This is a genomic window from Micromonospora sp. BS32, from assembly GCF_059089345.1.
In genome coordinates this window covers 338,181-453,523 of sequence record NZ_JBSSHR010000003.1, presented here as the reverse complement: position 1 = coordinate 453,523, position 115,343 = coordinate 338,181, and the positions used below count along the sequence as shown (strand labels likewise).

Annotated in this window: 89 protein-coding genes (1 of these 89 only partly in view); 41 read left to right on the top strand and 48 right to left on the bottom strand. The window is 70.5% G+C overall.

Annotation, left to right across the window (positions count from 1 at the left end; translation table 11 throughout):
- Window positions 1-138: the final stretch of a flavodoxin gene (locus tag AC5RWQ_RS07495; protein WP_494282001.1), read on the top strand. 381 nt of this gene lie to the left of the window's left edge; only the last 138 of its 519 coding nucleotides appear in the window; the start codon falls outside the window, past its left edge; its stop codon occupies window positions 136-138.
- Window positions 139-150: 12 nt separating this feature from the next.
- Here AC5RWQ_RS07495 and AC5RWQ_RS07490 read toward each other — a convergent pair whose 3' ends face one another.
- Entirely contained in the window at window positions 151-1,035 is an 885-nt protein-coding gene (locus AC5RWQ_RS07490; RefSeq protein ID WP_494282000.1) for a helix-turn-helix transcriptional regulator, read from the bottom strand.
- 100 nt (window positions 1,036-1,135) lie between these two features.
- Here AC5RWQ_RS07490 and AC5RWQ_RS07485 point away from each other — a divergent pair, with 100 nt between their 5' ends.
- The 4 genes from AC5RWQ_RS07485 to AC5RWQ_RS07470 all read left to right on the top strand — a co-directional run bounded on the left by AC5RWQ_RS07485 (window position 1,136) and on the right by AC5RWQ_RS07470 (window position 5,779).
- A complete protein-coding gene (locus AC5RWQ_RS07485) occupies window positions 1,136-2,521 on the top strand; it encodes an MFS transporter (protein WP_494281999.1) in 1,386 nt (461 codons plus the stop codon).
- A 26-nt stretch (window positions 2,522-2,547) separates the two neighbouring features.
- The gene (locus AC5RWQ_RS07480; RefSeq protein ID WP_494281998.1) at window positions 2,548-3,591 is read left to right on the top strand and encodes a zinc-dependent alcohol dehydrogenase family protein; all 1,044 of its coding nucleotides are present in this window, start codon (window positions 2,548-2,550) and stop codon (window positions 3,589-3,591) included.
- A 242-nt stretch (window positions 3,592-3,833) separates the two neighbouring features.
- Window positions 3,834-4,718: an aldo/keto reductase gene (locus tag AC5RWQ_RS07475; protein WP_494281997.1), complete on the top strand. Its 885-nt coding sequence runs from the start codon at window positions 3,834-3,836 to the stop codon at window positions 4,716-4,718.
- A gap of 77 nt (window positions 4,719-4,795) precedes the next feature.
- The gene (locus tag AC5RWQ_RS07470) at window positions 4,796-5,779 is read left to right on the top strand and encodes an aldo/keto reductase (RefSeq protein ID WP_494281996.1); all 984 of its coding nucleotides are present in this window, start codon (window positions 4,796-4,798) and stop codon (window positions 5,777-5,779) included.
- 479 nt (window positions 5,780-6,258) lie between these two features.
- On the opposite strand, the gene AC5RWQ_RS07465 is transcribed toward AC5RWQ_RS07470, so the two are convergent.
- Window positions 6,259-8,310, bottom strand: coding sequence for a hypothetical protein (locus AC5RWQ_RS07465; protein ID WP_494281995.1), 2,052 nt, complete (start codon window positions 8,308-8,310; stop codon window positions 6,259-6,261).
- A gap of 629 nt (window positions 8,311-8,939) precedes the next feature.
- Here AC5RWQ_RS07465 and AC5RWQ_RS07460 point away from each other — a divergent pair.
- The gene (locus AC5RWQ_RS07460; RefSeq protein WP_494281994.1) at window positions 8,940-9,077 is read left to right on the top strand and encodes a hypothetical protein; all 138 of its coding nucleotides are present in this window, start codon (window positions 8,940-8,942) and stop codon (window positions 9,075-9,077) included.
- Window positions 9,078-9,159: 82 nt separating this feature from the next.
- Here the strand turns inward: AC5RWQ_RS07460 and AC5RWQ_RS07455 are convergent, their stop codons facing one another.
- Complete coding sequence (locus AC5RWQ_RS07455) at window positions 9,160-10,377, bottom strand: ROK family protein (RefSeq protein WP_494281993.1); 1,218 nt, start codon at window positions 10,375-10,377, stop codon at window positions 9,160-9,162.
- 454 nt (window positions 10,378-10,831) lie between these two features.
- Here AC5RWQ_RS07455 and AC5RWQ_RS07450 point away from each other — a divergent pair, with 454 nt between their 5' ends.
- The 6 genes from AC5RWQ_RS07450 (at window position 10,832) to AC5RWQ_RS07425 (ending at window position 18,116) form a co-directional block, all read left to right on the top strand.
- Window positions 10,832-12,013 (top strand): ROK family protein, encoded by a 1,182-nt coding sequence (locus tag AC5RWQ_RS07450; protein ID WP_494281992.1) that lies wholly within the window; start codon window positions 10,832-10,834, stop codon window positions 12,011-12,013.
- Window positions 12,010-13,422, top strand: coding sequence for a GH1 family beta-glucosidase (locus AC5RWQ_RS07445; protein WP_494281991.1), 1,413 nt, complete (start codon window positions 12,010-12,012; stop codon window positions 13,420-13,422). The genes AC5RWQ_RS07450 and AC5RWQ_RS07445 overlap by 4 nt, the downstream gene beginning before the upstream one ends.
- Window positions 13,423-13,454: 32 nt before the next feature.
- Entirely contained in the window at window positions 13,455-14,693 is a 1,239-nt protein-coding gene (locus AC5RWQ_RS07440) for an extracellular solute-binding protein (protein WP_494281990.1), read from the top strand.
- 231 nt (window positions 14,694-14,924) lie between these two features.
- Window positions 14,925-15,707, top strand: a complete 783-nt coding sequence (locus tag AC5RWQ_RS07435; RefSeq protein WP_494281989.1) for a carbohydrate ABC transporter permease — start codon at window positions 14,925-14,927, stop codon at window positions 15,705-15,707.
- A 43-nt stretch (window positions 15,708-15,750) separates the two neighbouring features.
- Entirely contained in the window at window positions 15,751-16,530 is a 780-nt protein-coding gene (locus tag AC5RWQ_RS07430) for a carbohydrate ABC transporter permease (protein ID WP_494281988.1), read from the top strand.
- A gap of 11 nt (window positions 16,531-16,541) precedes the next feature.
- Window positions 16,542-18,116, top strand: a complete 1,575-nt coding sequence (locus tag AC5RWQ_RS07425) for a glycoside hydrolase family 5 protein (RefSeq protein WP_494281987.1) — start codon at window positions 16,542-16,544, stop codon at window positions 18,114-18,116.
- A 44-nt stretch (window positions 18,117-18,160) separates the two neighbouring features.
- Here the strand turns inward: AC5RWQ_RS07425 and AC5RWQ_RS07420 are convergent, their stop codons facing one another.
- From AC5RWQ_RS07420 to AC5RWQ_RS07405, 4 genes are all read right to left on the bottom strand, one after another.
- Window positions 18,161-20,254, bottom strand: coding sequence for an amylo-alpha-1,6-glucosidase (locus AC5RWQ_RS07420; RefSeq protein ID WP_494282038.1), 2,094 nt, complete (start codon window positions 20,252-20,254; stop codon window positions 18,161-18,163).
- 653 nt (window positions 20,255-20,907) lie between these two features.
- The gene (locus tag AC5RWQ_RS07415) at window positions 20,908-23,085 is read right to left on the bottom strand and encodes an MMPL family transporter (RefSeq protein ID WP_494281986.1); all 2,178 of its coding nucleotides are present in this window, start codon (window positions 23,083-23,085) and stop codon (window positions 20,908-20,910) included.
- A 157-nt stretch (window positions 23,086-23,242) separates the two neighbouring features.
- Entirely contained in the window at window positions 23,243-25,240 is a 1,998-nt protein-coding gene (locus tag AC5RWQ_RS07410) for a multicopper oxidase family protein (protein ID WP_494281985.1), read from the bottom strand.
- Complete coding sequence (locus AC5RWQ_RS07405) at window positions 25,237-25,659, bottom strand: DUF6220 domain-containing protein (protein ID WP_494281984.1); 423 nt, start codon at window positions 25,657-25,659, stop codon at window positions 25,237-25,239. The genes AC5RWQ_RS07410 and AC5RWQ_RS07405 overlap by 4 nt, the downstream gene beginning before the upstream one ends.
- Before the next feature lie 202 nt (window positions 25,660-25,861).
- On the opposite strand from AC5RWQ_RS07405, the gene AC5RWQ_RS07400 reads away from it, so the two are divergent.
- Complete coding sequence (locus tag AC5RWQ_RS07400) at window positions 25,862-27,106, top strand: sensor histidine kinase (RefSeq protein WP_494281983.1); 1,245 nt, start codon at window positions 25,862-25,864, stop codon at window positions 27,104-27,106.
- The gene (locus AC5RWQ_RS07395; protein ID WP_494281982.1) at window positions 27,103-27,804 is read left to right on the top strand and encodes a response regulator transcription factor; all 702 of its coding nucleotides are present in this window, start codon (window positions 27,103-27,105) and stop codon (window positions 27,802-27,804) included. Before AC5RWQ_RS07400 ends, AC5RWQ_RS07395 begins: the two co-directional genes overlap by 4 nt.
- A 205-nt stretch (window positions 27,805-28,009) precedes the next feature.
- On the opposite strand, the gene AC5RWQ_RS07390 is transcribed toward AC5RWQ_RS07395, so the two are convergent.
- Both AC5RWQ_RS07390 and AC5RWQ_RS07385 read right to left on the bottom strand, forming a co-directional pair.
- Window positions 28,010-28,693 (bottom strand): alpha/beta fold hydrolase, encoded by a 684-nt coding sequence (locus AC5RWQ_RS07390; RefSeq protein ID WP_494281981.1) that lies wholly within the window; start codon window positions 28,691-28,693, stop codon window positions 28,010-28,012.
- Between the two features lie 187 nt (window positions 28,694-28,880).
- Window positions 28,881-30,086 (bottom strand): D-alanyl-D-alanine carboxypeptidase family protein, encoded by a 1,206-nt coding sequence (locus tag AC5RWQ_RS07385; protein ID WP_494281980.1) that lies wholly within the window; start codon window positions 30,084-30,086, stop codon window positions 28,881-28,883.
- A gap of 574 nt (window positions 30,087-30,660) precedes the next feature.
- Here AC5RWQ_RS07385 and AC5RWQ_RS07380 point away from each other — a divergent pair.
- Window positions 30,661-31,695, top strand: coding sequence for an extracellular catalytic domain type 2 short-chain-length polyhydroxyalkanoate depolymerase (locus tag AC5RWQ_RS07380; RefSeq protein WP_494281979.1), 1,035 nt, complete (start codon window positions 30,661-30,663; stop codon window positions 31,693-31,695).
- A 158-nt stretch (window positions 31,696-31,853) separates the two neighbouring features.
- On the opposite strand, the gene AC5RWQ_RS07375 is transcribed toward AC5RWQ_RS07380, so the two are convergent.
- The 3 genes from AC5RWQ_RS07375 to AC5RWQ_RS07365 all read right to left on the bottom strand — a co-directional run bounded on the left by AC5RWQ_RS07375 (window position 31,854) and on the right by AC5RWQ_RS07365 (window position 35,318).
- Window positions 31,854-32,840: a hypothetical protein gene (locus AC5RWQ_RS07375; protein WP_494282037.1), complete on the bottom strand. Its 987-nt coding sequence runs from the start codon at window positions 32,838-32,840 to the stop codon at window positions 31,854-31,856.
- A 37-nt stretch (window positions 32,841-32,877) separates the two neighbouring features.
- The gene (locus AC5RWQ_RS07370; RefSeq protein ID WP_494281978.1) at window positions 32,878-34,050 is read right to left on the bottom strand and encodes a low temperature requirement protein A; all 1,173 of its coding nucleotides are present in this window, start codon (window positions 34,048-34,050) and stop codon (window positions 32,878-32,880) included.
- Window positions 34,051-34,262: 212 nt separating this feature from the next.
- Window positions 34,263-35,318: a CapA family protein gene (locus AC5RWQ_RS07365; protein WP_494281977.1), complete on the bottom strand. Its 1,056-nt coding sequence runs from the start codon at window positions 35,316-35,318 to the stop codon at window positions 34,263-34,265.
- 128 nt (window positions 35,319-35,446) lie between these two features.
- Here AC5RWQ_RS07365 and AC5RWQ_RS07360 point away from each other — a divergent pair, with 128 nt between their 5' ends.
- Both AC5RWQ_RS07360 and AC5RWQ_RS07355 read left to right on the top strand, forming a co-directional pair.
- Window positions 35,447-37,060, top strand: coding sequence for an FAD-binding oxidoreductase (locus AC5RWQ_RS07360; RefSeq protein WP_494281976.1), 1,614 nt, complete (start codon window positions 35,447-35,449; stop codon window positions 37,058-37,060).
- Window positions 37,061-37,404: 344 nt separating this feature from the next.
- Window positions 37,405-40,743 (top strand): S8 family serine peptidase, encoded by a 3,339-nt coding sequence (locus AC5RWQ_RS07355; protein WP_494281975.1) that lies wholly within the window; start codon window positions 37,405-37,407, stop codon window positions 40,741-40,743.
- Window positions 40,744-40,785: 42 nt separating this feature from the next.
- Here the strand turns inward: AC5RWQ_RS07355 and AC5RWQ_RS07350 are convergent, their stop codons facing one another.
- The 9 genes from AC5RWQ_RS07350 to shbA all read right to left on the bottom strand — a co-directional run bounded on the left by AC5RWQ_RS07350 (window position 40,786) and on the right by shbA (window position 53,470).
- The gene (locus AC5RWQ_RS07350; protein ID WP_494281974.1) at window positions 40,786-43,665 is read right to left on the bottom strand and encodes an AfsR/SARP family transcriptional regulator; all 2,880 of its coding nucleotides are present in this window, start codon (window positions 43,663-43,665) and stop codon (window positions 40,786-40,788) included.
- A 122-nt stretch (window positions 43,666-43,787) separates the two neighbouring features.
- On the bottom strand, window positions 43,788-44,267 hold the full coding sequence (locus tag AC5RWQ_RS07345) for a sigma-70 family RNA polymerase sigma factor (RefSeq protein ID WP_494281973.1): 480 nt from the start codon (window positions 44,265-44,267) through the stop codon (window positions 43,788-43,790).
- Window positions 44,268-44,429: 162 nt separating this feature from the next.
- Entirely contained in the window at window positions 44,430-47,243 is a 2,814-nt protein-coding gene (locus tag AC5RWQ_RS07340; protein ID WP_494281972.1) for an AfsR/SARP family transcriptional regulator, read from the bottom strand.
- Between the two features lie 316 nt (window positions 47,244-47,559).
- Window positions 47,560-48,372 (bottom strand): ABC transporter permease, encoded by an 813-nt coding sequence (locus tag AC5RWQ_RS07335; protein ID WP_494281971.1) that lies wholly within the window; start codon window positions 48,370-48,372, stop codon window positions 47,560-47,562.
- On the bottom strand, window positions 48,369-49,286 hold the full coding sequence (locus tag AC5RWQ_RS07330; protein WP_494281970.1) for an ABC transporter permease: 918 nt from the start codon (window positions 49,284-49,286) through the stop codon (window positions 48,369-48,371). Before AC5RWQ_RS07330 ends, AC5RWQ_RS07335 begins: the two co-directional genes overlap by 4 nt.
- A gap of 5 nt (window positions 49,287-49,291) precedes the next feature.
- On the bottom strand, window positions 49,292-50,491 hold the full coding sequence (locus AC5RWQ_RS07325; protein WP_494281969.1) for an ABC transporter substrate-binding protein: 1,200 nt from the start codon (window positions 50,489-50,491) through the stop codon (window positions 49,292-49,294).
- Between the two features lie 30 nt (window positions 50,492-50,521).
- Window positions 50,522-51,553, bottom strand: coding sequence for an ABC transporter ATP-binding protein (locus AC5RWQ_RS07320; protein WP_494281968.1), 1,032 nt, complete (start codon window positions 51,551-51,553; stop codon window positions 50,522-50,524).
- Window positions 51,554-52,031: 478 nt separating this feature from the next.
- Complete coding sequence (locus tag AC5RWQ_RS07315; RefSeq protein WP_494281967.1) at window positions 52,032-52,898, bottom strand: hypothetical protein; 867 nt, start codon at window positions 52,896-52,898, stop codon at window positions 52,032-52,034.
- Window positions 52,895-53,470, bottom strand: a complete 576-nt coding sequence (gene shbA / locus AC5RWQ_RS07310; protein WP_494281966.1) for an RNA polymerase sigma factor ShbA — start codon at window positions 53,468-53,470, stop codon at window positions 52,895-52,897. Before shbA ends, AC5RWQ_RS07315 begins: the two co-directional genes overlap by 4 nt.
- Window positions 53,471-53,635: 165 nt before the next feature.
- On the opposite strand from shbA, the gene AC5RWQ_RS07305 reads away from it, so the two are divergent.
- The 11 genes from AC5RWQ_RS07305 to AC5RWQ_RS07255 are packed head-to-tail and all read left to right on the top strand — an operon-like array spanning window position 53,636 to window position 64,739.
- Window positions 53,636-54,634: an ABC transporter ATP-binding protein gene (locus AC5RWQ_RS07305; protein WP_494281965.1), complete on the top strand. Its 999-nt coding sequence runs from the start codon at window positions 53,636-53,638 to the stop codon at window positions 54,632-54,634.
- A complete protein-coding gene (locus AC5RWQ_RS07300; protein WP_250796888.1) occupies window positions 54,631-55,401 on the top strand; it encodes an MlaE family ABC transporter permease in 771 nt (256 codons plus the stop codon). The genes AC5RWQ_RS07305 and AC5RWQ_RS07300 overlap by 4 nt, the downstream gene beginning before the upstream one ends.
- Before the next feature lies 1 nt (window position 55,402).
- On the top strand, window positions 55,403-56,206 hold the full coding sequence (locus tag AC5RWQ_RS07295) for an MlaE family ABC transporter permease (protein ID WP_334483684.1): 804 nt from the start codon (window positions 55,403-55,405) through the stop codon (window positions 56,204-56,206).
- A 2-nt stretch (window positions 56,207-56,208) separates the two neighbouring features.
- Complete coding sequence (locus AC5RWQ_RS07290; RefSeq protein ID WP_494281964.1) at window positions 56,209-57,495, top strand: MCE family protein; 1,287 nt, start codon at window positions 56,209-56,211, stop codon at window positions 57,493-57,495.
- On the top strand, window positions 57,492-58,526 hold the full coding sequence (locus AC5RWQ_RS07285) for an MCE family protein (RefSeq protein ID WP_494281963.1): 1,035 nt from the start codon (window positions 57,492-57,494) through the stop codon (window positions 58,524-58,526). Before AC5RWQ_RS07290 ends, AC5RWQ_RS07285 begins: the two co-directional genes overlap by 4 nt.
- Window positions 58,523-59,506 carry an MCE family protein gene (locus AC5RWQ_RS07280; RefSeq protein WP_494281962.1) on the top strand — a complete coding sequence of 328 codons (984 nt, stop codon included), beginning with the start codon at window positions 58,523-58,525 and terminating at the stop codon, window positions 59,504-59,506. Before AC5RWQ_RS07285 ends, AC5RWQ_RS07280 begins: the two co-directional genes overlap by 4 nt.
- Window positions 59,506-60,753 carry an MCE family protein gene (locus AC5RWQ_RS07275; protein ID WP_494281961.1) on the top strand — a complete coding sequence of 416 codons (1,248 nt, stop codon included), beginning with the start codon at window positions 59,506-59,508 and terminating at the stop codon, window positions 60,751-60,753. Before AC5RWQ_RS07280 ends, AC5RWQ_RS07275 begins: the two co-directional genes overlap by 1 nt.
- The gene (locus AC5RWQ_RS07270) at window positions 60,750-62,165 is read left to right on the top strand and encodes an MCE family protein (RefSeq protein WP_494281960.1); all 1,416 of its coding nucleotides are present in this window, start codon (window positions 60,750-60,752) and stop codon (window positions 62,163-62,165) included. Before AC5RWQ_RS07275 ends, AC5RWQ_RS07270 begins: the two co-directional genes overlap by 4 nt.
- The gene (locus tag AC5RWQ_RS07265) at window positions 62,162-63,418 is read left to right on the top strand and encodes an MCE family protein (RefSeq protein WP_494281959.1); all 1,257 of its coding nucleotides are present in this window, start codon (window positions 62,162-62,164) and stop codon (window positions 63,416-63,418) included. Before AC5RWQ_RS07270 ends, AC5RWQ_RS07265 begins: the two co-directional genes overlap by 4 nt.
- Window positions 63,415-64,197, top strand: a complete 783-nt coding sequence (locus AC5RWQ_RS07260; RefSeq protein ID WP_494281958.1) for an Rv1363c family protein — start codon at window positions 63,415-63,417, stop codon at window positions 64,195-64,197. Before AC5RWQ_RS07265 ends, AC5RWQ_RS07260 begins: the two co-directional genes overlap by 4 nt.
- Window positions 64,198-64,211: 14 nt before the next feature.
- On the top strand, window positions 64,212-64,739 hold the full coding sequence (locus tag AC5RWQ_RS07255; protein ID WP_494281957.1) for a hypothetical protein: 528 nt from the start codon (window positions 64,212-64,214) through the stop codon (window positions 64,737-64,739).
- Window positions 64,740-64,882: 143 nt separating this feature from the next.
- Here AC5RWQ_RS07255 and AC5RWQ_RS07250 read toward each other — a convergent pair whose 3' ends face one another.
- The 13 genes from AC5RWQ_RS07250 to AC5RWQ_RS07190 form a co-directional block, all read right to left on the bottom strand.
- Window positions 64,883-65,551 (bottom strand): hypothetical protein, encoded by a 669-nt coding sequence (locus AC5RWQ_RS07250; protein WP_494281956.1) that lies wholly within the window; start codon window positions 65,549-65,551, stop codon window positions 64,883-64,885.
- A 323-nt stretch (window positions 65,552-65,874) separates the two neighbouring features.
- Entirely contained in the window at window positions 65,875-66,861 is a 987-nt protein-coding gene (locus tag AC5RWQ_RS07245; protein ID WP_494281955.1) for a hypothetical protein, read from the bottom strand.
- A 274-nt stretch (window positions 66,862-67,135) separates the two neighbouring features.
- Complete coding sequence (locus AC5RWQ_RS07240) at window positions 67,136-68,377, bottom strand: styrene monooxygenase/indole monooxygenase family protein (protein ID WP_494281954.1); 1,242 nt, start codon at window positions 68,375-68,377, stop codon at window positions 67,136-67,138.
- Window positions 68,378-68,399: 22 nt separating this feature from the next.
- Complete coding sequence (locus AC5RWQ_RS07235) at window positions 68,400-69,005, bottom strand: GTP-binding protein (RefSeq protein ID WP_494281953.1); 606 nt, start codon at window positions 69,003-69,005, stop codon at window positions 68,400-68,402.
- On the bottom strand, window positions 68,983-69,327 hold the full coding sequence (locus AC5RWQ_RS07230) for a DUF742 domain-containing protein (RefSeq protein ID WP_494281952.1): 345 nt from the start codon (window positions 69,325-69,327) through the stop codon (window positions 68,983-68,985). Before AC5RWQ_RS07230 ends, AC5RWQ_RS07235 begins: the two co-directional genes overlap by 23 nt.
- Before the next feature lie 24 nt (window positions 69,328-69,351).
- Entirely contained in the window at window positions 69,352-69,816 is a 465-nt protein-coding gene (locus AC5RWQ_RS07225) for a roadblock/LC7 domain-containing protein (protein ID WP_494281951.1), read from the bottom strand.
- Complete coding sequence (locus AC5RWQ_RS07220; RefSeq protein WP_494281950.1) at window positions 69,813-71,015, bottom strand: sensor histidine kinase; 1,203 nt, start codon at window positions 71,013-71,015, stop codon at window positions 69,813-69,815. The genes AC5RWQ_RS07225 and AC5RWQ_RS07220 overlap by 4 nt, the downstream gene beginning before the upstream one ends.
- A gap of 371 nt (window positions 71,016-71,386) precedes the next feature.
- Entirely contained in the window at window positions 71,387-71,932 is a 546-nt protein-coding gene (locus tag AC5RWQ_RS07215) for a patatin-like phospholipase family protein (RefSeq protein ID WP_494281949.1), read from the bottom strand.
- A 131-nt stretch (window positions 71,933-72,063) separates the two neighbouring features.
- The gene (gene mhpA / locus AC5RWQ_RS07210) at window positions 72,064-73,632 is read right to left on the bottom strand and encodes a bifunctional 3-(3-hydroxy-phenyl)propionate/3-hydroxycinnamic acid hydroxylase MhpA (RefSeq protein ID WP_494281948.1); all 1,569 of its coding nucleotides are present in this window, start codon (window positions 73,630-73,632) and stop codon (window positions 72,064-72,066) included.
- Window positions 73,629-73,985, bottom strand: coding sequence for a DoxX family protein (locus tag AC5RWQ_RS07205; RefSeq protein ID WP_494281947.1), 357 nt, complete (start codon window positions 73,983-73,985; stop codon window positions 73,629-73,631). The genes mhpA (AC5RWQ_RS07210) and AC5RWQ_RS07205 overlap by 4 nt, the downstream gene beginning before the upstream one ends.
- The gene (locus AC5RWQ_RS07200; protein WP_494281946.1) at window positions 73,982-75,865 is read right to left on the bottom strand and encodes an acyl-CoA synthetase; all 1,884 of its coding nucleotides are present in this window, start codon (window positions 75,863-75,865) and stop codon (window positions 73,982-73,984) included. The genes AC5RWQ_RS07205 and AC5RWQ_RS07200 overlap by 4 nt, the downstream gene beginning before the upstream one ends.
- On the bottom strand, window positions 75,862-76,800 hold the full coding sequence (locus AC5RWQ_RS07195) for a fumarylacetoacetate hydrolase family protein (RefSeq protein WP_494281945.1): 939 nt from the start codon (window positions 76,798-76,800) through the stop codon (window positions 75,862-75,864). The genes AC5RWQ_RS07200 and AC5RWQ_RS07195 overlap by 4 nt, the downstream gene beginning before the upstream one ends.
- Entirely contained in the window at window positions 76,797-77,930 is a 1,134-nt protein-coding gene (locus tag AC5RWQ_RS07190; RefSeq protein ID WP_494281944.1) for a VOC family protein, read from the bottom strand. Before AC5RWQ_RS07190 ends, AC5RWQ_RS07195 begins: the two co-directional genes overlap by 4 nt.
- 143 nt (window positions 77,931-78,073) lie before the next feature.
- On the opposite strand from AC5RWQ_RS07190, the gene AC5RWQ_RS07185 reads away from it, so the two are divergent.
- A complete protein-coding gene (locus AC5RWQ_RS07185) occupies window positions 78,074-78,721 on the top strand; it encodes a TetR/AcrR family transcriptional regulator (protein ID WP_494281943.1) in 648 nt (215 codons plus the stop codon).
- A gap of 31 nt (window positions 78,722-78,752) precedes the next feature.
- Here AC5RWQ_RS07185 and AC5RWQ_RS07180 read toward each other — a convergent pair whose 3' ends face one another.
- The 3 genes from AC5RWQ_RS07180 to AC5RWQ_RS07170 form a co-directional block, all read right to left on the bottom strand.
- A complete protein-coding gene (locus tag AC5RWQ_RS07180; RefSeq protein ID WP_494281942.1) occupies window positions 78,753-79,916 on the bottom strand; it encodes an FUSC family protein in 1,164 nt (387 codons plus the stop codon).
- A gap of 174 nt (window positions 79,917-80,090) precedes the next feature.
- Window positions 80,091-81,260: a low temperature requirement protein A gene (locus tag AC5RWQ_RS07175; RefSeq protein WP_494281941.1), complete on the bottom strand. Its 1,170-nt coding sequence runs from the start codon at window positions 81,258-81,260 to the stop codon at window positions 80,091-80,093.
- A gap of 550 nt (window positions 81,261-81,810) precedes the next feature.
- Window positions 81,811-83,019 (bottom strand): low temperature requirement protein A, encoded by a 1,209-nt coding sequence (locus tag AC5RWQ_RS07170; RefSeq protein WP_494281940.1) that lies wholly within the window; start codon window positions 83,017-83,019, stop codon window positions 81,811-81,813.
- A gap of 61 nt (window positions 83,020-83,080) precedes the next feature.
- On the opposite strand from AC5RWQ_RS07170, the gene AC5RWQ_RS07165 reads away from it, so the two are divergent.
- Entirely contained in the window at window positions 83,081-83,257 is a 177-nt protein-coding gene (locus tag AC5RWQ_RS07165; RefSeq protein WP_494281939.1) for a hypothetical protein, read from the top strand.
- A gap of 36 nt (window positions 83,258-83,293) precedes the next feature.
- Here the strand turns inward: AC5RWQ_RS07165 and AC5RWQ_RS07160 are convergent, their stop codons facing one another.
- The 4 genes from AC5RWQ_RS07160 to AC5RWQ_RS07145 form a co-directional block, all read right to left on the bottom strand.
- The gene (locus AC5RWQ_RS07160; protein WP_494281938.1) at window positions 83,294-84,418 is read right to left on the bottom strand and encodes an FUSC family protein; all 1,125 of its coding nucleotides are present in this window, start codon (window positions 84,416-84,418) and stop codon (window positions 83,294-83,296) included.
- A gap of 82 nt (window positions 84,419-84,500) precedes the next feature.
- Window positions 84,501-84,803 (bottom strand): low temperature requirement protein A, encoded by a 303-nt coding sequence (locus AC5RWQ_RS07155; RefSeq protein ID WP_494281937.1) that lies wholly within the window; start codon window positions 84,801-84,803, stop codon window positions 84,501-84,503.
- Window positions 84,790-85,917: an AI-2E family transporter gene (locus tag AC5RWQ_RS07150; protein WP_494281936.1), complete on the bottom strand. Its 1,128-nt coding sequence runs from the start codon at window positions 85,915-85,917 to the stop codon at window positions 84,790-84,792. The genes AC5RWQ_RS07155 and AC5RWQ_RS07150 overlap by 14 nt, the downstream gene beginning before the upstream one ends.
- 92 nt (window positions 85,918-86,009) lie before the next feature.
- Window positions 86,010-87,059: a patatin-like phospholipase family protein gene (locus AC5RWQ_RS07145; RefSeq protein ID WP_494281935.1), complete on the bottom strand. Its 1,050-nt coding sequence runs from the start codon at window positions 87,057-87,059 to the stop codon at window positions 86,010-86,012.
- Between the two features lie 297 nt (window positions 87,060-87,356).
- Between AC5RWQ_RS07145 and AC5RWQ_RS07140 the strand changes: the two genes are divergently transcribed.
- Complete coding sequence (locus AC5RWQ_RS07140) at window positions 87,357-87,788, top strand: hypothetical protein (protein ID WP_494281934.1); 432 nt, start codon at window positions 87,357-87,359, stop codon at window positions 87,786-87,788.
- A gap of 87 nt (window positions 87,789-87,875) precedes the next feature.
- On the opposite strand, the gene AC5RWQ_RS07135 is transcribed toward AC5RWQ_RS07140, so the two are convergent.
- The 4 genes from AC5RWQ_RS07135 to AC5RWQ_RS07120 are packed head-to-tail and all read right to left on the bottom strand — an operon-like array spanning window position 87,876 to window position 92,899.
- Window positions 87,876-89,426: a long-chain-fatty-acid--CoA ligase gene (locus AC5RWQ_RS07135; RefSeq protein ID WP_494281933.1), complete on the bottom strand. Its 1,551-nt coding sequence runs from the start codon at window positions 89,424-89,426 to the stop codon at window positions 87,876-87,878.
- 31 nt (window positions 89,427-89,457) lie between these two features.
- Entirely contained in the window at window positions 89,458-91,059 is a 1,602-nt protein-coding gene (gene mhpA / locus AC5RWQ_RS07130) for a bifunctional 3-(3-hydroxy-phenyl)propionate/3-hydroxycinnamic acid hydroxylase MhpA (RefSeq protein ID WP_494281932.1), read from the bottom strand.
- Window positions 91,056-92,042 carry a VOC family protein gene (locus AC5RWQ_RS07125; protein ID WP_494281931.1) on the bottom strand — a complete coding sequence of 329 codons (987 nt, stop codon included), beginning with the start codon at window positions 92,040-92,042 and terminating at the stop codon, window positions 91,056-91,058. The genes mhpA (AC5RWQ_RS07130) and AC5RWQ_RS07125 overlap by 4 nt, the downstream gene beginning before the upstream one ends.
- Window positions 92,039-92,899, bottom strand: a complete 861-nt coding sequence (locus AC5RWQ_RS07120) for an alpha/beta fold hydrolase (protein ID WP_494281930.1) — start codon at window positions 92,897-92,899, stop codon at window positions 92,039-92,041. Before AC5RWQ_RS07120 ends, AC5RWQ_RS07125 begins: the two co-directional genes overlap by 4 nt.
- A 119-nt stretch (window positions 92,900-93,018) precedes the next feature.
- Between AC5RWQ_RS07120 and AC5RWQ_RS07115 the strand changes: the two genes are divergently transcribed.
- From AC5RWQ_RS07115 to dmpG, 4 genes are read left to right on the top strand one after another with little or no spacing between them, the layout of a single operon-like run.
- A complete protein-coding gene (locus tag AC5RWQ_RS07115; protein ID WP_494281929.1) occupies window positions 93,019-93,663 on the top strand; it encodes a TetR/AcrR family transcriptional regulator in 645 nt (214 codons plus the stop codon).
- The gene (locus AC5RWQ_RS07110; RefSeq protein ID WP_494281928.1) at window positions 93,660-94,475 is read left to right on the top strand and encodes a 2-keto-4-pentenoate hydratase; all 816 of its coding nucleotides are present in this window, start codon (window positions 93,660-93,662) and stop codon (window positions 94,473-94,475) included. The genes AC5RWQ_RS07115 and AC5RWQ_RS07110 overlap by 4 nt, the downstream gene beginning before the upstream one ends.
- Window positions 94,475-95,413: an acetaldehyde dehydrogenase (acetylating) gene (locus tag AC5RWQ_RS07105; RefSeq protein WP_494281927.1), complete on the top strand. Its 939-nt coding sequence runs from the start codon at window positions 94,475-94,477 to the stop codon at window positions 95,411-95,413. The genes AC5RWQ_RS07110 and AC5RWQ_RS07105 overlap by 1 nt, the downstream gene beginning before the upstream one ends.
- Window positions 95,410-96,432, top strand: coding sequence for a 4-hydroxy-2-oxovalerate aldolase (dmpG, locus tag AC5RWQ_RS07100; RefSeq protein ID WP_494281926.1), 1,023 nt, complete (start codon window positions 95,410-95,412; stop codon window positions 96,430-96,432). Before AC5RWQ_RS07105 ends, dmpG begins: the two co-directional genes overlap by 4 nt.
- 179 nt (window positions 96,433-96,611) lie before the next feature.
- On the opposite strand, the gene AC5RWQ_RS07095 is transcribed toward dmpG, so the two are convergent.
- A complete protein-coding gene (locus tag AC5RWQ_RS07095; RefSeq protein WP_494282036.1) occupies window positions 96,612-96,758 on the bottom strand; it encodes a zinc finger domain-containing protein in 147 nt (48 codons plus the stop codon).
- 546 nt (window positions 96,759-97,304) lie between these two features.
- On the opposite strand from AC5RWQ_RS07095, the gene AC5RWQ_RS07090 reads away from it, so the two are divergent.
- On the top strand, window positions 97,305-99,191 hold the full coding sequence (locus AC5RWQ_RS07090; protein WP_494281925.1) for a glycoside hydrolase family 15 protein: 1,887 nt from the start codon (window positions 97,305-97,307) through the stop codon (window positions 99,189-99,191).
- A 413-nt stretch (window positions 99,192-99,604) separates the two neighbouring features.
- Here the strand turns inward: AC5RWQ_RS07090 and AC5RWQ_RS07085 are convergent, their stop codons facing one another.
- Window positions 99,605-100,771: a low temperature requirement protein A gene (locus AC5RWQ_RS07085; protein ID WP_494281924.1), complete on the bottom strand. Its 1,167-nt coding sequence runs from the start codon at window positions 100,769-100,771 to the stop codon at window positions 99,605-99,607.
- A gap of 307 nt (window positions 100,772-101,078) precedes the next feature.
- Here AC5RWQ_RS07085 and AC5RWQ_RS07080 point away from each other — a divergent pair, with 307 nt between their 5' ends.
- From AC5RWQ_RS07080 to AC5RWQ_RS07070, 3 genes are all read left to right on the top strand, one after another.
- Window positions 101,079-103,604, top strand: a complete 2,526-nt coding sequence (locus AC5RWQ_RS07080) for a S8 family serine peptidase (protein WP_494281923.1) — start codon at window positions 101,079-101,081, stop codon at window positions 103,602-103,604.
- Complete coding sequence (locus tag AC5RWQ_RS07075; RefSeq protein ID WP_494281922.1) at window positions 103,604-106,459, top strand: hypothetical protein; 2,856 nt, start codon at window positions 103,604-103,606, stop codon at window positions 106,457-106,459. The genes AC5RWQ_RS07080 and AC5RWQ_RS07075 overlap by 1 nt, the downstream gene beginning before the upstream one ends.
- 62 nt (window positions 106,460-106,521) lie before the next feature.
- Complete coding sequence (locus AC5RWQ_RS07070) at window positions 106,522-109,827, top strand: ATP-binding protein (RefSeq protein WP_494281921.1); 3,306 nt, start codon at window positions 106,522-106,524, stop codon at window positions 109,825-109,827.
- Between the two features lie 86 nt (window positions 109,828-109,913).
- Here AC5RWQ_RS07070 and AC5RWQ_RS07065 read toward each other — a convergent pair whose 3' ends face one another.
- On the bottom strand, window positions 109,914-110,549 hold the full coding sequence (locus AC5RWQ_RS07065) for a TetR/AcrR family transcriptional regulator (RefSeq protein ID WP_494281920.1): 636 nt from the start codon (window positions 110,547-110,549) through the stop codon (window positions 109,914-109,916).
- Window positions 110,550-110,647: 98 nt separating this feature from the next.
- On the opposite strand from AC5RWQ_RS07065, the gene AC5RWQ_RS07060 reads away from it, so the two are divergent.
- Together AC5RWQ_RS07060 and AC5RWQ_RS07055 are read left to right on the top strand one after the other, a co-directional pair.
- Complete coding sequence (locus tag AC5RWQ_RS07060; protein ID WP_494281919.1) at window positions 110,648-113,854, top strand: bifunctional cytochrome P450/NADPH--P450 reductase; 3,207 nt, start codon at window positions 110,648-110,650, stop codon at window positions 113,852-113,854.
- Window positions 113,855-113,948: 94 nt separating this feature from the next.
- Window positions 113,949-114,998, top strand: a complete 1,050-nt coding sequence (locus AC5RWQ_RS07055; protein ID WP_494281918.1) for a zinc-binding dehydrogenase — start codon at window positions 113,949-113,951, stop codon at window positions 114,996-114,998.
- Window positions 114,999-115,343: the final 345 nt, after the last annotated feature.

Below are 115,343 nucleotides of genomic sequence, written 5' to 3'. Positions count from 1 at the left end.
ACCACCGAACGTGACTACGCCGCCTCGTGCCGCGGCGCGAGGCTCGGGGAGGGCCTTGCCGTGCGCGGTGAGGAAGTCGCCGACGCTGAGCCGGCCGTCGAGGCTTGGCTACGCCGCATCGGTCTGCTGGCCGGCTGATCCGCGGGAGCGTCACCGGTCGACGTGGGCGGGGCCGCTCTCCTGCGTCGCGGCCCAGGTGGCGAGCAGCTCAAGGCCGTCACCAGAGGGGGTGCCCGGCTCGGCGGAGTAGGTCACGATGGTCAGGGTCTCGTCGCCGGCCAGCTCGAGCCCCTCGTAGGCGAGTTCGAGGTCACCGACGGCGGGGTGGCGGAAGCGTTTCGTGCCGTGCCGGTGTACGAAGACGTCCCGGGTTGCCCACCACGCACGGAAGGCGTCGCTGCGCATGGACAGCTCACCAATGAGGTTCATCAGCTGCTTGTCGTGCGGGTGCTGGGCCGCGGCGATGTGCAACGAGCCAACGGCGGAGCGGGCCGTCTTGGCCCATTCCGGATAGAACAGCTGCGCGTGCGGGTCCAGGAACGTGAAGCGCATCGAGTTCACCGGCAGCGCCACGCCGGTGGAGAACAGCGGCGCGTAGAGAGCCTTGCCGAGCGGGTTCGCGGCGAGGATGTCGAAGCGGTAGTTGCGCAGGAACGCGGGCACGCCCGTCATCGAGTTCAGCAGGCGGTGGATCGCGGGCCGGATTTCAGGCGTGCTGTCGCGGCGGGCGCGGGTCCGGGCGGGCTGAGGGCCGGCGGCGCGGGCCAAGTGGTGCAGGTGCGCGGTCTCGGTGTCGTCGAGTTGCAGGGCGCGGGCGATGGCGTCCAGGACGCTGTCGGACACGCCGGTGAGGTTGCCGCGTTCCAGACGGGTGTAGTACTCGACGCTCACCCCGGCGAGCGCGGCGACCTCGCCGCGGCGCAGTCCGGCGACGCGCCGGCTGCCGTAGGCGGGGATGCCGGCCTGTTCGGGGCTGATCTTCGCCCGGCGTGAGGTGAGGAACGCGCGGACCTCGTTGCGGTTGTCCGTACCCATAACCCCAGGCTAGGCAGCCCGCACGGGGTAAGGGGGTCCCTGCCATTACCCCTTTACGCGGTGACTCCCTCCCGGTCGCGGTTGACGGTTCCCTGGAGGCATGTCCCTTTCCTCTCCCGCCGCGCTCACCGCCCCGGCGGCGGCCTCACCGGTCGTGCGGTCACGGGCGTCGCTGGTGGTGGCGATGCTCGGCTTCGCGGTCGTCACCCTCGACACGCAGGTCGTCAACGTCGCGCTGCCCGACATCAGCTGGGATCTCGGCGGCAGCCTGGCCGGGCTGCAGTGGGTGGTCACCGGTTACACGCTGATGTTCTCCGCGCTGCTGCTGTTCGCCGGTACCTGTTCCGACCGGATCGGGGCCCGCCGCGCGTACGGGGTCGGCATGCTGGTGTTCGTGACGGCCTCGGTGGTGTGCGGGCTGGCGCCGAGCCTGGGCTGGCTGATCGCGGCGCGGGTGGTGCAGGGCGTCGGCGCGGCGCTGGTCACGCCGACGTCGCTGGCGCTGATCCGGGCCGCCTACCACGACAGCGTCGCCCGGGCGCGGGCGATCGCCTACTGGGCGATGGGCGGGTCGATCGCGGCCGCGGCCGGGCCGGTGCTCGGCGGCGCGCTGACACAGCTGGACTGGCGGCTGATCTTCTTCCTCAACGTGCCGGTCGGCGTCGTCGCCGTGCTGGTGCTGCGCGGCGCCGCCGACTCGCCGCGGCACGACGCTCCGTTCGACTGGACCGGGCAGGTCGCCGCCGTGGTCGCGCTGGCCGGGCTGACCTATGCGGTCATCGAGGGCGGAAACCTGGGCTACGGCAACCGCCGGATCCTCGCAGCGTTCGCGGTCGCCGTCGTCGCCGCCGTGGTGTTCCTGGCGGCGCAGGCCCACGGCCGGCATCCCATGGTGCCCCTGGACCTGTTCCGTTCCCGCACGGTCAGCGTCGCCCTGATCGTGAGCTTCCTCGGCATGGTCGGCTTCTACGGCGTGGTCTTTCTCCAGTCGCTGTACTTCCAGCAGTTGCGCGGTGCGTCGCCGTTCGTCACCGGCCTGCTGTTCCTGCCGATGACCGCCCTGGTCGCGATCCTCAACCCGCTCGCTGCCCGCACCGCCGTCCGCCTCGGCCCCGCGGCGCCGATCATCGGCGGCCAGCTGGTGATGGCAGCCGGTCTGGCCGGGCTGGTACTGCTGCCCGCCGACGCCCCGGTCCTGTTGGTCGCGGCGGCCATGGTGCCGGTCGGCGTCGGCGGCTCGTTCACCGTCCCGCCCATCACGGCGCTGATCCTCGACAGCGTCCCGCACCACCGGGCCGGCACGGCCAGCGGCGTGTTCAACACCTTCCGTCAGCTGGGCGGCTCGTTCGGCGTCGCCGTCTACGGCGCCGTCGTCGCCTCGCAAGCCACGTTCCTGCACGGCCTGTACCTCAGCCTCACCGCCACCGCCATCCTGCTGCTGCTTACCGCCACCGCCAGCCTGGCGCTGCGCGGCCCTCGTCACTGATTCCGTCACTGGAAGGAACGACCGCTATGCGCGCCACGCTCTTCGGAGGCCCCGGCGACATCACCGTCGGCGAGCGCCCCGACCCACGCCTCGAAACGCCCACTGACGCGGTGGTGCGCGTCACGCTGGGCTGCGTCTGCGGCTCCGACCTGTGGTACTACCGCGGCGTCAACCCGCACGCGCCCGGCCCGATCGGCCACGAGTTCATCGGCGTCGTCGAGCAGGTCGGCGCCGACGTCACCTCCCTGCGGCCCGGGGATCTGGTCGTCGCGCCCTTCACCTTCTGCGACGGCACCTGCGCCAACTGCGCCGCCGGGTGGACCGGCAACTGCCTGCACGGCGGTTCCTTCGGCAACCACGGCATCGACGGCGGCCAAGGCGAGTTCGTCCGGGTCCCGTACGCCGACGCCACCCTGGTCAAGGTCCCCGGCGGCGGCCACACCGACACCACCCTCAAGTCCCTGCTCGCCCTGTCCGACGTCATGTGCACCGGCCACCACGCCGCGGTCAGCGCCGGTATCGAGCCCGGCGACACGGTCGCCGTCGTCGGCGACGGCGCCGTCGGCCTGTGCGCGGTCATCGCCGCCAAGCGGCTCGGCGCCGACCGGATCATCGCGCTGAGCCGCAACCCCACCCGGCGAGCCCTCGCACGCGAGTTCGGCGCGACAGACATCGTCACCGAACGCGGCGACGACGCCACGAAGCTGATCATGGACATGACCGGCGGCCTCGGCGTCGACGCCGCCCTGGAATGCGTCGGCACCGGCCAGTCCATGGCCACCGCGTTCAGCATCGCCCGCGTTGGCTCCATCGTCGGCGGGATCGGCGTGCCCCACGACTCCGTCGTGCCGATCGACACCGTCATCTTCCGCAACGTCGGCCTGCGCGGCGGTGTCGCTCCCGCCCGCCGCTACATCCCCGAACTGCTCGACGACGTGCTCACCGGCCGCATCAACCCCGGCCTCGTCTTCGACTACGAAACCGATCTCGACGGCATCGCCGACGCCTACACCGCCATGATCGAGCGCCGCGCCACCAAGTCCCTCGTTCGCATCAGTGCCGGTCAGTAGCGATTCGCCGGTGTCAAACCTGCGGTGGGGGGCCCTGCCATTAACCCTCCCGGCCGACATGATTCCGCGCTCAAGGGAGAACGAAAGACTGTGGCCCACGAATCCACGGCGTCCTCGACGAGGGACGAGCTGACGACGATCGGTCGAGCGCAGGAGCTCGCCATCGTCGGGTCCGTCGTCGGACCCAACGCGAGCGCGGTCACCATCCGCCTGCTACCCAGAAGCTGAAAGGAACCCGTCCCATGACTATCCCGGAACTGACGTTGAACAACGGCGTCGAGATGCCCGCGCTCGGGTTCGGTGTCTTCCAGACTCCACCCGAGGAGACCCGCGCCGCGGTTGAGGCGGCGCTGTCAACCGGCTACCGGCACATCGACACCGCGGCGGCCTACGGCAACGAACGGGGAGTCGGCGAGGCCGTCCGCAACTCCGGCCTCGATCGGGCCGACGTCTTCCTGGAGACCAAGATCTGGATCAGCGACTACGGCTACGACCAGACCCTGCACGGCTTCGACAAGAGCGCCCGCAAGCTCAGCGTCGATCAGATTGACCTGCTCATCCTGCACCAGGCCCTGCCGTCACAGTTCGACAAGACCCTGGGGGCATACCGCGCCCTGGAGACGTTGCTCGCTGACGGCAAGGTCCGCGCCATCGGGGTCAGCAACTTCATGGTCGACCACCTCACCACGCTGCTGGACAAGGCGACGGTCGTGCCCGCCGTGAACCAGATCGAGGTGCACCCGTACTTCACCCAGCGCGAAGTGCAGGCATTCGGCGCCGCGCACGGCATCCTCACCCAGGCCTGGTCGCCGATCGGCGGCATCACCTTCTACCGGGACGGCAACCACACCAGCACCCTGCAGGACCCGGTGATCGGCGAGATCGCCAAGGCGCACGGCAAGACGCCCGCGCAGGTGATGCTGCGCTGGCACCTGCAGCAGGGCCGCTCGGCCATCCCGAAGTCGACGAACCCGCAGCGCATCGCGGAGAACTTCGACGTCTTCGACTTCCAACTCACCGACGAGGAACTTGCCGCCATCGACGGCCTCGACACCGGCCGGCGCGGCGGCCCAGAGCCGGCCGACATCACCCTCGAGACCTTCGGCCGGCCGATCCCCGAAGCCTGATCAACACCGCACCCCCGCTCTCGCCCTCGCCGCAGAACAGCGGGGGCTCGCTCGACGAACGACACGAAGGGACCAACATGCGTACCGCCAAGCTCGGCGACCTCGAGGTCGCCCGGATCGGCCTGGGTGCGATGGGAATGTCGCACGGCTACACCGGCGCCGGCACCGACGACGCCGAATCGATCCGCACCATCCACCGGGCGCTCGACCTGGGTGTCACGCTCATCGACACCGCGGAGATCTACGGCCCGTTCGTCAACGAGGAACTGGTCGGCAGGGCGATCAAGGGGCGACGCGACCAGGTGGTCCTGGCGACCAAGTTCGGGCTGGTCGCGCACGACGGCCGGGGACCGTGGACGCGTGACAGCAGCCCGGACAACATCCGCATCGCGGTCGAGGGCTCGCTGCGCCGGCTGGGAACCGACCACATCGACCTGTACTACCAGCACCGGGTCGATCCGCAGACTCCGATCGAGGACACCATGGGCGCGCTGGCCAGGATGGTGGAGCAGGGCAAGGTCCGTTACGTCGGCCTCTCCGAGGCGTGGATCGACACGATCCGCCGCGCACACGCGGTCCACCCGGTCACCGCGCTGCAATCGGAGTACTCCCTGTGGACCCGGGACCAGGAGCAGGTGCTGCCGGCGCTGCGCGAACTGGGCATCGGACTGGTCGCCTACTCCCCATTGGGCCACGGCTTCCTCACCGGCACGCTGCGCACCCCAGAGGACGTCGAGCGCCTCGACGACGACGACTTCCGCAAGAACAACCCGCGATTCACCGGCGAGAACTTCCAGCGCAACCTGCGCATCGCCGACGAGGTGCAAACGGTCGCCAACCAGGTGGGCGCCACACCGGCGCAGGTGGCCCTGGCGTGGCTGCTCACCAAGGGCGACGACGTCGTGCCCATCCCCGGCACCAAGCGCGTCAGCCGGGTGGAGGAGAACACTGCCGCCGATGCCGTCGAACTGACCGCCGAGCAGATCGCGATCCTGGACCGCCTCACCCCGGCCGAGGGCGGCCACCACACCGAGGCCCAGATGCAGATGATTGAACGGTAACCCTACGCTGACCCGGATCACGCGAGAGCAGTTGCCTGCCAACAGCGCCTCAGCTACGCGACTCCTGTCCAAACAACGGGTCGACCCCGGAGGCATTTGTGGATCGCGTGGTGCTCGGATGGTGCTCCGATATTCGCGACCATACGAGCACGCCCGAAATCAACGACAGCGGAACAGCGCCGAAGCCCGCGATTGGCAGCGACCCCGCCGCTGCCGTAGACAAGAGGTAGCGGAGCGTACCGGCCGGGGTCGGCACGCGGATCAACCCGTTCAACCTCCTACCCACCGGCGACCCCCGACAACTGGCCACAGATCGAGCCAGATGGCTTTGCCCGGACGCCTAGGTAGACATGGCTTCTCTAGCGTACGGATTCCGCGTTTCGCGGAGAGGGTGGTTTCCAGCGGTCGCCGCAACGGTGACGATTGAGGTCGGCCGTGGGCCAGCCGCGCGAGCAAAGTCAGCCGGGCCGACCGGGCGGTCAACGGGGTGGGCTTCTGCCGCGCAGCCGCTCGGCGAGCTCTCGGACGGCGTCGCCGAAGCGTGGGTCGGACTCGCCTGGCCAATGTCCGACGATGGGAGGCGCGACGGTGTCGCTCGGCGGGACGACGATGTCCCACGGGTCGCGCAGTCGCCGGTCGACTGAACCGGCCGGTCCGGCGACGGTCGGTGGCTGGCCGGAGCGGTGGGGGGAGAAGATCCAGCTGCCGATGGGGTCGGTGTCGCGCCAGAGGTTCAGCCAGCGCCAGTCGACCCGCTCGCCCACCTCGTGCAGCACCTGGTCGTCGACGTAGGCCGGGAAGAGTCGAGCGTAGAGGCGGCGGAGCGGTGAGCCGTACGTCAGCAGCGCTACGCGGTCCCCAACGCCGGGTGGCAGCTGCAGCACCGTCGCGGCGAGCAGTACCGAGCCGTGGCTGTGCCCGGTGAGCAGCACCGAGTCGCCGCGGGAGGTCAGGTAACAGATGCGTCGGGTCAGCTCCGGCACGGCGCGTTCGGCGTAGCAGGGGGGAGCGAAGGGGTGGGCGATTCGCGGCCAGAAGGTGCCCAGGTCCCACAGCACGCCGACGTAGCGGCGGAACTCGGCCGTGCGGTACGCGAGGATGCCGGCGATCACGAGCGCGAGGATGAGCGCCGCGATGACGTAGCTGCCCACCGCGGTACCGAAATTGATCAGTGCGGCGGGCACCCCGGTCCACCGCTCGATGACGTCCGCCGGATACAGCCCCAGCAGCCCCACGGTGCTGGTGGCCAGGCCGAGCCCGGCGAGCAGGGCGTACACCACGGCGAGCAGTTCCAGCCGCTCGGTGAAGCGGGCCCGAGCGATCGTCTTCTCGACCTGCCGCAGCCGGGGAGCGGCCTCGGGCGGCGCGTCCGGGAAGTCCCGGGCCACCGTGGCCGCGGCGGCGCGGCGCCGGCCGGGCCTGGACACCAGGCTGACCACGGCGGCAAAGACCAGTGCAGCCAGCACCGCGAGGAAAAAAGCGAAGATCGCCCACTTGTACGCCAGCGGTGGACCGGTGGGCGATCGGTGCACCGTCGGCGCGCCGCGGTCCAGCAGGTCTCCCACCCGGTAGACCAGCTCGGCGGAGAACGCCGCCGCCACCCCGCTGGCGACCGCGGCGAGGACCGGCGCCCCGAGTCCGCGCAGCGGCGCACTGCTGCGCATACCGCCGCGCTGGCGCAACACCACCGCCCAGAGCACGACCAGCAGGACAGTCTGCGCGAAGAACAGCCACGCAACTATCACGGCGTACCCGGGCAGGCCGTCCCCGGAGGGCCAAGGCGTCGGATCCGCTGCCACCACGACGAGCACCAGCGTGGTGAGCGCCCCCGCCACCGCTCGCAGCCCGCGGGTCGCCCGGTCGACCCCCCGGGCCCGCTCCGGCTGGTCGATCATCGGGTGGGCGCAGACCAGCGCGACGCAGGCGGTCAGCACCGCGCCGGTCGCGACCGCCAGAGCGACGGTGCTGGCGGAGGCGCCACCGCCGGCCCGGGCGGCGAGCAGGCTGAGGTCCAGTGTGGCGAACGCGGCGGCGACGTGGATCGCGCGCAGCCGCTCGACAGGTGGTGCGACGTCCCACTGCCCCACGGCGCTGAGTTGGTGCGTACCGGAGATGGTGGTGGGCCCCCGGAACGTCTGGCGGTTCCATGGCTTTCCGGCGCCGAGCCGCCAGACCAGGCCGACGGCGGCGGCCGGGACGAGCGCGAGTACCGCCAGCCGCAGGCCCGTCGGCCGCCCCCCGAGCCACGACAGCCAGCTCCGCCCGGACAGGCAGCTCGGCAAGGTCATGCACTTCCAGGCGACCTGGTCCAGCGCCACCCCGGCGATGGAGAGCACGTACAGCGCGGTCAGCGTGAGCGCCAACAACCGGCAGAGCGCCTTCACCACCGCCGTGCCCGCCATGCCGTGGCTGGCCGGACGCATCCAGATCGCCACGTTGCAGAGCATGAACGGCAGCAGGAACACCAGCGACAACGTGCGTACCGCAGTTCCCGAGGGCAGGTCGCTCCAGCGGTATGCCTCCAGGACCACCCCGCCCGCCCCTTTGGTGTCGGGGTATCCCGGCCGGGGTCGGTGGAAGCCGCCGCTGCGGTCACCGGCGACCTGGTGTGTGTTCGGACGGTCCAGTACTTGCCCGGCGCTGGCGCCCGAGACCCCGTGCACCCGCAGTTCGATGACGTCGCCGGCAGCAAACGGTCCGCCCCGCGGTTGTGGCGTGTCCGCCATGTTTCCCCCCGGGAGGCGTCTCTGGCTGCCGGTGGCTGGCCGGCGCGCCGCCGCTGTGGCCCCTCTGTGCGGCGGGGCGCGTCTACCCATTCCATGGGCGATCACGCGTGACGGAGACGGGAGGTAGCGCGGGACGGCCCGCATCGGCAACGCCGAGCAAGAACGCGATGCGCCGGGAAGAGCGGGGTCGATCTCTATTACGGCGACGTCGATTACTGGAACGGCATCGTGCGGGTCGGAAGCTTCGACGGTGGCCGCGAGATCGCGCGCCAGTCAGACGGATTCCGAGTGACGATCGAGCCGGCAGATTGAGGGTGCCTGCTTTTCGAGATCCACCGCTTCGACCCGAACACCCCGATCAAGGAGACCATGGAAGCCGCCACGATGTCGTCAAGGCCGGCAACCTCGGCGCCCGCGAGCTGCTGGCGCACCGCGTGGGCGTCGCGCTGACCGTCGGCACGGCGATGCTGGCCCTGGCGCTCGTCCTGACCGTCGTGCTGATCATCCGTGGGCGCAGGTCCGCCGAGGTCAAGGAGACTGCGGCGGCCACGCTGGCCGGCCGCCGCGCCTGACCGGGCAGCCCACCCGCCAGCCGCGTCCCCACCATCTCGGGACCTACGGTCGCAGTAGGGGTTGCATCCCTCGCGGTGCGGGTCATCCGTCAATGGCGATCAGATCCTCGATCGGCAGCAGAGCGGAGCCGACAGCAACGGAGTCGCCACCCAGTTCAGTGATCGTCAGCTCGAACTGTTCACCGGGACGGGCCAGACAGTGTCGGCTGATGGAGTCGCGTAACCGTGCCGCAACAGATTCCATGAGCCGTAGCCCGACCCAGCCGCCGATGACGATCTTTTCGGGGTTGTGCAGGTTCACCAGCCCGCCTAGGCCTGCGCCGAGACAGTCGATCGCCTCGTCCAGAACCGCGGATGCGGTGGTGTCGCCGCTCGACGCGGCGTCGATCAACGCCCCTATTGCTCGCCAGCCGGTGCCGTCGAACTCACCGCCGCGTCGCTTCCACTCGGCCAGTATGGCGTCGGAGCCGACGTACGCCTCCACGCAGCCGATGTTGCCGCAGGGGCATCGCCGGCCGTTGCGTTCGATGACCATGTGGCCCCATTCGCCCGCGCTGGAACGCGATCCGCGGGCCAATCTGCCTTCGGAGATGACGCCGAGGCCGACGCCTCGGCCCAGCAGGGCGACGAGAGCGAAGTTGCAGCCGCGGGCCGCCCCGTACCAGAGCTCGGCTCGGGCCTGCATCTTCGCACCGTTCTCGGCGAGGACGGGCTCGGTGGCGGTGCACAGGTTGGTGATGTCCACCGGGTCCCAGCCCAGGCTCTGGGCGTATAGGGTCTGTCGGCCGTCGGGGTCAGTCTCCACGGCTCCGGGTAGGCCGAGCCCGATGCCGAGCAGGTTCGTCCAGCGGTCGGAGTTGCGCTCGCGTAGCGCGGTGAGGGCATCGTTGAGGTCTGCGGCGATCCGGTCGGAAGGTTCGCGTTCGCTGCTGCCGCGGAACTCGCGGTCGATGCGGTTCATCGCGAGGTCGAACATCTCGACTGCGACGCCCCGCTCGCCGATGTCGGCGCCTATGGTTATGGCGCTGTCGGCTCGCGGTCTCAGCAGGGCGATGGGCCTTCCGCCGCGGGAGGCCATGGACCCGGATTCCTCGACGAGTCCGTCGGCGATGAGGTCGGACACGATGTTGATGACGGATGCCGAGGACAATCCGCTGTCCTGGGCGATCGTGGCGCGGGTCGTCTCGCGGACCAGGATGATGTGCTTGAGGACCGTCGCTCGATTCCGGCGCCGGAGGCTGCTGACCGTGGACGGCTCGGCTGCGATGTATCCGGCCTGCCTGACGGATGCTGGATGCATGGTGAGCGAAGCGTAGCAACATCGCATAGCTTGACAGCCTGTGCGTTTGGGACGCCAGCACTTGGGGCGGGTCGGTTGTTGCCCGTTGCCGTATGAGCTCGACGGCCGACCATTTGCCGGCCCTACCTGTTGACTCGAACCATTCCGTGCCAGTGCCGACTGAGCGACCACGCGGACGCTGTCAAGCATGAGCCGCTCGGCCGTGGCGCGGCCGTGCCGCCGTGCCGCACACGGCTGTCCCGCGTCCCGGAGGGCCATGCTGTGCTGGTCCTGTTGCGCGGCGCACTGTGATCGCCAATGCCGCCTCTGCGCTGCCCCCGGCTCTTCCATGAGGATCTTGGAAACAGGGTATTGCGGCTAGTTATCCCAGGACTTAACCTAAGTCCTGACTTTAGGGGTGTCCATGACTGCACGCGCCACCGTCAGAGACCTTCGGGTACGTAACCGTGCCGCCGTGCTCCGGCAGGTCGTGCTAACCGGGGAGACGACCCGGGCCGCTCTGGCAAGCGAGTGCGGGCTGTCGCAGGCGACGGTAACCAACGTCGTCGGCGACCTCATCCGCGACGGACTCGTTGAGGAGCACGGGTCGTTGCCCTCCTCCGGCGGGCGGCCGATCGCCCGGCTTCGTCCGGTGAAAGCCGGGGCGTACGTGATCGGCGCGGACGTGGGCGAGCACGGCGTGACGGCGGAGTTGTTCGACCTGTCCCTGCAGCGGGTGGATCGGGTCTTCCGCCGGCTCGCCACCCGGGTCACTAGCCCCGATCGGATCGCAGGGGTGCTGGACGCGGCGGTCGCCCAGTTGCGTGTGGCCAATCCCGGCCCGGACCGGGCGCTCGTGGGGATCGGTCTCGGACTGCCCGGCGTCGTGGACACGGCTGACGACGGGTCCACGACGGTCTACGCGCAGAGCCTCGGCTGGGAGGCGACCGGGCTGGACGAGTTGTTGGTACCGACCGACGTGCCGATTCTCGCGGACAACGGTGCGAAGACCCTGGCCATGGCGGAAACCTGGTTCGGCGCGTCCAGCGGGCGCAGTCACAGCATCGTCGTCCTGGTGGGGCGTGGTCTGGGTATCGGCGTGATCGCCGGCGGGCGCCTCCTTCGCGGTTCATCGAGCAGCGCGGGAGAGTGGGGTCACACCAAGGTTTCCAATGGCGGTCCGACCTGCCAGTGCGGTGCCCGTGGCTGCCTTGAGGCGTACGTCGGCGGAGACGCGGTGGTCCGGCGCTGGCGCGAGGCCGGTGCGCAGGTCGCCGGACCGGACGAGGAGGCTCTCGCCCGGCTCATCGACGCCGCTGACGCCGGTGACGCGGCGGCCGCGCGGGTGCTCGACGAGACCCTCGAGATCCTCGGACTGGGGCTGGCGAACCTGGTCAACTTGTTCAATCCCGAACAGTTGGTCATCGGCGGTTGGGCGGGGCTGCGCCTGGTCGAGCGTCGACAGGCCGAACTTCACCGGCAGGTCTCCCGCTTCGCGCTGCACCGACCGGCGGATCAGGTCGTGCTCGAGCCGAGCAAGCTCGGCGACGATGCGGTCGCGCTCGGCGCCGCCCTCCTGCCCCTTGAGCAGTTCATCGACGGCAATCTCACGACAACGACTGCACACACGCAGCCCGCGGGGAAGGCACAGGCATGACGATCACCGGTGTAGGAACCGACCTCGACGTACTCGATCTGGCGGCCATTCCGGTCGGCTTCGCCTGGGGCGCGGCGACAGCGGCCTACCAGATCGAAGGTGCGGTGACCGAGGACGGCCGCGGTCCTTCCATCTGGGACACCTTTGCCCATACCCCGGGCGCCACGGTACGTGGCGAGACCGGTGATGTGGCCTGCGACCACTACCACCGGTGGGAGTCGGACCTGGACCTGATGGCCGAACTTGGCCTCACCGCATATCGGCTGTCGCTGTCCTGGTCCCGGCTGCAGCCGGCCGGACACGGCCCACTGAACCCGAAGGCGGTCGCCTTCTACCGCCAACTGCTCGCCGGGCTGCGTGAGCGCGGCCTGCACCCGTTCGTGACCCTGTACCACTGGGACCTGCCGCAGCCACTGGAGGACGCGGGCGGGTGGCCGGTGCGCGCCACAGCGGAACGCTTCGCGGAGTACGCCGAGCGGGTCGTGACCGAGCTGGGTGACCTTGCTGAGGACTGGGTGACGCTCAACGAGCCGTGGTGCTCGGCCTTTCTCGGCTACGGCGCGGGTAAACACGCCCCGGGGCGCACCAGCGACACCGACGCGGTCGCGGCGGCGCACCACCTCAACCTGGCCCATGGGTTGGCCGTGCCGCGGATGCGCGAACGGCGGCCGGGGATCCGGATCGGCGTCACTCACCTCATCACGGACATCGTGCCCGCCTCGGACACCGCTGCCGATCTGGCCGCCGCCGGGCGGATGGACGCCAACAACAACCTCATGTTCCTCGACCCGCTCCTGCGCGGCCGCTATCCCGACGCCGTCTACGAGCTGTACGCCCGGCAGGGGCTCCGAGATCTGGTGGCAGCTCCGGATGAGCAGATCATCGCCACGCCGATCGACTTCCTCGGAGTGAACCACTACCAGCAGATCGTCGTGAGCCATGACGACGCCGAGCCGCACCTGGGTGCTCGGGCCGTGCCGGCCAAGCCCGCTACCACGTCCCTACGGTGGTCGGTGAAGCCGGAATCGCTGCGCAACGTGCTGCTACGGGTCGCCACCGAGTACCCGGCGCTGCCGCTGTACGTCACGGAGAACGGCGCGAGTTTCGACGACTACGTCGGCCACCAGGGCGAGGTCGTCGATCTCGAGCGGATCGAGTACCTGCGGGGCTACCTGCAGGCGGCCGCCGAGTCGATCCGCGACGGAGTCGACCTTCGGGGCTACTTCGTGTGGTCGCTGATGGACAACTTCGAGTGGGCCGAGGGCTACGGCAAGCGGTTCGGGCTCATCTATGTGGACTACCACACCCTGCGCCGCACACCCAAGGCGAGCGCCGGCTGGTATCGCGACGTCATCACCCGGCATGCCCGGACGGTTGGTCAGAACCGTCCGGGCGCTCCCGCCGAATGATCACCCAACCACCATCAGAATGGAGTTGCAGCATGAACAGGTTACTGAAGGCCGGTGTCGCGGTCGCGGCCGCCTTCGCGATGTCGGCGGGGCTCGCCGCCTGCGGTGGGGACGAGTCGGGCGCGGGAGGCGCACCGAAGCTCAAGGTCTGGGTCATGGGCGACGACGGGTCGAAGCTCGAGGAGCTCGTCGGTGACTTCACCAAGAGCTCGAAGATCAAGGTCGAGGTGGACGCGGTCCCGTGGGACAGCGTGAACGAGAAGCTCACCACCGCGGTCGCGTCCGGCAACGGGCCCGATGTGATGCAGATCGGGCTCTCGCTGCTGCCGACCGCCATCGACGCCGGTGCGCTCGCCGACCTGAGTTCGATGAGGTCGGCCCACCCCAACCTGGCCGACGACAAGTTCCTCGACGCGGCGGCGGCCAGCAAACTGAATCCGGCGGGCAAGGTGCTTTCCGTGCCGTGGGTCAGCGACACCCGCGTGCTGTTCTACCGCACCGACATCCTGGCCAAGGAGGGCCTGAGCGCCGCGCCGGCCACCTGGGACCAGGTGCGGGAGTACGCCAGGAAGCTGGCCGCTCGGGGCAAGGGCAACTACGGCTACTACATCCCCCAGTGGGACGCCCCCCTGCCGGTGCAGTTCACCTGGCAGGCCGGCGGGGACATCGCCGACGCCTCCGGCAGGATCAACCTCGACACCCCGGAGTTCACGCGCGCGACGGACTACTACCTGAGCTTCTACGCCGACAAGCTGGTACCCACCGCGTCGGACTTCGACCAGACGCAGGGCTTCGTCTCCGGCACCACCCCCATGCTCATCTCCGGTCCCTACCTCGCGAAGGAGATCACCGAGCAGGCGCCGGACCTCGCCGGCAAGTGGGCCGTCGCTCCCATGCCCGGCGACAAGGCCGGCACCGCCCTGTACGCGGGTTCCAACCTGGGCGTCTTCAGCAAGTCGCAGAACGTGGAGGCGGCAGTCAAGCTGCTGGACTACCTTGCCGAGCCGGAGACGCAGCTCAAGTGGTACGAGAGCACCGGTGAGCTGCCGGCGGTCAAGGCGGCACTCAACGACCCGGGCCTGGCCGACGACCCGAACGTCAAGGTGTACGCCCAGCAGCTGACCAACGCGAAGTTGCTGCCGCTCACCTCGGCCTGGGATCCGGTCAGCAAGAAGTTGCTCTCCGCCCTCAACGAGATCGCCCTCAAGGGCGCCGACCGCACGGCCACCCTCGCGAAATTGAACCAGGACATCGGCGCATTGCAGAAGTAGCCCGGATTCCAGGTGGGCGCGCTGCGCGCCCACCTGGACCGAACAGGAGACCTCATGACCGACACCATTCGCGCCACGGACACGGCCCCGCCCGGGGTAGGGCCGACGGCATCCAGGCAGCCGGCACGCCGCCGCCGGCGACAGCGCCCACTGACCCCGTACATCCTGATTGGACCCGCGTTCGCGCTTCTGGTCGCGTTCGGGATCCTGCCGATTCTCGTGGCGGCGGGCGTGAGCCTCACCGACCTCGACCTGCGCGGGTTGGGTGACCCCGCCGCGGCGCGCTTCGTCGGGCTGGAAAACTACCAGCGCCTGTTCGCCGACGGCGAGTTCTGGTCCGCGCTGGGCAACACCGGAATCTTCGTGGCGTGCGGCGTACCAGTGATCATCCTCGGATCCCTCGCGGTCGCCATCGCGCTCAACCAGAGCCAGTCACGGTTCTTCCGCTTCCTGACGAGCTTCTACTTCCTGCCGGCGATCACGGCCATCGTCGCCATCTCGCTGATCTGGGGATACCTGCTCAACGGGCAGTTCGGCCTGATCAACTACCTGCTGGGTCTGGCCGGCGTCGACCCGGTGCCCTGGTGGAGCGAACCGACCGCGGCGAAGTTCTCCGTCGCGCTGGTGGCGGTCTGGCGCGCCTCCGGGCTCAACATCGTCATCTTCCTCGCCGCGCTCCAGTCCATCCCGAGGGAGTACCACGAGGCTGCGTCATTGGACGGCGCAGGAGAGTGGCGAAAGATCATTAGCGTGACCGTGCCCCTGCTGCGCTTCGCGATCTTCTTCGTCACGGTCACCACGCTGATCTTCTGGATGCAGTTCTTCGACGAGCCGTACGTCCTCACCAGGGGCGGTCCCACCGGGTCCACCACCTCGATCTCGCTCTACATCTACCAGCAGGGGTTCCAGCTCAACGAGTTCGGGTTCGCCTCGGCCGCCTCGCTCGTGCTCTTCGTCGCCATCTTCGCCGTCACCGCCGTCCAGCTGCGCGCCAGGAGGCTCTCGCATGACTAGTCCTGCCGTCCGCCGCCGGTGGCGTCTGGCTCCACTGGCGATCGTGCTGTCCGCCGGCGCGGTCCTGACCGCGTTCCCGTTTTTCTGGATGCTCACCACGTCGGTGAAGCCGCTGAGTCAGTCACGCCGCTATCCGCCCGAGGTGCTGCCCTCGGAGGTGTCGTTCGCGGCGTACCAACGGCTGTTCGAGGATCTCGACTTCGGCCGGTATCTGATCAACACGGTCGTGGTCGTGCTCATCAGCTTCGTCGGCCTGCTGCTGATGGCCATGGCGGGATACGGTTTTGCGAAGTTCCGCTTCGGCGGCAAGCAGGTGATGTTCGGGCTCGTGCTGGCCACGATGATGATCCCGGTCCAGGTCACGATGATTCCGACCTATCTGCTGCTCAACAGCGTCAGCCTGACCAACACACTGGTCGGCATCGCGTTGCCCGCGCTGGTGAGCGGGTTCGGCATCTTCCTGTTCCGGCAGTTCATGATCACCATCCCGGATGAGCTGCTCGAGGCCGCGCGACTCGACGGCGCCGGTGAAGCCAGGGTGTTCCGCTCGATCGTGCTGCCACTGTCCCGGCCGATCCTCGCGGTGCAGGCCGTACTGGTCTTCATCGCGGGCTGGAACAGCTTCCTCTGGCCGCTGATCATCGCCAACGACGAGGAGAAGTACACCCTCGCCGTCGGCCTGTCACTGCTGAACAAACAGCTGAGTGTCAACCCACCGCTGCAGATGGCGGGCGCGTCGCTGATGGTCGTGCCCATCCTGATCGTCTTCGCGATCTTCTCCCGGCACGTCGTCCGCGGCTTCACCATGTCGGGTCTCAAGTGAGGGATTACACCATGAACAGCTTCCTGCGCGCCGTGGACGGGCGCCTGCACGACGGCCACGGCCAGCCGGTGCTCCTGCGCGGCGTGGGGCTGGGGAACTGGCTCCTGCCCGAGGGGTACATGTGGAAGTTCGAACCGCCCGGCCCGCAGTCGCCCCGTGAAATCGAGGCACTTTTCGCCGACCTCGTCGGAACCGACCGCGCCGAGCAGTTCTGGGCCGGCTTCCGGGAGCGGTTCATCACCGACGCCGACCTCGCCCGGATCGCCGCCGAAGGCATGAACCACGTCCGTCTGCCGATCAACGCGCGAGGGCTGCTGACCGACGACGGTCACCTGCGACCCGACGCCTTCGCCCCGATCGACTGGTTGATCGACAGATGCCGGGTCCACCGGCTCTGGGTGGTCCTCGACCTGCACGGCGCCCCCGGCGGCCAGACCGGCACCAACATCGACGACTCGCCACGCGGCCTGCCGGAACTGTTCACCGACCGCCGCTACCAGGAGCAGACCGTGGCCCTGTGGCAGGCCCTCGCGCAGCGGTACCGCGACGAGCCCATGGTAGCCGGGTACGACCTGCTCAACGAGCCCCTGCCCAACGAGTACCAGTACCAGCACGCCGACGAACTCGTCGCGCTCTATCGCGAGCTGACCGACACCATCCGCGCCGTAGACCCCAACCACCTGATCATCTACGAGGGCATGCACTGGGCCACCAACTGGGACATCTTCACCGAGGTGTGGGATCCGCAGTCGGTGCTGCAGTTCCACCGCTACTGGTCACCCCCGGACCAGCCCGGCATCCAGCGATTCCTCGACGTGCGAGAACGGCTCAACCTGCCCATCTACATGGGGGAGGGGGGTGAGAACAACCTCGACTGGCTGCAGACCGCGTTCCAGCTCTACGAGGACGAAGAGATCTCGTGGAACTTCTGGCCCTGGAAGAAGATCGAGACCCTGACCTCCCCCTGCTCGGTGGTCGCGCCCGACGGGTGGGCAGAGGTGCTGACGTATGCCCATGGCAAGGGAGAACGCCCGGACCCCGACCGCGTCTGGGGTACCCTGCTCGATCTGCTCGACAACGTCGACCTGGCCGCCTGCGTCTACCGTCCGGAGGTGGTCAACGCGCTGCTACGCCGGCCGCCGCTGCGCCTGCCCGCGACAGGCTTCTCCTTCCGTGGTGCGGGCGACTCGTACGGAACTGCCAGCGCCACGCCGCTGGCGGGCTTCCGCCCCGACGACCAGGTGACCATCGTCCGCTCACCCGAGTCACAGGACCGGCCACTGGACTTCTCACACACCGACGGCGCACCGCGCGACCACGACGACCGGTTGCTGGTCCGGCTCGAGCCGGGTGACTGGGTGGCCTACGACGTGCACCTCGACGCCCCGGCCCGGCTGCGGATCACCGCCCAGCCGGCCGGCGACGACCACAGCGCAATCCGGATCCGACTCGACGGCGACGAACTGCCGCTCGAGGGACTCACCGCCACCTCGGCGGCGCTCGCACCACCGGGCCGCCACGTCGTGCAGGTGAGCGCCTCCGCGACCGTCCTGCTCGACGGACTCACCGTCACGCCCGTCCCCTGACCGCACTCGGCAGCCACGTCTCCGACCTTGCCTGGGCAGCGCGGCTACTCGGCGAGCGAGACCCTGCACTCGGATCGGACAGTGTCGACGTTCCACCGACGGCCGAGCGCCGGCACGTGGTGCAGGCGGACCTGTCCGAGTTGGTCGGGGACGTGGGCGTCGGCGGCGAGTCGGCCGTCGCGGGGTTCGAGGCCGAGCATCGTGCGCAGGAGCAGCAGGGGTGCCCCGCTGGCCCAGGCCTGGGGGTTGCAGGCGGTGGGGTACGGCACGGGTTGACGGCCGAAGGACCGGTCGTAGCCGGAGAACGCCTCGGGCAGTCGGTGTCCGGAGTGGCACGAGGCTTCCAGCATCGCCATCGCGATCCGGTTGGCCTCGTCGCGGTGACCGTAGCGGGCCAGCCCGGCCGCGATGATCGAGTTGTCGTGCGGCCACACCGTGCCGACGTGGTAGCCGATCGGGTTGTAGCCGACATCGGCGGTGGAGAGCGTGCGTACGCCCCATCCGGAGAACATCTCGGGAGACATCAGATGCCGCGCGACCTGAGCGGCGCGGTCGTAGGGAACGATGCCGCTCCACAACAGGTGGCCCATGTTCGAAGTCATCGAGTCGATGGGTCGTTTGTCGCCGTCAAGGCCAACGGCGTAGTAGCCGCCCCGCTCGGGGATCCAGTAATCCCGGTTGAACCGCTCGCGCAGTGCTGCGGCCTCCGCGCGTAGCCGCTGGGCCACCTCCGGGTCCTGCCACGGCCCGTCGGCAAGTTCCGCCATCCGCAGTTTCGCGTCGTAGGTGTAGCCCTGTGTCTCGCAGGTGGCGATCGGTAGGAAGGGAATGGTGCCGTCGGCGTACTGCACGCCGTCGGGAGAGTCACGCCAGCACTGGTTGCCCAGGCCCTGGCTGGAGCGGGTGGCGTATTCGACGTACCCGTCGCCGTCGCGGTCTCCGTAGTCGTCGATCCATCGCAGCGCGGCATCGGCGTTGTCGCGCAGCCGGCGCACGAGATCGTCGTCCCCGGTCCACCGCCAGTACTCCGACAGCAGGACGAGCCAGAGCGCGGTGGTGTCGGCGCCGCCATAGTAGGGGTGGTAGGGCTTGAGCCCGAGCTGGGTGAGCTCGCCCGAGCGGTACTCGTGGAAGATCTTGCCCGGTTCCTGGTCGGTGAAGTCATCGAACGTCGTCGCCTGATGCGTGGCCAGCACGATCAGGGCGCCGCGGGCGACATCCGGGCCGCAGGTCATGCTCTGGTAGGCGGTGATCAGCGTGTCGCGACCGAAGGTGGTGAGAAACCACGGCAGACCCGCCGCGAGAAGGACGACGGGTTCACCCGCGATGCTTTTCTCGATCCGCATGGAGACCAGATCCACCGCCGACTGGTGGTAGATGTCGCGGAGCAGGTCCGCGTCCGAGTGCAGATGGGGCTTCTCCGCCGCCCACCGCGTCGACGGGTCCTCCGGCCCGTGATCGAACGCCTCGCCGAACCCCCGCAGCACGGGGCGGTAATGATCCTCACCGCAGCGCAGGGGAACGCTCACCGCACAGCTCCACTGCTGTCCCCGCTCGAGGCGCACGTTCCACACGAGCGCGTCGCCGTCGACCAGGTCGGCCGGCGGGTCGGCTTCGACCCGTACCGACGCCGCGTAGCTGCCGTTGCGGTACCCGAACATGAGCGCCCGGCCGTCCGGCTCGTGCTGCCGGGAGATGTCCGGGGTCCGGTCGCGGCCGGACTCCTTGATCTCGAACAGGTCGGCGAAATCCGTCCCGGCCGCCAGACGCAGTCGGACCGATACCGGCTCGATGCCGAAGTACCGCAGTTCGATCCGTTCGTGCAGCCCGTCGCCGACGAAGCGCTGGCGCCGCACGCCTACCCGGTTGGCGGACAGGTGGGGCAGGTCGGAGTTGGCCAGGAAGAACGTCGCCGAGTAGGCGTCGACGGTTCCCGAGGAGAGGACCAGCAGCGCCGCGTCATCGATCGTCAACTGCCAGTGGCTGAGAAACCGGGTGTCGTCGTGCACCAGGCCGCCGATCGAGCCTCGTGGCACGTCCCCGCAGGCATCGGAGAACATAAACGTACGGCCCTCGAGCACGCCGATCGCATCCGGCCCCAACTCCGGCGGCAGGTCCCGACAGGCACCGCTGGGCACCCCCGGCCCCGCCGGTACGTCCGGCCACGGCTCCGCCGGCGTAGGCCTCCGTGCTGTCGCGGTCACCCACACCTCCCCAGGTCGTCCGCAAGCGGCTCCTGCCGGCCCCGCCGTCAAGCCGCTGCCACGATGGTCGGTCCGAACCCAGCGTTCCCGGTCAACCGCAGATCATCCCGTCGCACCCGGTCGGATCGGCCGGGACACCCGGGGACCAGGGTTGAGGGGGTCTGCTACTACCTGGATCAACAGGGCCGGTCACGTCGCCTCTGCAGGTGATTGACTGAGCGCAGGCCGGGAACACCAATTGCCGGAATCGGTGCGACGCCCCTCGCCCTTTCTGGGCCGTCTGCTGTGCGGGCACCGCGACCACGGCACTCGGAACGACACACTTGAACGTGCCTGAGACCCGGTAGGGAGGCTGCGGTAGACCTCCAGCTTGTGTTCCGGCTCGGCGTCGCGCAGGGCGCTTACCAGGTCTCCGAGCTCCTCGACGACGGCGATGATCCGCTCCTCGCTCAAGCGAGGTCGACGCGGGCGAGGTCGCTGCTGATCTCCTGGCTCACGTTCGGTCATTCGGCTGGCCGGCTGCTGACAAGAATGCGTGGGAACTCCTCGCCCGAGGGTTCCCCCGCACTGCCTGGACTCGAGGTGGGTCAGACTCTGGCCTCCTCCCGGACCCTGGCCTGTGAAGCGGAGTTCGCCTTCGGTGCCCGGCGTCCGGGCATCCACCAGTTGGCCTTGCCGCACAGTTCCATTACCGCGGGGACGAGGACCATCCGGACGATGGTGGCGTCGATGAGCACGGCGACGGCCATGCCCAGACCTCCCTGCTTGAGGGAGACGTCGGGGCCGAGCAGGGAGGTCATGAAGATGGCGATCATGATGGCGGCCGCGGCCGTGATGACCTTGGCCGTCCGTGCCAGCCCGCGGGTGACGGCCATCCGGGTGTCGCCGGTGCGCTCGTACTCCTCACGGACCCGCGAGATCAGGAAGACCTCGTAGTCCATGGAAAGGCCGAACAGGAGCGGGAACATCGTCACCGGTATGAAGGCCGTGACCGGCATCTCGGTGGGGAATCCGAGGGCGGGGCCGAACCATCCCCACTGCACGACCGCGACGATCACGCCATAGGCGGCGGCGATCGACAGCACGTTCATCACGGCGGCCTGCAGCGCGATCGTGACCGACCGGACCAGCGCGATCAGCACCACCAGGGACAGCACGATGACGATCGCGATCATCGGGAGCAGGCGGGAGCTGACCCCGTCGGCGTAGTCGATGGTGGCGGCGTTCGGGCCGCCGACATAGACCTCTTCGCCGCCGGATGCCTTGGGCAGCACGTCGTCGCGGAGCTTGTGCACCAGGTCCGCGGTCGCCTCGTCCTGGTAGCCGGTCGTCGGGAAGGCCATGAAGGTGACGGCCTGCCCATCCTTGCTGACCCGGGGCTGGGTTGCGTAAGCGATGCCCTCGATCTTGCCGACCGCCGCGACGACGGGACGCAGATCTGCGCCGGAGGAGTCGACCTCGGTGGCGAAGATCAGGGGTGCGCCGTAACCGGGCCCGAAGCCCTCGGAGATGATCTCGTAGGAGGTGTAGCTGCTCCTGTCGTGGGGCTGGACACTGGCGTCGGGCATGCTCAGCCGCATCGACAGCACGGGTGCGGCCAGCACCAGCATGACCGCGCCGGCCAGGATCGCGGCGGCGAGCGGCCAGCGCTGCACCACGCCCGCCCAGCGCTCGGCGAGGGTACGGCGATCCCCGGACGGAACGCCGCCGGCCCCGTGCCGCCGGGACGAGCGGCGGGGTAGCCGCAGCGAGTTGATCTTGTGGCCGGTGAAGCCCAGGAACGCCGGCAGCAGGGTCACCGCGGCGATCACCGTGACCAGCACGGCCACCGACGTGGCGACGGCCAGCCCGGTCATCATCCGATCTCCCATGACGACCAGGCCCAGCAACGCGATCACGACGGTCGTGCCGGCGAACAGCACCGCGTGACCCGCGGTGGTGATGGCCTTGACCGTGGCGCTCTGGGGCTCGTCGCCGTCCTCCAGGGCGTCCTTGTAGCGGGTCACGATGAACAGTGCGTAGTCGATGCCGACGCCGAGCCCGATCATCGCGGCGAAGATCACCGCGAAATCCGGCGCGGGGACAACATGCCCCACGAGCTTCATCAGGGCGATGCCGCCGAGGAGCGCCAGCAGCGCGGTCACGATTGGCAGGCCCATCGCCACCAGCGACCCGAAGGCGATGAACAAGATCACGGCTGCCGTCAGGACGCCCACGCTCTCGGCCGGACCCTGCGGGGGCGTCTCGGCCTTTTCCGCCTTCTCCCCGCCCAGCCCCAGCGTCACGCCGTCGCCGGAGGCTTCCTTGACCGTGTCCACCAGAGGCTTGACCTCGGTCTTCGCCACATCCCTGGCGGTCAGTGGGATGGTCGTACGGGCGATACGACGATCCTGCGTCACCAGCTTTTCGTCCTCGTACGGCGAGGTCACCGGCCCGGTGATGGGTGAGGCGTCCAGATCGGCGATGACCTTTTCGATTTTTTGCTGTACGGCGGGGTCGTCGATTCCCTTCTTTGCCTTGATCGCGAGAGTCAGCGTGTCGCCTTGCTGCTCGGGGAAGTGCTTCTCGATCAGCGCCTGCGCCTTGGCGGAATCGGAGTTACCACCGGAGTAGTCGTTGTCAGAGGCGGCACCGTAATTGAAGCCGACGAACGCCACAGCGATCACGCCGACGATCCAGGTCAACAGCACGAGGCGGCGGCGCCGGTAACAGAACCGGGCAAGTCTCGCCAGAGCTCCATCCGTACGGGGAGCCTCGGTTGTCATCATCTTCTCCTCAAGTCGTTGAGCGTTGTGGCTATCCGCTATCCGCTACCGCTATCCGCGATCAGGGATCAAGGAAGTCGCGGGATGTCCAGGACGGCGCGCTCTCCCGCACCGTGTTGCTGACGTCGAGGTGGGCAGGGAAGCGGCGCGGACCGGATCAGTGGCCATGGCCCGGGCTTCCGCCGTGCGGGCCGCCGAATGGCGTCGTGACGCCGTCGTAGTGGAGCCGCAGCATCATGCCCTGATCCGCGTGGGGCAGATTGTGGCAATGGTTCATCCAGATCCCGGGATTCGTGGCGCGAAATGCCACCTCCCATGTCTCGCCCGGCCGAACGTCGAATGTGTCCACCCACAACGGGCTGCCCGTCGACGGTGTCCCGTCCCTGGCCAGGATCAGCACGGGATGGCCGTGCAAATGCCAGGGATGCGTTTCCAGGCTTCGGTTTACGACGGTGAACCGGACGATGTCGCCTTGGGCGACGAGCTGGTCGGGGATGGCGGGGTGACCTCGGCCGTTGACGGTCTGGGCATATGCCGGTCGGCCGTCGACCATGGCTACTCCACGGTCGAGCACCATGATGAAGTGCCGGTCGGCACTGCGGGGATCGAAAGGCGCGGCGGCCGGAGTTCCGTACCGCAGCAGGTCCAGCTCCGGCAGGTCGGACGTGTCCGCGATGTGCGATTCAGCGAGGGAGTCGCCGTGCGGGCGGAGGCGCAGTCCACCGTCACGATCGTCGTCGACGACGAGCGCCACGAGCGTGTCCGGCATGAGGAACACCAGGTCGTATCGCCCGCCTGCGGGCAGGTGCAGTGCGACGTCGCTGACCTCACCGGGCTGGTTGAGGTTCCGGCCGTCGATGGCCGCCACCCGGAAGTGGGCTCCGGCGAGGACGATCCGGTGCGGACTCGAGTCGGTGTTGATCAGCCGCAGCCGTACCGGTGTGCCGGGTGGTGCGGGGTGTTCGGTTTGGCCGTCCCTGCTGTCGATCACGACCGTGCCGTCGAAGGTGTGTACGGGCAGGGTCAGGTCCACCTGCTCTGCCGCGGAGTGCTCGTCGGCTCGCTGTCCGTCGCGCGGTTCCACGACGAGGGTTCCGTACAGCCCCTTGTGTACCCCGACATGGGACGCGTAATGGGTGTGGTACCAGTAGGTGCCGACCTGGTCGGCACGGAACCGGTGGACGAACTCCTCACCCGGCCCTACAGCCATCTGGGTCAAACCCGGCACGCCGTCCTCGCCGCACGGTACGTCGTACCCGTGCCAGTGCAGGGTCACCCCCTTCTCGATGTCGGCGTTGCGCAGCCGCACCTCGATCAGGTCACCCTGGGTCGCGATGATCGCCGGACCCGGGACCTCCCCGTTGTAGGTCCACGCGTCAATGTCTCGTCCGGACGCCAGCCGTACGGTGGCCTTCTTCGCGGTGAGCACGTGCCGCCGCACGGCGCCACCCGCTGCCGGTGAGCCGGAGCCCCGTAAATCGGCCACCGACACGGCCGCTCGGGACGAGCGCCCAGGGCCGCCTCCCCTGGTCACCGCTTTGGTGGGAAGGAACGACAGCCCGATGCCGCCGCCGCCCGCGGTCACCACGACGGCACCACCGGTCCAGGCGATGAACCGGCGGCGCGAGATCGTGCGTTGACCCTCCCGCGCCTGCGCCACGCTCGCATCAGTGGCCTTTTCGGCGGCAGCCGCGACCACCCGTAGGGTCAGCAACCCGCCGGCGCCCACCAGCGAGATCGTGATCAAGGCCGTGCTCACCGTGAGCGGGTACCCGACCAGGAAGGTCACCACAAGACCGGCCAGCGCCGCGTAAGCCGTGGCGAGCACCGAGACGACACCGCCTACCGACGCTCCGTTGCCTCGCCCCCGCCTCGCCGCGAGCAGTCGCGGACCGGCGAGCAGCACGGCGACGGCCCCCGCGAGGCCCAGCATCGGCAGCCCCAGGAGCACCTTTTCCTGCACGAACCACCAGCCGCGGCCGGCAAGCATCGCCACGGTGCCCACCCGGACGAGCGTCATGAGCACCGCCGCGACGAGGCCGGCAAGCGCCAGCCGGGTACGCCGGAGCGCAATTGTGACGCCGGCCGCGAACCACGCGGCGACGCTCAGCAACGCGACGACGTGGTCCAGGATGATCAACAGCCTGGTGGTCATGACGCCTGTCGTGCGGGTGCGGCCGGCATTGACAGCTGCCTGGCCTGGCGGATGATCCTCCCGGCCACCGCAATGATGGCGAGACCGTTGACCGCGTGCAGGCCGAAGACGAGCTGGCCGGCCATCGTGCTGCCGCCGCTGCCGTCGAACGCGGTGGCGATCGTCTTGATCACGAACTGGAGAAGCGCGAGCCCGGCGACCAGGCCGCTCATCCCGATGAGCCGTCCGGGCAGCCGAGCTGTCGCGGCAGCGATGGCCACCAGGAGCGCCAGGAAGACGATTCCGCCTCCGAGCATGCGGTGCGGCTGGAAGGACTCATCGTTGGGTGCCGTGTCGAACGCACCGCTGGCAGCCAGGAAGAACTGTGCGACGACGGCCAGCATCAGCAGGGCCGCGAGGCCAGCGAAAGCCTTACGCATGGCGCACTCCTTGAACCGGTAGAGGGTGATCGGTCATGGCCAAGATCGTCGCGCGGGGGAGGCCGCCGTGACCTCGCACAGTGGATGGCAGCGTCTACGCAATTGGGCGTAGCCGACCTCGCATCTCACTACGCCCGCCGGCGTAGCAGGTCGCGCATCTGGGTGCAGCGTCGCCCGGGTACGAGAACCGTAGGATCACGACATGAAGCAGCGTGCCGTGTCGTTCCCCCTGCGGGTGGTGGCGCAGGACGTGGCGCTCGCGCTCTTCATCACCGTGATGCAGGTCCAGGGCACAATCGCCAAGGTTGCCGGCGACGGGGCACCGCGTCCGCTCGCCGACCTCGGAAATCTCGGACTCGCGCTGCTGGCCGTGAGTGGCCTGGTCGTTGCTGTCCGCCGCCGATGGCCGGTTCTGGTGTTCGTCACGACCGCACTTGCCAGCTTGGTGTACTTCAGCCTCGACTTCCCGGACGGGCCCGGCTGGCTCGGGCTCTTCGTCGCCCTGTACACCCTCACCGGGTACGGTGACGGGCGCCGGTCGCTGGTGATCGCCGGTGCGGGGACCACAGTGCTGGCCGTCGGGTGGCTGGTCGCCGCGGCCGACATCGAGCCACGCGCCGCCATCGGCTGGGTGTTCTTCCGGATCGGTGCGTCGGTCATGAGCGCAGCCCTCGGCGAGTCCGTCCGGTCTCGGCGGGTCATCGCAGCCGAAGCTCAGGAGCGCGCTGAGCTAGCTGAACGAACTCGCGAGGAGGAGGCGCGGGCGCGGGTCGACGCCGAACGGCTCCGGATCGCCCGCGAGGTGCACGACACTGTTGCGCACGCCATCGCAATCATCAACGTCCAAGCCGGTGTCACCGCGCACGTGCTCGACAAGAGGCCGGAAGTGGCACGCGAGGCGCTGCAAGCCATCGAGCAGACCAGTTCTCGCGCGCTGCGAGAGATGCGGGCCATCCTCGGGGTACTCCGTGACGACGACGACGCGCGCGTGCCGTACCCCGGGCTTGGACAGATCGACGAACTCACTGTCAAGGCACGCGATGCCGGACTCGACATCAAACTTGAGCAGACCTCGCCCGCGACCCCGTTGCCGAGCGCGGTGGGCAGTGCCGCCTACCGAATCCTGCAGGAATCGATCACCAACGTGATCCGCCACGTCGGCCCCACCCGGGTGACGGTAGCGCTGAACCAAGGGATCGACGTCCTAGAGATCCGCGTGACTGACGAGGGCCGCCGTGCCGTCCCAGGTGACGACCCCGCTCACCCGCACCTACCGGCCCAGCATTCGACCAGCACCGGCAGCTCGGCCAAGCCCGGCCGCGGAATTCTTGGAATGCGCGAGCGCTGCCAACTGCTGGGCGGAGAACTCGACGCGGAGCCAATTCGGGGCGGAGGGTTCGAGGTCAGGGCCCGGCTGCCCCTCACGCCGACCGGGTCACGCCTGTGAACGCGGCGGCCGCGCCACCGTCAACCAACGCTCCCATCAAGGTGCTCCTCGCCGATGATGAGGGCCTCGTGCGATCCGGGTTCAAGGTCCTGCTCGACCTCGAGGAGGACATCATGGTGGTGGGAGAGGCCACCAACGGCGCCGAAGCCGTCGAGCGGGCCCGCGCGACCCGCCCCGACGTCGTCCTCATGGACATCCGCATGCCAAAGCTGGACGGGATTCGAGCCACCGTCCAGATCGCCGAGACGCACGGGTTGGAGCAGGTCCGGGTCCTCATCCTCACCACCTACGACACCGACGAGTACGTCTTCGAGGCATTACAAGCCGGTGCCAGCGGCTTTCTGCTCAAAGACGCCGGACCGGCCGAGCTCCTGCACGCCATCCGGGTGGTCGCCGCAGGAGACGCCCTGCTCGCGCCGCGGATCACCCGACGCCTCATCGGCCAGTTCACCGCGCAACGAGCAGCCACCCAGGCCGGGGAGGACCGGCTCGCGGTGCTGACCCAGCGCGAGCGCGAAGTGCTGGCGCTGGTGGGGCGGGGCCTGAGCAACAACGAGATCGGTACCGAATTGTTTCTCAGCCCGGCCACGGCGCGCACCCATGTCAGCCACGCGATGGCGAAACTGGGTGCGCGCGACCGGGCTCAACTGGTGGTGATCGCGTACCAAACAGGCTTGGTCAGTCCGAACAAGGCATGAATGCGGCCACGCCAAGTGGTGCTCGACAAGCTCACCTGGCGGGTTCAAATCCCTCGGTCTGCCGATCCATCTCGGCCACGGACAGCGCCGCCGCGGCGACAAGGTCGTCCGGCGCCGGTGCGCGCTGAGATCGATTGCAGCGCGCACCGTTTGCGTCTCAGGCTGGCAGGTGAGCGCGAGCCCGAGTTGCCCGTGAGCGAGGGGTTCAGCCGCGGGCGTGCCGCCGCAGGATGTCCGCCAGCTCCTTTGGCCGGCTGAGCGCAGCGCAGTGACCCGCGGCGATCTCGTCCGGGGTGATGCCCAGGCGCTCGGCCACGTGCCGGCGCATGAAGTCCGGCGGGAAGAATCGGTCCTGCGTGCACAGTACGAACCCGGTCGGCACGTCCGGCAACGCCTTGAGCGGCCATGGCGCCCGCATGGCGGCGGCTGAGGGGTGGTTCCGCTCCTTGCTCATCGCCTCCTCGGCCAGCGCCCGCGGCATGTCGTGATAAAAGGACACGTACGGGTCATCGTTGCCGGTCAGGCCGCCGTCGCGGGCCGCCTGTTCTCGCACCGCGGCGCGGTAGCCGGTGTTGGCCCACCAGTCGTCGGGTGGCTCGCCCGGTGCGGGGATCATCCCGGCCACGAAGACCAGCGCGTCCACCGGAAGCCGGTCGGCGACCAGCGGTGCCGTGTACCCGCCGAACGACTGCCCCGCGACGACCAGGTCCGTCCGGTCGCCGACGGCCGCTACCACCGCGTCGGCGTAGTCGGTCAGCTGCGCCGTATCGTCGTCGGCTGGCAGGTCGGGGGCGACCACGTCGTGCCCGTGCGTCCGCAGCTCGGCGGCCACCAGGTGCCAGTACCAGCCGACGTCACCCGCTCCATGGATCAGCACGAAGGTACTCATCAGCCGGAGTCTAGGCACCGGCCGCCGATGACAGAGGTACCTCTACCGTGAATGCTGCGCCCTGACCTGGGGCATCGCTGCTGGACTGCCCAGGCACGTTGGTCACCCTCAGGATGGGCGGTTTGGCGCCGGTGGCGGTTGGTGTCGTTCGCCTTCCGGGAAAACCGACCGGTTGGTCGTCGGCTTCCTACGGGTTGACAGCCCGGCGCGCGGCCCTTCGTCGCCAGGGAGCTGCCAGGAGCGGGACGGCCAGTACGACGGCGGCGCCGAGGCCGAGGATGGCCGTCAACGAGAACGATGGTCCTGCCCCAGCGTGACCGTGGTGCTCGCCTCTGACCTCCGTAAGGGGACGGTCGTACTTCTTCTCGTCGGGGGCGACCAGGCGCCCGACCGACGCGTCGGGCGGAAGAGCGAAGCCCCAGTCCAACAGGGCTGCCGCCTCGCCCAGGCTCCCCAGTGGCGCGGTCTCCGCGCCGAGCAGGGTCACGGCGAGCCGCCGGCCGTTACGTTCGGCCACCCCCACGTACGTCTGTCGAGCCAGGTCGGTGAAGCCCGTCTTCCCCCCGAGTGTCCCCGGGTAGTGGTCCAGCAGCGTGTTGTCGTGGGTGATGGAGAAGCCTGGGGTTCCCGATGCTGCCGGTATCTCCGCCACTCGGGTGGCGATATATCGCCGGAAGTCTGCGCGGGCGTAGGTGGCGCGCGCGATCAGCGCCAGGTCGTACGCGCTGGTGTACTGACCGCTGCCGTCCAGGCCGGACGGTGTCGCCGCGTGGGTCTGGTTTGCGCCCAGCCGGTGCGCCTCCTCGTTCATCGCCTGCACGCCGCCCTGCCGCCCGGCGGTGCCACCGCCGGCGCGGGCCAGCACGTTGGCCGCGTCGTTTCCCGATTTGAGGAGAAGCCCGAGCCACAGGCTCTCGATCGAGTAACGGCCGCCCTCGACCACCCCCATTCGTGAACTGGCCGGATCGAGATCCTGCAGATCCGCCCGGGTCACCTCGACCACCTGTGCTGGCTCGAGGTGGGGCATCAGGGCCGCGGCCAGGAGCATCTTCTGCACGCTGGCTGGCGTGCGGTGCTCGTGCGGGCCGCATCCACCCAGCACCGCGCCACTGTCGAGGTCGGCCACGACCCACGAGGTGGCGGTCACCGACGGCGCCATCGGCGCACCCGTGGGAATGGCCAGCCCCGCCGTCGCAAGCGTCTCGCCGCCGACGGCCAGGTCGGCGGGACCGACCGGTGGCGGCGACGGTGCGGCGGGCGGGGGCACTGGCGGCTTCACGGCCGGGCAGGGCACGTACGGCGCGGACGCCGCCAACGTCGATGACCCGGCCGCCACGGCGGGCGTGGTCAGAATGGCGCTGAGCGCAACGGCAGCAATGCGAATAGCGGTCACGTTAAAGCACCGTAATTGCTGACAAGGCAGGCACAGCCCGGGTTGCCGAAAGTAGTCCCGAGGCGGCGAGAATTCCGGTCTTTGGGTGGGCCGCGCTCGTTGAATCGCCTTGTGCCCTTTCCCGAGGCTCTGTCCGGATAGTGGACAAACGCGATCGGTGCGTTCACGGTCAACCAGCACACAGTGGCCTAGTCGGACTGGATCCGGATCATTGGGGTTTGTGGGTGGCTGCAGGGTTGACGGTCGCCGCAAACGGAAACGCCGGGCGCAGTCGGGCCAAGGCGGGGCGGGCGACCAGTGTGTCGCTCTTTCTGTCGGGAACAGTCACGAACAGCAATCTCCAGCCTGTTCGTGCCAGCAGGCGTCGCGCAGTAGTACCCCGCCCCGCCGCGCTGGTGCTGCTCGGGCTGGCCCGGTCCCGCCGCCGCGGCCGGTGATCCGGCGCGGACCGGGTGGGCGGCCCACACCGCCGCCGCAGGCGAGGTGTCGGCCGGACGGATATCTACTGTGGCCAATGTCACGTTAACGTTCTCGCACGCCGGCCGTCCCACCGGCGCATTGACGGGAGAACACCATGCAGACACCGTGGAATGCCGTCACCACCCTCGCCGCAGCCCTTCTCCTCGTCCTGCCCGGCGGCGTGGCCGCCCGCGCCGCGGGCACGCCGTACACCACCACCCCGGTCTCCGGCTCGCTCGGTACCTACCAGGTCTCCGCCGTGTACGTCGCCGGGATCTCCTCCGGCGGCTACCTGGCCACGCAGCTGCAGGTCGCGTACTCCGCACGGATCCGCGGCGCGGCCGTCTTCGCCGCCGGCCCCTACTACTGCGCCCAGAACACCGTCGCCCAGGCCCTCTACGGATGCGGCGACAACATCTACCCGACCCACGTCTCCACGCTGGAGAACTACACCCGCACGTGGGCCTCCTACGGTTGGATCGACGGTACCGGCAACCTCTCCGGGCAGCCGGTGTACGTCTACCACGGCAACAGCGACACCACCGTGAAGAGGTCCGTCACCGACGACCTGGTCCGGTACTACCAGGACTTCGGGGCCAGCGTCCGCTACGACAGCGCCGGCGCCGCCGGCCACGCCTGGGTCACCCCGTACGGCACCGTGGGCTGTACCGCCACCGCCTCGCCGTATCTCAACGACTGTGGCACCGACCCACAGGGCGCCTTCCTCGGCAAGCTGCTCGGCTCGGTCTCCCCGCCGAACACCGGCCCGCTCGGCGGCACCCTCATCCGGTTCAGCCAGAACACCTTCGCCACCAACGGTTGGGCCAACGGGTTGAGCATGGACTCCGCCGGCTTCGCGTACGTCCCGAGCGCCTGTGCCGCCGGCCAGACCTGCCGGCTGCTGGTCGCCCTGCACGGCTGCGCCCAGGGGTACGCGAAGATCGGCACCGCCTTCGTCGACCGGGCCAACCTCAACCAGTACGCCGACACCAACCGGCTGATCGTGCTCTATCCGCAGGCCATTGCGACCGGGGCGAACCCGAACGGGTGCTGGGACTGGTGGGGCTACCTCGGTGCCAGCAACTACCCGATCAAGGGCGGTTACCAGGTGGAGACGATCATGAACATGATCCGCCGCCTGGACGGCTGACCGCCGTCCGGTCTCCCGCCCCGTTCCTGGGCGCCGACGGCGCTGCGCGCCTTCGGCGTCGAGGTCGAGGTCGTCGAACTACCGGACGAGGTGAGAAATGAGGTGCTGCTGGCCGCGCGCCAGCGTCAGTACCGGTAAAGATCCAGGTCCGGTGCGGATCATGCCGCCTGCCGGCAGAGCCGGCGGTACTCGGCGGTCACCACGCCGAGCAGGAAGAGGTCCACGCCGAGCGCGGAGAGCGCCCCGAACTGGTTGACGGTGAAGCTGAAGATCTGCCCGAACAGCAGGTCCACCAGGAGCGCGAGTTTGAACAGCCGGAAGGCGCGCGTCCGATCGCGGGGCAGCAGCCACGCGCCACGGATGCTCAGCACCGCGGTGATCAGCGCCGAGACCGAAACCCCGAGCACCGCACGCCACTCCCGCTGGTCGTTCAACTGCCCGGTGACCGTGTCCAGCAGGACGTTCACCACGACGACGAACGGCTCGCCGACCAGGTAGAGCACCACCAGCGCAACCACCCACCGGTGGGTGGTCACCCAGATCACGGCCCGACGGGCCTGGCTGACCCAGGGCTGCCAGAACCGGGAACCGGGTGGCTCGCGTCGAGGCACCGTGTCGAGCAGCCGGGCCACCCCGTCCTCGACGTCCGGGCCGCAGCCGCGGACCAGCCGGGCCACCGCCGCGCGGCGATCATCGGTGAGGCCGCTGCGGAACCCTCCGACCACCGCGTACAGCGCGTTCGCCGTCCGCTCCCGGTCGGAGAGCCGGATCCGGCTCCGTATCGCCTGGGTGATCACGACCAGCACGGCGAAGGCCCCGTAGATGATGCCGGCGGCCGGGGCGTAGAAGTAGTCGGTGCCGGCGGTGACCAACTTGCCCACCTCGTCGATGAAGAGCCCGAACCCGATCCCGCCCAGGACCGCGCCGAGGATGCGCGCCGCGCTGCCGAGGAAGACCAGCGCGACAGCCAGACCGGCGGTCATCAGTAGCCCACCCCAGAGCACGTGCGCGATGTGCAGCCCGCCGCCGCCGAGCTGCGGGTAGCCGGCAGCCTGGAGGAAGGCCCGGGTGACCAGCACCGTCACCACCCCGGAGAGCACGAACGCCTGCAGGTACGACGGTGCCTCCAGTACCCGGGGTGGCATCGACCAGCGGGACGGACGGGCGGGCATGGTCCCGACGTTAGTGGCGGTGTCCGTCACCCTGGGCCGGTTCCGCCGGAGTGGGCGCGAAGCGGGTGATGACTGTCGCGGCGGCAGCGCTGGCAGCCGCCGCCACCAGGAGCGCCGCGTAGGGCGGTGCCAGCGCACCCGCCGCTGCGCCGGCCAGTGCCAACGCCGCGCTGCCGACCAGCCACCGTTGCGGGTTGATCCTCGGCACCGCCCACAGGTACCAGCCCTGGGCGAGGAGGAAGAGTATCGGTCCGCCGAACAGCAGGAGGCTCAGTGCGGCGGACGGCTGGCCGTGGGGGTGGGTGATGGCCATCTCGAAGGCCGCGGCCGCGGCGATGAGTCCGGCCACCATCACTGTCAGGACGTTGCCCGCCATCCGGGTGGCGTGGATCGGGTCGCGGGTGTCCTCCAGGTGTCGCACGACCAGGCGGCCGGGGCCTCCGTAGGCGATCATCCACAGGGCCGCCGTGACGATCAGGGCAGCTAAGCCGGTCGCCCCTGTCATCACCGTCATCAGGACCGCGGCGATGGCTACCCCGGTGGACAGGATCGTCTCGCCCAGGGCAATGATCAGGAACAGTCGGCATCGTTCCAGCATGTGCCCGCTCTCGGCGAGCCCGACGCTCTGCGAGTGGAGTCTGCGCCCGGGCACCGGGTGTCCGAGCCAGGTGCCGAGCAGGTCGAGGGCCGCGGCCGCGGCCCACCAGTACAAGCGGTGTACGGGGTCCACCGCGGCGCCGACCACCCACAGGGGTGAGCTGGTGAGCAACCACAGGATCGTGCGCCGGTAGTGGTCGCGCCATATCTCCGTCGGAGCGTTCAATAGGGTCCACAGGCCACGGCCGAGTTGAATGAGTAGGAACGGAACGGCGAAGTTCCATCCTGAGCCGGTGAAGGCGCCGGTCACGGCGGCGTTCATGAAGAGGCCGACGAATAGCACCGTCACCATCATGGCGACGGTGCGGGTGCGTTCGATCCTTAGGAGAGTCGCTTCCCAGCTGGTGTAGTACCAGACGGTGAAAACAGCCAGCAGTATCACGGCGGTCTGCGCGATGCCGCGCGCTGACAGGTGGTCCCGCAGGTGGTACGTGAGCTGGGAGACTGCGAACACGAACACGAGATCGAAGAACAGCTCCACGGGATCGACCCCGTACGTCTGGGTGCGCCGCAGATGCTCGTCCATCGCAGGGTCTGCCTCTCGGGTCTCGGACGTAGAACCCGTTCACGTTCGACAGTCGCGTGCGGGTGGTTCCAGCGGTCGAGGCAACGGTAACGATTGAGGTCGGCGCTGTGGGCCAGCTGCGCCAGCAGAGGCCAGTTGGGCCGACCGGGTGGTGTGCGTTGCTGCCCGTTGACCCCGATGATCGCGTACCCCATCGGCCGTGCTTGGCCCGACTATGGGGCGGGGCTCGCGGCGAGTCCGGTGCAGGCGTTCAGGCCCGCGTACTCCTGGCGGATCCGGGCCGTGTCCTCCCGGCCGGCGAGTTCGGGTCGGCCGGTGCGTCGGGAGATCGTCGCGGGCACCAGTTCCGTCTTCGAGATCGCCGATCCGTCGAGGGTCACCCGCAGCACCCCCGTGTCGTTGCTGTACGCGTCGTCGCGCCACCACAGGAAGTTGCCGAGCCCGTACTGGACGAAGGTCTTGCCGAGCCACCCGTCGCCGAGCAGGAGGTGGGCGTGGGTGCCGACCACGATCGCGGCGCCCGCCCGGGCCATCTCGCCGGCGAACGCGCGCGCCTCGGCGGGCGGACACGCGTCCCCCTCCGTACCCCAGTGGACGTAGACGACGACCACGTCGGCCTGCTGTCGGGCGGCCTGAACCGCGGCGACGGCGCGGGGGAGGTCCCGGGTCATCGCGATGCCGGCCCGGGTTTCTGTGGCCCTCCACTGCGACCACAGTTCGGAGACCTGGCTGAAGCCGAGGACAGCGATTCTGGTGCCGCGTATGTCGGTGATCCACGGCCGGTACGCCGCCGCCGCGTCGGCGCCCGCGCCGACGGCCGGCACCCCGGCGGCCCTGGCCGCGTCCACGGTGTCGGCCAGCCCCGTCCGCCCGTAGTCCAGCGCGTGGTTGTTCGCGATGGACACGACGTCGATGCCGGTGGCCTTCACCGCGTCATACGCGCTTGCCGGCGCCCGGAAATGGAACTCCTTCGGCTCGGCAGCGCCCCGCGTGGTGACCGCCGTTTCCAGGTTGACCATCGCCAGGTCCGCCGCCGACAGGGTCGACGAGATCGACCCGAACGCGGTCGCAGGGTCGCGTAGCAGATCGGCCGTACGGTCGGCGAAGTGCACGTCGCCCGCGAACGCCAAGGTGATCTCGGCAGGCTGGGACGGGGACGCCGCCGGGGCGGAACGGGTGGGCGCACCGGCCGGCGGGGTCCGGGCGGCCTCGCACGCCGTGACAGTCAGGGTCGCCGCCAGCGCGACGAAGGAACGTGCCCATCTCACTCAGCGCAGCGTACGGAAACCCGCCCGACCTTTGAGCCTACTTGGCCAGGATTGCATCGACGGGGTGCCGGCCGTCGAGTACGTTACCGGCGAGTCGATCTGGCGATGGTGGACGGCGGGGAGGCCGCATGGCCGGGAAACACCGTTCGTGGTGGGGTTGGGGGCACGTCGAGGACGCAGTGACCGGCGCGGAGGCGACGGCGTTGGCCGACCGGGTGCGTACCCTGCTGCCCGACGTCGACCTGACCGAGCATGTCGCGCCGCCGGTGGCCGAACTCGGCCTGCGCCAGCCGCGGGTCGATCCGCCAACGTCACTCGCCCGGCTGTGCTCGACGGACCCGGCGGACCGGGCGGCGCATGCCCACGGCAAGGCGTTCCGGGACGTCGTCCGCAACCTGCACGGTGACGTCCACGATCCGCCGGACCTGGTGGTCCGGCCGGCGACCGAGCAGGACGTCGTCGACGTGCTGGACTGGTGTGCGGGCCGGGACATCGCGGTGATCCCCTACGGCGGCGGCTCGTCAGTGGTCGGCGGCGTGGAGCCGCGGCTGGACGACGCGTATCCCGCGGCGGTCACTCTCGACCTCGGGCGCCTCGACCGGGTGTTGGAGGTGGACCCGACCAGCCGGGCGGCCCGCGTCCAGGCCGGCGTGTTCGGGCCGGCGCTGGAGGACCAGCTCCGGCGGCACGACCTCACGCTGCGGCACTTCCCGCAGTCGTTCGAGTTCTCCACCCTGGGCGGCTGGTTGGCCACCCGCGCCGGCGGTCACTACGCCACCGTCCTGACCCACATCGACGACCTGGTGGAGTCGTTGCGGGTGATCACCCCGGCCGGCACCAGCCAGTCGCGCCGGCTGCCCGGCTCCGGCGCCGGGCCGTCCCCGGACCGGCTGTTCCTCGGCTCGGAGGGCGCGCTCGGCGTCATCACCGAGGCGTGGATGCGGCTGCAGGACCGGCCGCGCTGGCGGGCGGGCGCCTCGGTGCACTTCACCGACTACGACGAGGCGGTCGGGGCCACTCGGGCCATCGCCCAGTCCGCGCTGCACCCGAGCAACTGCCGGCTGCTCGACCCGGCCGAGGCGCTCCTCAACGCCGGCGCCGCCACCACCGGCGGCGTGCTCGTCCTGGGATTCGAGTCCGCCGACCATCCGGTCACACCGTGGCTGGACCGCGCCGTCGAGCTGTGCCGCGACCACGGGGGAACCCTGCCGGAGCCGCCCCGCAGCGACGACTCGTCCGGCCCACGGCAGCGGACCGCCGCCGCCGACGCCTGGCGGTCAGCGTTCCTGCGGATGCCGTACCAGCGCGACGCCCTCGCTGCCCGGTCGATGATCGTGGAAACGTTCGAGACCGCCTGCACCTGGGACCGATTCCCCACCTTGCGTGCCGCCGTGCTCGCCGCGGCCGGCGACGCGCTCCGCGCCGTCGCCGCGACCGGCGTGGTCACCTGCCGCTTCACCCACGTCTACCCGGACGGGCCCGCCCCCTACTTCGGCGTGTACGCCACCGGCCGCTGGGGCGCCACCGTCGACCAGTGGGACCAGATCAAGCATGCCGTCTCCGACGCGCTGCTCGCCGCCGGCGGCACCATCACCCACCATCACGCCGTCGGCCGCGACCACCGACCGTGGTACGACCGGCAGCGTCCGGACCCGGTCGCGCTCGCATTGCGCGCCGCCAAGGGCGCGCTCGACCCGTCCTGGATCCTCAACCCCGGTGTCCTCGTCGATCCCGCCGGCTGACTTGGGCCGGCCGCGCGCTTGCCTGGCTGCGGGTCGCCGAGGGCGATGACGAGGGGGCTGCAGTCCCGCCCAGTGACGCCGATCGCCGCTTGACGAACCCCCAAGTGACCGGCCCGCGACGTGGGTCTGTTGGGCGTGCGGCCAGCTTCCAGGAATGCGTTCTCGCGAGCATCGGGCTCCTCTGCCCGCTCCGGTTCGTGGAAGGTGTGCGGAGGCTCGGCGGTCCTGGCGTGCAGGCCCCCGCGCCGATCGGCCGGAGTGATCCAGGTCACTCCGGATGAACTTCCACCCGCCGGCCACGTCCGGGACACCTGGATACCTCTCGCGTTCATCCAGGGAGAATGATGCGTTCAATTCGCAAGATATCGGCGCTGGCACTGCTGGTGCTGGGCGTCTCGGCGGTGGCTCCGGGCGGTCCGCCGGCGTCGGCGCAGCCCCGGGCCGCGAAGCCGGCGACCACACCCGCGGTCGCGTCCAAGCCCCGGACGGTAACTCTGCTCACCGGCGACACCGTCAACGTCAGCAGTGTGGACGGCCAGACGGCCGTCGACGTCGTGCCGGGCAAGGGACGGGAACGGGTCCCGTTCATCACCCACAGTGCCGGCGAGGACGTGCGGGTCATCCCCGCCGATGCCGTCGGCCTGCTCAACCGGGGCAAGCTCGACGAGCGGCTCTTCGACATCTCGACGCTGGTCGACTTCGGCTACGACGACACCCGGGCCGCCCTGCCGCTCATCGTCCAGCACAGCAGCGCCGCCCCCGCCGGCCTCGCCGGCGCCCGGACCACCCGGGAGCTTCCTGGGGCGAGCGCTGTCGCGGAGAGCCGCGCGGACGCGGTGTCCTTCTGGAACAACCTCACTTCCGCCGCGGGTGGCACCGAGCGGCAACTGCGGGCCGGGATCGACAAGATCTGGCTCGACGGGCTGCGCCACCCCACCCTCGACGTCAGCGTCCCGCTGACCGGCGCGCCGCAGGCCTGGCAGGCCGGCTGGACGGGAACGGGGGTGAAGGTCGGCGTGATCGACACCGGCGTCGACCAGACCCACCCCGACCTGGCCGGCCGCGTCGCCGCCGCGGAGAACTTCACCGCCGACCCGGACGCCCTCGACCGGGTCGGCCACGGCACCCACGTCGCCTCCACCATCGCCGGCAGCGCGGCCGCGTCGCAGGGCCGGTACAAGGGCATGGCGCCCGGCGCGACCCTCTACAGCGCCAAGGTCTGCATGGTGGAGGGCTGCCCGGAGTCGGCGATCCTGGCCGGCATGAACTGGGCGGCGCAGCGGGGCGTCAAGGTCGTCAACATGAGCCTCGGCGGCCCGGACAGCCCGGAGATCGACCCGATCGAGGCGGCCCTGGCCGACCTCACCCACCGCTACGGCGTGCTCTTCGTCGTCGCCGCGGGCAACACCGGCATGGCCGGCGAGTCCACGGTGAACTCGCCCGGCAACGTGACCGAGGCGCTGACCGTGGGCGCCGTGACCAAGACGGGCGAGCTGGCCGAGTTCTCGAGCCGGGGTCCGCGCTCGGGCGACGCCGGCATCAAGCCGGATATCACCGCGCCCGGCGTCGGCATCGTCGCCGCCCGCAGCTCGACCTCCGACCTGTGGCCGAACGACGAGAACCCGCAGTACGCCAGCCTGTCCGGCACCTCGATGGCGACTCCGCACGTGGCCGGCGCGGCGGCGATCCTCGCCCAGCAGCACCCGGACTGGGCGCCTGAGCGGATCAAGTCCACGCTGATGGCGGCCGCTCAGCCGAACGCCGCCATCGGTGTCTACGAGCAGGGCGCGGGCTTCCTCGACGTGGCCCGGGCGATCCAGCAGACCGTCACGGCGAGCCCGGTCAGCGTCGCCTTCGAGCGGACCACCGCCACGCAGCAGAGCACGGTCACGTACGCGAACAGCGGCTCTTCCGCCCTCACCCTGGCGGTCTCCCTCGACGCCAAGGACGCCGACGGCGCCCCGGCGCCGGCCGGCCTGTTCAGCCTCAGCGCCTCCTCGGTGACGGTCCCGGCCGGCGGCACGGCCACCGTGACCGTCAACGTGCAGGCCGGCGCCGACCTGCCCGACCGCTACTTCGGCGGTGAGGTGACCGCCACCGGCGGCGGTGCCCAGGTGCAGACTCCGGTCGCGCTCGACATCGCCCGCCACCAGCTGTCCCTCAAGCTCGTCGGGCCGGACGGTGGAGCGCCCACGCCCGAGCAGGGCTGGGTGACCGTCCTGACCGACCTGGACCGGCAGACCATCCTGGTGCTCGACGACCCCGCGGCCACCAGCTACCGGGTCCGCGCGGGCCGCTACCTGGTCCAGACCTACCTGATCAGCGGCGCGGACCCGTTCCTCCCGGACATCACCACGCTGGTACGCCCGAGTCTCGACCTGACCACGGACCAGGCGCTCACCGTGGACACCCGCCTGGCGAAGCCGATCACAGTGTCGGTGCCGAATGCGAAGGCCACCGCGGTCCACCAGGAGTTCGGCTGGACGATCCGGACCGAGCAGCCGCAGATCTGGGGCAGCAACGACCTGTTCGGCGTGCTGATGGGCATCCCCTTCGACCACCTGCGCACCGCGCAGATCGGGGCCGGCGAGACGCCCGGCTTCGTCTCCTACGTCAACGGCATGTGGGGCCAGGTGGCCCAGGACGGCAGCCTGCACAACAGCCCGTACGTCTACCGGGTCTACCTCTACGAGCCGGAGAGGATGATGGCCGGGCTGACCCGCAAGCTCCGCGCGGGCGACTTCGCCACGGTCCGCTCCCAGATCAGCGCGGACGTGGCCGGCGTGCCGGTCGCGCGGACCGCGGTGGCGCACGCGCCTGGCAACTCGCCGATCTACCGTGACGAGCGCAATATCCCGCCGAGCTTCACCTACGACGTGCCGAGCACGATCACGGAGTACTACAACCAGGACAAGCAGGCGGTGTGGAAGTCGACCTCGGCCCAGCCGAGGTACACGTACTACGAGTCGGCGTGGACCAGCTTCCAGCCCGGGCGCACGTACAACGTGAAGTGGGCCAACGCGGTGGCCGGGCCGGTCTTCCCGGAGCCGAATTTCGGCCAGCAGTTCGCCACCCGCTACTGGGGCGACCTGATCGGCGGGCCGGGGCCGCTGCACGGCGACGGCACCGGGCACATGGGCTTCCGGCATGTCCGCGGCGGTAGCGTCGAGGTGAACCTCTACCGCAACGGGGTCAAGGTCGGCGACGCAAACCAGGCGCCCTGGGTGTGGGAGGTGCCTGCGGAGCCGGGTGACTACCGGTTGGCCGCGACCTTCCGCAGCGACCCGGCGTTCACCCTGTCGACGGTGGTCGACGCGGAGTGGACCTTCACGTCCGGGCACGTGGGCGACGGCGAACTGGTGAAGCTGCCGATGACGGCGATCCGGTACACCCCGGAGCTCAACATCAACAACCGGGCGCCGGCCAACCGGCTGTTCGCGATCCCGGTCTCGCTCGACCGTCAGGTCGGGGCGGCGCCGGGCCAGACCACGGCCCTGACCGTCGAGGCATCCTTCGACGACGGCAATACCTGGCAGCAGCTGACCGTGCAGCGGTCCGGCGAGCAGGCCGTCGCCTGGGTGCGCAACCCGGCCGGCACCGGCTTCGTCTCGCTGCGGGCCGCCGCAACGGACACCAGCGGTAACACGGTCAAGCAGACCGTCATCCGCGCCTACCGGTACTGACGGTGGGCCCCGGACGCGGCGCCCACCGGCGCCGCGTCCGGGTCACCGGTGCCAGAGCAACCGGTCGCGGATCCGCCGGACCATCGGCGAGTCCGTCCCGTCGAGCTCGGCGAGGGCCTCGCTCCAGGCCTGCCCGGCCGGGGCCGGGTCGCCGTTGGCGGAGTGGAAATCGCCGATGGCAACCAGTACTTCCGCGGTGTGGTGGGTGGCCCGGGCGCCGCGGAAGGTGTCGATCGCCTGCTGCCAGATCGCCATCGCGTGCGGCAGGTCGTCGATCATCGAGTACGTGTGCGCCAGCCAGGCCTGGGTGGTGCCCACCCCGTGCAGGTCGCCGAGGGCCTCGAACTGCCGCCGCGCCTCGATGAACATGCCCAGCGCCTCGGCGTGCCGGCCGAGCCAGCCCTGTGCCCGTGCGATGGCCAGCAGGGCGTTGGTGGCGCCCCGCACGTTGCCCTCAGCGCGAAAGAGCGCCCGCGCCGCCTCGGCATGCCGGATCGCCTCGTGGTAGCGCCGCTGGTCCAGCCGGATCTCGGCGATGTTGTTCTCCACGTGGCCCTGCTCGGTGCGCCGGCCGAGCCGGTCGAAGAGCGCCCGGGCGTGCTGTAGGTGCGCCAGCCCCCGGTCCAGATCGGCGAGGAAGTAGCAGGCGCCGGCGAGGCTGCGGTGCAGCAGGGCCTGGGTGGCGGGGTCGTCCCCGGTCGCGGCGAGGCCGGTGCTCACCGTTGCCGCCCACTGCTTGAACTGCGCGGTGTCCTGGAAGAAGTTCTGCAGGGCCAACGCGATCTGCCAGGCCGTGCGAGGCTGGCCGCGCTCCTTGGCCCGCGCGACGATGTCGGTCAGCACCCGCTGCTCGGCGGCGAACCAGGCCATCGCGTCGGCCCGGCCGGTGAAGCCGCGCCCGGTGACCCCGCGCTCGGACGGCTCGGGCAGCGGCAGCGGCACCTGCGGCTGCAGGGGCAGATGCGCCGCGTACGCACTGAGCTGGTAATAGTCGTAGACCCGATCGATGGCAGCGTCCCGCTCGGCCGCGTCGTCGTGCTCCTCCCCGAGCTCCACGGCATAGGCGCGCAGCAGATCGTGCATCCGCCACCGGCCGTCGCCGGGCTGGACCAGCAGCTGCGCCCCGAGCTCGGCGAGCAGGCCGCGGGCGGCGCGCGGGGACAGGCCGCCCAGGGCGGCCGCCGATTCCGTGCTCACTTCCCCGGCCGGATGCAGGGGCAGCAGCCGGAAGAGCCGGGCTGCCTCGCGAGTCAGGGCCCGGTAGGACCAGGAGAAGATCGCCTCCAGATCGGCGTGTGCGTCCCCGAAGCCGGCCAGCCGGCCGTCGGCCTCGGCCAGCTCACCGGCGACCGCGGGCAGGCTGAGCCCGGGCCGGCCGACGCCGCGGGTGGCGACCAGCGCCAGGGCCAGCGGCAGCCGGCCGCACCGCGCGATGATCTCGTCGACGGCGGCCGGGTCGGCGTCCGCCGTGTCGCCGAGCCGGCGGGTGAGCAGCTCGCGGGCCTCGGCGGCGGTGAGCAGGTCGAGGTGCAGGGGGTGGGCGCCCGCCGGGCCGGCCACGCCGCTGATCCGGCGGCGGCTGGTGGCGATGACGAGACTGCCGCCGGTGCCGGGCAGCAGGTGCCGGATCTGGTCCCAGTCGCGGCAGTTGTCGAGCAGGATCAGCATCCGGCGCTCGGCCAGGATGCTGCGGTAGAGGCCGGCCTGGGCGTGCAGCTCGGCGGGGATGGCGGCCGGCGCGACCCCGAGGGACCACAGGAAGCCGCGCAGCGCCTCCGCCGGTGTCATCACCGAGTCACCGGAGTCGAAACCGCGCAGGTCCGCGTGCAACTGCCCGTCGGGGTAGCAGGCGGCCAGCCGGTGGGCCAGGTGCACCGCGAGGGTGGTCTTCCCGACGCCGGGCATTCCGTCGATGACCAGCGCGGTGGTCCGCGGATCTCCGGCCAGCAGCTCCTCCGCGGCGGCCACGACGCCGCGGCGGCCGGTGAAGTAGGGGTGGTCGGCCGGCAACTGCGCCGGCGGCTCGGCCCGGGACGACTGCGCCAACTCCAGCTCGGCTGGCGGCCATAATTCGGCCTGCGCGCCGCTGGGCGGCGCTCCGAGCCGAATGAAGGCCGGTCTGACGCCGCGCCGCGACCTGGAGCCGTCGGCCGGGGCGTCGTGGTCGAGCAGGCTGTCCCGGGCTGCGCGCAGGTCGACGCCCGGCTGGATGCCGAGCTCATCGGCGAGCCGGTGCTCGATGTCGGCATAAGCCGCGAGAGCCTCGGCCCGCCGGCCGTCCGCGGCGAGCGCGAGCAGCAGCCGCGCCTGCAGTGCCTCGTCCAGCGGCTCGTATTCGGTGGCCCGCCGGATCGCGGGCAGCACCAGGTGGACGCACCCGGCCCGCAGGGCGGCGTCGGTCGCCGCCCGGACGGCAGCGAACCGCTCGCCGTCGACAGCGACGAACTCCGGATGGGCCGGGCCGCCGGCCCGCAGGCCCGAGGCGCACCGGTCGCGCCACAGCGCCAGCGCCTCAAGGTAGAGCTCGACGGCCGGCTCGCCGGAGCTGCCACCGGCCTGGGCGACCAGGTGCCGGAAACGCAGCAGGTCGAGTGACTCCCCGTCGATCCGCAGCCGGTATGCGGCGTCGTCGCGGATCAGCACCGAGCCCGCTGCCCGCGTCGGCAGGCCCGGCTCGAAGCGCCGCCGGAGCACCCCGACGTGCCGGTGCACCACGTTGACCGCGCTGGGTGGGGGGTCGGACTCCCAGAGCAGGTCGACGAGCTCGGCGACGCTGACCGCGCCGCCGGCCCGGGCGAGCAGCAACGCCAGGATCAGCCGCTGCTGCCGGGTGCCCAGGTCAATTTCGGACTGGCCGCGCCAGGCCCGCACCGGGCCGAGAACGGCGAAAGAGAGCAGGCTGGTCATCTTGATGCGATCCATACCGGGCTGGTGGCCACGAGGGCCGCAGCATGGCAGGGCCGGCGCTACGAGCCGGGCGCGCGTTGCGGCACTGTGAGCTTCGACTCAACGGCCGGATCGCCGGCCGGCGGAGTCGTCCCTGCTCAGGCCGCCTCGATGCCGGTGCGCAAAGCGCGCAGCGCATAGTGGGTCCGGGACTTCACCGTGCCGATCGGCACTCCCAGCCGGCCCGCGAGCTCTGCCGGTGACCGTCCGACCAGGTAGACCTCGGAGAGCAGGCTGCGCTGCGCCGGGCTCAGCCGGCCGAGCGCGTGCCGGATGGCGTGCGACGCGAGCGCGGTGCCGACGGTGTCGTCACCAGCGGGAATCCAGGTCATGTCGACGAGGTGGACCTCGACCGGCCGGTTGACCCGCAGCCGGACGCCGTCGATGACGAGCCGCCGCGCGATGGTGATGAGCCATCGGCGGGCCGCATCGGGCTCGGCCGGCACCGAGTCGAGGTGCCGCCAGGCCCGCAGCATCGTCTCCTGGAGCAGATCCTCCGCGGTCTGCCGCTGGCCGCGGGTCAACACGAGCAGGAGACGCAGCACGGCACGGGCGTGGTCCGCATGCAGCACGGTCATGCGCTCGGTCCGGCCGTCCGGTGATTCGTCGGGTGCCCGCAGCACGGTACTTCCTCCCCCAGAGGCAGGAGCAACGGTGAATGCGGCACGAGCCTAGGGACGGCCGATGCGAATGGACTGACGCGAAAGTGCGGATCGAGTGCCGTCGCCGATCGCGATCGGTCACGGACGCGACGTGGCCGCCGCGAGCAGGTCGGCCAGCCGCCGGCCGGTCCGGGTCTGCGCGTACGGGATCAGGGCCAGCGCCTCCTGCCACGCCCGCACCGCGGCGTCCTGGTCGCCGACGGCGGCGAGGGCGTCGCCGAGCAGCGCCAGCACCTCCGCGGCCGGCGCCGACGCCGAGGCCTCCTGGTAGGCGACGGCCGCCTCGCGCCAGCAGTCGACCGCCTTGCCAAGCTCGCGGCGGGCGGAATGCACCTGGCCGAGCACCTCCCACGCCTCGGCGATGCCGAGCCTGTACTGCGCTCCGCGCGACAGCGCCATCGCCTGCTCGGCGCAGCGCACGGCCTCTTCCTCCCGGCCCAGGTCGGCGTTGCTCGCGGCGATGATCACCAGGGCGTCCGCGAGCAGTCTGTCGTCTCCGGCCGTCCATGGCCCCAGCGCCGCGGAAAGCGTCTGGACGACCTCCTCGTGTCGCCCCTGGGCACCCAGGACCATCGCCCGGTTGATCTCGGCCCGGATCATCTCGCCGTGCAGGCCGAGCCGGGCGAGCAGCTCGAGCGCCTGGTCGAGGTGCCCGACCGCGGTCTCGTGCTCGCGCCGGAAGTAGGCCGCCCCGGCCAGGCTGCGGTGCATCCGGGCCTGCCCGACCAGGTCGCCGCCCGCCCGGGCGGCCTCGAGGGCCACCTCGCCGGTCGTCGTCCAGTCGCCCCACCGGCCGCTGCGGTCGAAGAAGTGCTGCATGCCCAGGGCGAGCTGCCAGGCGTCGGTGTGCCGGCCCCGCCGCGCGGCCCGGCCGACCAGCGCGATCAGGACCTGCCGCTCGGCGGTGAACCAGCGCATGGCGTCGCCGTTGCCGGCGAAGCGCAGCGGGGTCTCGCCCGGCCCCGGCTCGATCATCGGGCGGTACTCGGAGGCCAGCAGCCGCCGGTGCGCCTGATAGCAGGTGGCCCGGTAGAACTGCAGGCAACGGAGCTCCGCCGCGGCGCGCTCGGCCGGGCTGTCGTTCTCCTCGCCGAGCTCCGTGGCATAGGCCAGCAGCAGGTCGTGGGTGCGGTAGCGGCCCGGCAGGTCCTCGCTGATCAGGTGCGCGCGGCTCAGCTCGCCGATCAGCGCCCGCCCGCTCCGCAGCGGGACGCCGGCCAGGCCCGCCGCGCCGGCGATCGAGATGTCGGGGCCGGGATGGATCGGCAGCAGCCGGAACAGCCGGGCGGCCGGGGCGGAGAGTGCCTGGTAGGACCAGGAGAAGACGGCACGCAAACCGGTCTGCGGGTCGTCGCCGTGGAAGCCGTCCAGGCTCCCGGGCGCCTGGGCCAGCTCGGCGGCGATCTGCGCCGATGGCGTCCGCGGCAGGCTCGCCGCGCGGGCGGCCACCACGGCCAGCGCGAGCGGCAGCCGTCCGCAGCTGGCGATGATGGCGTCGATCGCGGCCGGGTCCGCCGCGACCCGTCCGGCGCCGAGTGGCCCGAGGAGCGCCGCGCGGGCCTCGTCGAGGCTTGGCAGGCCGACCGGCAACGGGTGGGCGCCGGCCGTGGTCAGCAGGCTGCTGAGCCGGCTGCGGCTGGTGACGATCACCAGACAGTCGGGGCTGCCCGGCAGCAGGTGTCGGATCTGCTCGGCGTCCCGGCAGTTGTCGAGCACGATCAGCAGGCGCCGGCCGGCAAGGCTGCTGCGGTACATGCCCGCCTGGGCGTGCAGCTCGGCGGGAATGCCCTCCTGCGGAACCCCGAGCGAGGCGAGGAAGCCGCGCAGGGCCTCGGCCGGACTCATCGCCGGCTCCCGTCCGTCGTATCCGCGCAGGTCGACATAGAGCTGCCCGTCCGGGTAGCCGGCGGCGAACTCGTGGGCGAGGTGAACGGCGAGGGTGGTCTTGCCGATCCCGGGCATGCCGTCGATCGCGAGCACCGCCGGCCCGCCCGGGCGCGCGACCGCCGCGCGGGCCTCGGCGATGAGGTCGTCCCGGCCGCTGAAGAAGGGCAGGTCCGGCGGCAGCTGCGCGGGCCGGGGGAGGGGCGACGGCGACCCGGTACGCGCCGGCCGGGTGCGCTGGTGCAGCAGCCGGTCGTATGCCTCCCGCAGCTCCTCGCCCGGATCGATGCCCAGGTCCTCGGCGAGCCGGCGGCGCACCACCCGGTACATCTCGACGGCTTCGGCCTGGCGGCCGTCGGCGGCGAGGGCGAGCAGCAACCGGCTCTGCAGCGACTCGTCGAGCGGGTGTTGCTCGGCGGCCTGCCGCAACGGCGCCAGCACCGCGCTCAGCCGGCCGCAGCGCTCGGCGGCGTCGGCGGCCTCGCGCACGGCCTGGGCGCGTTCGGCCTCCACGGCGAGGAACGCGGGATGCCGGCGGGAAGCCGGTTCCAGGCCCGCAGCGCACCGGCCGCGCCACAGCCGCATCCCGTCGAGGAAATGCCGCAGTGCCGACTCCGGGTCGCCGTCCCGCAGGCGGCGGCCCGCCAGCCGGCTCAGCGACCGGAACTTCAGCAGGTCAAGAGACTCCTCGTCGGCGCGCAGCCGATAGCCCGAGAGCTCCCGCAGGATGTGCCGGCCCGCCGACCGGGTGGGCAGGCCGGGCTCGAGCAGGCGCCGGAGCACCCCGACGTGCCGGTGCACGACGTTCGCGGCGCTGGCCGGGGCGTCCTCGTCCCAGAGCAGGTCGACCAGCTCGGCCAGGGAGACCGGTGAACCGGCCCGGGCCAGCAGCAACGCGAGCACCAGGCGCTGCTGGCGGGCGCCCAGATGCAGCTCGGCGCCGGCGCGGACGACCCTGATCGGGCCGAGCACCGAGAAACCGATCGTCTCGCCCGCCTCCGCCCGCACACCGGCAACGGTAACCGGCCGACCCGCCACCCGGAGCTCGCGGCCGCAGCCCAAGGGCGAGACCGGGTCTCCGGGAGGGCGACGGGGGAAGCAAGGCGGATGACGGGGGGCGGTCGGTTGGATGGGTGATCGCTGTGGCCAGTACCGCTTCGGCTTCCCTGATCACTCCCGTGTCGCCGCCGGACCGAGGCCAGGGGGAGGCAGGCGGTAAGACTGAGCGCTGCGTCGCCCGCCTACGACACTGGTACCGCCATGCGGGGCAATGCCGCTGACCTGGTGCTGGTCAAGCCGAAGCGCACGGATTGGGGCGGGCGGGTCAGAGGCGACCGCCGGCAGCGGTGTCCGAGACACGCTGGGCGAGGTAGATCGGCACGATGGAGAGCACGATCAGTACGGCCGCGACGACGTTGATGACCGGCGCCTGGTTCGGCCGGAACAGGTTGTTGAAGATCCAGATGGGCAGGGTCTGCACGCCCGGCCCGGCCGTGAAGGTCGTCACGATGATCTCGTCGAAGGAGAGCGCGAAGGCCAGCAGCCCGCCGGCGAACAGCGCCGAGCGCAGCAGCGGGAACGTGACGTAGCGGAACGTCTGGAAGGTGTCCGCGCCGAGGTCCGCGCTCGCCTCCTCCAGGTTGCCGCTGAGCCGGCGCAGCCGGGCCAGCACGTTGTTGTAGACCACCACCACGCAGAACGTCGCGTGCCCGACGATCACCGAGAGCAACCCCTTGCCCACCCCCAGCGGCTCGATCAGCGAGCGGAAGGCGGTGTCCAACGCGATCCCGGTGACGATGCCGGGCAGCGCGATCGGCAGCACCACGAGCAGCGACACGGCGTCGCGCCCGAAGAACCGGTAGCGCTGCACCGCGAGGGCGACCAGGCTGCCGAGCAGCAGCGCGACGGCGGTGGCGCCCAGCCCGGCTTTCACCGAGGTCCACAGCGCCTCGCGCGCGCCCTCGTTCTCCCACGCCCGCACCCACCAGTCGGTGGTCCAGCGCGGCGGCGGCCAGGCGAAGGTGCGGTCGGAGTTGAACGAGTTGACCAGCACGATGGCCAGCGGCACGTAGACGAAGGCCAGGCCCAGCGCCATGGCCGCGCGCAGCAGCCAGCGCCCTCCGCGCGACAGCGTCACAACTCCTCCAACGCGCCGGAGCGGCGCACCGCGACCAGATAGACGACCATGATGAATACGGGGATCGTGGCGAGCGCCGCCGAGAACGGCAGATTGTTCGCCGCGCCGATGTTGGCGTACACGAGGTTGCCGATGAGCTGAGTCTTGCCGCCCACGATCTGCACGGTGATGTAGTCACCCAGCGACAGGGAGAACGTGAAGATCGTGCCGGCGATGACCGACGGCACGATCATCGGCAGCACCACCGATCGGAAGGTGCGCCCGGCCCGGCCGCCGAGGTCCGCCGACGCCTCCAGCAGCGAGTCGGGCAGCCGTTCCAGCCCCGCGTAGATGGGCAGGATCATGTACGGCAGCCACAGGTAGCTCAGCACCAGGACGATCGCGGGCAGGCCGTAGCCGGGCCCGTTGCCGGGGCCGCCGAAGAGCCAGTCCACCGGGCCGCCGTTGGCGAGCATCACCCGCCAGGCGTACGCCTTGACCAGGTAGCTCGCCCACAGTGGGGTGAGGATCGCGATGACCAGGAACCGGCGGCTGCGTGGTGAGGCGACCTTTGCCATGAAGAACGCCATCGGCAGCGCGATGAGCACGTCGATGACGGTGACTGCGGCGGCGATGCCGAGGCTGCGCAGGGCGACGGTGCGATAGACCTCTTCGGTGAGGATGGTGCGGAAGTTCGCGAGCGTGGGCTGGCGAACGAGGTCGCCGGTGAAGCTGTTGACCGTCCAGAACGCCGAGACGAAGAGCACGGCCAGCGAACCGAGGTACGCCACGAGCAGCCAGAGCAGCGGCGCCGAGAGCAGCCCCGCGAGGCGGATGCCGCTGTGGCGATGCAGCCAGGACGAGAGCCGGCGGACCGGCCCACGGGAGATGGTGTCATCGCCCGTGGGCCGGTCCACGGTGGAGAGGGCGGTCATGTGTCTCAGCCCTTGATCGTGGTCCAGGCCTGGGTCCAGGCCGCGTAGTCCTTGCACGTGACGTCCGTGCGGCCGTCGAGGCACTGCGCCACCGGAGTGCTCCAGAACCAGACCTTGTCGAAGTACGCCTCGTCGGCGGCGTGGAACGTGGCGCAGTGGTTCTTGTCCGCCGTCTTGTCGCAGGCGAGCTTGTTCGCCGGGGCCTCGCCGAACCACTCCGCCACCGCGGCGTTCGCCGTGGGATCGATGATGTGGTTCATCCAGAGGTAACCGCAGTTCGGGTGCTTGGCCTTGGCGGAGACCATCCAGGTGTCGGACCAGCCGGTCGCGCCCTCCTCCGGCAGGACGGCCTCGACGGAAGCGCCGTCGGCCTTGGCGAGGTTGACGATGACCTGCCAGGCGGTGCCGACGACGGAGTTGCCGGACTTGAAGGCCTGGACCTCCTTGGTGTAGTCCGACCAGTACTCACCGATCAGCACGTTCTGCTTCTTCAGCAGGTCCACAGCGGCGGCGAACTGCTTGTCGTCCAGCGCGTACGGGTTCTTGATACCCAGTTCCGGCTGGTGCTTCATGAGGTAGAGCGCCGCGTCGGCGATGTAGATCGGCGAGTCGTACGCCGTCACCGTGCCCTTGTACGGGGAGTTCGCGTCGAACACCGCGCTCCAGGAGGTCGGCGCCGGGTTGACCTTGTCGGTGCGGTACATGAGCACGTTGGCCCCGCGACCGTGTGGGATGCCGTACGCCACCCCGTCGACGGAGTTCCACTGCTTGAGCTTGAGGCCGTCGAAGACGTCCTTGTAGTTGGGCACCAGGTCGGTGTTGACCGGGGCGACCTCACCGCCGTAGATCAGCCGCAGGGAGGCGTCGCCGGAGGCCGAGACCACGTCGTAGTCGCCGGTCTTCATCAGCGTCACCATCTCGTCGGAGGTGCCGGCGACCTTCACGTTGACCTTGCAGCCGGTCTCCTTCTCGAAGCCGGTGACCCAGTCGACCTTCGGGTCGGTGGAACCGTTCTCGACGTACCCGGCCCAGGCGACGACGTTGACCTGGCCCTCACCGGCGCCGAGCGACGCCAGCTTGGCGATCTTGGGTGGCTTGATGCCGCCGGGGCCGGAGCCGCCGGTGGCGCTGCCGCCGTCGCCGCATCCGGCCAGCGCGAGCAGGCCGGCCGCGGCGACCGCGGTGAACACTCGGGTGGTGCGCATCTGCGCTCTCCTTCGACTCGGGTGGGTGCTTCAACGGGGGGTGACGGGAACCGCGACGACGTGTTCCGCCCGCCAGGCCAGCCGGATCGGCTTGCCGCGCAGGGCCGCCACGTCGGTGGGGGAGGTCTGTTGGTTCTGCTGCATCGCCACCACCCGGGCCCCGGCGTCGAGGTCGACCACGAAGCGGGTGGCCGATCCGGCGTAGATCACCTCGACGACCTGGCCCGCCGCGCTGATCTCCTCGGCGGACGCGGGCGCGCCGCCGAGTCGGATTTTCTCCGGGCGTACGGAGAACACGCCGTCGCGGCCGAGCACCGCCCGGGCCGCCTCGCCCTCGAACAGGTTCGAGGTGCCCACGAAGCCGGCGACGAACGGGGTCCGGGGGTGCTCGTACACCTCGGCCGGCGTGTCGACCTGCTCGATGCGGCCCTGGTGGAACACCGCCACCCGGTCGCTCATCGTCAGCGCCTCCTGCTGGTCGTGGGTCACGAAGACGAAGGTGATGCCGACCTCGCGCTGGATCGCCTTCAACTCGACCTGCATCTCCTCGCGCAGCTTCAGGTCCAGCGCGCCGAACGGCTCGTCGAGCAGCAGCACGGCCGGGCGGTTGACCAGGGCGCGGGCCAGCGCGACGCGCTGGCGCTGCCCGCCGGACAGCGCACTGGGCCGGCGCTCCTCGTACCCCTGGAGGCGGACCGTCCGCAGCGCCGCCGCCGCGCGCTCGCGGCGTTCGGCGCGGGGGACCTTGCGCACCCGCAGGCCGTACTCGACGTTCTGCTGGACGGTCATGTGCGGGAAGAGGGCGTAGTCCTGGAAGACGGTGTTGACGTCCCGGTCGAACGGGGCGAGCCGGGTGACGTCGCGGCCGGCCAGGGTGACCGTGCCGCCGGTCGGCAGCTCGAATCCCGCGATCATCCGCAGCACCGTCGTCTTGCCCGAGCCCGACGGCCCCAGCATGGAGAAGAACTCGCCGTCGGCGATCTCCAGGTCGACGCCGGCGACGGCCTCCACGGCGTCGAACGACTTGCGCAGACCGGTCAGGCGGATCGCGGGTTCCGACACGGCGACAGGCTCCCACTCTTCTACGGATCCAGCGGACCCACGCGGCCGACGGCTACGGATTCTTTGGCGAGAGAATAGAACCGCAACGGATACCGCAGTCAAGAGCTGTGGCCGGATCGTTGGTTTTCCGTCGGGCCGGTTCGGCCTCGTCGGCAGGCGACTCCCTGCCGCCTCCCTGGTCAGGGCGCCGATCGGCCTTCTCAGCGGTCGTGCTGCGCTGCTGAGACCCGGGAACGGAGCCCTTCGAGGTAGGTCTCCAGGACCCGACGTGACGACCCGCATGAGGCACAACGACAGGACTCGCGGGACCGATGGTCCCGATGTGCCGCTTCGCCCTCGCTGAACGCTGCGCCGACGGGCGCACAGGGGAAATCCTCGGGTGGCCTGCTCCTACAATGCCGGGTCGGCCCGGAAGCGAGGTCGGCGTGCCCGCACGTGTTCGCGGCGGCGACCGCCGGAGAGGTCACTGGGCTCGCAGTCAGCCGAGCAGGCCTCCGGAGGGCAGCGGCAGACCGGGCAGCGACGGCAGCAGCGAGGGACTCGTCAGCGGCGGCGGGGGAACGCCGGGCAGCGGCGGCAGCGGTATGGGGCGGTTGCTGGGCGGGGGCGCCGACGGCAGGGCCGGGGCGGTGGTGGGCGCGGCGGGGCCCGTGGTGCCTGCGGCGGGGCTGCCGCCCGTCGGGGCGGGGTGGGGCGCCGGTATCACCGGCGTGGTCCCACACCGGGGCCAGGTGGGGCAGGCCGGCACGGACAGGTCCCGCAGAACGGCGTCGATCTCGGCGCGCAGCTGGGCGGCGTCGGCGGGGTCGGTGACCCGAGCCAGCTCCCGCTGAGCCTGCTCGATCAACTGCCGAGCCTCGTCGAACCGTCCGTCAGCGGCGGCGTCGCGGGCCCGGGCGATGGTGTACTCGACGCTGCTCACGTCCGCCCGCTCCGGGTAGAGAACCTTGGTCAGCGACCACAGGGGGCTGGTCGGCCCGGCGCTGCGGCTGCCGACGCCGAGCCCCGTGGCCAACACGAGGGCGGCGATCACGGCTGCGGCCAGCCGCCAGATCCGCCGCTGCAGCGGTCGCGACCGCCCGGTGACGGGGAGCAGGGCACCCGCGGGCAGGTCGACGCTGTCCCGGCCGGCCTGGTGGCCGCCGCTCGGGGCGGCGCCGAGGACCGTGGTGGTCTCGTCGTCCGCCGCGCCGACGGCGACCTCGGCGCGCCAGGCGGTCAGCATCTCCGTGAGGAGGTCACCGTCGGCCACCGCCTCGTCCCGCCCCAGGGCATCGAGAGTGGTGTCGTCGCGGGCCACGATGGCGAGGTCCAGCTCCTCGTCGTCCCGCCTGAGCTCGCTCATGCCACCACCTCGTCCAGTCCGCGGGACAGCGTACGGAGCCGGGCGAGCGCACGGGACTGGGCCACGCGTACGGCCGCGGCCGACATGCCGAGGATCGTGCCGACCTCCTCAGCGGTGAGACCGACCGCCACCCGCAGCGTGATGATCTCCCGTTGGGCGTCGGGCAGGCGTTGCAGCAGCACCGACAACTGGCGGGCCAGATCCGTGGCAAGGGCCTGCTGTTCCGGCCCCGGCGCGGCGTCCGGGCGCTCCAGCGGGGTGTCGGTCACGGTGACCGCCGAGTCGCGCACCGCCGCACGCTGCGCGTCGGCGACCTTGTGCGCGGCGACGGCGAAGACGAACGCCGAGAACGGTCGGCCCTGCTCCCGGTAGCGGGGGAGTGCCTTGAGCACCGCCAGGCAGACCTCCTGGGCCACATCGTCGGCCGTGGTGTACGCCCCGCCGATGCGGCCCAGCCGGGCGCGGCAGTAACGGACCAGCCGCGGCCGTACGTCCGTGAGCAGGGCGGCCACGGCCGCCCGGTCGCCGTCGGCGGCCCGGCGGACGAGCTCCGGCTCGATCGTCGTGGTCATGGGAATGCGAGACACCTTCGTTACCGGCTGGTGAACGCACGCTATCGAGATGCACTCCACTTGGCTAGTTCACGTCTCGTGGTCGTGGTGCCACGAAAAGAATTTGTTGCGCTCGGTTCGCCTCCCGCGATGTCTCAGGTAGCAACCAGGTGAGGGGAGGGGTCGATGGGCGTCGAAGTCGCCGTGCAGGGGCTGACCAAGTCCTTCGGTGGCCAACCGGTCTGGTCGGACATCAGCCTGACCCTGCCGGCCGGCGAGATCTCCGTCCTGCTCGGCCCGTCCGGCACCGGCAAGTCGGTGTTCCTGAAGACGCTCGTGGGGCTGCTGCGGCCCGACGCCGGCTCCATCTGGATCGAGGGCAAGGACCTGCCCCGGCTCTCCGAGCGCGCGCTGTACGAGGTGCGCAAGCTGTTCGGCGTGCTGTTCCAGGACGGCGCCCTGTTCGGCTCGATGAACATCTACGACAACGTGGCCTTCCCGCTGCGCGAGCACACCCGCAAGTCGGAGTCGCAGATCCGTGACGTGGTCACCGAGAAGCTCGACATGGTCGGTCTCGTCGGCGCGGAGAAGAAGCTGCCCGGCGAGATATCCGGTGGCATGCGCAAGCGCGCTGGGCTGGCTCGCGCGCTCGTGCTCGACCCGCGCATCGTCCTGTTCGACGAGCCCGACTCAGGACTGGACCCGGTGCGTACGGCGTACCTGAACCAGCTCATCATCGACCTGAACCAGCGGACCGGGGCGACGTTCCTGATCGTCACGCACGACATCAACACGGCCCGCACGGTGCCGGACAACATCGGGCTGATCTACCACGGGCACCTGGCCATGTTCGGGCCGCGGGAGATGCTGCTGTCCAGCACCGAGCCGGTGGTGCGGCAGTTCCTCAACGCCCAGCGGATCGGCCCGATCGGCATGGCCGAGGAAAAGGACGCCGAGGAACTGCGAGCCGAGGCGGACGCCGGCGTGGAACTGCCCCCGCTGCCGCCCATCCCGCTGCAACTACCGCCCTCAGACGGGCTGCCACGCCAGGCCGAGCGGCCACCGGGGCAGTGGTGCCGGGACAACGACGTCACCCCGCCGCCCGGCTCCTTCGAGGGGCTGTCGACCAGCGGGCTGGGCCCGCGGCCGGCCGGCGGCCAGCACCAGCCCGAGGTGCTCTGGTGAGCGCCCCGGTCAACGCCGTCCGCGCCACCGGCGAGTTCTTCGCGTTCTGCCTGGACACGCTGCGCGGCCTCGGCCGCCGGCCGGTGCAGGTACGCGAGTTCGTCCAGCAAGCCTGGTTCATCAGCTCGGTGTCGATCCTGCCGGCCGCACTGGTCTCCATCCCCTTCGGCGCGGTCATCGCGTTGCAACTCGGCTCGCTGGTCCGCCAGCTCGGCGCCCAGTCCTTCACCGGGGCCGCGTCCGTGCTCGCGGTGGTCCGCGAGGCGGGCCCGATCGTCACCGCGCTGATCATCGCCGGCGCGGGCGGCTCGGCGATCTGCGCCGATCTGGGCTCCCGCAAAATCCGTGAGGAGCTGGACGCGATGCAGGTGCTGGGCATCGATCCGATCCACCGCCTCGTGGTGCCGCGCGTGCTCGCCTCGATGCTGGTCGCCGTCCTGCTCAACGGCCTGGTCAGCGTCGTCGGCGTCAGCGGTGGCTATCTGTTCAACGTGGTCCTTCAGGGCGGCACGCCCGGGGCGTACCTGGCCAGCTTCCAGGCCCTGGGGCAACTGCCCGACCTGCTGGTGGGCGAGGTCAAGGCGCTGCTCTTCGGCGCCGCCGCCGCACTGGTGGCCTCCTACAAGGGAATGACCGCCAAGGGTGGCCCGAAAGGGGTCGGCGACGCGGTCAACCAGAGCGTGGTGATCACCTTCATGCTGCTGTTCGCGCTGAACTTCGTCGTCACGGCCGTGTACTTCCAGGTCGTCCCGCAGAAGGGAAGCTGAGATGGCGGTGCTACGTCAACTCGACGACCTCGGCGGTCAGCTCGCCTTCTACCTGCGCGCGTTCGCCTGGGCGCCGCGCACCGTGCGTCGGTACAAGCGCGAGGTGCTACGGCTGCTGGCCGAGGTGAGCTTCGGTTCCGGCGCGCTCGCCGTGCTCGGCGGCACCGTCGGCGTCATCTGCTTCCTGACCTTCTTCACCGGCACCGAGGTCGGGCTTCAGGGCTACCAGGCGCTCAACCAGATCGGTAGCAGCGCGTTCACCGGTTTCGTCTCGGCGTACTTCAACACCCGGGAGATCTCCCCGCTGGTGGCGGCGCTGGCCCTGTCGGCCACCGTCGGTTGCGGCTTCACCGCCCAGCTCGGCGCGATGCGGATCTCCGAGGAGGTGGACGCCCTGGAGGTGATGGGCGTGCCGTCCCTGCCGTTCCTGGTGACCACCCGCATGATCGCCGGCCTCGTCGCGGTGGTCCCGCTGTACGTGGTCGGGCTGCTCACCAGCTACCTCGCCACCCGTACCATCGCCGTCTCCTACTTCGGACAGTCCGCCGGCACCTACGACTACTACTTCCACCTCTTCCTGCCCCCCGGCGACGTGCTCTGGTCCTTCTTCAAGGTGCTGGTCTTCAGCGTGATCGTGGTGCTGGTGCACTGCTACTACGGCTACACCGCCAAGGGCGGCCCCGCCGCCGTCGGCGTCGCGGTCGGCCGGGCCGTCCGGCTCGCCATCGTCGCGGTCAACATCGTCGACTTCTTCCTGTCGCTCGCCATCTGGGGCGCGACCACCACCGTCCGGATCGCGGGGTGACCATGAGGCATCGCATCCTCGGCATCGTGTTCATCGTCGTGCTGACGGCGGCGCTGACCGCGTCCGTCCTGCAGTACCGCAAGGCGTTCACCCCGGTCGCCTGGGTCACCCTGCGCGCCGACCGGACCGGCCTGCAGCTCAGCCAGGGCGCCGACGTCAAGGTACGCGGAGTCGTCGTCGGCGAGGTGCGCTCGGTCGGCACCGAGGGCGCCGGCGCCATCATCCGGCTGGCCCTCGACCCGCACACCACGCCCCGGATCCCCGCCGACGTCGGCGCGCGACTGCTGCCCAAGACCCTCTTCGGCGAACGGTACGTCGAACTCGTTCCCCCGCCCGGCCGCGACGCCGCCCCGCCGATCCGCAACGGCGCGGTGATCAACCAGGACCGCAGCCGCACCGCGGTGGAGCTGGAACGGGTCCTCGACCAGGCGCTGCCACTGCTGCAGGCGGTCCGGCCCGACCAGCTCGCCGCGACCCTGGGCGCCATCTCGACCGCGTTGGAGGGCCGCGGCGACCGGCTCGGCGCGAACGTGGTCCGGCTCGACGAGTACCTCAAACAGCTCAACCCGGCGATGCCCACCATCGCCGAGGATGTCCGGAAGCTGGCCGTCGTGCTCGACGGCTACGACGTCGCGCTGCCCGACCTGCTCGCCCTGCTGCGCGACGTGACCGTCACCGCCCGCACCGTCACCGACCAGGGTCAGCAGCTGGCGGCGTTCCTGGCCGACACCACCGACACCGCCGATGTCACCAGGGGCTTCCTCGACCGACACGGCGACCAGCTCATCGCGCTCGGCGAGGTGAGCCGACCAGTGCTGCAACTGCTGGCCACGTACGCCCCCGAGTACCCCTGCCTGATGGGCGGGCTGGTCGCCCTGCAACCCCGGGTCGAGGAGGTCTTCGCCGGCGGCCGGATGCACATCACCCTGGAGGTCACCCGCGACGGCGGCAGGTACGAGAAGGGCCGCGACGAGCCGGTCTACGGCGCGCACAACGGGCCGCAGTGCCGTGGCCTGCCGCGCCCCGCACAGCCGGCACCTGAGGTGCCCGTCAACGACGGGTACGACTACCGCGGCGCCCGCCCCCGTACCCCCCTCGTCGTCGGCACGCCGGCGGCCTCGCCCACCGGCGGCTCCCCGGCGATGGGCCAGGCCGGCACGGGTGAGGAGCGCGCCCTGGTCAAGCCCCTCGTCGGGGCCGTCACCGGCATCCCACCGGCGGAGGTCCCCGACATCGCGGTCCTGCTCTGGGGGCCCCTGCTCCGCGGCGGGGTGGTGAACGCCCGATGAGCGCCAAGACGTGGGCACCCGTGCTGAAGCTGGCGGTCTTCGCCGCGGTGACACTGCTGCTGACCGCACTGCTCGCCCAGACCCTCGGTGCCTTCCCGCCGGGCGGCGTCACCTACCGCGCCCGGTTCACCGACGTGACCGGACTGCTCCCGGGAGACGACATCCGTGTCGCCGGTGTCAAGGTCGGCCGGGTCAGCCGGATCACCGTGGTCGACGACACCGTCGCGGAAGTCGCCTTCACCGTCACCCCCGACGTGCCGGTGGCCACCAGCGTCCGCGCCAAGATTCGCTACCGCAACCTGGTGGGCCAGCGGTACGTGGCACTGACCGAGGGCCCGGGGGAGGGGCGGCCACTGCGGCCGGACGGCCTCATCCCGCTCGACCAGACCATGCCGGCACTGGACCTCACCGTGCTGTTCAACGGCTTCCGGCCGCTGTTCACCGCGCTGAACCCGGACGACGTGAACAAGCTCGCCTACGAGATCACCCAGGTGTTGCAGGGCGAGGGCGGCACGGTGACCAGCCTGCTGCAACGGACAGCCTCCCTGACCAACACCCTCGCCGACCGGGACGCCGTGATCGGACGGGTCATCACCAACCTCAACGGCGTCCTGGGCACGCTGGCCGAACGGGACCGCAACCTGGACCAGAGCATCAGCCAGTTGCAGCAGTTCGTCTCCGGTCTCTCGGCCGACCGTACCGCCATCGGCGAGTCGCTGGTCAGCATCGCCGACCTCACCACCGCCACGTCCGCGCTGCTGCGCGACGCCCGCCCACCGCTCGCGGCCGACGTGCGCGCCCTGGACGACCTCGCCGGCAACCTCAACCGCAACGCGGCCGTCATCGACAGCACGCTCGGGCGGATGCCGCAGCGGTACGACGCACTGACCCGCGTCGCCTCCTCCGGATCGTGGTTCAACTTCTACCTCTGCGACTTCGACGGCAACGTGGCGGTGGCCGGCCGGGCACCGCTCGACCTGCCCGCCTTCAGCGCCTCGGCCGCCCGCTGTGCCACCGGAGGCAGCCAATGACACCGTTCCGCGAACGCAATCCCGTCGTCGTCGGCACGACCGGGCTGGTGCTGATCGTGGCGGCGCTGCTGGGCGCGTTTCAGCTCGACCGGCTCGCCGCGCTGACCGGACGTTCGTACCAGGCGGCCTTCCACGACGCCAGCGGCCTCGCCAGCGGCAACGAGGTGCGCGTCGCCGGAGTGCGGGTGGGCGAGGTGACCGCCGTGGAACTGGACCGCGACGGCGCACCGCACGTACAGGTCCGGTTCCGGGTGGACGACGACAGCGTCCGCCTCGGCACCCGGACCGGCGCCACGATCCGGATCAAGACGGTGCTGGGCCAGAAGTACCTCGCCCTGTCGCCGGCCGGGCCGGGGCGGCTGCGCGAGGGCGGGGAGATCCCGCTCGCCCGCACCGCGGCGCCGTTCGACGTGGTGCAGGCCGTCACCGGGCTCGCCGACACCCTCGACAAGGTCGACACCGACCAGCTCGCCGCCGCCTTCACCACCCTGTCGCAGACCTTCGCCGACACCCCCGCCAGCGTCAACGCCTCCCTGGTCGGGCTCTCCCGGCTCTCCCGTACCGTCGCCAGCCGCGACGCCGAACTGCGGGCCCTGCTCGCCCGGGCCCGTGACGTCACGTCGGTGCTCGCCACCCGCGACGAGGAGTTCCGCAAGCTGATCAGCGACGGCGAGGCGCTGCTGACCGAGGTGAGCCGCCGTCGCGACGCCATCCACAGGCTCCTCGTCGGCACCGACCAGCTCGCCACCCAGCTCTCCGGACTGATCACCGACAACCGTGCCCAGCTCGGACCCGCGCTGCGCGAGCTGCGTGAGGTGGTCGCCATCCTGCAACGCAACCGGGACGACCTGGAGAAGACCATCCAGCGGATGGGCCCGTTCGTCACCGCGTTCGCCAACGTGGTGGGCAACGGCCGCTGGTTCGACTCGTACGTGTCCGGGCTGCTCCAGCCGTACCAACCCACCACCGGAGGCCGCTGATGCCCGGTCCCATCCGGCGCCGGCGACGAGCCCTCGCCGTCGCCACCGCCCTGCTGGTCGCGGTCGCCGCGGGCGTGGTCGTCCTGCGCCACGGCACACCCCCACGACAGGTGGTGGCCTGGTTCACCAGAGCCGTCGGCGTGTACCCGGGGTCGGATGTGCGGGTGCTGGGCGTACGCGTGGGCGAGGTGGTCGCGGTGACTCCGCAGGGCCGATCGGTCAAGGTCACGATGCGCTACGACGCAGCGGTCTCCATACCCGTCGACGCGCAGGCGCTCATCGTCCCGCCCAGCGTGGTCAGCGACCGGTACGTGCAGCTCACCCCCGCCTACGCCGGCGGTGCCGCACTCGCCGACCGCACGGAGATACCGCTGGCCCGCACCGCCGCACCGATGGAGATCGACGACATCTACCAGGCCCTCGACGAGTTCAACCGCACGCTCGGCCCGCAGGGCGCCAACCGCGACGGAGCGCTGTCCAACCTGGTCGCTACCGGCCGGGCCAACCTCGAGGGCAACGGCCAGAACCTGCACGACACCCTCGCCGGGCTGTCCCGGGCCCTGACCACCCTCTCCGACGGCCGGCAGGACCTTTTCGGCTCCGTCGCCAACCTGCAACGCTTCACCACCGCGCTGGCCCGCAGCGACCAGCAGGTACGCACCTTCAACCAGCAGCTCGCCGACGTCGCCGAACAGCTCGCCGGAGAGCGTGACGAACTGGCCGCGGCGCTGCACAACCTCGCCGCCGCGCTGGCCGAGGTCACCACCTTCGTCAAACAGAACCGCGCGGCGTTGACCTCCAACGTCGCGGCCCTGACCGACATCACCGGCGTGCTGGTCCGCCAACAGCAGGCGGTCATCGACATCCTCGACGTCGCCCCGCTCACGCTGAACAACCTGAACCTCGCCTACAACCCCCGTTCCGGCACTCTGGACACCCGGGACAACGCACTCGGTCCGTACGACCCCGCGGGCTTCGCCTGCTCGTTGATGGTGGACCAGCTTCCCGCGGCGCAGGTGCCCGCGAAGTGCCTGGCACTCGCGCAGACCCTGCACTCGCGCGGGCTGCCCATGACCGACCAGCTGCGCAAGCTGCTCAAGCTGCCGCCCGGCGCCCCGGCGACCGGCGGGTCCTCACCGGGACCTCCTGTCAGCTCCCCCGGTGCGTCGATCCCCGACCAGGCGCCGGGCGGCTCCGGCATCACCAGCGACCCCACCCTCGGGGGCATCCTGCGGGGCGTCTCATGACCGCCCGGACACTGCGCGCCCTGGCCGGCGCGGTCCTGGTGGCCCTGCTCCCGGCCGGGTGCGGTCTGCCCGACCTGGCCGGCCTGCCGCTGCCCGGCGGCGCCCCCAAGGGCGACGGATACGCCGTCACCGCCGAGTTCAGCGACGTGTTGGACCTGGTGCCGCGGGCCGCGGTCAAGGTCGACGACGTGACCGTCGGCAGCGTCGAGAAGATCTCCCTCGCCGGCTGGACCGCCCGGGTCACCCTGCGCGTCGGCGCCGACGTACGTCTGCCCGCCAACGTTACCGCCGCCGTGCGGCAGAGCAGCCTGCTCGGCGAGAAGTACGTGACCCTCGCGGCGCCACCCACCGCCCCGACGAGCACCCGACTCGCCGATGGCGACGTCATCCCACTGTCCCGTACCGCCCGCAGCGCCGAGGTGGAAGAGGTCCTCGCCGCCCTCGGGTTGCTGCTCAACGGAGGCGGCCTGGCCCAGCTGCGGACAATCAACCAGGAACTCGGCGCCGCCCTCGACGGCCGGGAACCGGCCGTCCGCGATGCGCTGGGACAGCTCGATGAGTTCATCGGTGGGCTGGACAAGCAGAAGGCCGACATGGTCCGCGCCCTCGACGCCCTCGACCGGCTGAGTGGTCGGCTCGACCGGCAGAAGCAGACGCTCGGCGAGGCGGTGGATTCCCTCGCCCCCGGCCTGACCGTGCTGGCCCGGCAGCGCGCCCAACTGACCGAGGCGCTGACCGCCCTGGGCCGGCTCGGCCAGGTCGGCACCCGGGTCGTCAACCGCAGCCGGGATGACACCCTGGCCGACCTCCGGGCGCTGCAACCGATCCTGGAGCAGTTGGTACGCGCCGGCGACGACCTGCCGAAGTCGCTGGACTTCATGCTGTCGTTCCCGTTCCCGCCGAACGTCACCGGCGCGATCGTCGGCGATTTCGTCAATCTGTCCGTCACCGCCGATCTCGACTCGGCCTCGATCCTGGCGAACCTGGTCGCCGCGGCCCCCGCACCGGCACGACGGGCCGCGCCGGCGAAGGCGCCCACCCCGGCCGCACCGCCCAGGGCCGGTGGCCCGGCACCTACCGCACCGCGACCCGGCGCGGGGTCCCCGGCGGTGTCCGACCTGCCGATCGTGGGGTGTCTGCCCGACCCGGACCACTTCCCGGCGATCTGGACACCGCCGACGGAGTGCCTGCTGCCGAAGGGCTGTGTCCTGCTCAAGCCCGGTTCGGCGGTGCCCGTCGGCGGTCTGATCCTGCCGAAGGGACTGGTGCCGCCGGGCACCGCCTTCCCCGCCGGGACCGAACTGCCCGCCGGCACCGTCCTGTCGGCGCAGTGCGTGCTGCCGGTGACCGGCGCGGTGACCGGACAGATCGGTGGACTGCCGGACGTCCTCGGAGAGGGACTGATTCCATGATCGGACGTACCGCGAAACTGCAGGTCCTGGCGTTCGTGCTGGTGAGCATCCTGGGCGTCGGCTACGTCGGGATCCGCTACGTCGGGCTGGGTGACCGGCTGTTCGGCGGAAGCTACCTGGTCCACCTGGAACTCTCCCGCGCGGGCGGGATCTTCCCCAACGCCCCGGTCACCTACCGCGGGGTTCCGGTCGGCCGGGTCACCGCCGTGGGGCTGCGCGGCGACGGGGTCCGCGCCGACCTGCGGCTGCGACGCGAGGTCCGGGTGCCCGACGACCTGCGCGCTGTGGTGGCCCAGCGCTCCGCCGTCGGCGAGCAGTACGTGGACCTGCGCCCCGAGCGCGACAGCGGGCCGTACCTCGGCGACGGCGCGGTGATCCCGGCCGACCGGTCCGGCGTCCCGCTCGCCCCGGAGCTGCTGCTGGCCAACCTCGACGCCCTGGTCCGCTCCGTCGATCCGGACGACCTGAGCGTCCTGATCACCGAACTCGGCACGGCGTTCGAGGGCAACGAGGCGGTGCTGGCCCGGATCCTCGACGCCGGCGACGCGCTGCTGGCCGAGGCGTCCACCCGGCTGCCGGAGACGCTCGCGCTGATCAACGACGGACGTACCGTGCTCACCACCCAGGCGGAGTCGGCCGAGGCGCTGCGCCGCTGGGCGGCGGGGCTGGCCAAGCTCGCGGTCACCGTCCGCGCCGCCGATCCCGACCTGCGCCGGCTGCTCGCCGTCGGACCGCCGGCCGGGCGCGAACTGGTCGCGCTGTTGCGCGGGCTGGATCCGGCGATCGGCACCCTGCTCGGCAACCTGGTGACCGTCAACGGCATCGCCGCCCGGCGGCTGCCCGGCATCGAGCAGCTCCTGGTGGTGTACCCGATAGCCGTCGCCGGCGGTTTCACGGTCACCCCGGGTGACGGCACCGCCCACCTCGGTCTCGTGCTCAACGCGAACGACCCGCCGTCCTGCGTGTACCGGGGCGGCGGGACGACGTGCGCCGCGGGGGAGCGGACGGCCGGCTCGAGCGTGCGCGGCGCGGCCAACGCGCCCCGGCCGGGCGGCCGCGAACCCGCCCCCGGCCCGGCCGGGTCCGGTGCCACACCGCCCGGCGCGGCCGGGACCACCGGGTACGACCCGGCGACCGGCCTGGTGCTCGGCGCTGACGGTCGACCGCTGCAGTTCGGCGGGACCGGCGGCCAGGCCCGCACGGCCGGGGACCAGTCATGGAAGCAGTTGCTGCTCGCCGGGGTGACCCCGTGACCGGCGCGAAGGAGGAGGTGGCGGTGCAGGCTCGCAGGGACCACACGCTGAAAGTGATCAAGGGGGCGAAGGCGGGGGTGCCCGGACGGGTGGCGCAGCGGCGCATCGTCCCCCGCCAGCTTCCGGAGCCCGCGGAGCCGATCGAGGAGCTGCTGGAGCGGCTCGACCGGGAGCCGGTCGAGGATCCGGCGGAGCTCGACGCCCCGACGGCCGGAGATGACCCGGCGAGCGTGGACGGCCCGCCGGAGGAGGACGCAGACGACCGGCGCGCCGGCGTCCCGGTTACGGCAGGGCCGCGCCGGCGGCCGTTGGCCGTCCTCCTGGTGGCCGTGCTCGTCGCGACCCTCGCGGCGGCGGGCGTGACCGGTCACCGGTGGTACGCGGACCGCGCCGCCGACCAGGGCCGCCAGGCCGCCCTCGCCGCCGCCAAGCAGGCCAGCGTCAACTTCGTCTCGGTCAGCGCGGCCAGCGTCGACCGGGACATGCAGCGGATCATCGACGGCGCCACCGGCGACTTCAAGGAGGAGTTCACGCGAGGTCAGTCCCAGGTCCGGGCCGCGGTGGTGGAGAACAAGGTCGACTCGCGCGGGACGGTGCTGCGGGCCGGGCTGGTCTCCGGGGACCGCCGTCGGGCGGTCGTGCTGGTGGCCGTCGACGCCACCGTCAAGAACGTCAAGGCACCGCAGGGACGGCCGTCGCACTACCGGATCCAGGCGGATCTGGTCCACGACCAGGACTCCGGCCGGTGGCTGGTGTCCCGCCTGCAGTTCGTCGGATGAGAGAGGGAGAACCCGTGGATACCCTGGTCGAATTCGCGCGCCGGCTGCGCATCCCCCGGCGGCGCACCACCCCGATCGGGCTGATCCCGGCGCTGACCGTCGCCATCGTGCTGACGGCTGCCGTCACCGGCCTCGCCTGGTTCGGCGACCACCGTGCGGCGCAACGGGACGCTGCCGTACGGCAGGCCCTGGCCACCGCACCGGCCGCGGCCAAGGCAATCTTCTCCTACGACTACCGCACCTTCGACGACAGCATCGCCAACGGCCGTACCTTCGCCACCGGCGACTTCGAGAAGGAGTACGCGCAGACCACCGCGGCACTCAGAGAGACCGCCACCAAGCAACAGGCCGTCGTGGCGGCCGAGGTGTCCTCGACCGGTGTGGTGAGTGCGACCACCGAGCGCGTCGAGCTGCTGGTGTACCTCAACCAGTACCGGCGCAACGTGAACACGGCGGGGGAGAAAGTCGACCAGAACCGGGTGGTGCTCACCCTGGTCACGGTCGACGGGCAGTGGCGGGTCGCCAAGGCCATCGCCATCTGATCTCGCGGGTGTGGCCCACCGCGTCGTGGGAGGGAGGTGGCTGGGCGGGGTCGCCTCACCGTAGTCGCACCCGGGCCGGTCCTTCGAGCCGGACCGGCGGCGTGAGCAGCGGCGATCGCCACACCCGGCGAGCGCGGCGCGGCTTACGTCGCCGTTGCTCGCCGCTCTCCCGATTCCCCTCCTGGTCGGCCGTAGGACGATCCCATTCCGGCGGCGGCGCACTGTCCTGCCGCTTCGCGCCACAGCGGGTGGATGGTGGTGCCGTCGGGGAGGTCGAAGGGATCGCGGGCGATGTAGCCGTGCCCGGCGTACAGCGAAGCCTCGGCGGTTGTCGCGACCTCCGTATAGGTGGGAAGCACCAGGTGATCCATCCGGACGAGGCAGCGGGTGAGTAGGGCGGAAGTACGAGCGGCGTGGCGGGCGCCCGGCGGGACCGCAAGCATCGCCAGGTGGTTATGAGCCTCGGCGGGACGGTGGGACCTGAGGACCAGGTCTAGGCATTGGAAGCGGTCGAGGTGGTCGCCGCAGGCGGCGGCGAGCCGTTGGCGGTGGCTGGCCGGCGGTGGGATCGGGCGGTAGCGGTGGAACCAGACGGCGGCGGCGGACCGGTCAGCCAACAGGAAGACCTCGCCGGAGAGGAGGGCGTGTTCGACCCAGATGTGGGCAACGGCGGTCAGTTTGGTTCGCCGCTGGTCGTGATCGGGCACGAGCCACGCGCCGATCGGCGAGGTGTGCAGGGAATCGGCGACGAGGCCGGCGACCAGGCCGCTGTCGCACCAGCGGGCGCGGACCGTGGGCGGGATGGTTGGCATGAAGACTCCCGTGGATCAGCCGTGGTCGCCCGGTCGGCGGTGCTGCCCTTACAACCGGGCGATGGTGTGTAGTCAGGTCAGCTAGCCCCCGCCGCCGGGGCGGGCGGGTCAGTCCGCGGCCGGCTGTCGCGTCACTGATGGACGTCGGCAGGCACGGCGATCGGGCCGAGCTGATGTGCGCGGGACAGCGGGGTCACCGGACGGCGGTGCCACCATGAAGCTGCGTCGTCTGACCACAGCTGTGGCGATGCGCCGCGACCGTGGTGCCGCCGGCGGCGGTCCACCGGCCGCAGCTGGGTCAGCCGTACTGGCAGGAGGTGACGTCAGGCAGGTCTGGTATCGGGCTGCGGCGACCGTCCGGTGAACGCGCCGCACCGGGACGAAGGGCAACGCTGAGACACCAGATCCGGCGTCCACGGATGCGGCCAGGTTTCGGCGGCCATGACCGTACCAGCGCCAGAGGAGACGGAACTGATGGCGTTGCCGGACGGGACGGGCGTGCGGCCACCGGAGGGGCTCCCAGGGACGCCCGTGGGGCCACGATTCGGGTCAGCGGCAGCGCCACCACCGGCCGGCTTCGCACCGCTCCGACGCTCCCTCGCCACGGTGTGGTGCGCCAGCGGCGAGACAGCTTGCGGGTGTGTCTGGGTCGCGGATGCTCGGAGGAAGCGCGCGACAGGGCCTGGAGTGGTGGTGACGGGCACTGCCTGGGCAGGCCCGGGCGGTTCGACCGACCCGGCGGGTGGGACCGCCGGGTTCGCCGGGTCGCGGAGGATCGGCCGGGTCAGGCCGTGCGCCGGGGCATGGACCGGGGGCAGTTTCTCGACGATCGGTTCGGCCACCGGCCGAAGAGCGGCGCCAACGGGTTTCCGCAGTCCCGTTCCGGAGAGCCCCCAGGCTGCCGCGTCCACGCCTGGACGCGTCACCGGCCCGACGGCCTCGACGACCCCCGCCAATCCTGTACCGGCCCTCCGGTCCACCGCGCGCGGCACCCGCGTCGCCAGCTCAGCGGGCGGTGTCCGGACGGCCGGGTCGCGCTCTGCGCGACGCGGGGTCCGTGCGGTGGCTGCCTCGAAAGGCGCGGGCGTCGCCTCGCGCACCGCCCCGGTCTCGTCCGGGCTGTGGTCGATCGTCGTCGACGTGGCGGGCGCGGCGGGCGGGGCCGAGAGGACCCCGTCGGCCACCGCTCCGGTGTCATCGAGCAGGGTGTCGAGGATGCCCGGGCGAGGACTCTCGGCGGCCTGGGCGGGCTCGTGCGTGATCGCCTCGTAGGCGCCCCAGCTGACAATGACACCACCGAGCACGAGCATCGCCCGCACCGTCGTCTGAGCGAGTCGTTGGCCGCGACATGGCATCGGGGCACCTCCCGGCTCGTCCGCTCTCGCCCATCAACGTTCACCGATTGTGCCCTGAAGCGGTCAGCCCGTCACCCTTCGACACGAGGATCACTGCGATCTGCATACCGCGGCGTCGGACTGGGCCGGGTGTCGATGCCACTTCGGCTGGGACGACCAACCCGGTCGACGGCCGCCGTGACCTCCGCAGGAGACGATTGACCCGCGGGTGATGGTTGCGGTCGGCGGATCAGTTGGCGGCGAGGGCGGCCAGGTAGTTGTCCGCGGCGCCAGGGGTCATGAACCAGTTCTGGAAGTCGTTGGGGTCGGAGAAACCGTTGGCGAACCGGCGGGCGATGGTGGGGTTCGTGGAGGCGGCGCCGAGGATCTGCTGCACGTGCGGGGGCAACGGCTGGAGCATGGCGTTGGTCCAGGCCGTCACGGCCCGCCCGGCGTTTTGCCAGAACCGTTCGAACGTCTGCGTCATCCATTGTTGGTCGAACGGTTGGTCTCCTCGTTCCAGGATCGATCCGAGGTACGAGGAGGCGCACTTCGCGGCGGTGTTACTGCCCTGGCCGGTGATGGGGTCGTTGGCCACCACGACATCGGCCATGCCCAGGACGACGCCGCCGGAGGGCAGCGCCGCCACGGGCTGGCGCACCGTCGGCGTGTATCGGCCGGACAGGGTGGCCCGCCCGTCTGTCAGCTCCACGCCGGCGCACCGGTCGTAGATCCATGGGGTGTACTGCCTCGCCAGCTCGAGGGTGAGCTTGAGATGCTCGGCCGGGTCCCGCCGGTCCTTCCACAGGTCGAGCGGACCGTCGGGCACGGCTTCCCAGAAGAGGATCTCGCAGGGGCCGGAGAGGGTCAGTGCGGGGATGACGAAAAGTTCCCCGAGCCCCGGGACCGCGTTGAAGCTGACATGCGGGACCGGCCACAGCGGGTCCGGAGTCATGCCGTGCACGTAGGCGACGGCGAGGCCGCGCTGGGGCGCGGTGTGCACCGACCGCTGCGGGTCGCGGTCGAAGACGCCCACGAGGTCGCCCTTGCCAGCGGCGACAATGGTCAGATCGTAGCGGCCGAGGCTGGTCAGGCCGTCCAGGTCGGCGGTCGTCACACCCTGGTAGTGCACGGTGCCGCCGCGCTGTTCGAACAGATCCAGCCAGGCGGCCATCTTCAGGCGCTGGTCGGTGCTCTGCGCGTAGCGATCCAGAGAGCAGGGGATGCGCAACGCTCGCTCGCCGGGCGGGGCGGACAGGGATACGTGCAGCCCCTCGATGCGCGGTGCCTGCTCCTGCCAGAGGTCCAGCCCGTACTGGCGCTCGGTGTCCAGCGCGGCGGCGAACATGGCCTGGGTGCTCATCACCCAGCCGCGGCGGATCTCATCCGGAGTACGGGCCGACATGATGGTCACGTCGTACCCTTCGGCGAGCAGGCTCAGCCCGAGTTGCAGTCCGGACTGTCCGGCCCCCACGATCAGAATCTTCCGCATCGGTGCCTCCAGGGTGGTTGAGCTACCGGGCCGCGAGCGCGCCCGGGATCGAGCCGGTGGTACGTGCCATGGTCTGTTCGACGACCGCCAACAGCGCCCGTGCCACCGACGACGGGTCGCGTACGTCGCAGGTGATCAGCGGAACCTCGGCGGACAGCATGAGGGCGGCACGGATGTCCTCCAAGGGATGCGTCAGCACGCCGTCGAAGAGGTTGACGCAGACCACGAACGGCACGTCGCTGTCCTGCTCGAAGTAGTTGACCGCGGGGAACGATGCCTGCAGGTTCCGGGTGTCGGCCAGGACCAGAGCGCCGACCGCGCCACGGCACAGGTCGTCCCACATCGGCCAGAACCGCGGTTGACCGGGCGTGCCGAACAGGTACAGGACAAGGTCCGAGCCGATCGTCAGCCGGCCGAAGTCCATCGCCACGGTCGTGGTCGTCTTGTCGATTCCCGGGTCCAGCCGGTCCACCGTCTCGCTCGCCGCGGTCATCCACGCCTCGGTGTTGATCGGGGCGATCTCCGAGATGGACTGGACGCAGGTCGTCTTGCCGACGCCGAAGCCGCCAGCGATGACGATCTTCGCCGAGGTCAGCAGAGGGCTGTCAGGCAAGCTGGCGGAGGCCATCGCGCAGTCTCTCCAGAAGGTGAAGATCAGACGGGGTGGTGTGGTGGCCGCCGTGGATCTGCAGCCGATCGGTGGCGGCAAGGTCGTCGACCACGACCCGGGTCACGCCCAGCGACATGCCGCATACCGCCGACAGTTCGGCAACCGACCTCGTTTGCCTGGCCTGCTCGTACAGTGAGCGCGCTTCCGGCAGCAGACCCGAGGCGAAGACCGCATCGTAGAACGGCACCGACACCAGGGTGTGCACCAGCAGAGGTTGCCGGGTCCGGGTGCGCCCCGCGGTCAACACGTAGGGCCGCACCTTCCAGTAGGTGGTGGGCACGTCCGCTCCCTTGGCTCTGGCCACTCAGCGGGACGGCTGGCTGACGGTGTGGCGGTGCAGATCGTGGCGGACCTGCGGGGTCAGGACGTGTCCGACGGCGCCGACGAACTGCGCCATGTGGTACGACACGATCCGCAGGTCGCAGCCGGCGGCAGCGGCCACGGTGAGGCCCGCGTACTCGCCGACCCGCATGAACATGAGGTGCCCGCGCGGCAGCCGAACCGTCAGATACTCGGACGGGCCAAGATCGAGCAGGTCCGCGCTGCGGTCGGCCATGCTGAGCAGCCCCGCAGTCAACGCGGCGAGCTGATCGCCCAGGTCGCGGGTGACCTCGCGGGAGGCGGCGAGCTGCAGCCCATCGAGGGACACGATCAGGGCATGGGTCACGCCCGGCACGTCGTCGGCGAACTGGCACACCAGCCACGTGAAGTCCTGATGGCCCGACGCTGCTGCTTGCGGTCCGCCGCTACCGCCGGTGGGGTGAGTCATGGCAGGTGTCCTCCGGGTTTCACGGTTGGTTGCGCATCGGCGATACCGGCGGCGAAGGCGGCTGTCTCATCGGGCCAGGTGTTCTGATCCGACGATGACCGGCGCCACGATGTCGGATCGGAGTTCTGCGGCTGTCGTCCGCCGCCCGAGCGGTCGTCGGCGCGCACACTCTCGCGTACGCGACGAGGAAGGCCGCCGGTACTGGTAGCCGACTGAGGCGTTGAGGCGCGGTAGCCGTCGCCTGTCGGCTGAGCATGGACCAGCGCCAGGCGGGCGGTGGGAGCACGTGCGCCGGCGTAGGACTCCGGCATCGGCGTATTCGCCTGACCGGACTGAATCGGCGCGCGAGGGGCCGCGCCGGGCGGACGTCCCGTCTGCGAAGGCGGCGTTGCGGCTCCCGGTCCGGCCGCAGGCGTCATCTCGGACAGTAGCGGCGCGGGAACCAGCACGGTCGCGGTCGTACCGCCCGAGGGCCGGTTGGTGAGAGCAACGCGCAGGTGATGGGCGCGGGCCAGGTACGAAACGACGACGAGTCCCAGATGGGCTGCCGGGTTGTCCGCAACCGGCGCGGAGGCGGTACCGGCCAACATCGCGTTGAGTCCCAGGATCTGGTCGGGTCTCACACCGACGCCCGCGTCCTCGACACGAAGCAGCACACTGCCGCCTTCGGTGATGAACGCGGACACGGTCACCGACGAAGTGGGCGGTGAGAAGCGGGTCGCGTTGTCCAGCAGCTCAGTCAGCACTCGGATCACGTCGTCGGCCGCGAACTCCACGACCCCGAGGTCCAACACATGTCCGACGCGGATTCGCGGGTAGTGCTCGGTAGCCGACGTCGCGGCCCGAACGACGTCCACCAACGCGACCGTCTGCCGATCGGCGTCCTCGACCCGTCGGCCCAACAGAACCTGCAGGTTCTCCGCGTGGCGGCGGATACGGGTGTTCGCGTGATCGATGCGGTAGAGCCGCTCGAGTCGCTCCGGATCCTGCTCGTCGGCCTCGACGATCTCGAGGTGGCTGCCCATCTGGTAGGCCGAGGCAAGAATGCGCAGCGCGAACTGCTCGCAGATCGCCGGCCACAGACTCTCGACGCGCTCCGGCCGCGACGGCTCCGGTCGGGTCGACTCCTGCTCCCTGGCGACCCCCCATTGCGCGACCGTGGGGTCCAGCCATCTGGCCAGCCGTTGCCGCCAGGTCATGTGGTGTCCGTCCACCAAGGGAGTGGTTGCCGCTGCCTGGTGTTTCACGATCTATCTGGCCAATCGGTTATTTCGTGTTCTGACATGGGGGAGGAGTTAACCACCCGTCTTCGGCCGCCCGCAACGCTTTGGGCGTTAATGCGAGAAACATCCTCATTCACCGCGTCCCGCCGGGGTCAGTCCGTCGCGGCCCAAGGTCGTCCGGCGTAGATCTGCCGCAGGCCCCACTGCTTGTCCTACAACGGATCGTTCCGCCTGCGTGGCGGCGACTGCCACCAAGGCGGTGGCCACCGTGGTGCTGGCGAGCGGCCGGGTGATCGGCATGGGCCTCTCCTCGGGATGTGACAGGCGCTTCATCTGTGAATCGTTGATCAGGCGCGAAACGCAACAACGGCGGCAGCGGGATACGAGGCGCGGCAACCCCACAGGGCCGGCGCGTGTGGTGGGCCAGGGGCGCGCTCGAGCACTCGCGCCGCCTTGGGTAGTCCCTCACGTCGCCGCAGCGTGACGGGAGCTCGCGCAGCACGCACGGCGATGTCCAGCGGGCCATGCTGGAACCACTCTGCACGGCGGGCCTGCAGGTCCGTCGCGACCGCCGTGAAGGGCACGGGTAGCTGCTCGATGCGCACGCCGTCGAGCAGCTCGCAGACCCGGGCCATCACCTTGTCGGCCCGGAATGCGCCTGGCGCGTGTACGGCCGGGTCGAGCAGGCGCAGCACCTCGCGGTGGCCGACGGTCCGTACCCAGTCGACGTAGGGGTCAAGCTTGCCCGCCGCGTACAGCCCACCGACGAGGGCGCCCATCGACGAACCGGCGACACCGGCGATATCTAACCCATGCTCTTCGAGGACCTGGAGCACGCCGATGTGGGCGTACCCGCGCGCCCCGCCTGCGCCGAGTGCCAGTGCGACCCGCATGTCACCACCGCCCACCGCTTCCACTGGGGCCGAGGCCCACCAGGCTTCGATGCCGAGGAGGTCGAGCGCGGCGGTCGCCTGGCTCTCCCCCGGGGGGGCGAGCTTAACGACACTCCCATCGGTAGCGGTGCTCAATCACCAAACTGCGAACTGGGGCCGTTGACAACAGCGGCAGAGCGTCCGAGCCATTGGTCACCGCCAACCGGGCGGACAGCATCGATCGTCTGGGGAAGCAGCCGGCGGCTGGCACGGAGAACGGTGCCGTCGGGGCGGACGACGGCTGCGCGAGCAGCGCCCGTCCCCAACCATCGGTGCAGTTCGCTGCCCGGGCGGGCAACGATCAGAGCTGCTCCGCGCTGTTCGATGTCAGCCCGTTGTGCTGCGGACGGCTCGATGGACGTGACGATCGCGAACCGGCCGGCGGCCACGTCGTCGAAACGTCGGCCGCCGTCGATGATCGCGTTCGGGCACAGCCCGCCGGCGAGGCCGCGGCGCAGCCGTGGCCGCACCACGAGGTCGGAGCGGTGCAGCGGGGGTGTCTGGCTGTCCGTGGCCAGGTCCGTGAGGCCCGGCACCAGGCGCAGCCGCGGCGCCACCGCGCGGCGGATGATGTTGCCTACCTCGCCGCCGGCCGTCATCGCGGTGCCGATGAACCTCGCCAGCTTGATCATGGCGCGGGCGTGGTGCCTGCGTTCGATCTGGTAGGTGTCGAGCACGGTTTCGGGCAGAGTCCCGTCGAGCACGCCGGCAAGCTTCCAGGCCAGGTTCATCGCGTCGCGCACCCCGGCACACATGCCCTGGCCGATGAACGGTGGGGTGAGGTGGGCGGCGTCGCCGAGCAGGAACATCCGGCGGTCGCGCCAGCGGTCGGCGAGCTGCGCGCGGAAGGTGTACTCGGCGAGGCGGATGATCTCCAGCTCCGCGACGGGGATGTCCCCGGTCCACCGCGAGATCAACGGATGCAGCCGGGCCATGTCGCGGTAGTCGTCGGCGGTCTCGCCGGGCGTCAGCTGGAACTCCCAGCGATAGCGGGTCTTCCCGATCCGCATGTAGGTGCCGGCGCGGGCCGGGTCGGAGAGCTGATGCACGCCCTCCCACTGGTCGAGGTCGGCCTCGGTGACCACGTCGATGACGAGCCAGCGTTGCGTGAAGCCCAGATCCTGCATGGTCGCGCCGATGGTGGCCCTGGTCAGGCTGTTGGCGCCGTCGCACCCCAGGACGTACGCCGCCCGGACGGACTCGTGCTCGCCCGTGGCGGTGTCGGTGACGTCGACCCGCACCCCGTCGGCGTCCTGGGTCAGCGCGGTGACCTCGGCGTTGCCGCGGAGGGTGACCGTGCGGTGCTGCTTGAGGTTTCGGCGGAGGATCGCCTCCAACTCCGGCTGGTCGAACATGCTCCCCTGCGGGTAGCCGTGCCGGCCCGGCGCCGTGTCGCGTTGGAACTCGGCCAGCACCCGCATGTCCCGGTCGAGGAGGCGCAGACCCCGGTGCGGGCGGGAGATCGCGGCGAAGGCGTCGCGGAGCCCGAGCCGCGCCAGGATGCGGTGGACCTCGTCGTCGAGGGCGACCGCGCGGGGCTGGGGGTAGACCGACTCCCAGCGATCGAGGATCAGGCACTCGACGCCGTACTGGGCGAGCAGCGTCGCGGCGGTGAGCCCGGTGGGGCCCGCGCCGACGATCACCACGGGAACCGTCCTCATCGGGCCGCCACGAGATGAAGGGCGAGGTAGACGACGACGAGGAGTCCGCAGACAACGGCCGGGGCGTACTTTCGCGGGCCGTCACCCTTACGAAGATGTACGACGACGGCTCCGGCAAGCAGAAGCAGCAGCCCAACGCCGGCGAGGGTGCCGATCAGCGGCTCGATCAGGCCGATGAGCAGCCCGATCGCCCCGGCGACCTCGAGCAGACCGATGCGTCGGTAGGCGGCGACGGAGAAACCGGCCTCGGCGGCCAGCTCCCGCATGGGTTGCACCGCCAGGATCTTGGCCGTGCCGAGAGCGAGGAAGATCAGGGCGAGCAGCACCGCGAGGATGGCCGCAGCGAGCGTCATGGCTTAACCACCAATCGCCAATCAATGGCATAACGGCCCAGGATGGCCTCGACGGCCGCCTTGTCGGCGGATGGAGAAACGGTGACGGCAACCACGATGGAGCTGCCCTCGATCGTGGTCCCGATCTGGTGGACTCCCGGGACCTTGTCCAGCGCGGCGCGGACCTCCCGACGGATCGCGTCCGTGCGCAGTGCGGGCTTGTAGAGCTTGCCCACCGCGGTGACCGGCAGCTCGTCGAGGACCGTCACGGCCTTGGGGGCGGCGGTACGCTCGAGCACCCGGTCGCTCGCCCAGTCACGCAGTTCGTCCTCGGTCACCGTGGCGCCCGGCGCGAGGGTCACGTAGGCGACGGGTACCTCGCCGGCGTGGACGTCAGGACGCCCGACCGCGCTGGCCGCCGTGACCTGCGGGTGCGACAGCAGCGCGTCCTCGACGATGGCGGGGTCGATGTTGTGCCCGCCGCGGATGATGAGGTCCTTGGCCCGGCCCGTGAGGTAGATGAAGCCGTCGTCGTCGATGCGGGCGAGGTCGCCGGTGTCCAGCCAGCCGTCGACCAGCTTGCCCCGGCCATCCAGGACGGCGCCGTTCCCGTCGCGGCCGGTGACGTAGCCGGGGAAGACCGTGGGTCCGCTGATCGCCAGCAGACCCGTCTCTCTGGGCGGTAGGTCTCTCCAGGTTCCGTCCGCGGCGACCACCCGTAGCCGTTGGTAGGGCAGGCGCTGCCCGACCGAGCCCGGCCGCCGCACGTCGGGGAAGCTGCGCGCGCTGGCGCAGGTCCCCTCGGTGAGCCCGTAGCCCTCGACGAGGGCTGTCCCGGTGTGGGCCTGGAAGCTGTCCCGGACCGCGGCGGGCAGCGGTGAGGCGCCCACCAACGGAAACCGCAGGCTGCTGATGTCGGCGTCGACCGGGCACTGCGCCAGCGTGGCGTACACGGTGGGTACCGCGCTCATGGCGGCGATCCGGTAGTGCTCGACGATCTTCCAGAACGCGCCGTACAGTGCCGGGTCGCGGTAGCCGAGCGGACCGGCCCACACCGCCGTCTGCCCCTTGAACAGGGGCGCGAGCAGGGTGACCACGAGCGCGTTCACGTGGAACAGCGGAAGGGCCGCGAAGACCACGGTCTCCTGGTCGAACAGCGCGCTGGCGGCCAGCATCCACGCGTCGGTGACCTCGTTGGCATGGGTGTGCGCGGCAAGTTTCGGGGCGCCGGTCGTGCCGCCGGTGTGGAACATCGCGGCCAGATCGGCGGATCGGGGCAGGTCACCGTGGAAGCCGGAGGAATCCATGGCCGCGGCGAGCTCGCCGAGGTAGCCGGTGCGTACGCCGTCGATGGCCGGCAGCGGCTCCGGGGTGCCCGCGGTGCCGGTGGGCCGGAGCACGAGGATCACGTCGAGCAGGCCGTCGCGGGCCAGCGACTGCGCGGTGTCCCACGTGTCTGGCGCGAGGTCGGGCCCGGCCGTGATCAGCACGCGGGCGCCGGAGCGCCGGAGGAGTTCGGCGAGGTATTCCCGTGACATGCCGCCGCCCAGGGGCACCGCGATCCCGGCGAGCTGCGCAGCCAGCGTGGCGGTGATCAGCTCGGCGCAGTTGGGTGCCATCAGGGCGACCGCGTCATTCCGCCGCACCCCGAGGTCGTGGAACAGGTTCGCGTACCGGTGGACATCGGCCAGGAGTTCGGCGAAGGTACGGCGCAGCGGCTCACGCCAGTGGGCGGCGTCCGGCAGGACGCTGATCGCCGTCCGATCCGGCCAGCGCGTCGCCGCTCGCGCGAGCAGCGCGTACGTCGACTCGGGCAGGCCCCGCGCCTCCAGCGGCACGGCCTCGATGGCGGCCAGGTCGGCGGGCGTGGCGTAGTCCGGCCACAGCAGCGGCCCGGTCATTCGGCGTACCTCACGACCGTGCGCTGTCGGCCCAGGTCGATCGCGCCGTCGTCGGTGGCGATGGTGGCCTCGACGACGTCGCCGTCCTGGAGGTACCTGGGGTTGCGGGCCTGACCCTTGAAGAACATCTTCCACTTCACCGCGGGCGGCAGCAGCGAGACGAGGAACATGACCGGCTTCGGCGGCGCGCTGAGGGCGGTTCCGACAGGCGTGCCGGTCAGCAGCAGGTCGCCGGGGTCGATCCGCTGGAAGCGGGTCAGCGCCTGCAGCGCCTGGGCCGGGCGGTAGATCATGTCGGCGACGGTCATGTCCTGCCGGAGCTCGCCGTTGACCCACAGCTTCAGCCGGAGGTCGATGAACCGCTTGAGTTCGTCGGCGTCGAGCAGCACCAGCGCGGGGCCGACCGGGGTGAAGGTCGGGTAGGACTTGGCCTCGTAGAACTGGGTCTTGGGCAGCTGCACGTCGCGTGCCGAGATGTCGTTGGTGACCACCAGGCCCGCGACGTAGTCGGCGAGGTTGTCGTCGGTGACGGTCGTGCCGACCGGCATCTCGCGGCCGAAGACCAGGCCGATCTCCACCTCGTAGTCGAGCAGACGCACGTGGGCGGGGCGGACCACGTCGGCGAACGGCCCACTGATCGAGCCCGAGGTCTTGCGGAAGAAGGTCAAGGGGACGGTTGCGGGATCTCCGCCGCTGTCCTTGACGTGCGAGGCGAAGTTCGTCATCTGGGCGACGACGCGGCAGGGCGCCGTCACCGGGGAGACCAGGGCAAGGTCGTCGACCGGGACCGTATCGCTGCTCGTCGCGGCCGCGAGGATCGCCGGCCGGTCGGCCAGCAGTTCCCTGGTGGTGGTGGCGCTGGTCTGCACCTTGGCGGCGCCGGTGGGGGTGAGCACCCACCAGGCGTCGGCGGTGCGCAGGACGGAGGTGCTCATGATGTGAACGCTTTCATCAGGCCGCGGAGGCGGTGGAGGTCGAATTCGTTCTCCTCGCGCAGCGCGCCGACGACCGCGCGCAGCTCGCGAAGCGATTCCCGGCCGGGTCTCATGCCGAGGAAGTCCTTGGTGGCGGGCGGACCCCACTGGGCCAGCCCCGAGGCCGCCATCGGCGCCCAGCCCGGCTCGAGCGTGCAGTCGAACAGGTCGCCGTCGGTGAAGTGCTCGACCAGGAAGTCGTCCGGGTCGCGCCAGTAGTCGAAGATCTGGCTGCCCTGGATGTGCCGGCCGATTCCCCAGGACCGCTGGTAGCCCCGGTCGAGCAGGTGCTCCCCGCCGGCGGCCAGCGAGTCGAGGTCGGGGACCTGGTAGGCGGAGTGCACGTACCGGTTCGCCGGGCCGAGGGTCATCGCCAGCGTGTGGTGGTCGGTGGGCGTGCTGCCGAGATCGCAGCGGATGAAACTCATGACCGGGCCGCGCTCGCGCTGTCCCTCGTGGTAGAGGAAGTCGCTGACGATCAGGCCCAGGTGCTCGAGATACCAGTTGAGCGTCTCGAGGTATCTGGTGGTCTGCAGCACGACGTGACCGAGGCGCTGCACCTTGGCCGGCTCCCGTGGCGGCCGCTGGGTGGCGTTCGTCCGCACTACGTCGTGCCCGACGTTGAACGTCAAGGTCTGCTGCGCGGGCAGCGCGGAAAGCTCGTGCGTGCCCGCGACCACGCGGACCTGCACCCCGCTCGGGTCGACCAGATCCACCGTCACCCCGCCCAGGCTCTCCGGCAGGGAGGTCATCGTCCTCCCGGTCGCCTCCGCGAGCCGCAGCAGGTCGTTCGGCTCCGCGGCCTTGAAGGCGGGCCCGATGAACCGCGAACGGGGCCCCCGGCGGATGAGCACGCAGGGCGAACCCGGGTCGGTGCCCCGCAGGTGCAGCTCGTCCTGGGTGCGCAGCGTCGTCGTGAAACCGAAGGCCTGGGCGAACAGCTCCGCCCCCTCCAGATCAGGCTTCTGGAACTCCAGCCAGGCCAGGTCGTGCACCTTGACGATCGGGTTGCGGGACCGCCCCGGGTGCTCGCCCGACAGGGCACCCTGCTCGCTGTGCAGACCGGTGTGCGGGTCGTGTTGCTCGATCATGTCCCGCTCCTTTCAAGGTGTTGACGAAATCGTCACTTACGAGGGTAACGTCAGTCAAGAGCAGATGACGATTCCGTCAGGTCTGAGGGTCGGCGGGGTTAAGGTGGGGCGCAGACCGACCTGGGAGAGGTGAGTAAGCAGGCATGGTGCAGCAGACCAGGCCCGCCCAGAGCCGCCTGGACCGGCGGAAAGCGCGCACCCGTTTCGCGCTCGTTCGCGCGGCGCAGGCCTTCATCGCGGCTGGCAAGCTGAACGTCCCGATCCTCGAGCTCACCCAGGCCGCTGACGTGGGAATGGGGTCGTTCTACAACCACTTCGACAGCAGGGAGCAGCTCTTCGAGGCCGCGGTGGAGGACGCCCTCGAGCGCTACGGCGCCCTGCTCGACGAGCTGACCGTGGGCTTGGACGACCCGGCCCATGTCTTCGCGCAGAGCTTCCGGCTGACCGGACGTCTCCATCGCCGGAGTCCCGATCTGAGCAAGGTGCTGCTAAGCAACGGCCTGGCCCTGGCTAATTCCGACAAGGGACTCGCGCCGCGAGCCCGGCGCGACATCGAGGACGGCGTCCGTGCCGGGCGGTTCAGCGTACGCGAGCCCGAGTTGGCGATGGTGACTATTGCCGGCGCGGCGCTGGTTCTCGGGCAACTGCTGCACGACCACCCCGAGCGCGACGACGCCGCAGCCACGGACCAGGTCACGGAGGACGTGCTGCGCATGCTCGGCCTCGCGACCGACGAGGCCCACGAGATCTGCCAACGCCCGCTGCCCGACCTGGATGGCCGTCGCCCGTAGGCCGATGTTCACCCGCCCCAGCGGGCCGATCCTAGGCAGTGGCCGCCTCGCGCACCATCCGGTTGGCCGTCTCCGGCTCGTACCCGGTCGCGCGGAGCAAATCGCTCGCCATGGTGCGCAGTTGGATCACGATGGCATCCGAGAAGGGCTTGAGGCCCTTGTGGTACGCCTGGCCGGCCAGGCGCGCCCCGTCCAACACCGCGTTGCGGGTCTGGTCGAACGGCCCACCCGCTTGTGCCTCCCGCCTCAGCAACTGGATCGCCTCGGCGAGCCTATCCACGGCGCCGGAGATTTCCTCCGGGACCGGCTCGTCATATTGCAGCGTGGTCGCGGCCCAGCGGGCCAGCGCCCGGCACCCGAGGACCACCCGCTCGATGTGCTGGATGCCGTGCCGGTAGTGCTCGACATCGATTCGGCGTCGCCAGCGTAGCGGCGCGATCGTCGTTACCTCCTCGGCGCCAGCCAGGGCCTCGTGCAGCCGGGCGAGGTCGGGTTCCATTGCGCTCAGCTGGTCCAGCGCCCGGATCGCGCGGTCCGGGTCACGCCCGGCCAGTGCGTGTGCAACCTCTCGTAGCTGCGCGTGGAGGGCCGCGGCGACCGGTGCGGTGGCGCGGTCGAGGATGCGCATCGGGTTGATCGGTAGCAGCAACGCCACTACCGCCAGCCCGATGGCGCCGCCCACTCCCGCGTCGACGATCCGCGCCCATTCGAGGCCCTGCTGCACGTGGGAGAACGTGGCGATCAGGACGGCGGTACTGCCGGCCTGAGCGACCAACGCACCGCTGCGCCCGGTCATCAACAGGGCGACGGCGACGGCCAGCATCACCACCAGGCCGATCTGCCAGGGCCCGAATCCGAGAGAGCGGATGAGAAGATCACTGACGAGCAGGCCCAGCCCGACGCCGAGCATCATCTCGGCGGTACGTAAGGCGCGCTGCCCGAGGGCGGCGACGATCGTGCCGACGGCCGCGCTGGGCGCGAAGATCGGTGCGGGGCGACCCAGGACGTCGTGCGCCAGCCCCCAGGACAACGTGGCGGCAAGCCCACATTGAGCTGCTACGAACAGAATGATCGTGAACAGGCGCAGCCTCAGCCGGCCTGCTTCGCCACCCTGACGCCGGGCCTTCGCCGCCAGGTCCTTGGCGTGCCGGGCGGCGGCGTTGGGGCGATACAGGCCTCCCCGGTCATCAGCCATGGCGGGGGTTACCCCGCCCGGCCCTCACAAACCCGACGATTTGTTCTCCTTGTCGAGCTTCCTGTCGAGGCGATTCGGTGCCCCCGCTCCCATGGCTACCCGCTCGGCCCAAGCCGGGCAGCTTATGGGCCTGCGACCCGCTCAGACCATGGATGTCTGCCCGCTCGCGATCGTTCAACCGGGCGGTGACGGCTGCTCGGAGGGGCGTCTTCGAGCGCGGACCGCGTCGGCTACGGCGACGCCGACCAGGATGAGGGCGGCGGTGGTGGCTACCGCCAGCAGCGGCATCAGCGTCATCGCGGGGGTGAGGGCGATGAGGGCGAGTGCGCCGATCACGCGGGAGCGGGACACGCGGCCGAACACCGCGTATTCGAAGATGGCCCGTCCGGCGAGGAACAGGGCGGGTCCGGCGAGGATGACGGTGGCCCAGGCCGGGTCGGTGTGTCCGAGCGGGTGGGTGATGAGGAGTTCGTCGCCGACGGCGATGGTGACGATGCCACCGGCCATGATCACGTGGGCGTAGATCGTCGCGATAGCAAGGCGGTTTAGGTTGGTGGTCGCTGCGATAGCGTCGGCCAGCAGTGCTCCGGCGCGGTAGATGTAGATGCGCCACAGCAGTCCCGTGGTGGTGAACGCCACCAGGGTCGCGGCGGTGCGGTCAGCCCCGAACGGGCCGTTTGCGAATGTCAGTCCGGTCACCAGGATCGGCTCGCCGAGCGCGACGATGAAAAACTGCTGGAACCGCTCGGCCACGTGCTCTGCGGAGGCCACGATCTCGAATCGACGAGCGCCGCCGCGGCCCAGCCTCGGCGCGGGGAAGCCGAGTGCGATCCCCACGTACTCCACGACCGCCGCCGTCATCCACAGCGCTGCACGCACCCAGCCGGGTAAGAGCGCACCCGCGATCCATGCCGGCGAAGCCACGCCGACCCAGAACAGTATTCGCACCGCGCTAGGCCGCACCTCGTGGCCACGCAAAAAGTAGATGGCGGCAGCGAGGCCACCAAGCCGGACGGCGAGGTACACCGCTATGAAAACCAGGCCCAGCCGGCCGAACGCCTCAGGCGTCGCAGCCGCCATCACGAGGGTGCCGAGAATGATCGGCATGGTGAACAGCTGTACCAGCGGATGCTGCGGGTCGAACAGGTCCGTAAACCTCGCCGTAGAGACCCAGACATGCATCATGGCGAACAGCAACACCAGTGTCTGGAACGCGCCAGTCCAGCTCAGATGCTCCAGCAGGTGCTGCGAGAGCCGGAGGAAGGCGAGGACGAACACCAGGTCGGAGAAGAGTTCCAGGAATGCCGCCCGCGGCTGCTCGGGTCTTCTCAGCAGTACGCCCAACCTACCCGTCGTCATCACCCGACCACTTCTGCCGTTTCTGTCCGCCTTAACCGTCTTCGTACACGCGGTGGGCCTCGAACGTTGCAGATATAGACGCCGAGCACAACGACTACCGATCCGGACAGCCCGGCCGAGGCTAGGGATTAGGTGGTCGGCCGCCTGACCCAGCCACCTGCTAGTAGCCGGTGCCCGAACGGGCACGAGCGGACACGAGCTGTGGCTTACCCCGTGTCACGAGCAGGCGTTTCGGGTGTCTCGTGGCGGTGCTCCTCCTCCGTCCAAACTGGCGCTCCGCGCGCCGCCCAACCCCGAGCAGACCGCATCTAGTCTGCAAGAGGTCGACGGACAGCGGGGGAGTGGTGTGAGATGTCAAGAGGTATTTCCGCTGCTAGACCGCCATGTGCCCAGGTCGGCGGGACGGGCAATTTGATCTGAGAGATCCGCTAGCAGGCTTCGGATGTGTGGCGGAAACGCGATCCGTCATCACGATCACAGCGACCCAAGGGGATCAGCACAGCGGGAAGCAGATCGTCTGCCCGCCCGTGATCGTCTAACGGGGTGGTGACGGTGGCTCGGATGGGCGTCTTCGAGTGCGGGCCACGTCGGATGCGGCGACACCGAACAGGATGAGGGTGGCGACAACGGCCAGGATGAAGGCAGCGGTGGTGGCTACTGCCAGCGGCGGCACCAGCGCCATCGCTGGGGTGATGACGAGCAGGGCGAGTGCGCCGATCACGCGGGGGCGGGACACGCGGCCGAACACCGCGTATTCGAAGATGGCTCGTCCGGCGAGGAACAGGGCGGGTCCGCCGAGGACTACGGGGAGCCAGGCCAGGTTCGAATGTCCGAGCGGGTGGGTGATGACGAGTTCGTCGCCGACGGCGATGGTGATGATGCCGGCGATCATGATCACGTGGGCGTAGACCGTCAGGACACCAACGCGGAGTCGGTTGGGTGCCGCTGTGATGGCGTCGGCTATCAGTGCTCCGGCGCGGTGGATGTAGATGCGCCACAGCAGTGCTGTGGTGGCGAACGCGAGGAGGGTCGCGACGCTGCGGGCAGCGCCGAACGCGCCGTTTGCGAATGCCAGTCCGGTTACCAGGATCGGCTCGCCGAGGGCGATGATGAAGAACTGCCGGAACCGCTCGGCCACGTGTTCTTCGGAGACCACGACCTCGAGTCGGCGCTCGCCGCTGCGGCCCAGCCGCGGCGTGGGGAAGCCGAGTGCGATCCCCACTAACTCCACGGCCGCCGCCGTTATCCACAGCGCTCCCCGCACCCAGCCGGGCAAAAAAGCCCCCGCGACCCAGAGCACCGCGCTGATGCCGACCCAGAACAGTAGCCGCAGCGCGTTGCGCTGCCCCTCGTGGCCCCGCAACAGAAGGATCGCGACAGCGAAGATGCCAAGCCGGACGACGACGTACACACCTGCGAAGACCAGGCCCCGCCGGCCGAACGCATCCGGCGCCGCAGCCGCCAACACGAGCGTGCCGAACATGATCGACATGACCACCAGCTGGATCAGCGGATGTTGCGGGTCGAACGTGTCCGTAAACCTCGTCGCAGCGATCCAGACAAACAACACGGCGAACAGCAACACCAGTGTCTGGAAGGCGCCAGTCCAGCTCAGATGCTTCAGCAGTTCCTGCGAGAGCTGGAAGAACGCCAGGACGAACACCAGGTCCAGGAAAAGTTCCAGGAATGCCGCTCGCCCCTGCCCGGGCCTTCGCAGCAGCTTGCTCGCCCTACCCGTGGTCATCGGCCGCCCGTTTGTGCCGTTTCTGCCGGTCTTGACAGTATTCGTACCATGCCGTAGGGTCTTGAACGTTGCCGACATCGACACTGCCCGCGGCATCCTGCTGTACCACCCCGAGCGTGACGACGCCGAAGCCACCGACCGGGTCACCGAGGACCTGCTGCGTGTGCTCGGCCCTCCGCCCGACCAGGCCCACGAGATCTGCCAGCGGCCACTGCCCGCCCTCGATGGCCGTCCATGACCGACGTCCATCCAGCCAGGAGGGCCTTCGACCGATCTATGCGTTGACCGCCTCTCGTACCATACGGTTGGCCGTGTCCGCTTCGTACCCGGTCGCCCGGAGTAGGTCACTCAACGCTGTGCGGAGCTGGATCACCATGGCACTTCCGTACGCTCTCAGGCCTTTTCGGCAGGCCTTGCCGACCAGCCGAGCGACGTCCAGTACCGCCTCGCGGGTCTGCTCGAACGTCCCAGCCTGTCGTGCCTCCCGCTGCAGCACTCGGACCGACTCGGCGAGCCTCTCCACGGCGGCAATGAGTTCCTCCGGCACCGGCTCGTCGTACTGCAGCGAGGTCGCCGCCCAGCGGGACATAGCCCGGCACGTGAGCGCCACTCGATCCATGCACTGGATCCCGCGTCGGTACTGTTCGACATCGCGGCGCCGCCGCCACCGGACCGGCGAGATCATCGTCACCTCCTCGGCGCCACCCAGCGCCTCGTGCAGCCGGTTGAGGTCGCCGTCCATACCGCGAAGCTGGTCGAGTGCCCGCACCGCGCGGTCCGGGTCCCGCTGTCTCAGCGCCTGTGCGACCTCCCGAAGCTGCGATGCGAGTGTCTCGGTCAGCGGTGCGGCGGCGCGCTGGAGAGTGCGCATCGGGTCGATCGGCACCAGTAACGCCACCACCACCAGCCCGACGACAGCGCCCGACCCGGCTTCGATGAGCCGCTCCCATTCGAGATTGTGCTGGACCGGTGACAGCGTGGAGAGCAGCACGGCGGTGCTGCCGGCCTGGGCGACCAGCGCGCCGCTGTGCCCGGTCATCAGCAGGGCGACGGCGATGGCCAGCGCCACCACCACGCCGATCTGCCAGGCCCCGAACCCGAGGTAACGCAGTAAGAGATCGCTGATGAGCAGGCCCAGCCCGACGCCCAGCATCAGTTCGGCCGTACGTCGGGCGCGCTGTCCGAGTGCGGCGACAATCGTGCCGACGGCCGCGCTGGGCGCGAAGACCGGCGCGGGACGCCCCGCCACCTCGTGCGCGAGCCCCCAGGCCAGAGTGGCGGCGAGCCCGCATTGGGCCGCGATGACCAGGACGATCTCAACCTGACGCAGCCGCAGTCGGCCGGCCCTACCACCACGGCGTGCAGCCTGCGCCACTACGTCTCTGGCCTGCTTGACCACCTCCTCAGGGCGGGGCAGGGGGCTCCGGTCAGCGGCCATGGCGGGGGTTACCCCGCCCGGCTCTCACAAACCCACGACCCGTTCACCCTGTCGAGGCGATTCGGTTACATCCGCTCCCGTGCCTGTGGCTCGGCGACGCCAGCTGCATCAGCGGATGCCGCGGGTCGAACAGGTTCGTAGACCTCGCCATATAGGCCCAGACATGCAACACGGGAGCAGCAAACACCAGTGTCTGGAACGCGCCAGTCCAGCTCAGATGCTCCAGCAGTTCCTGCGAGAGCCGGAAGAACGCGAAGACGAACATCAGGTCGAAGAACAGTTCCAGGAACCCAGGACGCCCCTGCTCGGGTCTTCGCAGCGGCCTGCTCGCCCTACCCGTCGTCATCGCCGGCCGTCCCACCGTCCCCCGGGTGGTCGCCCGCCGGCTGGTCCGGGCCGCCGCCCCCCGCGCGGTCTGCGGGGCCGGCCTCGGCGGGTATGGAGTCGGCCTGCCGGACGGCGGGCACGAACTCACGCAGCAGGATCTGCACGATGCCGGCGGCCGGGATGGCCAGCAGGGCTCCCAGGAGGCCGCCCAGTTCGGCGGCGAGCAGCACGCTGACCAGCACGGTCAGCGGGTTCAGTCGGACCGCGTGGGACATGATGACCGGTTGCAGCAGGTGGTTCTCGACCTGCTGGTAGACCACGAAGAAGACCAGCACGACCACCCCGGCGGTGGGGGAGTGCAGGAAGCCGGCGCCGCCCGCGGCGATGGCGCCGAGAGTCGCCCCCACCAGGGGGATCAGGTCGGCGATGGCGACCAACAGCGCGATCACGGCGGCGAACGGCACCCCGGTGAGCGCGAGCACCACGAAGGTCGCCAGGCCGCAGATCAGGCTGATCAGGAGGTTGCCGCTCAAGTAGCCGGTGATGGTGCGCGCCGATTCCCGGCCGATGCGGCGCAGCCGCTCCTGCCGGGCGCCACCGGCCAGGGCCAGCGTCCTGGCGGTGATCCGCGGCCCCTGCACCACCATCAGGAACGCCAGCACCACCACGGTCAGCACTCCGGCGACGCCCTGAACCGTCCCGCGGACCAGCCCGACCGTCGACCGGCCGAGGTTGCCGCCGAAGCGCTGGAACTGGTCGGCGTGGGCCTCGGCGTAGCGCCGCAGGTGGAACCGTTCCAGCAGCTCACCGACCGGCCCGCGCCCGGCCCGCGCCTCACGCACCAGGTCCGGCGCCCGGTCGGCGAAGCGGGCCAGCTCGTCCAGCAGGGGCACCACGATCAGCACGCCGAGCGCGGCGAAAGCCACGAAGGCGGCCAGGAACACGACCAGCGTGGCCGCCGCCCGACGCCGAACGAACCGTCGCTGCACCCGATCCACCAGGGAATTCAGGGCCACCGCGAAGAACGCGGCCACCACCACCCAGATCAGCACCCGCCGGGTCTCCCACACCAACGCCAGCCCGAACAGGGTGACGAGGACCAGACCGATGACGATCAGCGTCCGGCGGGCCATGGATCGATCGTCGGCGTCGCTCACCGGGCGCGGCTACCCGCTGCCAAGAGGCAGAAACACCAGCGGAGCAGTCTCGATCGCTGGACGCGCCGTCAGGCGAACGGGCTCGACGCGAGGGCATCGAGCGCTGCCCGCCGGCCGACTTCGATCATGTCGATCGCCCGGTGGAAGTCATACGTCCGGACGGCGTTTGTCGGTATCTCGATCAGCAGGTCCGGCGGGTTACCGGCCAACCGGTAGCGGATGAGAAGATCCCGTACGGCCTCCAACGACAGGCTCATGACGTCGGATGCGCGCAGGTCGGCGGGGAGTTGGCCATGTGGCCCGTCGTCGGTGGTGATGGTTTCGGCGGAGGCGTCCGCCGCCGGGCTGCCGTCACCAGATGCGCCGCCGCGGGAGATCACCCGATCGACGACTCCGGCGGGGCCCCGCGGGTGGTCCCGCCCCCCTTGTCCCGGCGGGTCGGCCGATTCCCGGACAGCTGCCCCCGGGTGGGAGTTGGCGCGGGCAGGCTTGAGGGACACGGCGACGACCGCGTCGGCCGGCATGAAGGTGGTCGGTGCTATCGGCAGCGGCTCCACCAGGCCACCGTCGGCGAGGAGCCGGCCGTTGATCATGACCGGTGTGATGGCGGGTGGCAGTGCGATGGAGGCCCGCACCGCGACGTCCACCGGGCCGTGCTGAAACCACACGGCTCGGCCGGCCCACAGGTCGGTCGCTACCGCCGTGAAGGGCTTGGGCAGCTGTTCGATGCGTGCGCCGTCGAGCAGTTCCCTGACCCGGGCCATGAGCTTCTCGGCCCGGAACGCGCCGGGCGCGCCGACGGCCGGATCGAGCAGACGCAGCACGTCGCGTTGGCCGATGGTGCGCACCCACTCGGCGTAGGCGTCGAGCTTGCCCGCTGCGTACAGCCCCCCGACGAGGGCGCCCATGGAAGAGCCAGCGATCGCAACGATGTCGAACCCACGCTCCTCAAGGACCTGGATCGCCCCGATGTGCGCATAGCCGCGCGCCCCGCCTGCGCCGAGTGTCACCGCGATCCGCACGCACCACCGTCCACTGCTCCCACCCACATTGGGCCACGAGGCTTCGATGTCGAGGAGGTCGAGCCGCAGTCCGCTTGGCATGTCGGGCAGGCTCAAGGGACACCCCCGTCGCTGCTGAACACTCAATCACGAAACGGAGGTCCGGATATCCGGTCTCGGGACTTCGCTCTCTGTGCGGGCAGCCCGACTGGCCAGCTCCGGCCAGTCGGCCATCTCGGCCGCGCGGTCAGCCGGAGCCAGCCGCAATGGTGCGGGGCGACACGGACGGTCGATGCAGCGCGGGACCCGGCGTCACATCATCCGGCACGGGTGATGCCAGCTCACCCCGGCGCTTGCGAAGGCCGGCTGAGAGAGGCAGTTGTGACCGGCAATGGCGGGAAACAGGGAGGAACCATGGACTTCTCCGACCGACTCGACGCACTGCAACAGCGTGCTGCGGCGGCCAAGACCGAGGTGCAGGCGGCCGCCGCCGACTCCCGTGAGCAGCTCCGGCAGCGAATCGATCAAACCCAGGGCGAGCTCAACCGGTCCGCCGCTGAGGCACAGCAGGGTACGAAGAAGGCCGCCACCGAAAGGCGGAGCGAGTGGGCGCAGATGAAGGCCGACGCCGCCGCAAAGACCGAGGACATCAAGGCCAAGATCGACAGGCGGACTCGGCAGGTGGACGCGAAGGCCGCCGCCGGCGATGCGGACTGGGCCGAAATGGGCGCGGCCGACGCCCTCGACTTCGCCGAGTGGGCGGCCTACAACGCTCAACTGACCGTGCTGGACGCCATCGACGCCCGCGCCTACGCCGACGAACTCGCCAGCACCGCACGCTCCTGAGCATTGCTCGAACCCTCGGGGCTGGGCCCACGGTGCGTTCAGACGCGCGTCCCGCTGGACCCAGCCCTCGACATCCGTGGCTTCAGTTCACGCCTCGTCGCGAAGCTTGCGCTTCAAGATCTTGCCCGTGGAGGTCATGGGCAGTTCGTGTCGGAACTCGACGAGGCGAGGGTACTTGTAGCTCGCCATCCGCTCCCTGCACCAGTTCACCAGCTCGCCCTCGGTCAGCCGTGATCCCGGCTTGCGGATCACGAAGGCCTTCACCTCCTCGCCGTGCGACTCGTGCGGCACGCCGACCACGGCCACCAGGCTCACGTCAGGGTGCGTCAGGATGAGCTCCTCGATCTCGCGGGGATACACGTTGAAACCACCGCGGACGATCATGTCCTTGGCGCGGTCGACGATGAAGTAGTAACCGTCCTCGTCGCGGCGGGCGACGTCACCCGTGCGGAACCACCCGTCCCGGAGCGCCTCAGCGGTTGCGTCGGGGCGGCCGTGGTAGCCCTTCATGACGTTGTGACCCCGGATGGCGATCTCGCCCGACTCGCCGTCCGGGACCTCGTTCCCGTCCGCGTCGACGAGCTTCAGCTGCACGCCCCAGATCGGCTGCCCGATCGAGCCGGGCTTGGCCGCGCGGCCGGGGTGGTTGAACGACGCGACGGGGCTGGTCTCGGAGAGGCCGTAGCCCTCCCGGATCCGCACGCCGTAGACCTTCTCCACCTGCTCGAGGATCTCCACGGGAAGGGCGGCACCGCCGGAGACCGCCATCCGCAGGTTGGCCGCGATCGCCGGAGTGTTGCCGTTTTCCCGGTCGACGTTGAGCAGGCCCCAGTACATCGTCGGCACGCCGGCGAAGAAGGTGACGTGCTCCCGCTCCATCAGCGCCAGTGCCGTTGCGGCATCGAACCGGGGCAGGAGAACCAGCGTGGCAGCACCGTACAGACCCGCGTTCATCTGCACCGTCTGCCCGAACGAGTGGAAGAGCGGCAGCGTCACCAGGTGGACGTCCCCATCGACGGCGCCGAAGAGGCGCCAGCACGAGAGGGCGTTCATGACCATGTTGGCGTGAGTCAGTTCGGCGCCCTTTGACTGTCCCGTCGTCCCGCTGGTGTAGAGGATCACCGCGGTATCCGTGCCCTCGGTAACCACGGTCTCGAACCGAGGGGCCTTGCCGGCGAGTGCGGACCGCAGAGTGGTGGCCCCCTCGATCGGGGTCGGCGCCTGGGGGTCCGCGGTCATGAGGAAGAAGCGCCCGCACTCGTCGGCCCTGCCGAAACCCTGCCAGCCCTCGGCACCCATGGGCAGGTCGGGGGTGCCCTCGAAGCAGAAGTACGCCTTGGCCCCCGAGTCCCGCAGATGGTAGGCGATCTCGTCGGCCTTGAGGAGCACGTTCAGCGGCACAACGACGGCGCCCGCCTTGAGGATGCCGTAGTAGACGATCGGGAAGTACGGAAGGTTCGGGCACGACAGCGCGACGCGGTCGCCCGGCCGGATGCCGCTGCCAACGAGCAGATGTGCGACCTGGTTCGCCGCACCGTTGAGTTGGGCGTACGACAAGCGGGTGTTACCGAGTACGACGGCATCCCTGCCCGGCAGCCGTTCGGCGGTGCCTTCGAGCATGAGCGCGAGGTTGAGCATCCTGGCTCTCCTTGGGTGGGGTCCGGTCAGGTCAGGGCATTGCCGTCGCGGCAGGCGGTGGCGTGTGTTCGCCGACGGGCGCCTGCGGCGCGGCGACGAACGGTGGGCGGGGCAGGTCGGCGTCACCGGCGGCGGCGTAGACGACGGCGTCGGGGCGGAGTGCGAGCACGGTGCCGCGGTGCTGGCGCATCCAGGGAATGAGCACGTCGTCGCTGTCGACGATCGTGCCGGGCGCGGGGGCCGAGCCCGCCGGCGTGACCTGCAGGCACGAAACTCCGCTGGCCGCCCAGGCCGACCACGGCCGGGCCGGGCCGGTGTGCAGCAGCGTCCACCGACCGGCGAGCACGTCGTCGAGGCGGACGCGGTCACGGCCGTCGGTACGGACCCAGGGCTGCGGGAGTTGCTCGCCGACCGCCGGGTTGCCACCGGTGTGGTCCAGCAGGCCCCTCCGGTAGCTGGTGTCCGGGAACCACCCGGCCTCCTGCATGTAGGCGCGGAAGGCCGGGACTCGCATGAGGACCCGGAACGCGGCGTTGCGCACGGCCGTCAGCCCGGGACGTCGCTCGGTGATGATCCGTCCGAATCGCACCGCCTGCGCGGTCATCTCCCGCACGTGTGGTTTGCGCTCGACCTCGTAGCTGTCCAGAGCGTCATCGGGCAGCTCACCGCGGAGCACCGCGGCCAGCTTCCAGCACAGGTTGCCCGCGTCGCGTACGCCGGAGGACATGCCCTCGCCGATCCACGGCGGCATCGCGTGTGCGGCGTCGCCGGCGAGGAAGATCCGGCCGACGCGCCACTGGGCGGCGAAGCGGACGTGGTGGCTGTAGACCACCGCGCGGAGGATCTCGACCTCGTCGGGCGTCCGGCCGTAGCGGCGCAGCAGCCGCCAGATGTAGTCGTGGCTGACGAGATTCTGCTCGTCCTCGCCGGGCAGGACGGGGAACTCCCAGCGGTGGTGGCCCAGCGGGGTCGGGCAGTCCACGGCGGGCCGGGCGGGGTCGCAGTGGAAGCGCAGTCGGTCGACGGTGTCCCAGTCCCGCTTGACCTTGGTGTCGATGACGACCCACCGGTCGTGGTAGGTACGGCCGTCGAAGCCGATGCCCAGCCGGGTCCGGATCGGGCTGGAACCGCCGTCGGCGGCGATGAGGTAGGCCCCGCGCAGGGTACGTAGCGTGTCGTCGGTCAGGTCCCGCGCGGTGACGGTGACACTGTCGCTGTCCTGCTCGACGGCCTCACATTCGTGGCCGAGGAGGACCTCGACGTTCGGGTAGCGGTCCACACCGTCGCGGAGGACCTGCTCCATGGCCGGCTGGTAGATGAACAGCTGCGGCGGGTGCCCGTTTCCCCGCGGAGCCGGCGCGAGGCTCAGGAACGACCGGCCGCGCGCGTCGACGAAGTCGATCGGCAGGCCGGCGAGCATGTCGTCCTTGAGCCGCTCCGCGAGGCCGATCCCCTGCCAGATCCGGATCGTCTCCTCGTCCGTGGAGATCGCCCGCGCGCGGGGAAAAATGGCGGCGTCGCGCTCGACCACGGCCACCCGTACGCCCATGCCGCCGAGCAGATTGGCGGCGGTCACGCCGACCGGGCCGTATCCGGCGATGATGACGTCGTAGTCGCGCAGTTCGGTGTTCATGCGGTGGCTCCGCTCAGTGCCGGGACGGTGACCTCCGCACGGCGCAGCGAAGCCGCGCCGTGGCGGAACTGGTTGAGCTTGTCGATGACGGTCTGGCCCTCGGGGGTGTGCCCCCAGATGCTGATCCCCTGGTGGGTGGTGGGTTCCCAGGTGGCCTCGTCGACGACGATGGGATTCCAGCCGACCTCCCACTCGAAGCCGGACGGCGTCCGGACGTAGTAGGAGAGCTCCTTGTCGTTGGTGTGCTGCCCGATGCCGAGGGCCATGGTGAAGCCGAGTTGCTTGAGACGCTGGTAGGAGGTGGTCATGTCGTCCAATGTGGCGACCTGGGTGTTGAGGTGCTGGACCGCGGTGCGGATCGGATCGATGCGCAGGCCCTCGGTGTTGGCCACGGCGACGGTGTGGTGGCGGCCGTTGACCCGCAGGAACCGGATCCGGAAGCGCACCCTGCTGATCGTCTCGACGATGAAGTCGCTGAGCCGGGCGTCGAGCAGGTTGTCGTAGTAGCGGTGGATGGCGTCCGGCTGCCGTGAGCTGATCGCGATGTGACCCATGCCGGCGTCGCCGGTGACGAAGCCGCTGGCCTGCATGTGTAGCGGGGCGGTGCTGGTGACCGCAGTGGTGTACAGCTCCTGGACCAGGCCCTTCGGGCCGGGGAAGCGCACCAGCCGTTGCACGCCGCGCAGCGCCGCCTCCTCGTCGTGGCCCTGCTCGACGGTGACGCCGCGGGCGGTGATGCGGGCGACGATGTCGTCGAACGCCGCATGGTCGTCGACGTGCCAGCCGACGGTGGTCACGTCCTCTGCGGGGCCCCGTTGCAGCAGCAGGCGGCACTCGTGGTCGTCCAGCCGGAAGCGCATCCGGTGGCGGTCGAGTTCGTCGACGTGCAGGCCGACGCCGTCGGCGCCGAAGCGGCGCCAGTCTGCGAACCGGGTGGTCTCGATGCACAGGTAGCCAAGGTGCACTTTGCCGAAGACGTTCATTCGGACTCCTCGGAGAGGAAGGCGGCGGTGAGGAAGTTGAACAGGTCCGGGCGTTCCCACTGCACCCAGTGGCCGGTCCTGGCGACCAGGTACAGGTCGCAGCGGGGCATCCGCTCGGCGAGGAGCATCCCGCCGGACGGCCGGTTGACCTTGTCGTCGGCGCCCCACAGCACGAGCGTGGGCGTGGCGGCCCGGGACAGCCGCTTGTCCCGCAGCAGATCCATCCGCAGCAGGGTGCGTAGCCCGGCGGGGCGCCGCAGCGGCGGATTGGCGACCACTTCCGGGTCGATGCTCGCCTGGTACCGCTCCTCGATCATCTCGGCGGGGACGGCCGTGCCGTCGTAGACCAGGTCGTCGCGGATGAACCGTTCCAGCTTGGTCCGGGTCGGGCCTTCGCCGCCGTAGTAGGCGAGCAGCCGCTTCAAGCCGGGAGTCGGCGGACGTCGGGTGATGCCGATCCCGCCCGGGCCCATGAGGACCAGGCGTCCGACCCGGTCGGGCCGGTCCAGCGTGAGCCGCAGCGCGGCGGCGCCGCCGTAGGAGTTGCCGACCAGGTGGGCGCGGTCGATGCCGAGCGCGTCCAGCAGCCCACGAAGCGCGCCGGCGAGGTCACCGAACGGGTCGGACTGGTCGATGTGCTTGCTGGACCGGCCGTAGCCGGGCAGGTCCGGCACGATCACCCGGAACCGCTGTGCGAGGGCGTCGACGTTGCGGGCGTAGTTCGACATCCCGGAGGCCCCCGGCCCGCCGCCGTGCAGCAGCACCACCGCCTCACCGGCTCCCCGCTCGGTGACGGCGATGTCCCGCGCACCGACTCGCACCAGCCGCTGATCCGCGGTGACTTCCTCGACGCTCACTTGACCTCCCGCAACCCGACGCTGTTAATGTAGCGATCGTTCCAGTTGTAGTGGCCGCTACGGTAGGCTCCGCTCCTAGCGTCGTCAAGACATCAGCCGGAAACACAGGGGAGCGAGCAATGACGGAATCTCGGGGCGAACGCAAGCGCCGGGCCAACGGCGAGGAGTCCCGCCGGCGCATCCTCGACGCCGCCGCCGAGATCGCCGGTGAGCGCGGCTACGAGGGCACCAGCATCGCGCTGGTCAGCGAGAAGTGCGGCCTGCCCGCCAGCTCGATCTACTGGCACTTCAAGAACAAGGACGACCTCATCGCCGCCGTCATCGAGCGCAGCTTCGACATCTGGGTCGACGTACTCGCCCTCCCCGGCGACGACAGCGAGCCGATGCCGGAACGCCTCGCCGCGATGGCGGTGAAGGTCGCCAAGACCCTGCTGGACTCGCCCGACTTCCTTCGCCTCGGGCTCATGCTCACCCTCGAGCGCCGCCCGGAGGAGCCCAGCGCCCGGCGCGTGTTCCTGCAGGTCCGGGAGATCGCCCGCGCGCGGCTCGCCGCCGTGCTCGCCAAGGTCGCCCCGGACGCCGACCGGGACACGATCGAAACGATCACCACGTACGCCATCGCCGCCACCGACGGGCTGTTCATCGCCAAGGAGATCGGCGGCGACAGCGTCGACCTGCCGCGGCTGTTCGAACTGCTCGGCCGCACCCTGTACTACAGCCTCACCCGCCTGACCGGCGGCAGTCCCGCCACGGAGGCCCCATGACCACCGGCACCACCGATCCCGTAGCCGCAGCCTTTCGTCGGTTGCGCACCGCCGTGCAGACCCGCACGCCGTGTCCGCCGGTTCGCGACCTCATCGGCCCCGACGACGAGACCCTCGCCTACGCCGTTCAGCGCCGGTTGACCGAGGCCCGGGTCCGGGACGGCAGGCGGCCGGTCGGGCGCAAGGTCGGGCTCACCTCCCTGGCAGTGCAGCGCCAGCTCGGCGTCGACCGGCCCGACTTCGGCATGCTCTTCGACGACATGGCGTGCGCGGAGTCCGCGGTGATCAGCCTCGACCGGCTGCTGCAACCCCGCGTCGAGGCCGAGATCGCCTTCGTCCTCGCCGACGACGTCGTCGACCCGGGCGTCACCGCCGCCACCGTGCGCCGGCGGGTCGCCTACGCGGTGCCCGCGCTGGAGATCGTGGACAGCCGCATCGCCGGCTGGGACATCAGCTTCGCCGACACCGTCGCCGACAACGGCTCAAGCGGCCTGTTCGTCCTCGGCGCCGACGGGGTCCCCCTCGACGCCGTCGAACCGGCGGCGGTGCGGATGACCATGTTCGTGGACGGTGTGCCCGCCTCGACCGGCTCGGGCGAGGCGTGCCTCGGCGACCCGCTGGAGGCCCTCGCCTGGCTCGCCCGGACCGCCCTGGCCCACGACGACCCGCTCCGCGCCGGCGACGTCGTGCTCTCCGGCGCACTCGGGCCGATGGTCCGGGTCGACCAGGCCATGCACGTCCGCGCAGACCTCACCGGCCTCGGCAGCGTCGAGGCCACCTTCACCACCCCCGTCACGAAAGGCGGCAGTTGATGTCGCGTACGAAGGTCGCCGTCATCGGATCCGGCAACATCGGCACGGACCTGATGATCAAAGTCCTGCGCCTGTCGCAGCACCTCGAGATGGCCGCGATGGTCGGCATCGACCCCGCCTCTGACGGCCTCGCCCGGGCCCGCCGCCTCGGCGTGCCCACCACCGCCGAGGGGGTTGCCGGCCTCATCGCGATGCCCGATTTCGCCGACATCGCCGTGGTCTTCGACGCCACCTCGGCCGGGGCGCACCGGGCCAACGCCGCCGCCCTCGCCCCGTACGGCAAGCGGCTCGTCGACCTCACCCCGGCCGCGATCGGCCCGTACGTCGTACCCGCGGTGAACCTCGACGCGCACCTGGACGCCGGCAACGTCAACATGGTCACCTGCGGGGGACAGGCCACCATCCCCGTCGTCGCGGCCGTGTCCCGCGTGACGCCCGTGCCGTACGCCGAGATCGTCGCCTCGATCGCCTCCCGGTCGGCCGGTCCCGGCACCCGCGCCAACATCGACGAGTTCACCGAGACCACGGCCGCCGCCATCGAACAGGTCGGTGGTGCCCGGCGCGGCAAGGCGATCATCATCCTCAACCCGGCCGAGCCGCCGATGATCATGCGGGACACCGTGCAGTGCCTCATCGGCCCCGCCGACCACGAGGCCGTCCGGGCAAGCATCGAGCAGATGATCAGCGACGTCGCCGCGTACGTCCCCGGCTACCGCCTCAAGCAGCCTGTGCAGTTCACCCCGGTGGCACCGGACGAGCCGGTGCACACCCTGCTGCCCGACGACACGACACCGGTCGCCACCAAGGTGAGTGTCCTGCTAGAGGTGGAAGGCGCCGCCCACTACCTCCCCGCCTACGCCGGCAACCTCGACATCATGACCTCCGCGGCACTTCGGGTCGCCGAACGCCTCACCGCAGCCCAGGGAGCCATCCGATGACCGCTACCGCACCCGCCCGCCGCCTGTTCATCCAGGACGTCACCCTGCGCGACGGCATGCACGCCACCCGGCACCGCATCACCCCGGCCGACGTCACCCGGATCGTCACCGCCCTCGACGCCGCCGGCGTCGACGGCATCGAGGTCGCCCACGGCGACGGGCTCGCCGGCGGCAGCCTCACCTACGGCCCCGGCAGCCACACCGACCGGCAGTGGATCGAAGCCGCCGCGGCCGCCGTCACCCGCGCCCGCCTCACCACCCTGCTCCTGCCCGGCATCGGCACCATCCACGACCTCAAACAGGCCCACGCCCTCGGCGTACGGTCGGTCCGGGTGGCCACCCACTGCACCGAGGCGGACATCGCCGCCCAGCACATCGCCACGGCCCGCGAGCTGGGCATGGACGTGTCGGGATTCCTCATGATGAGCCACCTCGCCGAGCCCAAGGGGCTCGCCGCCCAGGCCAAGCTCATGGAGTCCTACGGCGCGCACTGCGTCTACGTCACCGACTCCGGCGGGCGGCTCACCATGGACGGCGTCCGCGACCGGGTGCGCGCCTACCGGGACGTCCTCGACCCGGGCACGGAGATCGGCGTCCACGCCCACGAGAACCTGTCCCTCTCCGTGGCCAACAGCCTCGTCGCGGTCGAGGAGGGCGTCACCCGCGTCGACGCGTCACTCGCCGGCCATGGCGCCGGCGCCGGCAACTGTCCGATCGAACCGTTCATCGCCGTGGCCACCCTGCAAGGCTGGCAACACGGCTGCGACCTGTTCGCCCTCCAGGACGCCGCCGACGACCTCGTCCGCCCGCTGCAGGACCGACCCGTCCGCGTCGACCGGGAAACCCTCACCCTCGGCTACGCCGGCGTCTACTCCAGCTTCCTGCGCCATTCCGAAGCCGCCGCACGGCAGTACGGGCTCGATGCCCGGGACATCCTGCGCGAAGTCGGCCGGCGCAAACTCATCGGCGGCCAGGAAGACATGATCATGGACATCGCCCTCGACCTCACCCAGAGATGACCGTCCGATGAGGCGGAGCTCGACGAAAAGCGGATCGCCGCCTCCTAATCTCTGGCACATCGATGTCAGCGGCAATGCGCTGACCAGGGCTTCCTGCTCGCTGGCCAAGGTCAGGTCCGTCCACTGCGGACGCCCGACGCTTCTAGCCGCGGGAGGTGAGACAGGGGTCCTTCTTCGTGCTACTCCTGCGTTCGCTCGGGATGCATCCCGCTCACCATCGAGTGCCCCGGCACTTTGAGGCAGTTTGCCCCTGGCTCGGCACCACAGACGGGGCAGGGGCGGTACGTCTCGGTCGGCCCCGGATCGTGCCCCAGCGAGCGAGCCACCGAAGTGACCTCCTTGGCCGCCTGGTGCAGCCCGTCGTCCTGGTACTTAACGGCGGCCAGGTGAATCCGCTGGAGCGCGTCCCGCGCTACCTGCGTCGGATCGGACACTTGGACTCCCCCTTTCCCGATCCAGCGTTCCCGTTGCGAGGGCCGTCACACATCGACGTTGACGTGCGAAAACGTGGCAGGCGAGGATTAGCGCGACCCGCATCCGTCCCGGCCGGCATCCCGGGCCGATGCCACTCCGCCCACTACCGGCAAGTCGCAGGCCGGCTTCGCCTCGGTAGCGATGCGGCTGACCGCTTCGCATGAAAGTCCGGGTCCGTGGGCGGTTATGGGCGAAGGCCGCACCGCGCGATCGCGGGTCCCGCTGTCTCAGGACGGAACACATCAACAGCGATCAGCGTCGGACGTCGTTGGGATGCATGGTCGCGAACGACATGCACCGTGATACTGGCGCTGGTCCTGACCGATGTGCGCCGCTGAGGTCCCGCCAGCACTTACGGTGAGGAGCATGTTGCAGGAGTCCTGGCAGGAGGGCGGTGAGTGGAGCTGTATCCATTCGTCGAGTCACACGGCCTGATCGGCGACCTGCAGACGGCGGCGCTGATCGCGGACGACGGCACTCTTGACTGGTTCTGCGCGCCGCGGTTCGACTCGCCCAGCGTGTTCGCCGGACTGCTCGACCACAAAAACGGCGGGTATTTCCGTATCGCGCCCCATGGCGCCGACTACGTCAGGAAGGAGCAGTTGTACCTTCCGGGGACACCGATCCTGATCACCCGTTTCCTGACTCCCGCCGGCGTGGGCGAGGTCATCGACTTCATGCCGGTGGCCGGCGATACGGCGACCGATCGCCATCGCCTCGTCCGGCTGATCAGCGTGGTTCGGGGCACCATGCAGTTCCGGATGGATTGCCAGCCGCGCTTCAACTATGGGCGCGACCCGCACGAGGTCGAGATGTACGCCGACGGCGCCGTTTTCCGCAGCCCGACGCTCAGCATGACGGCGCATCGGGTCCGCCACGCCGACCAGCCCCCGGACGAAGTCGCGATCGAACGCGACGGCGACGGGGTGCGAGCCTTCGCCACCCTGCGCGAGGGTGCCACCAGCGGGGTGCTCGTCGAAACCGGGTCGACCGAGCCACCCCGGCTCATCAGACCGGCGGAAATTCGGTCCATGTACGAGCAGACCCGGGATTTCTGGCGGGGCTGGCTCGGCGGCTCCTGCTATGTCGGACGGTGGCGGGAAGCGGTGGAGCGCTCCGCCCTGACGCTGAAGCTTTTGACGTACGCGCCGACCGGTGCCCTGATCGCCGCTCCCACCGCCGGCCTGCCGGAGCAGATCGGCGGGACGCGGAACTGGGACTACCGGTACACCTGGGTCCGCGACGCCTCGTGGTCGGTCTATGCCCTGCTCGGGCTCGGCTTCACCGAGGAAGCGCGCCGATATCTGCGATGGCTCAACGACCGGATCTCCGAGGCGGCAGACCGCGCAGCACCGCTGCACCCCATGTACCGCGTCGACGGCTCGACAGCCCTAGACGAGGAGGAGCTCGACCACCTCGAGGGCTACCTACGCTCCCGCCCCGTGCGGATCGGCAACGCCGCCGCCGACCAGCTCCAGCTCGACATTTACGGCGAAGCGCTGAGCGCCATCCACTTGGCTGACACGCAGGGGCTGCGCACCTCCTATCAGGCGTGGCTCAACACGGCGAAGGTCGTCGACTGGCTCTGCGAGCACTGGGACAGACCCGATCAAGGGATCTGGGAGACCCGGGGCGGCCGCCGGGACTTCACCTTCGGCCGCCTCATGTCCTGGGTCGCTCTCGACCGGGCCATCCGCCTCGCTCAGCGGCACGGGGTACCCGCCGACATCGACCGCTGGACCACCGAACGAACCACGATCTACCGCCAGATCATGAGCCGGGGATACCACCCCGGACGCCGAGCGTTCGTGCAGCACTACGGCAGCAACGTCCTGGACGCGGCGCTGCTCTCCATGCCGAGCGTGGGGTTCATCGCGCCCGACGATCCGATGTGGCAGTCCACACTGCGGGCAATGGACCACGAGCTCGTCTCCGACAGCCTGGTCTACCGGTACAACCCCTCCGCGTCGCCCGACGGCCTGCGCGGCAGCGAAGGCACCTTCAGCATGTGCACCTTCTGGTACGTCGAAGCCCTGGCCCGCTCGGGACGTGTCGACGACGCGCTGATCAATTTCGAGAAGATGCTCACCTACAGCACCCACCTCGGTCTTTACGGGGAGGAGATCGGCCCGACCGGCGAGCAGCTCGGCAACTTTCCCCAAGCCTTCAGTCACCTTGCGCTGATCAACGCCGCGTTGACCCTCGATCAACTCATACCCGCTCCACCGGCACCGTGTCGCGTGCCGCCCTACCCCATGGTCGAGCGAGCTTCACTGCGCCGGTGAAGATTCGCCCGGGGTGCCTGCGGCGAGTCCTGATCACCTCGATGCCCTCGGCGGTGAACGCCGCGTCGAAGCCCTCGGTGAACTTCGTATCCCGGTCGCGCAGCAGGAACCGCTGCCCACCCGCGCACTGGTCGAGATCCATCAGCAAATCCGTACGAGGTTGGCCGGCTTGGCCAGCGGCGCTGACGCTCGCTCCGTGAGCGGCGGGATTCGGGCGGGATTCCCCGATAGGTCAGATCCGCGGGGCGGGTGGCGCGGGCTCCTGGCCTCGGGCGCGTCGATAGCGGCGATGGGACGGGGCCGACGCCGGGGACGTGTGGTCGATCGGCGCTCCGTGCCGGCCAGAGTCGCTGGCCGCGAGGCTGACGCGTCCGCCTCGCAGCGGATGGGGCTCAGCTGCGCGAGGAACTACATCAGCGGGGCGGCTCGGGCTCTCGCCCGCGAGCGCGCCATGCGTCCGCGACGACGATTCCGACCAGCACGGCCGTGGCGCCCGCACCGGCGACCAGCGGAGGAGCGTGCCACACGGCCGGGATCAGCAGGCCGAGGGCGAGGAGCCCGATCAGCCGTGACGGGGAGATCCGGCCGAAGACCTGCAGCTCGAAGGGAGCCCGCCCGACCAGGAAGAGTGCCGGACCGCCGAGGATCGCCACCAGCCAGTTCGGTTCCGGCCGGCCGGTGGGCTCGATGATGTACAACTCGAAGCCGACGCCAGCGAGGACGACACCGGAGATCATGATCAGATGATTCAAGGCGGCCGTCACGGATTGCCGGGCCGGATCGCGGGCGGCGGTGATGGCCAGCGGCAGGAGCAGGCCGGCCCGGTAGAAGTAGATGCGCCAGAGCTGCACGATGCCGACGAAGGCCAGCGCGAACCCCATCCCGTGGGGGAGGGTGATGTCGCTGTCGGAGAACGCCAGGCCGGACACGAAGACGGCCTCGCCCAAGCTGATCAAGAAAATCTGCTGCAACCGCTCGGCCAGGTGCTCGCCCGCGACCTGTGTGCCGGCCCATCGGCGAAAGCCGACCACGAACCCGGGGAACTCGATGGCCAGCGCAAGTGCCCAGAGCGCACCGCGCAGAAGCGGGTCGTGCAGCAACGCCCCCGCGATCCACGGAACTGTGCTTCCGCCGAGCGACAGCAACCCCGGTAGTGCGGACCCCTCGGTCCGCACTTGCCTGACCAAGAAATAGACCAACAGACGGCTGACCCGCACCGCAACCCACGCACCGGCGAAGACCAGGGCCCGCTCCTCGAACCCCTGCGGCACCGAAACCGCCATGACGGTGGCACCGGCCATCGAGGAGAACACGAAGAACTGACCCGGCCGCGAATCCGGACGCACCCGGCTGGTCAACGCGGCAGTGGTCTGCCACATGAGCCAGAGCCCCAGAAACAGCAGAAGGGTCTCAGCGAACTCATTGAACCCGAGCCCCCCGGAGTGGAAGTCGTCCAACAGCCGCAAGCTGATCCGGTTGAGCGCGAAGACGAAGACGAGATCGAAGAACAGCTCCAGGATGCTCGCCCGCTGCCAGTTGACCTCCTCCCGTACGTGCCGCTCGCGGCCCGGCTCATCCATCCGTCATCAGTCTGGTTCGCCGCCGCAGGCGCGCACGGCGTTCCCCTGCCTCGGCAAGCCCAGACCTCCGGCCAGGAAACACGAGGTGGAGTAGCCGCGGCGGGAGGCGATAAACCTGCCGTGTCCGGCGCCCCTCGCGCCGATCGCTGCGGTGCTGGGTGGGCTGCGCCAGTAATTCCCCAGTAACGGTCCAGCCGTAGCCTGCCCGACCAGGCCAGCTCCCTGCTTTCCCGTCGCCCCTCCGGCGGTCTCCCGTGAAGCGGAGTTGCCGGCTTGCCCCTGTATCGGCGATCGAGGAGCCGTATAAATGCACTTCCCCCGTTCACCCCTGCGGCGCGCGGCCACCGCCTGGGCGGCGGTTGCCGTCACCGTCGTCGGCGTACTCGCCGCGCCGGCCGCGACCGCCGCACCCCGGCACCATGCGGCCGTCGACCCGGGTCTCGCCGCCGCCGTTGCCGCCGGTCAGGAGGCGACCTTCTTCGTCGTCCTGGAGAGCCGTCCCGACCTGTCCGGTGCCATTCGCCAGCGCGGCAAGGAGCGGAAGGCCGCCGCGTACCAGACGCTGCGCGCCGAGGCCGCCCGGGACCAGAGCTCGCTGGCCCGCTACCTGGACCGGGCGAAGGTCGGCTACGAGTCGTACTGGATCGCGAACGCCGTGAAGGTCACCGGCGGTCGGGACCTGGTCGAGCGGCTCGCCGCCCGGCCCGATGTCGCCGCCCTGCGGCGGGAGCAGCGCTACGCCATCGACACCGTCGCGATGGGCGCCGTCACCACGACCGAGGTCACCGACCCGGAGTGGGGCGTCAAGGACATCGGCGCCGACCAGGTCTGGTCCCAGTACGCCGACCACGGCGAGGGCGTCGTCATTGCCAACATCGACTCGGGCGTGGAGTTCAACCACCCGGCCCTGGCGGGCAACTACCGGGGCAGCCTCGGCGACGGCACCTACAACCACAACTACAACTGGTACGACGCGAGCGGCGAGTGCCCCGACAGCGGCACCCCCTGCGACAACAACGGCCACGGCACCCACACCATGGGCACCATGGTCGGCGCGGGCGGGATCGGCGTCGCTCCGGCCGCGAAGTGGGTCGCCGTCAAGGGCTGCGAGGCCAACTACTGCACGGACACCTCGCTGTTGAAGGCCGGCCAGTGGATTCTCGCGCCGACCGACCAGAATGGGCAGAACCCCCGGCCCGATCTCGCCCCGGACATCGTCAACAACTCGTGGGGCGGCGGGAACACCACCTTCTACCAGGACATGATCGAGGCCTGGAACGCGGCCGGCATCTTCGAGGCGTTCGCCGCCGGCAACGCCGGCAACGGATTGTCCTGTTCGACCACCGAGGCGCCGGGTGCCCAGGCCCCGTCGTACGGGGTCGGCGCGTACGACGCGACCGGGGCCATCGCCTACTTCTCGGGCTTCGGCCCGTCCCTTGTCGACGGGTCCATGAAGCCGAACATCGCCGCGCCCGGCGTCAACGTCCGCTCCGCCTGGCCGGGCGGCGGGTACCGGGCGATCTCCGGTACGTCCATGGCGACCCCGCATGTCGCCGGTGCCGTCGCCCTGCTCTGGTCCGCGGCCCCCTCCCTCGTCGGCGACATCGACGCCACCCGGGCCGTCCTGAACGACTCCGCGCGGGACGTCGACGACACCCACTGCGGCGGCACCGCCGACGCCAACAACGTCTGGGGCGAGGGCAAGCTCGACGTCTTCGCCGCCGTCGACCAGGCCCCACACACCGCGGCCACCATCACCGGCACCGCCACCGACCGGGTCACCGGCGCCGGCCTGGCCGGAATCACCATCACCGCTATGGGCCAGAGCGGCCAGCGGACCGTGACCACGAATGCCTCGGGCGCCTACCGGCTGGTCCTGGCGGCCGGCGCGTACACCCTGACCAGCGTCAGCTACGGCTACCGCACGGCCACGGAGAACCTCACCGTCACCGACGGCCAGGCCCTCTCCCACGACATCGCGCTGGACGCCGTTCCCCGGCACGCCGTGACCGGCACGGTGTACGACGCGACGGGCAAGCCGCTGGCCGGTGCCAGCGTACGGATCGTCGAGGCGCCGCTCGCCCCGGCCGTGTCGGACGCCGCCGGCGCCTTCCGTTTCCCGGCCGTCGCCGAAGGATCCTTCACCCTGGTGGCGACGCCCGCCGCGCCGGTCCTGTGCAACGGCAGCTATCAGCAGGCCCTGACCGTGGACGGCGATGAGAGCGTGCCGGTCCGACTGCCCGCCCACAGCGACGCCTTCGGCAACAGCTGCCTGCCCGCCGCGTACTCCTGGGTCAGCGGCGCCACCAAGGTCGCCCTCTCCGGTGACGAGAACGCCAAGACCGTCGCCCTGCCGTTCCCGGTGGGCTTCTACGGCGTCTCGTACAACCAGGCGAGCCTCACCACCAACGGGCTGGTGAACTTCCTCGCCCCGCGGCTCGGCGACTACGTCAACACCGCCTTGCCGGCGGCGTCGCAGCCGAACGGCATCCTCGCTGCCTACTGGGACGACCTCGTCCTCGACAAGAGGTCGGCCGTGAAGACCGCTGTCACCGGCACGGCCGGACAGCGGAAGTTCGCGATCGTCTGGGAGAACGCGACCTTCGCCGCGGATTCGAGCCGGCGCGTGACGTTCGAGGCGGTCTTCGAAGAGGCGACCGGCGCGATCGTCCTGCAGTACCAGTCCATCGACGGCGCCTCGGCGCTGGAGAAGGGCGGATCAGCAACCGTCGGCATCGAGAACCAGGCCGGCACCGATGCCGTGCAGTACTCCTTCAACGAACCGGTCATCACCGACCACAGCGCCCTCCGTATCACCCTCAAGGCGGCATGATGAAGAACCGATCCCGAGGCGCCGTGCGCCTCGCCTCTGCCCTGCTCGCGCCCGGGCTCGCGCTTGCCGCGCTCCCCGCGATCACCAACCCGGCGTACGCCGAGGACGGGTCGCAGGCGCGAATCCTGACCGAGGCCCAGGCCGCTGAACTCGAAAGTCGGTTCGAGGCCGCCCCCGCTGCCCAGCAGGCGACCGCGCCGAGCGACACCGCCGAACCGCCGGCCGAGCAGGTGCAGGAAGCGACACCCGTCACCCTCACCGAGGCGTCCGCGCTGGAGACGTACCGGGGGAACGCCGAAACCGCCCAACTCGGCGGCGGCAACGGCGACTTCCTCGGCGTGCACAGTCTCGGCATGATCACCCGTTTCACGACGGACGGCCGGACGGTGTGGAAGCGCGACAACGAGTCCTTCTACGCCGACTGGCAGGTCATGCCGCTGCGGCCGTGGGAGCGAGAGCCGTATCCGGCTCGGATCACCATCGGCTACGAGGCCAACAGTCCGTACGCGGACCTCGCCGACCGGGGCTTCGCGCAGGGCGACCTGACCGGCGACGGGGTGGCTGACGTCGTCTTCACGGCGAGGGTGGGCTCCAACCCGTACCGCCCGTTCAGGTCCCCGGGCTCCTCCCTGACGACGGGTAGCTTCGTCACCGTCCTCGACGGGAAGACCGGGGCGACCCTGTGGTCGCGGATCTTCCCCGACGCCCAGCAGGTCGCCCTCGCCGGCACGACCCTGCTCGTCGCCGACCAGCCGTCCAACAACTTCGGCGCCGACCAGACGTTGACGACGAAGTTGTACGGCTTCCGCTTCACGTTCGCCGACGGGCGACTGACCCCGGCGGCGACCTGGTCGTACGACACCGGCCAGCGCGACGGCCGGTGGGCCTCGGTCACCGCGCTCTCCGACACCGCGGCAGCCCTCTCCTGGTACGTGCGGAAGACCGACACCGACCCGGCCGCGAGCCAGACCCTCGTGATCGACACGGCGAACGGCGCGCCGCGTTGGCAGACCGCCGGCACGATGTACGGGCGGGAGGCGGTCGTCGACCCATCCCGGAACCGGCTCGTCGCCATCGAGCAGTCCGACTACACCGACGGGGTGCTGTACCAGCTGGTCGGCTACGACCTGGCCAACGGCGTCCGGACCGTGCTCGATGAGCGGGTCAACGCGGTCGGTACCGAGCTGGCGGTCGGCGAGCTGAAGGGCGGCGACGGCGTCGAGTACGCGGTCGCCGAAGCCACCTTCGACGACGACCTCGACATCAACGCGGCGACGGTGCGCGGCCTGCGCGGTGACGGCGGGACGGAACTCTGGTCGTACACGCTGAAGCGGGACGAGTCGAACGACCGGGATGGTGACAGCGTTCTCGGCCTGCGGATCGCGAACGGCAAGGCCATCGCCTCGTACGTGACGACCGCGGACAAGGGCCGCGCCGTCAACTCGGGGACCCGCCGCTACGGCACGATCACCGTGCTCAGCGGCACGGACGGTTCGGTGCGGTGGTCGCAGAAGGGCGTGGTCGCCTCCCCGATCTACGCCGAGCCGTACCAGGCCGGCACCGACTGGCTGGTACGCACCATCGACAACGACCAGAACATCCACTTCTACCGGCTGGACAACGGCACGTCGGCGGGGCTCGTACCGCTCCTTGCCGACCTGTCCACCGGCGTCGCGGTCGACGTGAACGCAGACGGCCGCAAGGACCTGCTGGTTGGCGGCCAGTCCCGCGGCCTGTGGGCGTTCGACGGTCCGTCGCTGGTTGCGGGCAAGCCACGGGTGCTGTGGCAGGCCACCCTGCCCGGCCCCGTGTACGGCGACATCGTGCTGGGTGACACGGACGGTGACGGACGCCGCGACGACCTGGTGGTGGCCGCCGAGACCGCCGCGGTGATCATCGACAGCACCACCGGTCGGGTCAGGGTGACCATCGATCAGCCGGGGCAGGTCGTCCGCTCGGTGACCGTGGCCGATCTGAACGGCGACGGCGCCGACGACGTGCTCGTGCCGACCGACGCCGTCCGCGCCTACCGGGGTGGTGGCCGCCAACTGTGGTCCTACGCTCCCCAGAGCACGGGGCCGGTGGCCTTCTCGGACCTGGCGGTGGCCGGCGGCCGGGTGGTCGGTTCGTACCAGACGGCCTACCAGCGGGAGCCCGTCACGGTCGGGCAGATGGCTCTGGACGCCCGGACCGGTACGGTCGCCTGGACCGCCAGGCCGGTGTGGACGGGTAGCGACCCGAAGATCTACGGTGCGCAGCTCTTCCACGGCGTGTACGCCTCGCCCGCGATCCCGTACGCGGACGGGCATGCGGCCGTGGCCACCTGGATGGTGCGCGACGACAACGGCTGGTGGCGGGAGTTCTTCGAGTTCCGCGACGTCCGCACGGGCGGGGTGGTGAAGACCGCGATCGGTGGTGGAACCCTCACACTCGGCAACTGGTTCACCGGCGACGAGGGTCTGATCCTCACCGGAACGGCCTCGCTGCAAACCTTCGGCGCGGACGGCAACGACTACCTGATCTACACGCTGCCGACCATCCACCGAGGCGGTTTCGCGACCGGTCCCGGTGGGCGCCGGCTGCTCGTCGGTGGGACGGAAGGCGCGTTCTACATCTGGGACTCCGGCGTACTCAAGGGCGGTCATTACCCGGATCACGAGGCCCGGCTGCAGCGGTACGCGACCCAGAACGTGCTGATCGCGGACCTCACCGGTGACGGCGTGGACGAGGTCGTCGGCCTGCACAACGAAAACCTGGGGCAGGACCGGATGGCCGAACTGTCCGGCAGCCGGTACGAACTGGGGGTCGACAACCGGATTCACGGAATGGTCACGGGCGTTGTGACCGCTTCCTGACTTGACACCGCTGATGGGGGCTCCCGCTATTGTGGGGCCCTCATCAGCGTAGGGAGACCCGGGTGCTGCGGCTGCACCTCCTCGGCGGGTTCCGGGTCCACCGGAACGACGGGCCACCGCTCGCGGAGCGGTGGCCGCGGCCGAGCGCCCGGACGCTGCTCAAGTTGCTCGCAGTCGCCCCGGGGCACCGCCTCCATCGCGAGGAGGCGATGGAGATCTGCTGGCCGGACGCCGATCCGCAGGCGGCGCTGCGCAGCCTGCGGGTGGCGCTGCACGCCGCCCGCCGGGCCGTCGAACCGGAACTCGCGCCCCGGGCCACGTCGTCCTATCTGATCGGCGAGGGGGCGCTGCTGCGGTTGGACCCGCACACCGTATGGATCGACGCCGATGAAGCCGAACGGCTTGCGGAGGCAGCGCACGCGCATGGCGGCCGAGCAGAACTGGCGGCCGCGCTCGACGCGTTCACCGGCGAGCTTCTTCCCGAGGACCGGTACGCGCCGTGGTCGCGGGCCCGCCGGGAACGACTGGCCGGGCTGCGGGAGAAGACCCTCCGTGCACTGGCCGCCGCGCATCTTGAAGCGGGCGCCACCGAGGAAGCGGTGGAGGCAGCCGAGCAGGTCCTGGCGGCCTCACCCACCGAGGAGTACGCCCACCGCGTCCTGATCGAGGCGTTCCTCCGGCAGGGGCTCCGACGCCGGGCCGTGCACCAGTACCACCTGTGCCGGGAGGCACTGGACGCGGAGATCGGGGTGCGGCCGGGCGCCGAGACGGAAGCGCTGTACCGCCGAGCCCTCGCCGCGCCGACCTCGGCCGCCCGGTCGGGACAGCCGGCGCTGCCGGCGGCGGTGCGGCTACCACCCGCCCTGCCGCTGCGGGGTCGCGATGACGTGCTGGCCGTGCTGCTGAAGGTCGACACCACGCCCGTCCTCCTCGTCACCGGCGAGGCCGGGCTCGGCAAGACGCGCCTCGTTGCCGAGGCGGCCCGCCGGGCCGCCGAAAAGGGGACGGTCGTGCTGTGGGGCGCCGGCCACGACGCGGAAGGGCGCCGGCCGTACGGCCCGTTCGCGGAGGCGGTTGAGGGCTGGTTGGCGGACCGGTCCCTTGAGGAACGGGCCAGCATGGGCGCGGAGTATCCGGAACTGGCCGGGCTCCTGCCGTTGGGCAGGGTGGAGCCGAGGTCGTGGCGCAGCCCCGAGGAGGAGCGGGACCGACTGTTCCAGGCAGCGGCCGCGCTGTTCGGGGAACTGGCGGCGGAGCGGCCAGTCATGGTGGTGCTGGACGACCTCCATGCCGCGGACGCGGGCTCGTTCCAGCTCCTCAGCTACCTCGCCCGGCGGGCCCGGGGCAACGGAACCGGTTGGCGGTTTCTCGCCACGCTGCGCCCCGAGGAGCTGCCGGACTCCGATCCCCGCCGGCACACGTTGGACGTGCTGGTCCGCCAGTCGCTCGCCCGGGCTGTCGCACCACCCCGCCTGCCCCGGGAGGCGTGTCTCGAGCTCGCGGCCGACGCGCTCGGCTCCTCGGCCGCTGCCGTACCCGAACGGGTGTGGGAACTGTCCCTGGGTAATCCACTCTTCGCCCTGGAACTGGCGCGTGCGCTGCGGGACGGAGTCGTGGGCGTCTCGGGAGCACCCGAGGGAATCCGGCAGGTGGTCGCCCAGCGGCTCGGACGACTCGACCCGGCAGCCCGCCGAGTGGTGGACGTGGTCGCGGTGGCGGGTCAGGACGCGGCACTCGCCGAGGTCCTGGACGTCGCCCGGCGTTGCGGGCAGCCGCAGCTGTCGGCGGCCGAGGCGACGGAGGCCGTGGAGGCTGCTGTCGCCGCCTCGGTGCTGGAGGAGCGGCCGGTCGCCGTCGAGGGCCGTCCGGTGGCCGGGCTTGCCTTCCGCCATCCCCTGATCCGGATGACCTGCTACCAGATGCTGTCGGCGGCCCGGCGACAGCTGCTGCACTCCGCGTACGCGGAGGCGGTGCTCCGGCGCCGGCCGGATGCCGTGGACACGCTCGCCGTCCAGTTGACGGGCGCTGACGACCCGCGCGCCACCGGGTATCTGCGGCGGGCAGCGGAACGGGCGGCGGCGCATCACGCGAACGACACCGCAGACCGCTACTACACGGAGCTCACCGACCGGCTCGACGCGCTCGTCGCCGAATCGGCGCGCGTACGGATGGACCACAGCGCCGTGCTGCGCCGGATGGGCCGGTTCGAGGACGCGGCCCGGCTGCTCCGCGAGGCTCTGACGGAGATGGAGCACCACGGCGACCGGGACGGACGGGTTCTCGCCGCCGCCCGGCTCGCCGAACTCATGGCGAAGACCCGGAGCACGGACGAGGGTCTGCGGTTGCTCGATGCCGCTCCGCCCGCTGCCGACACGCCGGCGGCGACGGCGAGCGCCCACCATCTGGCCAGGGCTGTGCTCTGTTTCGTCGCCGGCCGGTACGAGGAGTCAGTGGCGGCCGCGCGGGCGGCGGAAACCGCAGCACAGGCCGTGGCGGATCCGGAGCGGCGGGGGCTGCTGGCCCGGGCGTTGGCGATGCGCGCGACGTCCCTGGGCCTGGCCGGGCGGTTCCGGAAGACGGGCCTGGTCGCGCAACGCGCCCTGCCGCACGCGAAGGCGTACGGCGATCCGCAGCTACTCGCCCTGGTCCTCTCGGTCCTGCGGGAGATCGCTCTTCGGGCCGGGCGGTTACGGGAGGCCATCGACACCGGACGGCGGGCGTTGGACCTCGCCGAGCGGTCGGGCGATCCGACGGCGACCGTCTTCGAGCGGGCGAACCTGGCCAAGATCCATCTGATGATGGAGGAGACAGCCGAGGCCCGGGACCTGGCCGAGGCCGCGGCGCGGGAGACGGGGCCGGGCCTCGGCTGGTGCGTGCCGTACGCCCTGGCAGCCCTCGCCCGGGTGCGGATCCGGATGGGAGAGCCCGGTGCGGGGGTGCTGCTGGACGAGGCCGAGCGCGCGGCGCGCGCGCAGGGGGACTTTCAAGCCCAGGACGAGGTGCGGTCGGTGCGCGCCGAGTTGGCGTTGCAGGAGGGGCGCCGGGAGGAGGCGTCAGCGCTCCTGGCAGATCGAACGACGAGGTCGGCGCACCTGACGGCCCGCGCGTGGTTGGCATGCGGGCGCGTCCAGGAGGCTGTCGAGGTGGCGGCGGCGGAGGCTGCACGCGCGGAGCGGGCGGGGGAGCGGCTTGCGGAGACGGACGCGCGGACGGTGCACGCTGCCGCCCTGGCGGAGCTGGGCCGCGAGCGGGATGCGGCGGACGCTTTCCGCCGGGCGGCCGCCTTGGCAGAAGCCCTTCCGTACCCAGCCGCCGCTCGCCGCCTGGCGTTGCTACGTCGTGGACTGCGCATGACCGCAAGCCAGTGAGCCGGGACCAGGTACCTGATACTTCTCCTTGATCGCCGTCCGGACGTCCCGGACCCACCGACGAAGTCACGGGCCACAGGTGCAGGTCAGCGGGCGGTTGCGGGCGGGAGGTGAGCCTCGAGGCCCGCGATGAGGGTCTGGACCGCCAACTCGAAACTGTCATTGGCGTCCGCGCGGGATGCGGCGGTCGGTTCCGCCCGTCCCGGCGCGGGTCGCATGGCGGCGAGGCGACCGAGGGTTCCGTTGATCTCGGCGAGGAGGAAGCCGGAGAAGAGGCTGGTGAGGACCGCTCCGACGGGGGCGACCTCCGTGGCCGGCACGCCCGCGCTGGTGAGGATGCCGGTCAGCCCGGTCCAGAACGGGTCTTCCGGCTCGATGAAGTCCGGACTGCCCAGGCTGTGCACGATGAGGTTGGGGTGCCGGTGCGCCAGCGCCCGGAAGTCCCCCGCGAACCGGTGCAGCTGTTCCTGCCAGGTCCCACCGTCGACCTGCGGCTCAAACTGCGCGGCGACGAGGTTCTTGACGCCGCGTAGCAGCGCGGCCTTGTTCGGCACGTGGTGGTAGAGCGACATCGGGTTGACGCCCAGCACCGCGGCCAGCTTCCGCATGCTCAGCGCGCCCACCCCGTCGGCGTCTATCAGCCGGAGCGCAGCGGTGTAGATGCCCTTTTCGGTGAGACGTGCGTCTCCTCGGCCGCCTGAGGCGTGTCCAGTTGTAGCCATACACCGTATGTTAGCAGTAGCCATACAGCGTATGGCTGACGTCCGGCACCCGGATCCATTGGCCGGTCACCGCCGGCAACCTCAGGAAAGGAACCCACGTGTCGAGCAACCTCACGACCATCCCCGCCCCGCGCGGAGTTCCGATCGTCGGAAACGCGCTGCAGATCCCGTCCGACGGACCGGCGGCGTTCTTCGAGGAGACGGCCGGTCAGTTCCCCGAGGGCATCTACCGGCTGGCGCTGCCCGGCCGCGAGCTCGTCCTGGTTTCGGACCCGGACCTCGTGGCGGAGTTGTGCGACGAGTCGCGCTTCTACAAGCCGATCGAGAAGCCGCACAGCGACGTGCGGGCGATCGCCGGCGACGGCCTGTTCACCGCGAGGGGGGACGAGCCGAGCTGGGGCAAGGCGCACCGGATCCTGATGCCCGCGTTCAGCCAACGGTCGATGAAGTCGTACTTCCCGGAGATGCTCGAGGTTGCCGATGCGCTGGTCGGCAAGTGGCGGCGCGACGAGGGCAAGGACCTCGACGTCGTTGCCGACATGACCCGGCTGACCCTCGACACGATCGGAATCACCGGCTTCGACTACCGGTTCGACTCCTTCGGCAGCGAGGAGGTGCACCCGTTCCTGCAGGCCCTGGCGGACTCCCTGCACGAGGCCATGGGGCGGCTGAAGCAGCCACCCTTCGTCACCGCGATGCGGCGCCGGCAGATTCGGACCTTCGAGGAGAACGTCCGCGTCATGCACTCGCTCGTCGAGGAGGTCATCCGCGAGCGCCGCGCGGGTGGGGGCGATGACCGCCGCGACCTGCTCAGCCTGATGCTCGGCGCGGTCGACCCCGAGACCGGCGAGCCGCTGTCCGACGAGAACATCCGCAACAACGTGGTGACGTTCCTCATCGCCGGGCACGAGACCACCAGCGGTCTGCTGTCGTACGCCCTGTACCAGCTGCTGCGCAACCCGCACGTGCTGGCCCAGGCGTACGCGGAGGTCGACCGGCTGCTGCCCGGTGACACGGTCCCCACCTATGAGACGATCATGAAGCTGAACGTGATCCCGCGGGTCCTGGACGAGACCCTGCGCCTGTGGGGCCCCATCCCGGCGATCGCCCTGGCACCGTACGAGGACACCGTGCTCGGTGGCCGGTACGCACTGCCGAAGGACCAGCAGGTCATGGTCGTGATCCCGGCGCTGCACAAGCACCCCAAGGCGTGGGACCGGCCGACCGAGTTCGACATCGACCGGTGGCTGCCGGAGAACATCGCCCAGCACCACCCGCACGCCTACAAGCCGTTCGGCAACGGCGAGCGGGCCTGCATCGGCCGGCAGTTCGCCCTCACCGAGGCGCGGCTGGCCCTGGCCCTGGTCCTGCAGAACTTCGCGATCATCGACCAGAACGACTACCAGATCAAGGTCAAGGAGACGCTCACCCGCAAGCCGGAGAACTTCCTGGTGCGGGTGCGCTCCCGCCAGCCGTACGAGCGATTCGACACCGAGGTGCGGGCGGTGCCGGAGCCGCAGGCGGCGGCGGCTGCGGTGAACGTCGTCGGCGTCACGCTGTGCGTCGCGTACGGCTCGAACCTGGGCGCGTCGGAGGATCTCGCGCGGCAGCTGGCCGGCCGGGCCGAGCAGTCCGGCTTCGACACCACCGTGCTCACGCTGGATGAACTGGCCGACAACCCGCCCACCGACGGGATCCTCGTCGTGGTCACGCCGAGCTACAACGGCAAGGCCCCCGACAACGCGCAGCGCTTCGACGCCCTCGCCGCCGCCGGCGGACTGACCGGGGATTCGATGTCGAAGGTGCGGTTCGCGGTGCTCGGCAACGGCAACACGCACTGGCTCACCTACCAGGCATTTCCCAAGCGGGTGGAGGCGGCGCTGCTGGCGGCCGGGGCCACGCCGATCGTGCCGCGCGGTGAGGTCGACGCGAATGGCGACTTCGACGGCATGGCGACCACCTGGATGAATGCACTGTGGACGACGCTGGCCGAGCAGTACGGTGCGGACACCAGCGCCGTCACCGGCCCACGACTGTCGCTGGAGGTCCTCACCGAGGCGCAGGTTCGCCCGGCAGTGGTCTCCGAGAAGGCATACCCGATCACCGTCGTGGCCAGCGAGGAGCTGGTCGGCGACCCGACCGGGCTGTGGGACTTCAGCGTGGAGGCACCCCGCCCGCAGGCGCTGTCGATCACCGTCGAGCTGCCCGACGGGGTCGGCTACGAGACCGGCAACCACGTCGCCGTCTTCGGCAAGAACGACCCCGAGCTGGTGACGCGGACGCTGCGGCTGCTGCGGGTACCCCGCGACCAGGTGGTCCGGCTGCGCCGCGGGGACGCCAGCGCCGGCACCCACCTGCCCATCGACCAGCCCGTGACCGCGGAGCTGCTGCTGACGGAGTTCGTCGAGCTGCAGGAGGTGGCGACCCGCACGCACCTGCGGGCGCTGGCCGAGCACACCCAGTGCCCGTGGACCACCGGCCAACTGCAGGGGTACCTCGACGACACCGACGAGGCGCGCCAGCGCTACCAGGACGAGATCCTCGCCAAGCGGGTCTCGGTACTCATCCTGCTGGAGCGGTTCCCCGCCGTCGAGTTGCCGCTGGCCGCCTTCCTGGAGCTGGCCGGGCCGATCCGGCCCCGGTTCTACTCCATCTCCTCCGCCGCCATGGTCGAGCCGAACCGGCCGCGACTGACCGTCGGCCTGGTGGAGGGTACGGCCCTGTCCGGCGACGGGGAGTACCGCGGCCTGGCCTCGCAGTACCTGGCCCGGCTGCGGCCCGGCGACGTGTTCTTCGGGTACGTCCGGGTTCCGGCCCCGCCGTTCCACCCGCCGGCCGACCCGACCACACCGATGATCCTCGTCGGTCCCGGCACCGGCTTCGCCCCGCTGCGCGGCTTCCTCGAGGAGCGCGCCGCCCAGCAGGCGAGCGGTGTCGAGGTCGGTCTGTCGAAGGTGTTCTACGGCTGCCGGCACCCGCAGCACGACTGGTTCTACCGCGACGAGATGCGGGCCTGGGAACAGGCTGGCGTCGCCGAGGTGCACCTGGCGTTCTCCACCGTGCCCGGTCACCCGCACAAGTACGTCCAGGACACCATCACCGCCGACGCGGACGCCATCTGGGACGCGATCCAGAACGGCGCCCACATCTACGTCTGCGGCGACGGCCGGCGGATGGCCCCATCGGTACGCCAGGCGCTGGCCGGCATCTACCGCAGCCACACGGGCGGCAGTGCCGACGACGCCGAGAAGTGGCTCGACCAGCTCGACGCCGACGGGCGCTACCAGCAGGACGTCTTCGCCTGATCACCCATGCCGAGCGGCGCGAGAGCGCCGCATCCGGACACCATGCCCCGTGCGGTGGGGGCGACCGTACGCACCGCGAGACAAGGAGAACGTCATGTCCACCATGCTTGCCGGCCGACTCGACTACAAGACAGGCACGTTCGCCATGGAGGAGGTACCCGTCCCGCAGCCCGGACCGGGCCAGGTGCGGATCAAGGTCGCCGCGGCCGGCATCTGCCTGTCCGACGTCCACCTCATCGACGGGAGCCTGCGGCTGGACACCGCCGTGGAGAAGGTGACCCTGGGGCACGAGGTGGCCGGCGTGATCGACGCCGTCGGGGCGCAGGTGCCCGCCGATTGGCAGGTCGGGCGGCGCGTGCTGCTGCAGGCCGGCCAGCCCTGCGGCGCCTGCCCGCCCTGCCTCCTCGGGCGGGTGGGCCAGTGCCAGCACCCGCTGACCCGCGGGGTCGACTACGACGGCGGCTGGGCCGAGTACGCCATCGCCGACCATTTCACCCTGGTCGGCGTACCCGACGATCTCCCGCTGGAGCAGGCCGCGATCATCCCCGACGCGGTCTCCACCCCCTGGGGTGCGATCGTCGGCACCGGTGACGTACGCCCCACCCAGGCGGTCGGCGTGTGGGGGCTGGGCGGTCTGGGGGCCCACGCGGTGCAGTTGCTGCGTCTCGTCGGGGCCGCCCCGATCGTCGCCGTGGATCCCCTGGCGGATGCCCGGGCGCGGGCCCTCGCCCTGGGTGCCGACCACGTCCTCGACCCCAGCGCCGCCGACTTCGCCGAGCAGGTCCGCCGGATCACCGGCGGGCGCGGCCTCGACGTCGCCTTCGACCTGGCCGGTGCCCCGCCGGTCTGGACCCAGGCCCAGACCGTCCTCGCCAACGAGGGCAAGCTGGTCCTGGTCGGGCTGGCGCCCCAACCGCTGACCATTCACCAGACCACCCTGTTCAGCTTTCTGAAGCAGCAGGTCCGTGGCCACTACGGCAGCGCACCGGAGCACGTCGAGCAGCTCGTGTCCCTGGTGGGCCACCATCGCCTCGACCTCTCCGGGTCGATCAGCGACGTGCTCCCGCTGTCCGAGGCCCCCCGAGGCGTCGAACGGCTCGTGAAGAAAGAAGGCAGCCCGATCCGGCTGATCCTCAAGCCCTGAGACCTACTGCGGGTCGTGAGGCTCTCGCCTCCTACTCCGCAAGTCGACGTTGGCATGCCGGCAGGGTGGGTCACCCTGCCGGCACAGCCTGGACAAGGAGACCGGCTTTGGCTTGAATACCCGGCTGCCAGTTGCATTTCACCACGAACGAGGATCATGGATGTGGGGTCGAACTCGTCCCTCGGACACCACGAAGATCGACGGTGCGAGCCAGGCGTATCGCACGGCATTCGTTTCCGGGCGACGGTGGCCGGTTGCACCGCTGGGGCGGGCCGTCGATGCCGACCTCGGCATGGTGCTGTCCCTGCCGACACGCGCCGTGCCACCTAGGACCGGATCCCGATT

Excerpts from the sequence above, each read along its gene's own strand:
- AC5RWQ_RS07470 (WP_494281996.1), top strand. The coding sequence starts at position 4,796 with ATGCGTACCGCCAAGCTCGGCGACCTCGAGGTCGCCCGGATCGGCCTG.
- AC5RWQ_RS07375 (WP_494282037.1), bottom strand. The coding sequence starts at position 32,840 with ATGCCACCCCGGGTACTGGAGGCACCGTCGTACCTGCAGGCGTTCGTG.
- AC5RWQ_RS07150 (WP_494281936.1), bottom strand. The coding sequence starts at position 85,917 with ATGGCCCGCCGGACGCTGATCGTCATCGGTCTGGTCCTCGTCACCCTG.
- AC5RWQ_RS07245 (WP_494281955.1), bottom strand. The coding sequence starts at position 66,861 with ATGCTCGTGCTCGGTGGTGTCATTGTCAGCTGGGGCGCCTACGAGGCG.
- AC5RWQ_RS07240 (WP_494281954.1), bottom strand. The coding sequence starts at position 68,377 with ATGCGGAAGATTCTGATCGTGGGGGCCGGACAGTCCGGACTGCAACTC.
- AC5RWQ_RS07440 (WP_494281990.1), top strand. The coding sequence starts at position 13,455 with ATGAACAGGTTACTGAAGGCCGGTGTCGCGGTCGCGGCCGCCTTCGCG.
- AC5RWQ_RS07400 (WP_494281983.1), top strand. The coding sequence starts at position 25,862 with ATGAAGCAGCGTGCCGTGTCGTTCCCCCTGCGGGTGGTGGCGCAGGAC.
- AC5RWQ_RS07285 (WP_494281963.1), top strand. The coding sequence starts at position 57,492 with ATGAGCGCCAAGACGTGGGCACCCGTGCTGAAGCTGGCGGTCTTCGCC.
- AC5RWQ_RS07390 (WP_494281981.1), bottom strand. The coding sequence starts at position 28,693 with ATGAGTACCTTCGTGCTGATCCATGGAGCGGGTGACGTCGGCTGGTAC.
- AC5RWQ_RS07275 (WP_494281961.1), top strand. The coding sequence starts at position 59,506 with ATGCCCGGTCCCATCCGGCGCCGGCGACGAGCCCTCGCCGTCGCCACC.
- AC5RWQ_RS07170 (WP_494281940.1), bottom strand. The coding sequence starts at position 83,019 with ATGACCACGGGTAGGGCGAGCAAGCTGCTGCGAAGGCCCGGGCAGGGG.
- AC5RWQ_RS07405 (WP_494281984.1), bottom strand. The coding sequence starts at position 25,659 with ATGCGTAAGGCTTTCGCTGGCCTCGCGGCCCTGCTGATGCTGGCCGTC.
- AC5RWQ_RS07295 (WP_334483684.1), top strand. The coding sequence starts at position 55,403 with ATGGCGGTGCTACGTCAACTCGACGACCTCGGCGGTCAGCTCGCCTTC.
- AC5RWQ_RS07350 (WP_494281974.1), bottom strand. The coding sequence starts at position 43,665 with ATGGATCGCATCAAGATGACCAGCCTGCTCTCTTTCGCCGTTCTCGGC.
- AC5RWQ_RS07200 (WP_494281946.1), bottom strand. The coding sequence starts at position 75,865 with ATGACCGGGCCGCTGCTGTGGCCGGACTACGCCACGCCCGCCGACCTG.
- AC5RWQ_RS07455 (WP_494281993.1), bottom strand. The coding sequence starts at position 10,377 with ATGCATCCAGCATCCGTCAGGCAGGCCGGATACATCGCAGCCGAGCCG.
- AC5RWQ_RS07480 (WP_494281998.1), top strand. The coding sequence starts at position 2,548 with ATGCGCGCCACGCTCTTCGGAGGCCCCGGCGACATCACCGTCGGCGAG.
- AC5RWQ_RS07215 (WP_494281949.1), bottom strand. The coding sequence starts at position 71,932 with ATGCGGGTCGCACTGGCACTCGGCGCAGGCGGGGCGCGCGGGTACGCC.
- AC5RWQ_RS07305 (WP_494281965.1), top strand. The coding sequence starts at position 53,636 with ATGGGCGTCGAAGTCGCCGTGCAGGGGCTGACCAAGTCCTTCGGTGGC.
- AC5RWQ_RS07380 (WP_494281979.1), top strand. The coding sequence starts at position 30,661 with ATGCAGACACCGTGGAATGCCGTCACCACCCTCGCCGCAGCCCTTCTC.
- AC5RWQ_RS07370 (WP_494281978.1), bottom strand. The coding sequence starts at position 34,050 with ATGGACGAGCATCTGCGGCGCACCCAGACGTACGGGGTCGATCCCGTG.
- AC5RWQ_RS07185 (WP_494281943.1), top strand. The coding sequence starts at position 78,074 with ATGGTGCAGCAGACCAGGCCCGCCCAGAGCCGCCTGGACCGGCGGAAA.
- AC5RWQ_RS07265 (WP_494281959.1), top strand. The coding sequence starts at position 62,162 with ATGATCGGACGTACCGCGAAACTGCAGGTCCTGGCGTTCGTGCTGGTG.
- AC5RWQ_RS07115 (WP_494281929.1), top strand. The coding sequence starts at position 93,019 with ATGACGGAATCTCGGGGCGAACGCAAGCGCCGGGCCAACGGCGAGGAG.
- AC5RWQ_RS07195 (WP_494281945.1), bottom strand. The coding sequence starts at position 76,800 with ATGAGCACCTCCGTCCTGCGCACCGCCGACGCCTGGTGGGTGCTCACC.
- AC5RWQ_RS07475 (WP_494281997.1), top strand. The coding sequence starts at position 3,834 with ATGACTATCCCGGAACTGACGTTGAACAACGGCGTCGAGATGCCCGCG.
- AC5RWQ_RS07345 (WP_494281973.1), bottom strand. The coding sequence starts at position 44,267 with ATGACCGTGCTGCATGCGGACCACGCCCGTGCCGTGCTGCGTCTCCTG.
- AC5RWQ_RS07445 (WP_494281991.1), top strand. The coding sequence starts at position 12,010 with ATGACGATCACCGGTGTAGGAACCGACCTCGACGTACTCGATCTGGCG.
- AC5RWQ_RS07155 (WP_494281937.1), bottom strand. The coding sequence starts at position 84,803 with ATGACGACGGGTAGGGCGAGCAGGCCGCTGCGAAGACCCGAGCAGGGG.
- AC5RWQ_RS07355 (WP_494281975.1), top strand. The coding sequence starts at position 37,405 with ATGCGTTCAATTCGCAAGATATCGGCGCTGGCACTGCTGGTGCTGGGC.
- AC5RWQ_RS07140 (WP_494281934.1), top strand. The coding sequence starts at position 87,357 with ATGGACTTCTCCGACCGACTCGACGCACTGCAACAGCGTGCTGCGGCG.
- AC5RWQ_RS07235 (WP_494281953.1), bottom strand. The coding sequence starts at position 69,005 with ATGGCCTCCGCCAGCTTGCCTGACAGCCCTCTGCTGACCTCGGCGAAG.
- AC5RWQ_RS07490 (WP_494282000.1), bottom strand. The coding sequence starts at position 1,035 with ATGGGTACGGACAACCGCAACGAGGTCCGCGCGTTCCTCACCTCACGC.
- AC5RWQ_RS07325 (WP_494281969.1), bottom strand. The coding sequence starts at position 50,491 with ATGCGCACCACCCGAGTGTTCACCGCGGTCGCCGCGGCCGGCCTGCTC.
- AC5RWQ_RS07250 (WP_494281956.1), bottom strand. The coding sequence starts at position 65,551 with ATGCCAACCATCCCGCCCACGGTCCGCGCCCGCTGGTGCGACAGCGGC.
- AC5RWQ_RS07125 (WP_494281931.1), bottom strand. The coding sequence starts at position 92,042 with ATGAACGTCTTCGGCAAAGTGCACCTTGGCTACCTGTGCATCGAGACC.
- AC5RWQ_RS07425 (WP_494281987.1), top strand. The coding sequence starts at position 16,542 with ATGAACAGCTTCCTGCGCGCCGTGGACGGGCGCCTGCACGACGGCCAC.
- AC5RWQ_RS07410 (WP_494281985.1), bottom strand. The coding sequence starts at position 25,240 with ATGACCACCAGGCTGTTGATCATCCTGGACCACGTCGTCGCGTTGCTG.
- AC5RWQ_RS07105 (WP_494281927.1), top strand. The coding sequence starts at position 94,475 with ATGTCGCGTACGAAGGTCGCCGTCATCGGATCCGGCAACATCGGCACG.
- AC5RWQ_RS07225 (WP_494281951.1), bottom strand. The coding sequence starts at position 69,816 with ATGACTCACCCCACCGGCGGTAGCGGCGGACCGCAAGCAGCAGCGTCG.
- AC5RWQ_RS07360 (WP_494281976.1), top strand. The coding sequence starts at position 35,447 with ATGGCCGGGAAACACCGTTCGTGGTGGGGTTGGGGGCACGTCGAGGAC.
- AC5RWQ_RS07190 (WP_494281944.1), bottom strand. The coding sequence starts at position 77,930 with ATGATCGAGCAACACGACCCGCACACCGGTCTGCACAGCGAGCAGGGT.
- AC5RWQ_RS07080 (WP_494281923.1), top strand. The coding sequence starts at position 101,079 with ATGCACTTCCCCCGTTCACCCCTGCGGCGCGCGGCCACCGCCTGGGCG.
- shbA (WP_494281966.1), bottom strand. The coding sequence starts at position 53,470 with ATGACCACGACGATCGAGCCGGAGCTCGTCCGCCGGGCCGCCGACGGC.
- dmpG (WP_494281926.1), top strand. The coding sequence starts at position 95,410 with ATGACCGCTACCGCACCCGCCCGCCGCCTGTTCATCCAGGACGTCACC.
- AC5RWQ_RS07085 (WP_494281924.1), bottom strand. The coding sequence starts at position 100,771 with ATGGATGAGCCGGGCCGCGAGCGGCACGTACGGGAGGAGGTCAACTGG.
- AC5RWQ_RS07415 (WP_494281986.1), bottom strand. The coding sequence starts at position 23,085 with ATGACAACCGAGGCTCCCCGTACGGATGGAGCTCTGGCGAGACTTGCC.
- mhpA (WP_494281948.1), bottom strand. The coding sequence starts at position 73,632 with ATGAGGACGGTTCCCGTGGTGATCGTCGGCGCGGGCCCCACCGGGCTC.
- AC5RWQ_RS07180 (WP_494281942.1), bottom strand. The coding sequence starts at position 79,916 with ATGGCTGATGACCGGGGAGGCCTGTATCGCCCCAACGCCGCCGCCCGG.
- AC5RWQ_RS07280 (WP_494281962.1), top strand. The coding sequence starts at position 58,523 with ATGACACCGTTCCGCGAACGCAATCCCGTCGTCGTCGGCACGACCGGG.
- AC5RWQ_RS07110 (WP_494281928.1), top strand. The coding sequence starts at position 93,660 with ATGACCACCGGCACCACCGATCCCGTAGCCGCAGCCTTTCGTCGGTTG.
- AC5RWQ_RS07065 (WP_494281920.1), bottom strand. The coding sequence starts at position 110,549 with ATGGCTACAACTGGACACGCCTCAGGCGGCCGAGGAGACGCACGTCTC.
- AC5RWQ_RS07485 (WP_494281999.1), top strand. The coding sequence starts at position 1,136 with ATGTCCCTTTCCTCTCCCGCCGCGCTCACCGCCCCGGCGGCGGCCTCA.
- AC5RWQ_RS07270 (WP_494281960.1), top strand. The coding sequence starts at position 60,750 with ATGACCGCCCGGACACTGCGCGCCCTGGCCGGCGCGGTCCTGGTGGCC.
- AC5RWQ_RS07290 (WP_494281964.1), top strand. The coding sequence starts at position 56,209 with ATGAGGCATCGCATCCTCGGCATCGTGTTCATCGTCGTGCTGACGGCG.
- AC5RWQ_RS07205 (WP_494281947.1), bottom strand. The coding sequence starts at position 73,985 with ATGACGCTCGCTGCGGCCATCCTCGCGGTGCTGCTCGCCCTGATCTTC.
- mhpA (WP_494281932.1), bottom strand. The coding sequence starts at position 91,059 with ATGAACACCGAACTGCGCGACTACGACGTCATCATCGCCGGATACGGC.
- AC5RWQ_RS07075 (WP_494281922.1), top strand. The coding sequence starts at position 103,604 with ATGAAGAACCGATCCCGAGGCGCCGTGCGCCTCGCCTCTGCCCTGCTC.
- AC5RWQ_RS07315 (WP_494281967.1), bottom strand. The coding sequence starts at position 52,898 with ATGAGCGAGCTCAGGCGGGACGACGAGGAGCTGGACCTCGCCATCGTG.
- AC5RWQ_RS07330 (WP_494281970.1), bottom strand. The coding sequence starts at position 49,286 with ATGACCGCCCTCTCCACCGTGGACCGGCCCACGGGCGATGACACCATC.
- AC5RWQ_RS07220 (WP_494281950.1), bottom strand. The coding sequence starts at position 71,015 with ATGACCTGGCGGCAACGGCTGGCCAGATGGCTGGACCCCACGGTCGCG.
- AC5RWQ_RS07055 (WP_494281918.1), top strand. The coding sequence starts at position 113,949 with ATGTCCACCATGCTTGCCGGCCGACTCGACTACAAGACAGGCACGTTC.
- AC5RWQ_RS07135 (WP_494281933.1), bottom strand. The coding sequence starts at position 89,426 with ATGCTCAACCTCGCGCTCATGCTCGAAGGCACCGCCGAACGGCTGCCG.